Origin of the sequence: Exiguobacterium sp. s95, assembly GCF_018618655.1 — a bacterium.
Classification (GTDB): domain Bacteria; phylum Bacillota; class Bacilli; order Exiguobacteriales; family Exiguobacteriaceae; genus Exiguobacterium_A; species Exiguobacterium_A oxidotolerans.
The window spans coordinates 57,672-139,933 of the sequence record NZ_JACSMM010000007.1 but is presented as its reverse complement, the minus strand read 5'-3'; the positions used below and the strand labels follow the sequence as shown (position 1 = coordinate 139,933).

Below are 82,262 nucleotides of genomic sequence, written 5' to 3'. Positions count from 1 at the left end.
CGTTCCCATGCCGAACACGGAAGTTAAGCACTTGAACGCCGAAAGTAGTTGGGGGCTTCCCCCTGTGAGGATAGGACGTTGCCAGGCAATTTTGTTTTTTTATTCCGCAATAGCTCAGTGGTAGAGCAACCGGCTGTTAACCGGTAGGTCGTAGGTTCAAATCCTACTTGCGGAGCCAATGGCCCGTTGGTCAAGCGGTTAAGACACCGCCCTTTCACGGCGGTATCACGGGTTCGATTCCCGTACGGGTCACCATTTTATTGTGCCGGTGTAGCTCAGCTGGTAGAGCAACTGACTTGTAATCAGTAGGTCGCGGGTTCGACTCCTGTTGCCGGCACTGTTTTTTTAATTAAATTTTCCTAGACAAACTGGGGGGGTAGCGAAGTGGCTAAACGCGGCGGACTGTAAATCCGCTCCCTCGGGTTCGGCGGTTCGAATCCGCCCCCCCCCACCATGTCGAGCCATTAGCTCAGTTGGTAGAGCATCTGACTTTTAATCAGAGGGTCGCAGGTTCGAATCCTGCATGGCTCATCTTCTTGCGGAAGTAGTTCAGTGGTAGAATACGACCTTGCCAAGGTCGGGGTCGCGGGTTCGAATCCCGTCTTCCGCTTTTTGTTTATTTTTTTGGGGCCTTAGCTCAGCTGGGAGAGCGCCTGCCTTGCACGCAGGAGGTCAGCGGTTCGATCCCGCTAGGCTCCACCAAATTTTGCTTAAAGATCTTAAGCGAGTTTCGTTCGTCTTAAGTTTTTTTATACTTGAAATGCCTGTTAACCAGAGTACGTACGCGAAAGCACTGTGATTCCCTTCACAGTGCTTTTTTGTTGTCGTCTACTGTATAAAGATGCGTCATCTTGTCGAGTTGAACCAGCCGTATGTTACCGCTTACAATTAAGGTAACTTAATTAAGCAAAGGGGATGCGGGGATGAACATTGCATATATCAGCGTGCCATATCGTTACGGTCAAGGAAAGCCAGGAACAGAGCATGGTCCGGCAGCAGTCGAACAAGCAGGCCTATTTCAAACGTTAGCAACACATGGACAAGAAGCGGTCCGCTATGGGGAAGCGGCTGTCTTACCAGAAGACGCGGTACGTGAGGAAGATGCGAAGTTAAAGCGTCTCGAAGGAGTCGTCCATACGACGAATGATTTACAGCTACTTGTACATGATGCGCTGTCCGAACGACGTTTTCCGTTACTCGTCGGGGGCGACCACAGCATGGCAATCGGAACGATCGCAGGACTTCGTCGATCGATTCCGCGGCTCGGTGCGATTTGGTTCGATGCGCATGGTGATTTAAATACACCGGAAACGTCACCTACAGGTAATATTCATGGAATGCCACTCGCTGTTGCTCTTGGGGAAGGGCATCAGCGCCTAACGGAAATCGGTGGGACAGACGTCAAGTTACAACCGGAGCATCTTGTCTTTATCGGCTTGCGTGACGTCGATCCGGGAGAACAGGAATTGATTGATCGGCTTGGGATTCGCGTTTATGACATGGAAGCGATTCGGACACGGGGAATGGAAGCCATCATGAAGGAAGCGATTGCTTACCTGAACGAAACGACAGACGCATTTTACTTAAGTTTCGACATGGATGGTCTTGACCCGAGTTTAGTCGAAGGGACCGGGACGCGGGTTGCGGACGGTGTCATGTTAGAGGATGCTCAGACCGTCTTGAACTCTTGTGCGGAACAAGAAAACTTTATTGCAGCGGAGTTCGTCGAAGTGAATCCGTTGTTAGAAGAAGGGAACGGAACCGCGATTCTTGCGAATGCCTTGATCGGAAACCTACTTCAAGCGATGCAAAACCAACATTTAGTAAAATAATGGATAGAACTTGAACTCTTTTCATCGGGGTTCAAGTTTTTTTTGTTACAATTTAAATTGAGATGAAACATTTATCGGTCGACTCCGTATAAGAGATTGACCGCATAGAGCGGGGGGTATTTGAAGTGGAAGAAACAACACTACGCTTGATTGAGCGAGTGAAGCAAGGCGACCGTGATGCATTTGCGGCACTTGTTGATCTATATAAAGAAGGGGCATTTTTAGTTGCCTTCCGTGTATTACGTGATCGGATGGAAGCAGAGGATGCCACGCAAGAAGCCTTTATTCGCGTATTTACAAAGATTGAATCGTATAATGCACAATGGAAATTCCGTACGTGGCTCTACCGGATCGTGACGAATGTTTCAATTGACCGCTTACGGAAGAAACGTCCAGATTATTCCCTTGATGCCGAGATGTCAGGTACTGAAGGCTTGACGCTGTATTCCCAGCTCGAAAGTAAGGAGCAATTGCCAGAAGATCAAGTCGTTGATTCTGAAGAACGAAATGCTGTCGGGGACGCGATTGCCGCTTTACCTGAAAAGTATCGAATTCCACTCGTCTTGAAATATATTGAAGACCTTTCATTAAAGGAAATCAGTGAACTGATCGATTTACCAGTCGCCACAGTCAAAACTAGAATTCACCGTGGCCGAGAAGCGCTGAAGAAGCACTTCGGAACGCGGTGAGAAGGAGGATCTCACCATGACACGAGAACACGTAAACGAACGCATCCAAGATTATTTAGACCAAAACCAACCTCCAGAAGACTTTAAACAACTCGAAGCGGAGTTACGGGAGGCGAATGCGATGGACGACTTCGAAGAGTATCGACTCCTCGATGCACAGTTACGCACGCTTCCGAAGCCGAAGCTCTCGGCAGACTTTACATCCCGCGTGCTGGCACAACTGCCTGAACAGGTGGACACGTCGAATGTGACACCGCTTCGTAAACCTTCTCGTTTTGGAGGGAAGATGAAACAGTATCCACTCCTTGCAGCTGCCTCGATCTTTGCGTTACTTTCGGTCGGTAGCCTCGGGGGGTACATGACGCAAGAAGATAAAGACTTGTCGTATACGAACGCTCCCGGTATCGTCGCTGAAAATGGCGAAGTTGTTGTTCCAAAAGGAGTGACGGTCAATCAAGATTTATACGTCGAAGGCGGCAATGTCCGGATTGAAGGCAAAGTCAATGGAGACGTCATGACCGTTGACGGGACGGCTTACACAGCCAGTGCCGGAAACGTGACTGGAGAAATTAAAGAAATCGATCAGTTGTTCGAACGCGTCTGGTACGGAATCAAACGAATCTTTGATTAATCAGTTGGGGCGAGTCTAACTCGCCCCTTTGTGCTATAATGAAAGCTGTTTAAATTAGATGAGATAGGGGGCACGGTTGGTGAATTACTTCAACTGGCAACCACTTCAATTTCAAATGTTGAAACTGGGCGAAAACGTACACTGGTACGATTATATTAATGATGTGCTTGATATCGCGGTCGTGACATTCGTCATTTACCGCCTGATGATTATCGTCAAAGGCACAAAAGCGGTTCAATTGATTAAAGGGATTTCTGTCATTTTGATCAGCTGGTTCTTAAGCGGCTTCTTCGGACTGAAGACCTTACAATTTCTATTGAATCAAATCATCACCTATGGATTACTCGGAATTATCATCATCTTCCAGCCAGAGCTCCGTCGAGGACTGGAGCACCTGGGACGAACGAGTAAATTCTTTTCACGGAGTGCCATCAGTGATGAAGATGAACAAACGCGAATCGTCGACGCACTCGTTTCGTCAGCACAATACATGTCGAAACGCCGGATTGGTGCGCTCGTCACGTTTGAACGGGAAACCGGTCTCAGTGAATATGTCGAGACGGGGATTCCGCTCGGCTCACAAATTACGAGTCAGCTTTTGATTAACCTCTTTATCCCGAACACGCCGTTGCATGATGGTGCGGTCATCGTTCAGCAAGGCAAACTTGCGGCAGCGGCTTGTTATTTACCGCTCTCAGAAAGTGCCCACATCTCTAAGGATCTCGGGACGCGTCACCGGGCCGCGATTGGTGTCAGTGAAGTTACGGATAGTGTCACGCTTGTCGTATCGGAAGAGACGGGAGGCGTATCTCTCGCAATCAATGGTCGTCTTTACCGGGAACTCGACGAAGATTCGCTTCGGACGAAGTTGCTTGAGACGCTCGTCAAAGTCGAACCGGCGAATACGTCCTTCTTTAACTGGATGGGGGCGAAAAAATAATGTTCGAAAAGTGGTTCAATGAACGATGGTTTTTACGAATCGTTGCGGTACTACTTGCTGTGATGCTCTATTTGATGGTCGCAGGCTCGAGTTCGAGCGGGAAAAGTGACGCGGCGAGTCTATTGCCGATCGCTGGTCAGGGCTCGACGACGTTTGACGTACCGGTCACAGTGAATTATGATGAATCGCAGTGGGTCGCCTATAATATTCCAACTACAATCGAAACGACGGTCAAAGGACCATCGAGTAGCTTGACGATGCTTCGCCTCGTCAAAGACTTTGGTCTATCGTTAGATTTAGAGGGACTCGACCCTGGGTACCACCGTGTTCGTGTGACAGCGAATGGATTTGGAAAAGATGTTGAAGTGACACCGAAACAGGAGACGGTCGAAGTTTTTCTTGATAAAAAAGTCACGAAACAAGTCCCGGTTCAAGTCGCTTTACTCAACAAAAATAAAATCGCCGAAGGGTATGTCGTCGGTGAAGCACAACCGAGTAAACAAACGGTTGCTGTGACGGGAGGAGCAGAAAAGCTCCAAGCCATCACATCGATTCAAGTCCCGATCGACGTGACGGGTCGCGCGTCGACCTTCATGGAGTCGTTCAACGTCAAAGCGACGGATACGAATGGGAACGCGATTAGCGCGACGTACGATCCGGAACAGCTTGAAGTGACAGTTCCTGTCTATAAGGAGAGTAAAACAGTCCCGATCAACGTTAAAACAACAGGTAGCGTCAAAAAAGGCTACAAGGTCGTCAAGATCGTTCCCGTCGTCACGGAAGCACGTCTGTACGGAACGAAGGAAGAATTGACGCGAATCGGTTCAGTCGATACAAAGGCAATCTCACTAAAAGATTTGACGAAGACGACCGATAAGACGATCGAACTCGTCGAACCGGATAATGTGACGGCAATGGATCCGACTTCGATTACGGTCAGTATCGTCGTCGAGAAAGAAAATGCTAAATCGACGACGGAAACGGTCGAGGAGCGAGCAGAGAAGACGATTACAGGTGTTCCTGTGACGCTTAACGGTTTCGACGAGTCGAAGTATACAATTGACTATGCTGAAACGATTGATCTCGTCGTCCGTGGCAGCGAAGCGGACTTAGCTTCGATTGATGCAACCGACATCAAGGCTGTCATCGACGTAACAGGATTAAAAGAAGGCACACACGGCTTACCGATTTCATATCAGACATCTAAAGCATTCGATGTCTTACGACCGGATAACATGGACGTCACGTTAAAGACGATTCCCCGGACATCGGTACAGACCAATTAAAACCAATCAGTGAAATGAGGAAATAGCACATGGGTAAGCATTTTGGAACTGACGGCGTCCGCGGCGTCGCAAACGTAGAATTGACACCGGAACTCGCCTACCGTCTTGGACGGATTGGCGGATACGTGTTGACGAAACACGAGAGCACACGTCCGAAAGTCTTAATCGGACGCGATACACGTGTCTCGGGTCAAATGCTTGAGAACGCGATGATTGCAGGATTGTTATCAATCGGCGCGGAAGTTATGCGTCTTGGTGTCATCTCGACACCAGGGGTCGCATACTTGACGAAGACGATGGATGCGACTGCGGGCGTCATGATTTCAGCGTCACACAACCCGGTTGAAGACAACGGCATCAAGTTCTTCGGAACAGACGGTTTTAAGCTCAATGATGCAACAGAACTTGAAATCGAAGCATTGCTCGACGAAACAGAGGACACACTCCCGCGACCAGCAGGGAAAGAACTTGGTTTCGTTCACGATTATTATGAAGGCGCGCAAAAATACCTCCATATGCTTCGTCAAACATCGGATGAAGATTTCTCAGGGATTCATGTCGCAATCGATGGCGCGCACGGCGCGACATCAAGCCTTGCACCACGTTTGTTCGGGGACCTCGAAGCAGAAGTCTCAACAATCGGTACAACACCAAACGGCTTGAACATCAATGATGGTGTCGGGTCAACACATCCGGAGCACCTCGCGGCATTCGTCAAAGAGAAAAGTGCCGACGTCGGTCTCTCGTTCGATGGTGACGGCGATCGTTTGATTGCAGTCGATGAGAACGGCGATATCGTCGATGGCGATAAAATTATGTTCATCTGCGGAAAATACTTGAACGAAATCGGTCGTTTGAAAGATAACACGATTGTCGCGACAGTCATGAGTAACCTCGGCTTCCATAAAACGGTCGCAGAACACGGCATGACGGCATTACAAACAGCGGTCGGTGACCGTTACGTCGTCGAAGAGATGCGTAAAAACGACTACACGCTCGGTGGCGAACAGTCAGGTCACATCATCTTCATGGATTACTCGACGACAGGCGACGGCATGTTGTCCGGCGTTCAGTTGCTCCAAATCATGAAGGCGACAGGCAAGAAGTTATCGGAACTCGCAGCCGAGATGCCAATCTTCCCGCAACGTCTTGTCAACATTCGTGTATCGGATAAGAATGGGGCAATGAACGGTCCTGCCGTTCAAGCGATCATTGCGGAAGTCGAAGCGGAAATGGCTGGAAACGGTCGGATTCTCGTTCGGGCATCTGGAACAGAACCACTCGTCCGTGTCATGGCGGAAGCAGAGTCGCAAGAAGCATGTGACATGTACGTCGAACGGATTGCGAACGTCGTGCGTGAAAATTACGCATTACAAGAAAATTGAGTCGACGAAAAAGGAGTAGCTTCGTGCTGCTCCTTTTTTGTTCGGCTAATGGACGAACTTTTAAGGAGGGAACTCGTCACGAACCCATTGTCCCTCTGCCCGCTTTTCTCAGACGGAACGCAAGCCGCGGCCAGCTTGGGGCTGTCCGGGTCTCGCCTGTTCCTGTCGGAAGCAGAGCTTCCTTTTCCTGTAGAAGTCGGACAGGGACACGGGTTCGTTCGAAGGTGGAGAAGTAATATAAAGATGAACGATTCTTTTTTTACAAAATCTAGGTATTAGAGGTATTGTTTAGAAAGATATCGGGAATAGTTACAAATACGTTACCTTCCTTGCTTTTTCCAATTAAAGTTCGTATGATTGTAAAGTCGGACAGAAACGGAGTCGGACAGAAACAGAAGCGCCAGGGCTGACTATGTGATAGGCAGCTGACGAGGTGGAGGTTTATCGAATCATTCGGCGGATGCCTCCCGGTACCTTATCAGTACCGTAAACTTACTTGAAATCGTCTAAGTGATTAGACGGACAAACAAGCAAGTGCTGATAACTCTCGACAAGAGCCGTTTCCTCTTCAGGGAAATACTTGATATGGGAGAGAATCAATATGTGCGGAATCGTAGGTATGATCGGAGAAGTTAACACGAAAGAAATTTTACTAAAGGGTCTCGAAAAACTCGAGTACCGCGGTTATGACTCGGCAGGTCTTGCGTTCGTCAATGACGGCGTTCAGGTTCATAAAGAAGTCGGTCGCATCGCTGCGCTACGCGAAGTCGTCCCTGCAGAAGCAGACGGTACAGTAGGAATCGGTCACACACGTTGGGCAACACACGGTGTACCAAGTGTTCCGAACGCCCACCCACACCAAAGTGCATCATCACGCTTTACACTCGTGCATAACGGTGTCATCGAAAACGATGAGCAGTTAAAAGCAGAACTTAACGTCGATTTACTCAGCGACACGGATACAGAAGTCATCGTTCAGATGATTGAAAAGAACTTTGACGCAACAGGTGATGTCACGGAAGCCTTCCGTCAAACACTTCGCGTGCTCCACGGTTCGTATGCGCTCGCTTTAATCGATGCAGAAAACCCGGACGTTCTTTATATCGCAAAAAATAAATCACCACTTCTCGTTGGTCTCGGAGACGGCACGTTCAACGTCGTTGCGTCTGACGCAATGGCCATGCTTCAAGTAACGGATCAGTTCGTTGAGTTACATGACGGTGAAATGATCATCTTAACGCGTGACAGTGTCACAATCCAGGATTTAGACGGAAACGTGCAAGAGCGTGACGCGTATACAGCTGAAATTGATGCTTCTGATATCGAAAAAGGGACATACGCGCACTATATGCTTAAAGAAATGGATGAGCAGCCAGCCGTCATCCGGAACATCGTTCAAAAATACCAAAACGAAGCTGGCGAAATCACACTCGATCAATCGGTTCGTGATTTAGTCCTTGGTCGTGACCGCGTCTATATCATTGGTTGCGGAACAAGCTACCATGCTGGTTTGATCGGGAAACAATTGATTGAACAAATCGCTGGGATTCCGGCAGAGGTCCACATCTCGTCTGAATTCGGCTACAACATGCCACTTTTGACAGAGAAACCACTCTTCCTCTTCCTTTCACAATCAGGTGAAACAGCGGATAGCCGTGCCGTTCTCGTTGAAGCGAAAAAACTTGGTCACCCAGCATTGACGGTCACGAACGTCGCGGGATCAACACTTTCACGTGAAGCAAACGCAACACTCTTGTTGCATGCCGGTCCTGAAATCGCAGTTGCCTCAACAAAAGCATACACAGCGCAAATTGCTGTTCTTGCGGTCCTCGCGTTTGACCTGGCTCAAGCAAAAGGCGTCGACGTCAACTTCGATCTCATGAAAGAACTCGGTAAAATTTCAAGCGCAATGGAATCCGTCATGTCACAAAAAGAACGGTTCCAAGAGATCGCTGCAGAATACTTGTCTGAATCACGCAACGCCTTCTTCATCGGCCGTGGTCAAGATGCGTATGTCGGAATGGAAGGGGCACTCAAGCTCAAAGAAATTTCGTACATCCAGGCAGAAGGGTACGCTGGCGGCGAATTGAAACACGGTCCAATCGCTTTGATTGAAGACAACACACCGGTCATCGCCCTCGTGACACAACCGCACGTTCACCTCAACAACCGAGGCAACGTCAAGGAAGTCGTCGCACGTGGCGCGAACGCATGTGTCATCGCTTCAGAAGGTCTCGAATTGCCGACGGATGCATTCGTCATCCCGTCAGTCGAGCCGCTCTTGTCACCATTACTTTCAGTCTTACCACTTCAGTTGATCTCGTACTACGCGGCACTCGGCCGTGATTGCGACGTCGACAAGCCACGTAACTTGGCGAAGTCAGTAACAGTCGAATAAAAACATTCAAGTCATACTCCTTCCAGTTGGAGTATGACTTTTTTATTACCTAGCACTGAAGGAATGAGTGGTGAAACACATATGCAGATGAAAACAAACTGGCTCCAAGCTTTTCCGCAATCCTGTGCAGTAGACGTGGAGGCTGTGAGACGTCTCTTCCCCCACCGATTGTTTAGACCGGTGACGTGGGGGACGATTGAAATCGCGTATTGGCAAGAAAAGTTGAATTTGCCGTCTCGCGTGTACTTGGATGAAGTACCAAAGGTGAAAATCGAGACGTTGACGAAACAACAACGGTGGCTGCTCTATTGCTTGTATACGCGCCATCACAATGGTTATATCCGCGAGAAATATGTTCAACGATTACAAGAAGAACAGGCGGATACAGACTGGGTGTTGCTTTATCTGATTGAATTGACTGGGGAATATGTAAGAGAAATTCTAGAACGAATCGAACCGATTTTAGAGAGGTGGCCTGAGGAAAATCTGTGTTCCTTTCTACAAGCAAATGATGTTTACATGACACGGATTGAGTGTCGCATCATCAGCTACTGGAATATATATCAGCGGACATCTTATCCACTCTTAGGGGATTCAGCCTATGTCGGATTTCGACTTACAAAATACTACCGTTTACGCAAGGTAACAAAGCAGTAGAAATACTGAAATCGAGTAATCGTCAATAGACCGTACACGCTCAACAGAGAGTGTACGGTCTATTTGTTAGTTCATCATGGACTGAAGATAGAAGAAGCTTAACAAAACAAGTGAAATCAAAAAGCAGACGAAGAGATTCTTCATGAAGACGTTCCGAGAAAGGCGCCGGTTCATGATTATCTTATCGAGAAACAGATTAACAGCTAAGACAATTACGAAAATCACGAAAAAGAGTGGCAATAGGTCCATATGTAACATCCTTTCCATCATCTTATTCAACGCATCAAGTCAATCAAAAGTTTCGCAAAGCTTAAAATCTCTTGTGAAAAACAGGACTTTCCAGTAGGGAAGGGAAAGAAGAAAAGTAAAGAAACCAAAAGGAGGGACATTCAGATGCGACAAGCGGTACTCATTATTGATTTTCAACAGGATCTCGTCGAAGGGACGGCAGAAGAGTCAGGTGTTCATGCGAAAGATGCCCGTCAGTCAGGTCATCAATCAAGTCGTGCAAGAAGCACAGAATCATGCTCATACGATTGTCTTCATCCGGGATCTTGATGTCGCGGACGGAAACGGACCGGGGTTTGAGGTGCACTCCTCGATTCAGATTCCAGATCAGGCGGTGACGTTCGATAAAGCTGCAACGAATGCGTTTCACGGGACACCACTGCTTGAGTATCTGAATGAACGACAAATCGAACATGTCGTCATCCTCGGCTGTAAGACGGAACACTGCATCGATACCGCGGTCCGCAGTGCAACCGTCAATGGATTTGATGTGACGCTCGTTGCTGACGGACATACGACGAACGGCTCCGATGTTTTATCGGCGGAGTAGATGATTGCCCATCACAATCAAGTTTTGCACGGTCACTACAATGTCGAACATTTTGCGCTGGTCCGGCCGTCAACCGAAAAGTTGTTTGAACCGATCCACGATCAGCACAGAACATAAAGGAGTGAAGTTATGATTGAACTGCGAAAGATAAAAGAGACTGTTTATTTAACCTATCAGATGCTCGATACAGCCGCAATTGACGGACTGCCCGAAATCCTTGAAAAACGACTGGGGGATGCATTATGACCCGCGAAGAGTGGATTCAATCGTTTGATCTCGATGTAGCAGAGATTTTTTCCGTCACGGATTCGTACAGTTCCGAAGTCGACCGGCTGGTTCTGCGTGACGGTCGGACTGTTTTTTTAAAGCGACCCTATACGGCTGATAAATGGTACCGGGAGCACGGATGGCTGACGTATTTAGCCAGTCGTGTCGCTGTCCCGAAGATTCTCATGGCGGCGCGACCAACCGAACAGACGACGGGTGCGTTTGTGCTCGAAGCACTTGCCGGTTCGACGATTGAAAAAGTGACACCGGAACTGGTCTCGCAAATCGGGCGGCTTCACGCAACACTCCATACGTGTACCCGTGAGGCGTACGGCGATTTTGAGGAGAACGGCTTCACCGCGTTTACCTCACAGGACTGGCGTGTCTTCCGAAATGCGAAGATGACCTCATTCGAGCCGGCGATTCAACAAGTTTTGCCGCCTGCCCTTTATCAAGCCGCCTTTACAGAATTAAAACGGCGTGAACGTGAGTTACCGGAACCGTCGCGTCCGGTCGCCGTCCATCTCGATTTCCGGCTCGGGAATCTGCTCGCAGACGGCGGAAACCTCACTGGACTGATCGACTTTGAAACTTCACGTTTCGGAGCGACGGAGATCGACTTCACGAAACTCGACCGGGACGTCTTCCAAGGTGGCAGCGCTCTGCTGGGTGCTTATCAAAACGGATACGGCCAAATTCGGACACCGGAACCGATTGAAGTCTATTTGCCGTACTACCGTCTGTTTGAAGCACTGACGGGAATCGGCTGGTGCGTCCAGCGTGGATTAGCGCAGCACCAACAGTTTTTTGACAACAACCATGCCCGCTTGTTAATTGAACTCGAACGGACGAGCATATTCGAAGAACGTTAAAAGACGTCGTTTGACGAGCGAACCGCTATACTTGTGGAAATGAAGCAAGTGGAGGGGGATGTATCAGATGGAACAACCAAAACGAATCGGAATTATCGGCGGTGGACTTGCGGGGACGTTCGCTGCCCGTCAATTACAAGTCGAAGGATACGAGGTCGAGATCATCGAAAAAAGCCAAAGTGTCGGGGGACGCATGGCGACACGACGAATCGATCAGGGAAAGGCGGACCACGGAGCTGTCTTTTTCACCGTCCGGACGGATGAACTGGCGCAGGAAGTCGATGAATGGCTCGAACGCGGATTGATTCGGAAATGGTTCGGTGATGATTTTCCACGGTATATCGCGATTAACGGGATGAATCAACTCGTTCAGTCGATTGCACGCGGGATTCCGGTCCACTTGAATGAACAGGTCGGACGGATTGAAGCGGATGCAACCACGCTCCGGACGATTGCAGATAGCCGGACACGGGTCTATGACGCGATGCTCGTGACAGCACCGGTTCCGCAAGCCTATGACTTACTGCAAGCGTCCCGGCTGACGCTTGATGCAGCCGATCATACAGCGTTAGGCCGCGTCACGTTCGAACCGACATTCGTCGGCCTGTTTGAACTGAAAGAACCACTCGAAATTGGGGAGGTCGGTCTGGCGGACGATGGACTTGTCCCCGGGATGCTGAAGCTCGTCAACAACGCAGAAAAAGAAATCTCGGCGACGCCGTTACTGAGTGTCTACATGACGGGTGAGTGGAGTGAAGCCTGGTATGACAAGGAGGAAGCGGAGACGCTCACTGAAATCGAACGGCTCCTGCAAGCACAACTCGGTCCCGTCGAACTCATCTCCCGTCAGTTGAAACGATGGCGTTACGCTCAGGCACGCGATGTCTTCCACACGCCGTTTCTAAAACTGAATCACCATCCGCTGTGGCTTGCCGGGGATGCCTTCCTTGAAGCAGATGATGCCTCGGGACGGACACGGGTTGAGAGTGCCGTTATATCCGGTCTACGTGTCGCAGCGACAATCGATGCGCATTTTAAGCAACACGTTCTGACGAAATGAAGTAAAAGCAGGAGTATGCGACATGGCATACTCCTTTATTATTGATCAGATTCTGAAATGTGCGACATGCTCCAAGCAGCCATTGCATCTAAAATCGGCAAAAAACTAAGTCCCGTGTCGGTCAATGAGTATTCGACCTTTATCGGCACTTCCCGGTAGACTTTTCGAAGCAACATGCCGTCCTGCTCAAGTTCGCGTAGTTGACGTGCTAAGATGCCCTTAGAAATTCCGGGCAGCAGACGTTGTAAGGCGCCAAAGCGTTGTGTTCCTTGTTTGAGATGCCACAGGATGAGGATTTTCCATTTACCAGAAATGATGGTTTGCACACGAGTGACCGGACAAGCCGTCCGCTGTTCGGTAAGATTCATTTAGTGTCCTCCAATGGTTCTGTTTAGGTGACCAAGTATCTAAAAGGTGCCTACTAGGATTAGTGTACCACCTGTAATAAGATTAGGTACAGGATAGGCATTTGATAGAAAAAGGAGCGAATACCCATGAAGCTATTGATTACAGGAGCAACTGGAAAATTAGGAACTAAGATTGTCAATCATCTGTTAGGGCGGATTAGTGCGGACGACCTTGTCGTCAGTGTCCGAAATGTCGAAAAAGCAGCGAATCTCAAAGAACGTGGTGTCGAAGTCCGTCATGGAGATTTTGATGCGCCAACTACGTTAGCAACGGCCTTTGCAGGGATTGATCGTTTGTTGATCATTTCAACGGACGGGGAAGAAGCTACACGGGTCCGGCAACATACGGCAGCAATCGAGGCAGCGCAGGCTGCAGGCGTCGGCCTGATCGCCTACACGAGTATTGCCAATGCACAAGCAAGTCAAAATTTCTTGGCACGGACGCACCAGGTAACAGAACGATTGATTGAACAGACAGGTATCCCTTATATTTTCTTCCGGAACAACTGGTATCTTGAAAACGAGCAGGCGACGATTGACGCTGTACGTAACGGAGCAGACTGGTTGACAGCAGCGGGTGACGGAAAAGTCGGCTGGGCGTTGCAGGACGACTATGCAGAAGCAATCGCTACTGTTTTGACAACAGATGCTCCAAAACAAGCTATCTATGAACTGTCGGGTCCATTGTTGACACAAACAGAAATCGCCGAGGCACTCGGAGCGGTTCTTGCTCGACCTGTCACTGTTCAACAAGTGGATGTAGCAACGTATGCTGATATCATGAAACAAGCGGGTCTCCCGGACTTCCTCATCCCGATGCTTGTCTCGATTCAAGAAGGGATTGCAAACGATACGCTTGCTGTTGAAAGTCAGGACTTTGCACAAATTCTCGGTCGCCCGCCTGTCGTAATCAACAATGCATTAGAACGATTGATTAAAAGATAAGTTCATTTGAACGGGTTTTCCGAAGTCCTTCTCAGGGTATTCTTTTGAGAGTGAGCGAAAGTTAGAGGAGGATTCAAATGGACATCAAAAAATATCGAGTTGCTCCGGATGCGAACGTCAGTTTAGCTGATTACCAAACATCTGATCCGGACCGGATTTCTGAAGAACAATTACTCAAGACATACATTCCAGAGAGCGTCGAGGAATTGAAAGAGCTACACTGGCGGCTTCATGCAGAAGAAAAACAAGGTATTTTAGTCGTCCTGCAGGCAATCGATGCCGGTGGGAAAGATGAAGCGATCAGCTATATCTTTTCAAATCTGAATGCTCAGGGCTTGAAGACGATTTCCGTCAAGAAACCGTCAGAAGAAGAACAAAAACACGATTTTCTATGGCGGATTCATGACGGGTTGCCGGCCAAAGGAGAAGTCGGCATTTTAAATCGCTCATATTATGAAGATGTCATCGCACCGCGTATTCATAACCTGCTTGAGGAGGAAGAACTCCCGAACGATCAAGACGTTTGGCAGATGCGGTACCGGCAAATCAATGACTTCGAGCAGTACCTGGTCGAGAACGGAATCCGTGTCGTCAAGTTTCTCTTCAATGTTTCGAAGGACAAACAAAAGGAACGGTTGCTCGAACGGATGAAAGACCCGAAAAAGAACTTCGAGTTTTCGTTCAGTGACGTTGAGGAGCGGGAACATTGGGATGAGTATCAAGACATCTTTGCCGATTTGATTTCAAACACATCAACGGAAAATGCGCCATGGTACGTGCTACCGGCCGATGATGACTGGTTCGGACGTTACATCGTGACAGAAGTCATGAACGACGTTTTACGCGATATCGATCCGCAGTTTCCTGAAGTGTCGGACGAGGATCAAGAAAAACTAGATGAAGCAATCAAAAAGCTGGAAAATGAATAATCAAAACCGTTCATCGTCAGACGATGAACGGTTTTTTAGGCTGTAGACAAAGTTCTGTCGGGAGATAAAGCGTCACGTTTCGTTTCTTCCCCCCCGTAGGAGTCAACGAAACGTGCCGCTTTGAAGACGAGGCGAGACAGGGAAGCGCGAACGGATTGCCTCTCGTTCTAGCATATTCACGCTTCATAAGAGGTTGTCTAAGCATTGTTTTAATTTATTATCTTCGTTTTTGTCAGACACGTTATACTAAACAGGGAAGAAACGATGAACGATTTGGAGGAATCACACATGACTGAATATCCAAACTGTCCGAACTGTGGATCGAGCTATACATATGAAGATGGGAATTTGTTCGTCTGCCCGGAATGTGCCCATGAATGGACGCAGGCTGAAGCGGACGTGACGGAAGAGACGACGGTCATCCGTGACGCGAACGGAAACGAATTGCATGACGGCGACACGATTACGGTCATCAAAGACTTGAAGGTCAAAGGCACATCGCTTGTCGTCAAACAAGGAACCCGTGTCAAAGGGATTCGTCTCGTCGAGGGAGATCACGACATCGATTGCAAGATTGATGGACTCGGCGCAATGAAGCTGAAATCCGAGTTCGTTAAAAAAATCTGATGTACAAAACCGCCAGTCAAGTCGACATGGCGGTTTTGTGTTTTCGACGAATGAATTTATGTTCAGGACAAATGTCCTTTATCAATCATCCACCGTCGTTTTAGGATAGGATGAAAGAAGATAACGAAAGGAAGGCGATACAGATGCGAGGCATCCTTTTTGCAATCAGCGGCGGTTTTTTTCTGACGCTCCAAAGTGTCGCCAATGCCCGAATCAGTGATGGAATCGGGACCTGGCAGGCAGCGACCGTGACCCAAATGACAGGCTTCATCGTCGCCTTATTGATCACATTCGCCTTACGCGACCGGACGTTTCAAGAGATGCGTCACGTCAAGCCGCTTTATCTATCAGGAGGCGCACTGGCGGCGGCTGTTTTGTTCAGTAATATCACAGCCGTGCATTTGATGGGTGTGACATTGACGATTTCACTCTTTTTGATCGCCCAGCTCGGTCTGGCCCTTTTGATTGACTGGAACGGTTGGTTCGGAATGATGAAACGTCGGTTGCAGCTGCCGCAAGTCATCGGAATTTTGTTGATGGTCGGCGGTGTCTTAATCTTGAAACTATAAGGAGGGATTCGCGTGGAGGATGAGCGACTTGCGACATACTTGGACCGTTTTCAATTGACGCATGTCTTTGACGAGCGCTTACGCCGTCATCTCGAACGTGTCGAGGTCGAACCGGGCGAATACTTGTGCCAGCAGGGCGATGACGCGAAACAGCTGTATTTGCTCGTCGAAGGAAAGTTGAAGATCACGCATATGTCAGCGGCCGGACGACGGCTCGTTCTTTCCTTCAAGCATCCGTTCGATCTGGTCGGCGATATCGAATATGTCCGCCGTATCCCCTTGATGAATACGGTCGAGGCTGTAACGCCGGTCCAAGTCTTCCGGATCAGTTACGCGGCACTCGAACAGGTCGGAACGGATAATCCGGCGTTCTTACGTTTTTTGCTCGAGACGATTACGATGAAGTTCGAACTGAAATCGCACTCGATGAGCTTTAATCTTTTATATCCGGTCGAAGTCCGGCTCGCGAGTTATCTGTTGTCGATGACACCGGAAAAACAAACTCTGCCGGTCACGGATTTAGTCGATGCAGCGGATTTGATCGGGACGAGCTACCGGCACCTGAACCGGGTATTGCTCCAGTTCAGCCGGGATGGATTGATTGACCGGACGAAACGGACGATTGAGATCATCGACCGCGCGGGTTTAATGGAACGTGTCGGGGAAAGTATTTATGAATAGGAGGCAAGCACGATGACACTGGGGATTTTACTCGCCTTATTTGGCGGGATGCTCGTCTGTATGCAAAACACCTTTAACGCCAAAGTCAAAGAACGGGTCGGGGCGTGGGCAACGACGACGTTAGTCCTTGGACTCGGTTTCCTCGCTTCGCTGACGATTGGACTGCTCGTTGAAGGGACGGCACTTTTTTCTTTGACCGGTATGCAGCCGTGGTTTTGGTTCAGCGGCATCATCGGAGTCGGTGTCGTCCTGTCTGTGACGCAAGGCGTCCAGCAACTCGGACCGAGCTACGCCATCTCGATCGTCATGGTCTCACAAATCCTCTTTGCGCTGCTCTGGGACACGCTCGGGTGGTTCGGTCTCGAACAGGTCGCCTTCACGTGGACGAAGGCAGTCGGCGTTCTCTTGATTGGCGGCGGGGTGCTTTTGTTCCAACTCGGCGGGAATCTGACAGAAAAACGGATCTTACGAAAAGGAGCATGACGGATGAACTATACAACATTACTCTTTGATATCGATCATACTTTACTTGATTTTGACGCAACGGAACGCTGGGCGCTGCGAAAACTATTCGCGGACGAACAGCTCGAATGGACGGAAGAACGTGAAACCCGGTACCGGTCCATTAACAAAGCCTTATGGGCAGCCCTCGAACGGGGGGAAGTGACGCGAGACGCAGTCATCTCGGAACGTTTCGTGACGTTTTTTGCAGAGCAGGGATGGGTGGTCGACGGGAAACAGATGGATGAGCGCTACCGGACGTATCTCGGTCAGGGAACGGATTTGATTGACGGAGCACACGAATTACTCGGGCAGTTAAAAGGACATTACCAACTCTACGTCGTGACGAACGGTGTCTCGCGGACACAACATGCACGGCTCGCTGGTTCAGGACTGTTGCCGTACTTCGATCAGATTTTTGTTTCCGAAGACACGGGCTATCAAAAACCGATGCGTGCTTTCTTTACGTATGTGTTCGACCGGATTCCGGAATTCCGTCCGGAGCAAACACTGCTCATCGGCGACTCCTTGACTGCAGATATCCAAGGCGGCATTTCGGCCGGAATTGATACGTGTTGGTTTAACCCGGGTCAGGAAACGGCTCCGAGTGAGTTGACACCGACCTACACCATCGAACGGCTCGAACAGTTGCTTGATCTGTTGCGGACGACGGAACGAGTTCGATAACGAAAATATGTCAAGATCGTTTGACGCGAAGCGATAAAAGACTAGAAAAGGAGCAGGTTGTCATGAATCTACGAGCGATGACCGCAGCAGATTATCCGGAAGTCGGTCGGATTTACCAGCAAGGAATCGAGACACAAAATGCGACGTTCCGAACGGAAGTACCGTCGTTTGACTACTGGGATGCCCATCACCACATACACAGCCGGATTGTGGTGGAAAAAGACGGGAAAATGCTCGGATGGATCGCCATCAGTCCATTTTCGTCGATTCCGGCCTATGCCGGTGTTGCCGAAGTCAGTTTGTATATCGATGAAGACGCACGGGGAAAAGGAGTCGGGACGGTATTGATGCAGGCGGTCATTACGTCGAGTGAAGCAGCAGGCATCTGGACGTTGCATTCACAAATCTTTCCGGAAAACATCGCCAGCCTCAAACTCCATCAACGGTTCGGTTTCCGGGAAGTCGGTCGTCGGGAACGAATCGGACAGTTGGCTGGTGTCTGGCGGGATACCGTGTTACTCGAGCGGAGAAGTGAAATTTAAAAAATGGGGCTGACGCAAAAGTCAGTTTCTATACAACAAAGAGTGGCAGCGATTGAGTCTGCCACTCTTTGTTGAATTATTCGTTTCAGAACGACATGAAAGGACAAGGAAAAACCCGTCTGAACTAGAAGTGCGGGACGGGTTCTGCTTTACTTCTGATTGGATAATACGATTCCGAAAATCCGCTCTCCTTTTTTGAGTGGTACGTCAGCGGGACGCGTGACCTCATTTAAATTAAACCCGCGCATTTCTTTATTTTTTGACAGATGATAGACCATCAAAAGATTATAAGGGGTCGCCGTAGCCGTTTTTGAGCGGAAGTCGGCACCGCGAACGATGTAATCATCAAGATGCGTAAACGTATCGTCACCGAAGAGTACCGTATCACCGACATCAATCCCGAATTGAATCAGATCATCCGAGAAAGACTGGGAAAACCGGATCGTGGTATCGTACTTTTTCGGTTCAAGTTCCATCGAGAACAGTACCCGTTCTTGTTTGTCCGGGAGATATTCGACACCTTTTAGCCAGTGGGTCGCCTTTAATGTTCCTTTTAGCTGAACGGCGCCAATCTGTTGGTTGGCAAGTGTGGCAAATTTTTCTTCCCCTTCTGTAACGGGTAGGGGGGAGAGTGTGAAGGTAGAAGTGGCCTGGGTGATAGGTACTTTTTTCGTAGCGGATTCGATTTGATCGTGGTTTTGGCTGCACCCTGTCAAGATAAGGGCGGCAAGTGGTATGTACATCCAGTTTTTCATAGAAGAAGCCCCTTCCTTCGTGTGTTGGAAACATTATCCATCATCAAGCTTATCGTTTTCCTTGGATGATTTCAATGAAGAACGGGAAAAGACTGACAGCACATATTTTCAGGAGGGGTAACGATGGACGACTTTTTTGGTGAGGGACTTGAGACGAATGAACAGAAACGGAAATCAAAGCTTGAGGAAGTATTTGACCAATCGTTTGAAGCAGAACGGCGCGACTTTAACCAGTCGCTTAATCAAGAAGTGACCGTCGCCCTGATTGGCGACGTCAATGCCGGTAAATCGTCGACATTAAATGCGATTCTTGGGCGTGACGTCGCGACGGTCGGAGCGCAACCGGGTGAAACGACACGCATCGATCAGATTCGGCAGCACCCGGAAGATAAAGTCATCTTCGTCGATACGCCGGGACTCAATGACGCGAACAGCTTGAATTCAGATACGACGTGGCAGTTTTACGAAAGTGCGGATGTTATTTTGTATTTCTTGAATGCAGCGGGGACCGTCTTATCGGAGACGGAAACAAAAAATTTCAATAAGATTTATGCCCATAATAAAAACATCATCATCGTCGTGACGAAGATTGATGCGACGAACGACTTAGAGACCGTCACCCGGCACATCGAAACGAAGTTACCGGGACCGACCCTTGTCCCTGTATCAGCGAAGGATGGGACGAATATCGACCGGTTGCGGCGTGAGGTCCTCGATATCCTAAAAAAGTTCGACAAGGATAATCTGTTTGTCCGCGAAATCGATCCTTCGTTACGGGGGAAAGTCGCTAACAACTGGATTGTCGGGGCCGGGACGGCGGCTGGTGCAATCGGAGCGGTCCCGTTCCCGGGCGCAGATATCATTCCGTTGACGTCGATTCAAATCGGTTTGATGCTGAAGCTGTCGAACTTATATGAACGGAACTTATCGAAAGAAAGTGCGAAAGAGTTGCTTGTCGTGACGATCGTCGGCAATTCAGGAAAAACGGCTTTTCGCCAACTGGCGAAGATGGTGCCCGGGTACGGGGCTGTATTCGGAGCGGGTATCGCCTCGACGGCGACACTCGCACTTGGTTACGGAACAAAATATGCGTACGAGAACAAACTCGAACTGACACCGGAAAGCTTGATAGGATTTGTGAAACGATTCCGAAAAAAATCGGAGTGAGCATAATCTCAGTCTTTTTTGAAATACCCTGTTATGCTATGAAAAACAACAGGGAGGGATTGTCATGTCTACATTATTAGAAGAAATTCAAGCGTATCAAGAACAGTTCCGTCAAAAAGCACCGGCTGAAAAGCAGAAGCTGATGACGCAAGCAACAGAAGAACTCGCAGCATCAAACGGAGCAAAAGGATTAGCTGTCGGAGATGAGGCACCTCGCTTTACGCTACCGAACGCGGCAGGGACATCCGTCGCTTTAGCGGATTTACTTGAACAAGGTCCCGTCATCGTCACGTTCTATCGTGGCGGATGGTGCCCGTACTGTAACTTAGAGCTCCGTGCGTACCAACGTGAACTGGCGAAGATTCAGGAAAAAGGAGCGACACTCGTCGCAATCAGTCCTGAGACACCGGATCATTCACTCTCGACGCAAGAAAAAAATGACTTAGAGTTCGCTGTCCTCAGTGACGTCGATAATGTCGTCGCAGGGCAATTTGATCTCGTCTTCGAGATGCCGGACTATTTAGTTGAAGTGTACAAAGAATCAGGGCTGGACGTTGCCGGACATAACGGGAATGAAGACTGGCAGCTACCGAAACCAGCAACGTTCATCATTCAGCCGTCAGGTGAAATTTCGTTTGCTGACGTTCCGTCTGACTACACGCAACGTGTTGATCCGTTAACGATCATCTCAAAACTTTAAAATGTTATAAATGATCAACTCCTTTATTTTTCTATTCGTAAACAGCAGTCCTTCGTTCATAAGACGAAGGACTGCTGTTTGATGTATGCGACGGAATTATTTTAAAAAGAACTACAGTATAAAAAACGAATTAATCTTGAGTGGGAAATGAGGTTGGAAATGGATAGTTGTCTTCTTCTGTCCAATCGACGGAGTGTTTGATTTCAATCATAATTAAGTCATTTACCGTTCTTAATGTATGTGAGACGCCTTGGGGGATGTGGACAACCGATGGTGCTTCAAGCGTCTGATGTTTACCATCAATGATTGCTTCCGCTCTTCCTTTAAGAATGCTCCAGGTTGAGGCGGTATGTTCATGATAGTGATGACTGATTTGATGATTTTCTTTAATGTGCAAGCGTCGTGTAATTGCATATCGTCCATCTTCAAGTAATTGTTGATGCAAAATTGTCGCATAGCCCCAGCGTTTCCATTCAAATTGTGGAGGTCGGTCTTGGTGGACGAGATATTCTTTTAAATGGGTCGTTTCTTCTTTAGAAGAAACCAAGACACCGTCAGGACTAACGGAAACTATTAAATCATCCAATCCAATTCCGAGAACTGGAATTTGAAGTTCGTTTACAATATGTGTATTTGTTGATTTCAGAAGATGAGCATTTCCATGAAGAACACTCGGCATTTCCTCCGTTAACGTATTCCAGGTTCCGAGATCTTTCCACGGACCTTCATACCGATGTACGTAAATCAGTTCCGTTTTTTCAACAACCGCATAGTCAAAAGATGTTTTTTCAAGAGAGTCGTAAGAGCGGAGTAGATCACAGTAGGTGGTAGGAACGTTTTGAGCAAACAATTGTTTAATAAGAAAATCGAGTTGGCAAGCAAAGACACCGCAACTCCAAAGTGCATCTTCTTTAATTAATTGTTCAGCTAAGATGATTGTCGGCTTTTCTTGAAACTTCTTTACCCGTGCCATCTGATTGGCTGTTTCTGGAATAATGTAACCATACTTTGAGGTTGGATGAAGTGGTTCGACACCCATTAAATGCAACGCGTCAGGATGGGATTGGACAGCCGTATCGAGTAAACTAAACCTCTCGAAAAAGGACATATCTACATAAGAATCGACGGGCATGATGACAATTGTCTCTGTCGAATCAATGTTTTCAGCTAAGTAACTTGTTGCAAGCATGATGGCAGGAAACGTATCACGACGCGAAGGTTCACAAATAACGGCGACATCTGGACCTAATTGATGCTCGATAGCATCGAGCTGTGATTTTGTTGTTGAAATCAGAGTGCGTTCAGCTAACTTGATTTCTTGAAGTTGGAGAAAAACACGTTCAATCATGGACTGTTTTTTCCCGGACGGGTCTTCTAAAATGCGTAAAAATTGTTTTGAGTTTAAGTCATTTGAAAGGGGCCATAATCTTTTTCCGGACCCGCCAGACAATAATAAAATGTACATGCCAATCCATCCTTTCAATGAAACGGTTAACTGTATTTATGCAAATGAATAATAGTTCCTATTTCTTTGGACAATTGAGACATGTTCTGAGTTGAAAAGTGGAAAACACATAATTCACTTATAGACTAATGGTCTTTTAAGAAACCATTAGTCACCGAGTCAACGTTTTCTGTATCCATTCCCGAAAACGGGATCCGGTATAGTCCCAGTGGCGTGTTTTTGCGAAAAGGTAAGAGGCGTAACGAATCGTATCATACTGTTCTGTATCCCGAATGCATGATCGCATTTCAATGGCTAATGCGCCTGGAGTCTGGAACGTTGTCATATATCCAGCTAATCCATACTGTACAGCATCTTGAAGACCGGGAGCATGATAGACGATGGATGGCGTCCCGACAGCAGCAGCTTCACTGACTGCCAACCCCCAGCCTTCGCGCTTTGATGGAAATAATAAAGCGGTCGCCCGGCTCATTCGCTCAAGTTTCTCTTCATGACTGACGAAGCCGAAATAGGTAATATCTTGACGCATTTCTTCCGGAAGAAGAGGATTTAGTTGCTCTTCAATGTAGGTCTCATCTTTTTCACCAATCACCCAAAAACGGGCTTCCGGAAACTCCTGTTTGAATATGACGAACGCTTTAATCGCATCGTTGATTCCTTTATAGGCGGACATACGACCAATGTAAAGAAAAGTCGGTTTTTCTTCTTTATTTTTCCAGTCTATCTCTGGCCATGGGGTGAAATTGATTCCTGCCGGTAAAATCGTAATTCGTTTTGGAGCGAATCCGACATCGATTAAATCGTCAGTGGTCGATTTGCTGACAGTCACCGCCAAATCGTTCCGGTAGAGGCGGAGGCGGGGCGTTTCCGTCCGTTCTCCTAACCAGGCATACGGTTGGTTGACGTTGATCTTCCAAATTTCACGTGTTAGTCGATAAATGAATAGGGCACGTTTTTCTCGTGGTACATAAAGCGGAGTGAAAAAGTGATGGGTATTGACTTGATCGACAACGAGATCAATTGTCGATGCATGTATCTGGTAATAGTGAAAAGCATACAGAAGGACCGTTGCGTTTGTTCCGCGTCGGATATAGGTGACACCATCAAGAAATTCAACGTCGTGACCACCATCAAAGCCAGGTGAGATGTGGGTAAGGCGATAATCTTCGGCAACCCGTTTCAATACTTCGTGAATGAAAACTTCAGCACTGCCTGCTTTCGGATGTTTAATATCACGCCAAGACAAAAATAAGAGGTGTGGTTTCATTATCATGTCCTCCTATACGTGTAGTAGGTCCATTCAAAAAGAGGGTCTCGAAAGGGCGAGTAAGCTACCGCCTCGCTATTTAAAGGGAGGTGAGAGCTGACAACGTCATCTGAAGTCCATTTTCTCACCGCAAGACTCTGCAGTATAATATCAGGGATTTTTCTTTAATACTGTCAGTCTTAATTAGTTATTCGAGGTAGGGATCGCAGATTCCTAGAAGGGTTTCATTTAATTTTAAAAAGCAGGTCCCCGTTAACGAAGGGACCTGCTTTTTAGGATTTAACATGATTCGTTAATTTATCGACGAGTTGTTCGAGCGAATCGGTCATTTGATTGAGTGAATCGGTCATCGTTTCAAATTCGTGTTGGACACCAGCCTGTTCTTCGAGTCCTGCAGCTGTAGATTCGATCCCGCGCCGTACCTCGAGCGAGGCGACACGTGTCGTATCCATGCGTTCACCGATTTCAAGCATTTGCGTACCGACACCTTGGCGTGCTGTTTGAATCGAGCGAATATGCTGTTCGACATCTTGAATCATTCCTGTAATATCAGCGAAGGTCTGACCGACGCGTTTCGTCATCTGACGGTTTTCCGTCAACGTCTCGGCATACGCTCGGGCCGTCGCCTTGATTTGGTTTGTGTCTTCGACAAGAGCCTCTAACACTTCCGTCACTTCATTGGCATAGCTTCGTGACTGGACGGCGAGATGCCCGACTTCGGTCGCAACGACGGCGAAGCCGCGTCCCGCTTCACCGGCGCGCGCAGCTTCAATCGCTGCATTGAGTGCAAGTAAGTTCGTTTGCCCGGCAATTGCTTCAAGACTCGCGAGAATCGTCTGGATTTGATCGGAGCGTCCTGTCATCGTCTCGACGGAATCGTTTAAGCGGTTCGTCGCTTCGACCATTGCTTCGACCCGGCGTTCCATCGACTGCATCTCTTCATTTCCTTCACGTGCGGTGGCTGTCATGTGGACGGCTGTGTCTGCCGTCGTCGCCATCTGTGTTTGAATCGTCGCGATTGCTTGATTGACTTGCTGTAACTGATTCGTTCCATGTTGCATCGATTGATATTGACCGTCGGCAGAGTCGACGATCGGTTCGATGGCAGTAGCAATCTGATCTGTGACGACAACTGAGTTTGCAGCAGCTTGCTTCAAGTGTGTCGTATTCGTTTTTAAATGACCGACCAGTGCTTCGATTTGTTGACTGACGTTCGTGATTAACGTGTTTGCTTCCGTTTCCCGTGCGTGCGCCGCGTGACGTTCACGATTTTGAACGAATACTTGAATGATCAGGGCACTGCTCGTTAAAACTAAGAACACTGCATGAATCAGCAACAAACTAAACGGATACCCGGTCGTTCCGCACAGTAGCGTCGGTGCAAAAAAGAATCCGGCAAGATGCTGAATCGCAAATAATACCGTGCTGATTAGAATTAAATCGATTCGCCGGAAATAGGCAATCAATGCCAGAACCATGAAAATCGAGAAGTGATATTCGACGAGACCCTCTCCACCGGCGATGATTGACATGCTTGCGAATGTCAGCGTCAGTGTCAAGAGGATGGCGACCTGTTTACTCTGCGGATTAAGGCGGTACAGGATAACAGCTGCGAAGAGAAAAAAGATAGGAATCAGCGCGACGACCGTTAACATAGCGAGCGACGCGGCTGGTCCTTTTCCCTGTAAAAGGGAGTAGCCTTCTCCAAACGTTGTGAAGCGGTGGAGTCCATGGACGATTAAAGATAAAACGACGATAAGAGACGTGATGCTGAGCATGAGTTGATGACGTTTCATAAAATAAAATTCCTCCGATTTCTAGTTGAAACTAAAACAAAGACAAAGTCCTGTTTTGGTAGACGTATCAAGACTATCGGTTGCACGCATGTGTTTGTTGACTGGAAAAAAAGTTAGATGCACATCCATTATTTTTCTAAAAGAACGTGGCATGAATAAATGCCTGAACGGGTATATAAAAACATCGAAATTGGTAGGAGGAAGCCGCATGAAGTGGAAGGGAAGAGAACGAAGTTCAAACGTAGAAGACCGCCGGGGAATGGGTGGGAAAGGAATCGCGGGAATCGGAGGTGGACTTGGCATCATCATCTTGATCGTCGTGACGTTGATGGGTGGGAATCCTGCTGATTTGCTTGGGGATTTATCCGGTTCAGAGAGCGGGACGAACTCAGGCTATCAAGAAACAGCGAAAGAAAAAGAAGCCGCCGATTTTGTCTCGGTCGTGCTCGCCGATACGGAACGTGTCTGGACGAAGGAGTTTAAACAAGACGGGATGACATACAAAGAACCGACACTTGTCCTTTATACCGACCAAGTCAGTTCAGCGTGTGGACAAGCCGGAAAATCGGTCGGTCCTTTTTATTGTCCAGGCGATCAGAAATTATACATTGATTTAAGTTTTTATGATGAATTACAAACTAAGTACGGGGCGCCTGGCGACTTTGCGATGGCTTACGTCATTGCCCATGAAGTCGGTCATCACGTCCAGACGTTACTCGGGACGTCAGATGAGATCATGCCGCTCCGTCAAAAGATGAGCGAAGAGAAATTCAATAAATACCTCGTCCGGTTCGAACTGCAGGCAGATTATTATGCCGGCGTGTGGGCACATCACGCGCAAGGGGAGAACTTGTTGGAAGAAGGCGACCTTGAAGAAGCGCTTGGTGCTGCAAATGCCGTCGGTGACGATACCCTTCAGAAAAAAGGTCAAGGATACGTCGTGCCGGAAAGCTTTACGCACGGGACATCGAAACAACGGAAAAGCTGGTTCCAAAAAGGTTTTGATAACGGAACGATTGAAGGCGGCGACACGTTCGAAGCAGCAAACTTATAAGCGGATGACTTCAAAAAGAGACCGTTCCGAGTGGGGAACGGTCTCTTTGGGTTAGTCGTTGTAATTGTTAAACATCTTCGCATCATCCGGCACATTGGCGAGGTAGACGATTTTTCCGTCTGCATCAAGGCGGGCGATATCCGTCCCGTCCTGCGTGAAGACCGCTCCGTCAGCCCGCTTGCCGCAGACGGCCCAGCGTGTCTCGAATGTATCGCCATCTGCTGACGGGAGCCAGGCTTCATACATGTGCTTGATGTCCTGGTTGGCAGTGAAGACCAGGCGGACGAATTTTTTCCAGGCGTCGATGCCATGTTGTTCCTGTCCACTCAAGACGAACGTGATGTCGTCCGAAAAGAGGGAAGAGAGGTCACTAAAAGCCTGTTCATCGGTCCGGGAAGCGTCAAATAACTCAAAGTAGCGGTCAAGTGTAGTCATGCGTAAGTCTCCTTTTAGTTGCGAATCATTTGTTGTTCAATCAAGGCTTGCAATGTCGTTAAGTGGTCAGGGGGACAGTTCCTGTCGATTTCCTGTCGGAGCGATCCAATCGTTTCACGTTTTAAGGTCGATTGCCAAGCATCTTCCGCTTCCGTCATCAAGTTAGATAAGAGGCGGACGTTCTGTTCTTTGATGCCCATCAAGTCTTCAAAGACACCACTTGAAGCATAAAGGGATTGTTTTCCTTCGATGGCTTCGTAGACGTCAAAGATACGAATCCGATCGGAAGGTTGATTCAGTCGGAAACCGCCTTTGACCCCCGGGACAGACAGAAGGAGGTCGGCACTGACGAGTTTACGCAATAGTTTTTGAAAGTACGTCGGTGAAGCGCCGAGCTGCTGACTGATGAACTCACCGGGTAAAAGTCCTTTCTCCGGCAAAAAGGTCAGTAACAGCATCGCGTAGACGGATTGTTCGACTCCGGTTTTCATTTGCATGGTAATTCGCCCTTTCTGTATAACGTAGATAACTATTGTCTATAATAGTGGACGTTAGCAATTTTGTCGAGTAAAACGCTTCTCACAAAACCGTCACACCTTTGGAGCGGCATTCTCATGGCAACTAAACGAAGGATTCGGTATACTGAATGTACGATATGTGAAAATATTCACTAAAAGTCGTTCACAATTTGTGAAGGGGCGTTTTTATATGAATCCACTTAAAGGAATCATCTCGATTCCACGTACGATCATGTTGCAATTGATGCTGGCGGCTGTCCTGATGGGGATTGCGGTCATCGGTCAATCGTACTTGATCGTCATCATCGTCGACCGCATTTTTCTCCAAGGGGACGCCTTTGCGGCAATTGTTCCGCTACTCGGTATCTTACTGCTCATGCTGATGTTACGGGTCGCTGTCACGTACTGGAACGGGCGGCTCGGGACGGTTCTCGCGGCACGTGTCAAACAAGACATTCGCCAGGCGCTCGTCGCGAAGTATACGATGAGTTCCGTCGAAGTGATGTCGCAAGGACAGTCGGGACAAAAGGTCAGTGTGTTGCTTGACGCGGTCGATGAGATGGACAGCTATTACAGCCAATACTTGCCGAAAGTCATCCAGACGTCGATCGTTCCCTTGATGGTGCTGATCGCAGCATTCAGTTATGACTGGATTACGGGACTCGTCATGATGATCACGGCACCATTCATTCCACTGTTCTACATCGTCATCGGAATCATGACGCAAAAACGTGCCGATACGCAGCTCGAGAAGATGACGGCGTTCTCCGGAACCTTCCTCGATACGCTGCAAGGCATCACGACGTTAAAGTTGTTTGGTCGCGCGAAAGCACAGCAGGACGTCATCGAACGGAGTAGTCTCGACTTCCGCGATGCGACGCTGACCGTGCTGAAGCTCGCCTTCTTGTCGTCGTTGATGCTTGAGTTCATCTCGATGCTCAGCATGGGGATGATTGCGCTTGAGGTCAGTCTCCGGTTGATTTTATTTCAAAGCATCACCTTTGTTCCAGCCTTCTTGATGCTCGTGCTTGCACCGGAGTATTATTTGGCCTTAAAAGAGATGGGGGCAGCGTTCCATACCGGACGGGGCAGTGTTGCGGCGGCGAAACAGATTGCGTCTGAACTGACGCAAGACGACCGGGGCGTAACGTTCGGAACGGAGGCGTTAAAGTCCGCGACACCACCGCGGATTGAACTGAAAGACGTGGACTTTACGTATCAGGACGAGCGGTTTGCACTGACCGACGTCACGCTGCGCATCGAACCGTACCAAAAAGTCGCCTTGATCGGACGAAGTGGTGCCGGGAAGTCGACCGTCCTGCAGTTACTCGCGGGACTGGCCGATCCAAAGAACGGCGAAGTGCTCCTGAATGGTCAGCCACGCGCACAAATCACGGAAACGAGCTGGTTCGGACAGCTCAGCTATATCTCGCAGCATCCTTACCTGTATGCGGGGACACTCGCCGACAACATCGCCATCGGTGAATTACGGGAGGCGACGCGGACAGACATCGAGCGTGCGGCAGCTGCCGCAGGACTCGGGGAACTGATTGCGAGTTTACCGGACGGGCTCGACACCGGAATCGGTGAAGGGGGGCGCGGTCTATCGGGTGGCGAAAAACAACGGGTCGCACTCGCCCGTGCCTTCTTGAAACGGCCGAACGTCATCCTGTTCGATGAACCGACGACGGGACTCGACGTTAAGACGGAACACCTGTTACAGCAGGCAATCCAGGAACTCGGACGGACGGCGACCGTCATCACGGTCGCACACCGTCTGCATACGATCGAACAGTCGGACAACATCGTCATTTTAGAGGCCGGCCGGATCGTCGACCAAGGCACACATGAGGCGTTACTCGCACGGGATTCGGAATACGCACGGATGCGTGCCGTCCAACGAGGGGAGGAAACACGATGAAAGAATTGATGGGTATTTTTCGATTGATGCTGCACCAGAAACGGGATATCGTCCTCTCGATTCTCTTTGGTGTTCTTGCCGGCGTCACGGCGGTGGGTCTGTTTGCAGCAAGCGGCTTCCTGATTTCGAAGGCGGCACTGTTGCCACCGATTCAAACACTCGCTGTACTGATTGCCTTGCAAAAAATATCAAGCCTGACGCGTGCCGTCAGTCGGTATGCGGAGCGTTATTACTCGCACCGGGCAACGTTTACGATTTTGAGTGATTTACGGACGACGTTTTACAAACGGCTCGAACCGCTTGCGCCGGGCATCTTCGCGAAGTACCGGAGCGGTGACTTGCTCGCGCGAATCGTCGGCGATGTCGAGAGTCTGCAGAACACGTTTTTACGTGTCGTCTATCCGCCGATCATTCTCGTCCTCGTCTTTCTGTGTACAATCTTTTTTGTCAGCTTCTTCTCACTCAGTGTCGCGCTCGTCCTCGTGTTCGGACTGCTCTTGACGGGATTTATCATCCCGGGCTGGTTCGCTTACCGGGAACAGCGTTTCGCGCGGACCGTTCGCGCGCGGCGCGGGGAACTGTCGACGGAAGTGACAGAGTTGTTCCAAGGCTACCGTGACTTAAAAATCTATCAGCAACTCGCGAACAAAGAGACGGAACTGAACGAAGTCGCAGCCCGCTATGTTGCAGAAGAACGGCGAAACGGACTGCATGCCGTCTCGAACCTGGCGCTCAATACACTGGTGACGTTAGTCATCTCGTGGCTCGTCCTCGGACTGGGCGCTTACCTCGTCGCGGATGGTCAACTCGATGGTGTCTTCCTTGCGTTGCTCGTCATGACATCACTGACGGTATTCGAAAATGCGGCACCGATGGCGATTTTACCCGGCTTCTTCGAAGATAGCCGCCATGCTGCACGGCGTCTCGATGACGTCGTAACGGACGAAGTCATGCCGACATATCCTCCGTTTGAACTGGACGCTGCCCCGACGCTTACGGCAACGGACGTCACGTTTTCATTTCCGGGTGAAGTCCGGCCCGTCCTCCGTAACGTCAGCGTGACATTCCCTCGTGGCTCGAAGACGGCGATCGTCGGCGCGAGTGGCTCCGGAAAATCGACCTTGCTCCAACTGTTGCTCCGGATGTATCCGGTAGACGGAATCACGATTGCTGGTGTCCATGGAGCGGAAATCGATCCGGAAGCCTTGTGGCGACAAACGAATGTCGTTTTGCAACAGAATCATTTCTTTTACGGAACGATTCGTGAAAACTTGCAGCTCGCACATGAGGAAGCGACGGATGAAGCGATGGAATTGGCGTTGCGGCAGGTTGATTTGACGTTTAGTCTGGCTGACAAGGTGCTCGAGAAAGGGGAAAATCTATCGGGAGGCGAAAAACAACGCCTCGCGATTGCCAGGATTTTCTTACGCGAAGCACCGCTCTACTTGCTGGATGAACCGACATCGTCCGTCGATGCCTTGACGGAACAGATGATTTTACGTCAACTGTTCGCACGTGCGACAGACGCAACCGTGTTACTCGTCAGCCATCGTCTCGCGGGTCTTGAACAGATGGATCAAATCGTCGTCATGGAACAGGGACAAGTCATCGAAGTCGGAACATATGATGAGTTGATGAACCGACAAGGTGCCTTCTACGCATTAAAACAAGTCGAACAATCCGTCTTTACGCCGGATCAAATCGCACGTTAAACAAACAGGATCCACTTGTGCCACGAACGGCGCCAGCGGATCCTGTTTTTTCGTGTGGTTTAACGGGGTACGTTGAGCCACCAGTGATGGAGGAGCAGGAACGAGCTACTAACGAGAAGGATGGCACAAGTAAAAATAAAAAAAGTCGTACTATTGAAAGTCTGATCATTCATATGGATGTCGAAGACGGATGTGATGGAGCGAATGTATTCTAAATCACGTGTCGTTCCTTCGCGATGCATCAAATGATCAATCAAGTCAGCCCGGTACGTCCGGTAGTGATGGATTTGATAGATTGAACCGAACAGCGCGGAACTCCCGCTGAGCAGCAGCAAAATCGTCAGTCCGGGTGGACGGACTTGAAGACGGTGCAGGAAACGGATGACGGAACGGACGCTGGTGACGAATAAGAAGATTAACAGCATTGCCAATAAAATGGCCGGATTGCCGTTACCGGAACTGACTTCAGGTGAAACGGACATCGCATGACCGAAACCAAAAAGACCGGCTTCGACGCACAGGAGACCGACAGCAATCAACCCATCATTTCGTTTTGAATCCATTCTGCACCTCCAGAGGATATGTGATGGATTCAGTGTACAAAAGAATCGTCAGTGCCAGGTAACCGTTTTCCTACAGAATGGAAATGGAATTTTAATGGACCTTATAATGTATCGATGGTAAAGTAAGGAAAATTAAAAAGGGGGAGTTCAATGGATATCCGTCACGAAACAATCGCAGTCGGGAAGCAACTGGTTTCATATACGCATTACTACTCCGAGTCGTCACAGGTCTGTTTTTTGTTGTCAGGCGCAAGTTATGTTTACGATCATCCTTACTTTTACTATAGTCGGATGATGTTGCTGAACCATGATGTCAATATCATTGAGATTCACTATATGTCGGACGACATCTATGAGTTGCCGGACGAGGAAGCGGACGACGAAATCCTTCGCCGGATCGAGGCCGTCATCGCGAAAGTCTTACAAGAAAAAACCTATCTGACGCACCAGTTCATCGCGAAATCCCTTGGAACGGGTCCGCTCGTTACGTTGATGCAACGACCGGTTTTTTCGGAAGCGACAGTCATTTTACTGACGCCGCTTTTGACCGTGCCTTTCATCGCGGAAGGGATTGTCGCAAGTCGGCAACGGGGATTACTCGTCATCGGCGATGCGGACCGCTTTCATGAAACGTCGGCACTCGAACGGTGCCGGGCCAGTCACTTAATGGTTGAGCTGATTCCTGGAGCGAATCATTCGTTAGATATCGGTTTTCAAGTCGATCAGTCGCTTGCGACGGTTGCGCATGTGACGAAACGGATTGAAGAAACACTCTTTCCCGTGACGGTAATTCGTTGAACGGTGTTGTCTATCGTTTCTAGAAGTGAGTGACTGACAAACGTGTCTTCCTTCTCGTGCTTTCCTCGGGCGAGGCGCAAGCCGTTGCTACCTGGTTCTAACGAACCAAGTAGCAGGGTCTTGCCTGCCTCTGACAGCGCAAAAATCGTGCACTTTTCCCCGTAGGAGTCACGAAAAGTGAAACGTTTGTCCGAAAGTTACTTCATTACAGTCAAAAAAGAACGTCCTCGAAAAAACGAGAACGTTCTTTTTTCTGTTCAATACGGACGTAATAACGCACGGACCGGACTGCCGTCACCATCGACGAGCGGGAGCGGGACCGCGTTCAGGTGATAGTCCCCAGGTGCGATTTTATCGAGGACAAGTCCTTCTAAAATATGCACACCATGTGTCGCAAGGGCATGATGGGCAGCCATCTCCTTACTGTCGATCGCATCGACGGACGGAAGATCGAGACCGATCAGTTCGACGCCGAGAGTACCGAGTCGCTCGGCGAGACTGGGTGTCAGGACGGGAATCGACTCAGGAAAAACCGATTTATCGACCCAGCCGTCCGTCTTGATGATGAGACGGCGGACATCCGTCAAATCGAATCTGTCAAGGTCACTTGCGACGAGTTCCGTCCGACCGGGTAAGTAGATGACCCGTGCATGACCGATGTAAAGATCGGGGTCGAGTTCGATGACTTTTTTGCCTGCATCGTCAAAGTGGAACGGCGCATCGATATGTGTGCCCGTGTGTAAGCTCATCGTGACCTTACCGACGTTGACGGACCCGGTGTCAGCCTTACTCCAACTGATCGTATAGTCGAACTTCGTATCTCCCGGCCATGTCGTCACGGACGAAGACAGTGGTTGTGAAACATCAATCCAGCGGTTCATCAGGAATTCCCCCTCATAATTTTGTACGGACGGACCAGAGTTCCGGGAAGAAGCGGTGGTCAAGGACACGCCGGAGATAACTGACGCCGGACGAGCCGCCCGTACCCGGTTTTTGTCCGATGATCCGTTCGACCGTACTCATGTGATTGAAGCGCCACATTTGTTGTTGGCTGCCGATATCGAGTAACTTCTCACCGAGTTCGTACAGGTCCCAGTATTGTGCGACGTCACGGTAAATTTCACCCCAGGCTGCTTCGACACTGGCATCAGCTTCCCAGTCCTGTGTGACATCGCGCTCAAGGATAGCAGAATCAATCGCGAGACCGCGTCGTGCCATCGCGCGGACGGTCTCATCGTAGATGCTGGGCGTTTTTAAATCATTGTTCAGCTGAGCGAATAATTCTGTTTCATGTTCATAAACACGCAACATCTGCGCGTTTTTAAAGCCGAGTGCAAATTCGATTTGCCGGTTTTGATAGGACTGGAAACCGGACGAGTGCCCGAGCGAATCCCGGAACTCGAGGTACTCTGCCGGTGTCAACGTCGAGAGGACGGACCAGGATTGAATCAATTGTTGCTGAATCTTTGAGACACGGGCGAGCATCTTGAATGAACGTTCAAGCTGATCGTCCGCAATTGCCTTTGTCGCAGCCGTCATCTCATGCAAAATCAACTTCATCCAAAGCTCGCTTGTCTGGTGGATGATGATGAACAGCATTTCATCATGATGATCCGATAAGCGGTGTTGGCTGCTGAGTAGTGGATCAAGCTGTAAATAATCCCCGTACGACATGTCTTTCTTGAAATCCGTTTGAATCGTCGACTCGATTCCATTGTGACCGGTCTGTTCCATTCCAATCGATCCCCTTTACGTTAAAGTGATTGTGAACGTTTCTGTTGATCTGCTTGCGGTGGATGATTTCGTTTCCAAAACGCGTAGGCAATCGTCAAGAAAATCAACCATGGGATTCCGAACTTCAGGACAATTTGGAAGTCCGTGAACCATGTCGTGATGACGAGCGCGACTAACAAGATCGCGCCGAGCGCCGTCAAATACGGATACCCCATCATCCGGACAGGTAGTTTCCGCCCTCCGTCCCGTTCCCAGGCTTTGCGGAAGTAGAGGTGGGAAATAAAAATCATGAACCAGGTGAAAATCGCACCGAACATCGAAATCCCCATCATGAACGGGTAGGAGACGCTCGATTGGCTGCTGATGACGGCAGCTAAGAAGATACCGAGTGTCGAGATTCCGAGTGCGAACAGCGGAACACCTTTTGCGTTCAGACGACTGAAGATCCGCGGGGCGTAGGTCGCTTTCGAGAGCGAGTACATCATCCGCGTCGAGGCATACAGTTGACTGTTCATCGCTGACAAGGCAGCTGTCAGGATGATGAAGTTCATGATGCCGCCTGCATACGGAATCGACAGAAGCTCCATCACTTTGACGAACGGACTTTGATCAATCCCACCGGCCTGTTGCCACGGGACGATCATCAACATGACGGCGATCGTCAGAACATAAAACGTCGAGAGACGGAAGACCGTCGCTTTTAATGCTTTCGGCACGGCAACGTCCGGGTCCTTTGCTTCACCCGCCGTGACCGCGATTAATTCTGTTCCGATAAAACTAAAGAGCGAGATAAAGACGGCGACCCACAGACCGGAAATTCCGAACGGCATGAATCCGCCATCATTCGTGAAGTTTTGCGGGCCGATTTCCGGTGCCGGACTACCGATGATCAAGTACGCACCAAGAACGATGAACATGAGAATGGCACTGATTTTGATGACGGAGAACCAGTATTCAAACGTCGCAAACGTATGGACCGTCGTAGCATTGATATAAATGAGTGCACCGGCAAACAATAAAATCCATAAGTAACCGGGAACGTCCGGGAACCAGTATTTCATGTAAATTGCAATCGCACTGACCTCGACCCCGATGGCGAGAACGTTCGCGACCCAGTACGAATAGCGGACGAGAAAGCCGGCGTAGGGACTGATATAGCGTTCGGCAATTGTTCCAAACGCACCGGAAGTCGGATGGGCGACCGTCATTTCGGCGAGGCAGCCCATCAGTAATAAGACGATGAAGGCGCCGATCGCATAACTGATCAGCACGCTTGGTCCGGCGAGACTGATCGCGAGACCGCTTCCGAGAAATAGTCCCGTCCCGATGGCAGACCCCATCGCTATCATCGTCAGTTGACGTGTTTTTAAGTCACGTCGTAGTTCAGTAGGGTGTTCTTTCATGATGACCTCCTTACGCGACGACTTCGCGTTCATTTGCGAATTGCGCGTATTCCTTCTCTTCCATAATGGTCTTCAGTGTCGCAACGACGTCGTAGACATCGCTAAACGTATTGTACAATGCGACCGGTGCGAGGCGAACGATGTTCGGTGCACGGAAGTCGGGAATGATGTGATGGGCTTTTAACGCTTTACAGATCCGCGCCGCTTCCGGATGTTCGAGGCTCAAGTGTGCACCACGCTGCTTATGATCGCGAGGACTTCCGATAAAGAAGCCGTAAGGCGCAAGTTCTTCATCGACCAGGCGCATCATATAATCCGTCAAGGCGAGCGATTTTTCCCGGACGGCACCGATTCCGACTTCTGCGAACAGTTCGAGGGCACCGATTTGCGGCGCAAGACTTAAGACATGTGGTGTTCCAATCTGGAAGGCACCCGCATCTTCTGCCGGCGTCAATGTGTGATCCATGTCGAATTGTTTGTCCTTGCGCGAACCGAACCACCCGGTTAAACCGGGGAGTGTCCCGAAGTGCCGCTCATGGACGAATAGACCACCGACGGTTCCCGGTCCACCATTTAAATGTTTATAGTTGCACCAGTACGCAAAGTCGACGCCCCAGTCGTGAAACGCATGGGGGACGGCACCGACGGAGTGACAGCCGTCAAAACCGATCAGGATTCCCCGGTCATGGGCGGCCTTCGTCAAGCGCTCCATGTCGAGGACTTGCCCGCTCCGGTATAAAACGGTCGGGAGGACGATCAAGGCGATGTCATCTGTCATTGCAGCAATTAAATCCTCTTCGTCAAGGAAACGTCCGTCACGACTCTCGACTTGGACAAGGTGCTCGGCTGGGTCGAGTCCACGTAAGCGAAGCTGGCTTTGCAGGGCATAAATGTCTGACGGGAACGTCAGACTGTCTGCTAAAATTTTTGTCCGTTGTCCGCTCGGCGCAAAGAACGTCGAGACGAGTTGATGCAGGTTGACGGTCGTCGAGCCTGTCACCATGACTTCGTTTGCCCGCCCGCCGACGAGTGGGGCGTTTAAGGCAGCGAGTTTTTCCGACAATTCGAACCAAGGATGGCGTCCTTGCATCCAGCCGTCAATTCCGAGTTCGCGCCAATCGGCCAGCGACTCAAGCAATGTCTGTTCGGCACGTTTGGATAAGAGACCAAGCGAGTTGCCATCCATATAAATCGACCCTTCACGGAGATAAAATTCATTACGGTACGGTGCAAGTTGGTCTTGCTGATCCATGCGGACTGCATCTTCACGGTTTGCGGTAAGTGTCATCTCGGTTCCTCCTCGAACTGAATCCTCAATCAATTTTGACAAAAGCGTAGCAAACAAATTGACACTGTGTCAATATTATCGAATAACGAATCAAAAGGAGTGGTGTGAGGATGAAGGAACCAGGACAGGCGAAAGTCGACAAACGTCATCTACGGACGGTGCGAACACGTGAAAAGCTGCTCGTTGCAGCACGTGACGTCTTTTTATCGCAAGACTTTCAAACGGCAACCATCTCACAAATCATCAAACAAGCAGGTGTCGGTTACGGAACGGCATACGTTCATTTTGAAGGGAAGGATGAATTGTTGATCGTCCTGATGGAAGACGTCATGGACCAGTTTTACAAAATTGCCGAGCAAGTGTTTGAGCCGCGTTCGCGTGCGGACGCAAAACAGCAGATTTTGGAACAGGCGACGGCCTTTCTTCGATTAGCGGATGAGGAGCGGGCGATGCTTCGGATCGTCGAGCAAGCGATTGGCGTATCGTACGTCGTCCGGACGAAGTGGAAACAAATTCGGGAACGGTTCATTGAACAAATCAGCCAAGACATTTTATATGCCCAGCAGCAAGGGCTTGCCCGGATGGATCTTGATCCGAAACTCGTCGCACGCGGGTGGTTTTTCGCAAATGAAATGTATTTGTTTGAAGTCGTCCGGTCAGAAACGACGGCGACGATTGATGAGATTGCGCGGACGCTGACGGAAGTGTATGCACATGGATTGTATCGAGAAGATTAAGTGAAGGCATGGCGGGGAATTGTCCTGTAATTAACTAAAGGGATGTGGGAACCGTGGCATTTGATTATGAGATCGATTTCGAGACGACGGACTTTCGGAAGGAACCGGAAAAATACCGCGTCGGACGGGGGGAGCAAGGTGTCCTGCTTGTCGAACCGTATAAAGGTGAAATCCTGCCGCACTGGCGGTTCAAGACACCGGAGATTGCAAAGGAGTCCTCTGAAAAAATCTATGAAATGTACTTAGCCTATAAAGCGGCGGGTGATTTCGTCGGGATGGATATGGCACGGAAGTTCATTCAGATGGGACACACGCGTGCCCGCCGTTATGCGAATTATCCGGGAGGGCGGAAATATAAGGATAAAGAAAAAGGTGAGTTGAACGAACGGGACATCGACCCGGAAAAAGCAAAATCCGCTGAAATCTTTCAAGAGAAGTGGGATTTGATCCGGGCCGATGAAGGTTACCTGAAGTTAAAAAAAGCCCATCAAAAGGCATATGGATAAAGGAAAAGAGCGACGAAGTATCGAGAAGCATCTCATTAAAAATTCAAGTAGGCTGTCAGTCTTTTTAGATATCGTACGACAAACAAAGAGTAGGACGGTCTCCGCTATATATCCGGAGTCGTCCTACTCTTTTTTAGTGGGTGAAACTTAAGACGTACGTTCGATTTTTTCAATCAACCGGGACTGGCGGCGTTGCCATACGACAGAGCCGACTAACGTCACGGCGAGGAAGACAAGTCCCAGCATGAACGGATATAAGATATTGACGTCATACAGCAGACCGGCGAGTGTTGGTCCGAGGACGTTTCCGATGCTCATATAGGCATTGTTCATCCCCATCGCAAAGCCTTGTTCGTTCCCGGCGAGTTTTGAAATCATCGTGTTCAAGACAGGTCGTAAAATCGACGTCGCGAGGAAGATGACCAGCGTGACGGCGAAGAAGCCGCCGTAACTCGAGGCGAAGAGTGAGACGAGAAACCCGAGTGTCGCAATCAATAAAAAGATATTCAATACTTTGCCTTCACCCAGACTCCGGGTGATTTTGTCGACGATAAAGATTTGAGCAATAACGCTGATGATACCCGTCGATGTCACCATGACGGCGATATCCTTTGGTGAAGCACCGAATTGGTTATCAATGAAGAGACCAAGGACGGATTCATACGCCATCAGACCAAAACTCATGACAAGTGTAATGACGAGTGGGACGAAGTACGGTTTTTGGAACGACGCACCGATTTTACTGAGCATCGATCCTTCGTCCGGTGCCATCGCTGTTGCGTCATGGACATCACTTTCTTTGAGCAACAAGATGCTGAACAAGACGGCGAGTCCCGAGACAAGAGCTGAGACGAGTAGCGGCAACTTTAAGTCATATTCGGCGAGGAACCCACCGATTCCCGGTCCGATGACGATTCCAAGCGACATCGCGGCCGAGACATAACTGTTTCCTTTCGCCCGTTGATCCATCGTCGTGATATCGGCGACGTAAGCAAAGATTGCCGGAATCAGTAAGGCAGCACCGATACCACCGATTGCACGGGACAGATAAAGAATTGCGACCGAGTTCGAGAAGTAAAAGACGAACATCGACAGTGTCAGACCAATCAGTCCATAGATGATCATCTTGCGACGGCCGTATTGATCGGCCCATTTTCCGGCAACGGGAGACATGACGAGCTGGGCGCCGGCAAAGATGGCAATCATCAGCCCGGCAGCCGTTCCACCTTGTCCGATGGAGGCGAGATAAGCAGGCAGAATCGGAATGATGATCCCGAAGCTCCCGACGGCGATGAACATGTTGATCATCAAGACCGTTAATTTTTTACGTTGATCCGCTTGCAAGGGGACCCCTTCTTTCTGCGCGCTTATGTAAGCGATTATTGTGTCATCCTTATCATCTTAGTTTCAAGAGAAAGATTGTGTCAATTTAGAGGGCTGAAAAGACCGGATTGATTTTGAAATGGATACGGAAAAAGGGATTGCCATCTGAAAATCGATGGACAATCCCTTTTTGGATGTTTTAGATGAAGTCACCTGCTTCTACACGTATCAGGTAAAGCATCAGCTTGTTTTCTTGAATAACCAATTCACATTCGGCGATAGCAACGGTCGCAAAATCCGGACGACCGGGCGACTCGACAGGACAAAGACAAGAACTGTCGCGAGCAAGAGCCCTAAGCCGATCAACAGGAACGGTGATTCTGCGATGGCCGGTGGTAAGGAATCCCGGAAGAGACGGACGATGAACGAATGGAGTAAATAAATCGCTAACGTCTGAATCCCGATTTCGTCAAACCGTTCACCGAAAGATCGTCTTGGGACAATCAGGAGGACGGAGAAAATCATGACCGTACTGACTGCATAAAGGAACAGTTGCGTCGCCGCTCCCTTAAGGAGAGAGACCTCAAATTCACCGTATGTATCCCGGTAAAAGAGCCATGCCGTATCAAAACCGTTTTTTGTCCAGATGCCCATAAAAATCGCAATCGTCAGTGAAACGACGAGACCGACGAGTCGTCCGGCAGGCCCCGTCAACCGATCGCGGAAGCCGTCATTCGCTAACCATCCGCGTTCTTTGACGAGATAGCCCATCAAGAAGAACGGATAAAAGCTAATCACCTTTTGGAGCGACAGGAAGTTTGTGATCGCACCCGGGTCTGCATTGATTAAAAGCGCAACAGCGACACTGACCAAGAGCGGGAAGCGTAAGATGAGGAATCCCGGTGTGACGATTTGCCAAATGATAATGCCGAGCAAGTACCACAATGTCCAGCTTGGGACGAGCGGATGAAGTAATCCGTCAATCAGTCCTTCGAGCGTCTTATCGTTCGCATAAGCCAGGTAGACTTCATGAATCGACTGCCAAATAAAATAGAGAACGACAAACGAAATGATTCGTTTTGGTCGGACTTGTTTGAAGAAGTATCCGCTCATGAAGATGAAGGCCGGCATGTGCAACAAGTAGATGACATTGTAAGCGATTTGGACCGAATCATTGCCGTCAAGATTGCGGAACGTCTCGATCAAGTGACCGAAGACGACCGTGAAAATCAACAAGACTTTGTAATTCCCGAGCCAGTGATCGTAAGCCGGCACGGGAATCGGCTTTGGAGCAACCGTCATTTGTTTTCTCCAAGAATGATTTGATCGACGAACCGGGCACTTGATTTCCCGTCCTGATGCTCGAAGAAGTACTCAGCGAACGCTTTGACGTTGTCCATTTCGAAGTCTTCATTTTTAATCCGTTCAATCAATTCATCCGAATTTTTGACGATTGGTCCGGGCACGAATTCTTCAAAGTCGTAATAGAAGTCACGTTTAGAGATGTAGTCGTCTAAGTCATAAGCAAAGAACAACATTGGTCGGTTCAAGAGTGAAAATTCGAAACACGTCGAAGAATAATCCGTAATCAAAATGTCTGAGACGAACAACAACTCATTGATTTCACGGTGATCCGTCAAATCGATGAAGAAATCAGCGTACAGTTCTGGAATTTCCATCCGACGACGAACGAATGGATGCATTTTTAAGACGAAGACATACTCTTCGTGGAACGCTTCGTACAAAGCATCTAAATCAAGTTGGTCGAAGTCGTAATAAGCACTTTTCGCACCATTACCGCGGAAGGTCGGCGCGAACATGATGACTTTTTTCGTTTTGAATGTTGGATAATCTTCATAAATCCGTTCTTTCGCAGCAGCGATGTAGTCCTGGTCGAAGAACATATCCGTCCGCGGAATGCCTGTTGCGATGACTTGATCTTCGCGGAGACCGAATCCTTCAGCGTAGTGGCGCGCGACATTATGTGAACTGACGATTGCTTTCGTATAGTTCCGGTGACTGAGCGAGTTGGCGCTTGGACCACCCGGTTTACCGAGGCGGCTGTAACCGAACGTCTTGAATGCTCCGACAGCATGCCATACCTGGACGAGGTCCGTTCCTTTACGGATTTTGAGTGGATAGATCATCGGATAGAAATCATCGACGAGAATTGTTTTGGCTGTCGCCAGGTGATATGGCAATGTGAATTTATCACGCCAGTCGCGTCGGGATTGAAGATTCGGTTTGAAGAATGTCTTGACGTCGAGGTTCAAATCGCGTCGCTCGATTTCGTCGAGAATGTAGGCGAAGTTTCCGCTGACATCACTCCGTGAGTCGGAAGCGAACAAGACTTTGTCTTCCGCAATCGGCTGCGTCCATTTCGTGACGTTGTAGATGGCTTTAAACGTAAACCGACGGAATTTAAAGGCGCGTTTGCGGAAATCCTTTTTATATTTGTTGTACCGGTCAATCATCCGGATGAAACGTTTTGACTCCCCGCGTTTTAGGGAATGGAAGCTTAAGGTGTTGCTATACTCAGAATGTTGGACGACCAGTTCATATTCGAGTTTCAATAACAGATTGCTATGTTTCGTATCGACACGGTAAATGACCGGAATCAGTGCACGTGTGTCGCCGAATGGGGCTTCGTGTAAAATCGAGTTGCCCTGGACGATTGCGAAGAAGGCATCAAAATAGCCCATTGGTAAAGGACGTCCCGTCGGTGTGATGTGATTGAGGTTCAATGAGCCGGTAAAGGTCTCTTCTGTCCAGTCCCCTTCAAATGGGAAGCGGAGGATGAACGTCCGTTTATTCCGTTTATTGCGGAAGACGATGGCACGTTCAAGCGGAATGGGTGCTTCTGGTGCTTCCGATTGAATGTAGTCATCTTCTCGTTCTGTTTCCTGTCCTTCTTGTGCTGTCGGGTTTTCGAAAAGTAATTGTTCTGCTTGCAAGAATTCAGTTAATCCAAACAAGCGTGCCTCAAAGCGGAATGTCGTACCGGCAAGCTCTAAATAGTCGACTTTCGCTTGTAAAGTCGGCATCAGTGTTTCTTCTGTCAAAACAATCTCTCCTCACGTAAATGATTACAATGTATTTACACAAAAGTAATAGGTTTTTAAAATCACCAGGAACATAGTATAGTTGTATTAGAAATCACCAATCATTATATCGTGACAAAGCAAAAAAAATAGTGCTTTGTATATTTTTTTTGTTTTTTTCGTCAAGTGTGATCCGATTATCCGACTCTATTCGAAGATATACCCACATCGCTGGTAGGTGGAAACCAAAAAAGATTTTTGATAAGGGAGGGAAGCAGGTTGTTTCATGACAGCGCCGTCACGCGACGGATGAGACATCTGCGATACAAGATGATTTATGCAGCAATTTTAGCTGGGGGAAAAGGAACACGCATGGGGAACGTCGATCGTCCAAAACAATTTCTTTCAATTGGGGAACGTCCGATTCTCGTCCATACGGTCGAAAAATTCTTACTGAACGATGATTTTGACCGTGTCATCATCGTCACACCAACAGCGTGGATTAACTATACACGCGATATCTTAGAAAAATACATCGGACAAGATGAGCGCATCGTCATCACGGCTGGTGGAAATGACCGGAACGAATCCATCATGGCGGCGATCAACTGGATCGACGAAAAGAATGGCATCACAGATGAAGATATTATCGTAACGCACGATGCGGTCCGTCCATTCCTGACACACCGGATCATTAAAGAAAATATCTCGACAGCACTTGAGTATGGTGCATGTGATACTGTCATTTCAGCCATCGATACAATCGTTGCATCGACAGACGGAAAAACAATCACAGACATTCCGGTCCGTGACCAGATGTATCAAGGGCAAACACCACAAAGCTTCCAAATCACGAAGCTGAAATCACATTATGAAGCCTTGTCTGCTGAAGAGCGTGCCATTTTAACGGATGCGTGTAAGATTCTATTGCTCAAAGGTGAAGATGTCGCACTCGTCACAGGAGAACTCTTCAACATCAAAGTCACGACACCTTATGATTTACGTATTGCTAACGCAATCCTGAAGGAGCGGATTAACCAATGATTAACCAAGTCTATCAACTCGTTGCACCTCGTCAAATCGAGGTGACGTATGATGAGCGGTCGTTAAAATCTGATCGCGTCGTCGTCCGGCCGACTTACTTGTCAATCTGTCACGCGGATCAACGTTACTTCACAGGAAGCCGTAGTGCAGAAGTACTCGCGAAAAAATTACCGATGGCGATGATTCACGAAGGAATCGGAAAAGTCGTTCATGACCCGTCAGGAACATTCGCAAAAGGGACGCTCGTTGCGATGGTACCGAATACGCCGTCTGAGACGGATGACATCATCGGCGAAAACTACTTGCGGACAAGTCGTTTCCGTTCAAGCGGTTATGATGGCTACATGCAAGATTATGTTTTCATTCAAGCCGATCGTCTCGTCGAAGTACCGGCAGATCTTAACCCGGAAGTCGCAGCCTTTACAGAACTCGTCAGTGTCGCTGTACACGCCGTGACACGTTTCGACCAAATCGCACATGCGCGTCGGGAAACGTTCGGAATTTGGGGTGACGGAAACCTTGGTTTCATCACAGCACTGTTGTTACGTAAACTGTATCCGGAAGCGAAATTACTCGTCTTCGGAAAAACACAATCGAAGCTCGATTACTTCTCGTTCGCGGATGAGACGTATCATATCGACCAAATTCCAGAAGGTGTTGCCTTCAATCACGGGTTTGAGTGTGTAGGCGGCATCGGCAGTCAATATGCAATCAATCAAATGATTGACTATATCATTCCAGAAGGGACGATGGCATTGCTCGGTGTATCTGAGGAGCCTGTTTCTGTCAATACACGGATGATTCTCGAAAAAGGATTACGTGTCTATGGGTCGAGTCGCAGTACACCAACGGACTTCGCTCGGACGATGGAACTGTATCAAACGTACCCGGATATTCCAGAATACTTGTCGAACTTAGTCGCAGGTGTATTCCAAATTCGTCAAATCGAGGACATCCATCAAGCGTTCGAAAGCGATTTAACGAACCGTTTCGGAAAAACCGTCATGGAATGGTGCATGTAAAAATTAGTAGGTGCAACAGAAGGGATCACTCATGAAACAAAAAATACGTTTAATTCAGCGGCGGACGGTTCATTATTTACTGGTCATGACGTATTGGCTTGCGAGACGCTTGCCGATTGACAAGCAAAAAGTCGTGTTTGCGACATATCGTTCAGACAAGCTCGTTGATAACTTCCGTGCCGTTTATGACGAACTTGAGAGCCGCGATCTTGGATTCAGCTATGTGTTCCTGTTAAAGCGGTTCCCACAAGGTCTTTTCGGTCAGATTAAATACGTCTTCCACATGATGCGGGCGACGTATGAACTCGCGACTGCCCGCTATTTCATCATCGATGACTACTATTATCCGGTCTATGTCTCGTCACTGCGTCAAGGGACTGAGGTCATTCAACTGTGGCATGCATGTGGCGCCTTTAAAAAGTTCGGTTACAGTGTGCTCGATAAATCCTATTCACCGGACGATGATTACTTGAAGATGGTTCAAATTCACCGAAACTACTCGAAAGTCTATGTCTCGGGAACAGCCTGTATCGAACCGTATGCTGAAGCATTCGGGATGGACGCGGCCCGTGTTCATCCACTCGGTGTCCCACGAACGGATCAACTCTTGAATCCGGCGCGCCAAGCACATGTCGAACAAAAACTGTATGCTGACTATCCGGAGTGGCGTTCGAAGAAAATCATTCTTCTTGCTCCGACTTTCCGGGGCAACGGTCAGACGACGGCACATTATGATGAGGAACTAAATTTCGAACAGTTCCGCCAAGAGCTCGGGAGCGAGTATATTTTATTGTTACGGATGCATCCGTTCGTGCTTAATCGTCCTGTCGTCCCGGCTGAATTTTCGGACCAAATCATCGATATGACGGATTATCCGGATATCAATGATTTGATGCAGATTTCAGACATTTTGGTCACGGATTATTCGTCCGTCATCTTTGAGTTCGCTTTACTCAAAAAACCAATCATCTTCCTCGTGAATGATTTGACATCCTATAAGGAAGAACGTGATTTTTACTTCCCGTATGAATCGTTTGTCCCGGGGCCGATTGTTTCCTCGTTCAACGAAGTCATCGCTTGGGTGAAACAAGGGCAGTTCGAATCAGAGAAGATTGAGGAATTCGCCCGTCAATTCTTCACGTATCAAGATGGGCAAGCGACAAAACGCATCGTGGATCATCTGTTAGATCATGTGCAGTCGCCTGCAGTGTCACCTGAAAAAACGACAATCGTGTAAATACGATCATCTTGAAGGACATCACACAGTATATAGAGAAACCCGGACGATTCTGCTTTTAAAAAAAAGTGAGAATCATCCGGGTTTTTTTGATTGGTTTCCTGACAGGAATGAGGGAAACGTGCAGAAGAAAAAGCGATTATTTGATCAACTTCGTTTGGGGAGGAAGTTGCAAAATAATCGCTTATGACTGTATAAATGGGGCTTGATTGGCGCGAGCAGGGGTAGCTCGCAGGATGCGCACTCCTTAAAAGTGCGTTAACTTTTCGCGGGCAGGTGTCCGTTTTTTTAGTGGTGGAATCATCGCAGGCCAACCGAGTTGGATGACACCGGCGACACGTTCTTCATCATGGGCACCGACGAGTGTCGCATATTCGTCTGTAAACCAATGTTTCCCGCTTTTCCAGCAGCTTCCTAAACCAAGTTCTGATGCAAGCAGTTGGATGTTTTGAATCATCGCAGCAGTCGCAAGTAAATCTTCTGTCTGTTGATCGTCTGTTCCTTGAACGTGATAAAGGACCGTCAAAAACACCGGGACTTCACTTATTTTTTCTTTAAATGATAGGCGTTGCTCATCCGTTTTTTGATCGAATTGACCACGTGCTTCAAGGAGCTCCATCAATTGTTCGACATACCGGACTTGTCCTTCACCAATCGCGAGAACAAAACGCCATGGTTCGCGTAACTTATGATTCGGTGCATAAATTGCTGCTTCTAAGATTTCTTCAATCATTTCGGATGGAACAGGTTGATCGGTGTAGGAACGAACCGAACGTCGTTCTAAAATGAGTTGTCGTGCATTCATCACTATCATCTCCTGACCTAAGTACTCTTAAAATATAAATGATAACGATTATCATTGTCAATGGTAATCCGAAAAATAAAACGAACGGTGACTAGAATTCAATGGAAGTCATCGTTCGTTTCATGTGGTTATTGTTTTTTGCTTGCTGTCGTAGCGAGTTTCTTTTTGACTTGGCGTAATCGCAGTAATGCCATTAAATAATGTGCAAAATAAATTGTGAAACCAAAGAAAATCGGGATCGCAAGTCCGAGTTCGACACCCGGAACAGCCGTCAAGTTAATGTAAAGCAAGACCGTCATGGACAACGTATAAAAAGTTGCTTCAAGCAACTGCGGCATGATGCGTTTACGCTTCAAGAAAAACGAGCGGATAAGCGGTAAGATGACGAGGCTGACGAGCCGATCAATTAGACCAATCACGAGCACGCTGATGACGATTGCGAGACCACCTTCGAACTGTAAGAGGTTCGGAAAGACATAGTACGAGACAAGCACTAACGGACCGACGAGTAAGAAAATCGAGACCGAAGCACGGAAAAAGACGAAGAGACTGTTGATACTCGTTAAAAACGCACGCGAGATTTTTTGCGACCAGGAAAGAGATGGTCGTCCGACCTGCCACGCGAAGCAACAGGCGAAAATGAACGCGTAAAATTGAAGGAAGGCAACCATAAAGCATCTCCTTTTGATATGAACTCAATGAACCTAGTGTAGCGATATTAGAGAAGAAGTGCAAAGGTGAACGATTAAAAAGCCAGCTGACGATGTGCCGTCAACTGGCTGGATAAGACACGTTAATCTAAATTCGGTTCTTTTTTTCCATGAAGGAAGAATGACAATACGAGTGCAAGAGCAGACAAGACAGTCGCCACCCAAAAGGCATCTGTAATTCCACTGATCGTCGCTTGTTTCGTCAATTGCGTCAACCAGCTAACGGATGCGGCTTGTGGACTACCAAGCTGTTGTCCGAGCTCACCAAGGTGTTGCGAGAGTGTTGGGTCAAGTGTCGTAAACTGGTTGGCATCGTCCGCGAGATGAGCTGTCGTCTGACGGGTCATGACCGTGACGAGGATGGCCGTCCCGATTGATCCAGCGACTTGGCGTAATGTATTTTGTGTCGCGTTTCCGTGAGGAATCATCTTCATCGGCAGAGCGTTCATGCCAGCTGTCATAATCGGCATCATGATGAACGCCATCCCGAAGGACCGGAGCATATAGATGCCCATGATGGAATAGTAAGACGTGTTTAAATCAAGTTGCGTCAATTCCCATGTTCCGTACGTCATCAACGTCAGACCGAAGATGGCAAGCGGTCGAATGCCGAACCGGTCGAACAGTCGACCGGCGAAGGGACCGGTGATTCCCATGATCAATGAACCAGGCAATAATAAGAGACCTGAGTCGATGGGTGAAAAACCACGGATGCTCTGCAAGTAAATCGGCAGCAGCAACATCCCGCCGAACAAGGCCATCGTGACGATGACGTTAATGAAGAGGGTGAATGAAAATTCCGGTACTTTTAGGACACGGATGTTCAACATCGGGTCGTCCATCGCAAGCTCACGCAAAGCGAAGGCGGCAATACCAAGTAACCCGATGACGATCGTACTGATGACGACAGGGCTGTCCCAACCGTCGTTTCCGGCTTCACTGAATCCGTATAAGAGACTACCAAACCCGATCGTACTAAAGACAACACCGAGGGCATCGAACTTTGGTTTTGATAACGGTTGGACGAGTTTGAACCAGGCAAATCCAAGTAAAAGTGTTAAGAGACCAAAGAAGGCCATTGCATAGAACATGACGTGCCAATCGTAGTTTTGAATGACATATCCTGTGATCGTTGGTCCGATCGCCGGTGCAAGAATCATCGCAATCCCGAGCATGCCCATCGCAGCTCCCCGTTTATGGGGTGGGAACAATGTCATGAAGACGTTCGTACCGAGCGGCATCAAGACACCGGCTCCGGCTGCTTGGACCACACGTCCGATCATCATAACCGGGAAGTTCATCGCCATCGAACAAATGATCGATCCGAAGAAGAACAACGTCATCGAGACAAGAAACAAGCGGCGAAACGTATAGCTTCGCATGAGGAACGCACTGATTGGAATCAAGATCCCGTTGACGAGCATGAATCCGGTCGTCAACCACTGTGCTGTCGACGTCGTGACGTTGAAGTCGTTGATCAAGACAGGAAGAGCGACGTTGATTAATGTCTGATTCAAAATCGCGATGAACATTCCAATTAACAGGACAGTGATGACTTTCGGGATACTGATGTTTTCCGTTGAAATCGTCGCTTGCGCTTGCGGAGCAGGGGCGGCTGGAATCGCGCCAACCGCTTCTGCTTCAATCAATGTTTCATCAAGCGCCGGACCTCCTGCGCCAGCTACCCGCGGTTGCCGTGCCCGGCGTGCAATCAAATTGACTGCAAGGAACGTGACAAGCATGAACACAATGTATCCAAAGAGGAAGGTCGTAGACATAAGCGTCCCTCCTTAATCCTTATGAATGCGGACGGTCACATTCATACCAGGGCGAATGTCGAGTGATTTTTCTTGTGAGAGCGACACCTTCACGGGAATCACTTGCGCGACTTTTGTATAGTTTGCGTTTCCATTCGATGACGGCATCATCGAGAACGTGCCTGCTGTTGTCATCCCGATTTGTTCGACTTCACCCGAAAGTGTTGTATCGGGATAACTATCGACATAGACATCGACGGCTTGTCCGACTTTGACTTCATCGATTTCTGTTTCTTCGACGTTTGCTGTGACCCATAATTCATTTAAGTTAAATCCGTAAGCGAGCGGCGTACCGGCACCAACAAAACCGTTCTCTGTCGCCATCGACTGAACGACGGTTGCTTTTGCTGGCATTTCGATTGACGCATCAACCGGTTTTTGACCAGTTTGTGCCATCATGACGTGACCAAGTGTCGCCCCGTTATCGAGTGTCTGTCCTGTTTTTGCCGTCCAGTCAGTGAGTTTTCCAGCGCCAGGACTAGCAATCGTAATCATCTTACCGTCGATTTTGGCATTTTCTGTTTTGACGTAACTTGTTGCTTGATCGTAGTAATAATAACCGATTGCGCCACCACCAATTAAAACGACGAGCGTTAAAATATTGATGATTAATAATTTCTTCATGTTCATGAGTAAGTTGCATCCTTTCTGTTACTAGCTGATCGCCCCAGTGCGGTCTCATAAAAAAGACTCCTCTGGGGAGGAGTAGTTAATACAGTTAATTATATGGGTGCATAACAAACAAACAACCAACAATTTCCGACAAAATGTTGGAAAAGTCTTTGTTAACGGATACAATACGTAAAAAGGAGCTGAATTTTAAATGAATCAGTCGTGCGATCCGCGTCCTAAACGTTCACGTGAACGTATTACGACAGAGCTATTTCATTTACTTGAACACCATTCCTTTTCGACGATCACCGTCAAAATGTTGACGGATGGTGCTGAGGTCAATCGTTCGACCTTCTATGCGCACTATAAAGATAAATACGATTTGCTGGATCAAATCGTTGAGGAACACATGACGTTGCTCGCAGAAGCGATTCGGATTACAGGAAAACAATCGGCCGAGCCTCCGACAGTCGAACGCGTCAGTCGTTACTTTGCACGTTTGTTCATCCACATTGAGCAAAACGAGCGCTTTTACCGGACGATGCTGCTCCAAGGAACAGTCAAGACGTTCATCTCCCGTTTCTTGGATACGTTAAAAGAAAACTACCGTCTTGCTTTCCGGGAGACGACAAGTGTCTCTGTTCCGGTGGATCGGGATTTATTACTGAACTACGTCATTGGTGGTCAACTCGGGCTCTTGATGTCGTGGTTACGAAATGATCGTCCGTATTCCTCCGAGTATATGGCAAATCAGCTCAGTCAGATGATCGTCTTCGGAACAGTTGAAAGTATTGGTTTTCCTCAGACACGCCCAGGGACTGTCTAAAAAATGAACTAAAAAGCGCCATTCCGATGTGAGGGAATGGCGCTTTTTGTGCTAGTCGGATATAACGTTAGATTACGCTTGACGGAATTCCAGCTGTTTCGTATAAATCGTACTTTGGTTACGTCCGTGCTCTTTTGAAGCATAGAGTGCTTTATCCGCTTGTTGCAATGCTTCGAGTGATGTATGGGATCCACCCGAATGGGCAATTCCTAACGAAATCGTAATCTTCAAATCAGGTACATTTGCAGTCGGGAACAGGTTACGGGCGACTGTCGTCCGCGCTAATTCAGAGATTTTTTTCGCATCCTTCAATGATGTGTTCGGTAAAATGATCAAGAATTCTTCTCCACCGTACCGACCGACTAAATCATCCGGACGTACAATAGAGGCAAGTGTCGTTCCGAGTTGCCGCAACACATCGTCGCCGGCATCGTGACCATATGTATCGTTAACGTGTTTGAAGAAATCGATATCGATCAGGATAAGTGAATATCCGTCGTCATCCGATCCGACGAGTGATAGGGAGTCGTCCAGACGTCGGCGATTGGCGAGACCCGTCAAGGCGTCGGTCATCGCAAGTTTTTGCTGGTACTGGATATTTTCAAAATGTCGTCGCAGTTCGGCTAATAAGCGATAGGTGACGAGTCCGGCTAATAAATTAAAGAAAATGTACGTAACCGATACTTTGAAAAACGTTTCCCAACTGTTTGTCAGTGCATAGATGGCTGGTAACGAATAGAGAATACCGATTCCGATCATTAATTCAAAGGTCAGCAATGTATTACGTAAAAATCTGCGTGCTATGCCAATTGTCAAAATGAATAAAATCATGATGACGGAAGCGAGAATCGCTCCTTCGATTTGATCAGCAGGTGTAATTAAAAAACGCGTTCCGATAATCATGACTCCCGTGATGAAGGCACTAGGCAATCCGCCAAATAATGTGGCAATCGCGACAGGAATGATACGTAAGTCAATCCGGGCAATATCAATTTGAATGCTGTTGAACATGAGGAGTACAGCAATTGCACCAGCTACACAACCTAAAATAAGGCGTGATTCAAGCTTTGATTTTGGTGTAATTCTTGGTTGATTTCGAAAAGGTAAAAATAAAAGCGTGATCGTCGTGAATAAGAGACAAAAATTTATGATGAAGTTATTCATAATAGACAACAAATCCTCCCAACTCCCCCTGCAGTATACTTCCAATTATATACTTTGAGTATACTCGTTCTACTAACGGTATAGGAGGTCTGAATGTTTAGAATAAAAAAAGAAAAACAGAATAAAACCTCTGTCCTTCTCTTGATTTTTAATTTATTAATTGGATGAGACGACTTCTTCATCCATTGTCGCGAGGATTTTATCAAATACATGGATCATCACGTTCAGTTCCTCTTCAGACAAAGTGCCGAATCGCTCCTGAAGATATTTGCGACGGACGACTTCGAGATTCCGAAAAGCGGCCTCTCCCTCGTCAGTCAAGGCAAGGACGATTGAACGACGATCTTCCGTCGAACGTGTCCGTGTCACAAAACCGGTCTTATAAAGTTTATCTGTCAAAGCGGTGACCTGACTTGTCGCAAGTTCGAACTGTTCCGCGAGTAATGTCGGACGCTGGGGGCCGTTTTCAGATAAGCTACGTAAGATGAAGAATTCACTTCGCGTGGCAGTACCTTCAAACAGTTGATTCAACTCACGGCGCAACGTCCGGAGAATCACGCGCATTTGTTCTTCTAATCGATATGTCAATTGGTCATGTTGTTCTTGTCCCATCTGAGCAACATCCTTTCTGTACTACCTTCTACCATTTAGTGTACTAAAAATATCGGAATTTTACTATGAGCACGGTAGGATTCAAAAATATAAATTGACAAACAAGAAACATATTATGTACTATGTCGAAGTAATGAATTAGTAAATCAACTTAATTAGTTCTCACTCAACCAGTGGGATGGAGGTTGCGATTCTTATGAGTCGGGTTACGGATGTCGTCAAGCGGCAGATGAAATAGCTCAAAAGGAAGAATTGCCGAAATCGTAGACTACTTTGAAAGTCAGCGATTGGGATTAGATCAAACAGGTCTAATACTGTCATGAACCGTTTGCGGTTTATGGGGAGCTATCTTTCACGACGGTAGAATGAGACGCATCATCGATATGTTGCGTTCTCATCTTCCTCTTGGAAGGTGAGGGCGCTTTTTTACGCCCTCTCAAAAATTATAAAAAGAGAGAAGCGACAGACATGAACAATTTACAACAGCAACAACAACCCCTCGATTCCACAGCAGAAGGGCTACAACGAGGGCTTCAAGCCCGGCATATGTCGATGATTGCAATTGGCGGAGCGATTGGGACCGGTTTATTCATCGCGTCAGGTGCCTCTGTTGCAGCGGCAGGACCGGGTGGTGCGTTACTTTCTTATACAATCGTCGGATTGATGGTCTACTTCTTGATGACGAGCCTTGGGGAGATGGCCGCCTATATGCCGGTCGCAGGATCATTCTCGACGTACGGGACGAAGTTCGTCGACCCTTCATTCGGATTCGCCTTAGGATGGAACTATTGGTACAACTGGGCCGTCACGATTGCCGTCGAGCTCGTCGCAGCACAAATCGTCATGCATTACTGGTTCCCGAACATTCCGGGCGTCTATTTTAGCGCGCTGTTTTTACTTTTAATGATTGGATTAAATTATTTTTCGGTCAAAGGATTCGGTGAAGCCGAGTACTGGTTTGCGATGATTAAAGTCGTCACGGTCATCGTGTTTCTTGGTGTAGGAGTCGCGATGATTTTTGGTATCTTTACTTCGGAGCCACCAGCAGGGTTCAAAAACTTTGGCTTAGGTGATGCACCGTTTGTCGGAGGGATTCCAGCTGTCATCGGTATCATTCTTGTCGCAGGTTTTAGCTTTCAAGGGACGGAGCTCGTCGGAATCGCAGCAGGCGAGTCGGAAGATCCGGAAAAAAATGTCCCGAAAGCAGTTAAACAGGTGTTTTGGCGGATTTTATTATTTTATGTATTTGCGATCTTCGTCATCGGAATGTTGATTCCATACACAAGTCCGAGCCTTGTCTCAAATGATATTACGGATGTTGCCGTCAGTCCGTTCACACTCGTCTTCGAAAAAGCAGGACTCGTGTTTGCAGCAGCATTGATGAATGCGGTCATCTTGACGTCCGTCTTGTCTGCCGGGAACTCCGGGATGTATGCTTCAACCCGGATGCTCTACACACTGGCACGACAAGGTGATGCACCGAAACTATTTGCAAAAGTCTCAAAAAACGGTGTGCCGCGGAATGCGTTACTCGCGACAGGGGCGATTGGTGCGCTTTGTTTCTTGACGTCGATGTTCGGTGGACAAGTTTATCTTTGGTTACTGAATGCTTCCGGAATGACAGGATTTATCGCGTGGCTCGGGATCGCGATCAGTCATTACCGTTTCCGAAAAGGTTTCGTCGCCCAAGGGCATGCGTTACGTGACTTACCGTACGTTGCACCGGCGTTCCCGTTTGGTCCGCTATTCGCATTTGGCCTGTGTTTCCTCGTTATCGTTGGGCAAAACTATGCCGCGTTCCTCGCTGATCAAATCGACTGGGTTGGGATTGCAGCAACGTATATCGGAATTCCGTTATTCTTGGTCTTCTGGCTCGGACATAAAGTCAAACACCGGACATCGGTTGTCCGGTATGATGAGATGGAGTTTCCGAAACATCCGAAAAAATAATAGTATAAGCTAAAGGACCCTCTCGCTTACGAGAGGTCAGACTATAAGCAAAGTGTTATCGGGAATCGGGAGATCAAGCGTCTTTTTTCGTTGCTTTCCTCGGGCGAGGCGCAAGCCGTTGCTCCTTGATCCTAACGGACAATGAGCAGGGTCTTGCCTGCCTCTGGCAAGTCGCGTTGAAAACGCACTTTTCCCTTAGGAGTCAACGAAACATGACGCTTTTTAGGTAGTATCGTGACGGATTGTCTCTCGTTATCGCATGTTTACGCTTATTAATAGTTTGTCTACACACCAAAACCCTCTCACTTGCGAGAGGGTTTTTCTGTATAGAAGAAGCGAATAATTCCCGAAAGATTTTTTCAGTTTCTTTCCATGATATGTCCCTTCAAGTATGTCAATCCGTAATTGGATTATTTCTTTTTAATAATTTTATTTTTATCTAAAAATATTGTTTCAATAAAGTAAAAATAAGGAATAAATTCTTTACGGTAAACCTACTAAAACGATTGAGATGGAGGAAGTGTGAAATGAGTACATATGAATTGATTTTGACACTGGGTTCGGCCGCGTTCTTCATGGCGCTCGTTGCTTATGTATCCTATCGCATGACACGAGGCAAGGAACAGGGAGTTGACGAATATTTTTTGGCAGGACGTGGACTAAGCGGAATCTTTATTGCCGGTTCCTTGCTTCTGACCAACCTTTCGGCAGAACAACTGATTGGTTTGAACGGTCAGTCGTTCATGGGGAATATGTCGAGCATGGCGTGGGAAGTCACGGCAGGGTTTGCTGCCATCATCATGGCGATCTACCTGTTGCCTAAGTTTTTGGGGATGGGGATTTCGACGTTACCTGAATTTTTAAGTCAGCGCTATGATGAAACGGTCCGGCGGATGACGGTGCTCTTATTCTTACTTGGCTACATGTGCGTGACGATTCCATCGATGCTTTACTCCGGCGGGATTGCCGTCTTACAGCTGTTTAACGTACCGGAGTTATTTGGATTGAGTTATACGCAGTCGCTGTGGCTCGTCATTTGGGTTGTCGGGATCATCGGGGCCATCTATGCAATTTTCGGAGGACTACGGGCTGTCGCCGTCTCCGATACATTAAATGGAGTCGGACTTGTCATCATCGGTTTCCTCGTTCCGATTCTTGGTTTTTTTGCACTCGGGGACGGAAACATGGTCGACGGAATGAAGCGTCTCGCAACGACACACCCTGAAAAATTGAATGCGATTGGGTCGTCAACCGACGCCGTTCCGTTCTTTTCGATTTTTACAGGGATTCTGTTTGCGAATCTCTTCTATTGGTCACTCAATCAATATGTGATTCAGCGCGTGCTTGGAGCAAAGGACTTAAAAGAGGGACAAAAGGGTGTCTTGATGACAGGCTTCCTGAAACTACTCGTCCCGGTATTCATGTTGATTCCGGGTGTGATTGCGTACCATTTGTATGGAGATAATCTAGCAAGTGGAGATTTGGCCTATCCGAAATTAATCACGGAGTTGCTCCCTGTCTCATTGATGGGATTTTTCTTGGCCGTCTTGCTGGGAGCAGTCTTTAGTTCATTCAACTCACTCTTAAATAGTATCGCGACGTTGTTCGTACTCGACATTTATCGCCCGGTCTTTGCGAAAGAAGCGACCGATCGGCAGTTGATTCGTGTCAGTAAAATCTTCGGAACGATCGTTGCCTTGATTTCATTTGTCGTCGCTCCATTCTTAATGTATGCACCAGACGGTCTTTGGACGTTGATTCGTCAGTTCACAGGATTTTTCAACATTCCGATTCTCGTCATCGTCATGATGGGAATGCTCGTGCGGACGATTCCACCGATTGCTGCCAAAATCGTCATTGTTTTTCATGTCATTGCCTATTACTTCTTTGTTTTCGGACTCAGACAGTTGTTCGGAATCGATCACGGAATCAGCTTTATCCATGGCTATGGTATTTTATTGGTGATCGAAGTGCTGTTCATGTGGTTCATGGGAAAATATCGTCCTGTTATGCAGGTGAATCGTCGTCGACCGGTACGTACGACGGGGATGACGCCGTGGAAATATGCGATGCCTGTCTCGGTCTTACTCGTGTCGAGTATCATCTTGATGTATGTCCTCTTCTCGAAAATAGGACTCGCCTATCCGGATGGTATCGTTTCAGGCTGGTTCTGGCCAATCACGCTTGTCTTGCTTGTCGGGACGGTCTTCCTCTGGCGCTTTGCCTTGAAGTCGTGGCATGCGCGGTATACGACTTATCTCGAGGAAGAGTACAAACGAGCGGAATAAGTTCACAGTTGACGGCTCAAATCGATTAAGATTAAAGAAAAACGGAGGCGAGCATCGTGAACTACTGGTACCACTTTAAACGGGCATTCATCCCGATTGCGATTTTATTGATTACATTAGCGATTTATCAAATGATTTATCGTATGAACAACATTTGGTATTCGCTCGGCGGGTTGATTTTAGTTTTTGCAGCGATTTATTTTGTCATGCGACGCCTGAAGGCAAATCCAGAAGATTGAGTGAGCAAGATAGTAGGGGCATGCTTTAAAAAGCAGTAGACTAGAGAGATAGAAAGAGGAGGGGAAGATAGATGGCAAAAGCAATATTTGCAGGTGGTTGTTTCTGGTGTATGGTCAAACCGTTTCATAAGTATGATGGTGTCGACCAGGTGATTTCCGGCTACACCGGTGGTCATACAGAAAACCCGACCTATAAAGAAGTTTGTTCTGAGACGACGGGACATCTCGAAGCAGTCGAGGTGACGTATGATCCGTCTGTCATCACATATGAAGAATTACTTGAAGTATTTTGGCGTCAAATTGATCCAACGGACGGTGGCGGTCAGTTTAATGACCGAGGTCAATCGTACGAACCCGCTATTTTTTATGTTGATGAAGCGCAAAAGCAAGCGGCGGAACAATCAAAGGCAGCTCTTGATGCTTCTGGTCGTTTTTCAAAACCGGTTGCCGTCGACATCCGTCCGGCAGCACCATTTTGGCCAGCGGAAGAATACCATCAGGACTACTACAAAAAGAATCCGTTCCGCTATCAAATGTATAGTGTCGGATCGGGTCGTGCCAAGTTCGTCAAAGAAGCTTGGAAAGATCACGGTAAGGAACAGGAATTGAAACAACGCTTAACACCCATCCAGTATAAAGTGACACAGGAGAGCGGGACAGAACCGGCTTTCCGAAATGAATACTGGGATGAAGAACGTCCGGGACTGTATGTCGATATCGTCGATGGAACGCCACTCTTCACGTCAAAAGACAAGTTCAACTCAAGTTGTGGATGGCCGAGTTTCGCGAAGCCGATCGCAGAAGACAAGATGGAAGTAAATCTTGATACGACGCACGGCATGACGCGGACAGAAGTTCGTTCAGCTGATGCCGATAGTCACCTCGGTCATATCTTTGATGATGGTCCAAAAGAGCTCGGTGGTCTGCGTTACTGCATCAATTCCGCTGCTCTTCGATTTATTCCGATAGAAGAGCTTGACTCTGCCGGATATGGGGAATATAAAAAACACTTCGAGTAAGTCAAATCGTAAGGCGGCAAAACGAATTCGTTTTGGCTGCCTTTTTTAGAATCGAAAGGAGGTCATGTTTTGTTTACAGCAGTTTATGATGACATTCGACAGATGACGATTGCCAAAGTATTGGATTTTTATGATGATAAAGTGCGAGGACTCGATGAAACGGCTCGACGGAAAAAGTATGACAAGATGAGCCAAAGTCCGTTTCTGTTTTTCCGCGGCAGTTCCCATCTGTTTTACTATGATTTGACCCGTATTCCATTAGGGTTCGACACACCGGTTGAGACACCGACATGGATTCAAGGCGATCTCCACTTTGAGAACTTCGGTGTTCATGGAAATGCGAAGGGTGAAATCATTTATGACGTTAATGACTTTGATGAAGGGTATCTCGGATCCTATCTTTACGATGTCATCCGGATGGCCGTTTCGGTCCGTCTATTTGCAGACGAGGTCGCTTATGATGCGGAACCGGCAATTAAAGCCTACATTGAAAACTACTTACACGACCTTCATGAATACGCGAATGGTAAAAATCCGAGTGACATCTGTTTTACGGTCAAGAATACGAAAGGACCGATTCGAAAATTAATTAAAAAAGCTGAAAAGAAGAAAGCAGACTTGCTTGGTGAACGAACTACTGTGATTGATGGACACCGGAAGTTTCTTGATCTACCGGATATGAAGCGTGTCGAAAAAGAGACGTACGCAGCAATCGAAGCGATCTGGCCGGATTACATTGCATCAGTCGATGAGAACGATCGAAGAGACGACGCGTTTTATACGATCAAGGACATCGTCCACAAACTGGATAGCGGAACCGCCTCGATTGGTCTGGAACGCTATTACATTTTGATCAATGGGGAAGGGAAGGAAGAGCCGGACGTCATCCTTGAGATGAAACAAGCACAAACGGCTGTGCCGTCCTTATTCGTTCCTGTTTACCGCGAAGATGTCGAGACCGTCCATCAAGGATTACGGGTCATCGCGTCTCAAAAAGCGATGCAAGCGCATGAAGATCCTCACCTTGGATACGTGACGATGCATCAAAAGGAGTATTACATTCGAGAGCGCTCTCCGTACAAAAAGAAATTAAAAGCAAAGCATATTAAAAGCCAGGATGATCTTGAAAATGTATTAGCTCTTCAAGGTCGGATTACGGCGAAAATCCATGCGCGAGCCGATATGGATGCAGGAATTAAGGCGACGGTTCTCACTCATCATGCGGATGTCGCGATTATCGAAGCAATCGGACAGTCAGAGCAAGTTTTCCTTCAGCAAATTCAACGCTGGTCAAACGCCTATGCGGAAAGAACGAAGCTAGACTTCCACGTGTTTTTGAACTGGATGACGAACCGATAAGAAAATGGTCTTTTGGGAATCGGAAAAAGGCAGGAAACACCGAATTGAACTTCGGCGTCTCCTGCCTTTTTTAGGCTAATTTCTTAATTTAAGAGGGAACTGAACTTTTTACACGAACAGCGTCAAACTCACGTTTGATGCTTTCATTGGCTTTTGCTTCTTCTTCAGCCGACCAACCGAGTTCGCTACGCATGAGAGCGAGTACGCCGTCCGCATATTTCTCGGCATTTGGATAATCGAAGAAGACGGCGGACGCACGGCGATTCAAGAAATCACCGGGTTGCATGACGAGCTCGGCTTCGAGTCCGTAAAGCAGTGCACCGAACCAGTGAAGTGGTAACTGGTAACGTTCCGCTTCACTGCCACGTGAACGAATGAGTTCATACACCCGTTCGACGTTCGTTCCGTAGCGTTGGATGAGCCATGTCGTCTCGTCTGGCGAGAGACCGAGGGCTTCTCCTTTCGGTTGTTGCTCTTTCAAGTAGCGGGCAAATCCTTTACTACCATCTTTATGTCCGCCGCCAAGTAAGATATGACGCGTCCGTGATTCAAGATAAATCCGGTCTTCTTCTTTTTTGAATTGTTCGGCGACCATATTGATGATGCGTTCCGCCATTTTCCGGTAACCGGTTAGTTTACCACCAGCAATCGACATCAAGCCGGATTTCGAAATGAAGATTTCATCCTTACGAGACAGTTCACTCGGATCTTTGCCATCTTCATGAATCAATGGACGGAGACCAGACCACGTCGACTCGACGTGCTCCGGACGAAGCTCGATATTGAACATATCATTTGTCGCTTTTAAGATATAGTCGCGGTCTTCTTCCGTGACACCAGGCTCGAGAATGTCACCTTTATAGTTCGTGTCGGTTGTTCCGACGTAGGTTTTCCCTTCGCGTGGAATCGCGAAGATCATCCGTCCGTCTGAGACATCAAAATAAACGGCTTGACGGAGCGGGAAATCAGCTTGATCGATGACAAGGTGAATCCCTTTTGTCAGATGGAGCGACTTACCAGATTTTGAACCATCTTGTTCCCGTAATTCATCGACCCATGGACCCGTCGCATTGATGATTTTTTTCGCCCGAATCGTATACGTCCGGTCTGTTAAGAGGTCACGGACTTCGACGCCGACAGCTTTCCCGTTATGATAGACGAGTGATTCTGCTTTCGTATAGTTGACGGGACGTCCCCCATAACTGATAGCGGATTTTAGGACCTCCATCGTCAAGCGGGCATCATCCGTTTTGTATTCCACGTAACGCCCGCCACCGACGAGGTGTTCTGAGCGGAGGAGTGGTTCATAACCGAGTGTTTCTTCTTTTGATAACATCGTTCTGCGTTCATTGCGTCGTACACCAGCGAGTTGGTCGTAGACACGTAAACCGATAGAAGTTGAAAAACTTCCGAATGTTCCCCCTTCGACGAGCGGTAACATCATCCATTCCGGTGTCGTGACGTGGGGCGCATTCTCATACACGATTTCCCGCTCTTTTCCGACTTCTGCGACGAGCTTGATTTCGAATTGTTTGAGGTAACGCAGTCCCCCGTGAACGAGTTTCGTTGAGCGACTTGATGTGCCTTCAGCAAAGTCTTGCATTTCGATTAGACCGGTACGCATACCGCGGCTTTGTGCGTCGAGCAAAATCCCGGCGCCCGTGATTCCGCCCCCGATGACTAATACATCGAGCAGTTCTTGTCCCATCTCTTCTAACCATGCCGTGCGTTCTGTACTTGAAAACATGAATAGTTCCCCCTGTTCATTATGAATTGGATTGAATTACTCTACTGATATCCATGTACCCTCTTTTGCACTCTTTTGAGCATAATCAATGATTTTCATGACAAATAACGCTTGCTCTGTCGTCACGACGAGCGGAATTTCATTTCGGATTGCCCGTGCAAGATCCGTGTAATACGTAGAAGCCGGCTTTAAGAAAGGGCGTTCTTCAGGTGGTTGTTCCGGAAGGCCGAATGTATAGGTCGCATTCTCCGTATCGACCATGTCAACGAAGTAACTTGCTTTCGTTCCGTGCACGCTCAAAGAACGTCCAGACATCGGAACGAGCGAACCGATGTGAAGAATCGCACGCCGTGTTCCGAAGGCGAGAATGAGGTGCGTATAATCGTCAACCGGACCGTCGATCCGCTGAATCGTTTGGTCACAAAAGACACGATCCGGTCGTTCTCCGAATAAAGTCAGAGCCTGATCGATTAAATGCGATCCTAAATCGTACAAGAGTCCGGCACCGGGTACGTCCTGTTCCCGCCAGCGTTCACGGACGGTCGGACGGTAGCGGTCATAATGGGCTTCGAACGTCTGAACGTCGCCGAGCTGATCGGTCCGGACGAGTTCCAGTAGCGTTTCGAAGTCTTTTTTGTAGCGACGATTATGATAGACTGTCAGTAAGCGATTTTGTTGACGAGACAGTTCAGTTAATCGTTCTGCTTCAGCGAGCGTCACGGTAAACGGTTTTTCGACGAGAACATGGCAGTCTGCCTCTAACGCAAGGCGTGCGAGAGGATAATGCTCAGAATTCGGTGTCGCGATAACGACGAGATCGATCGTTTCCTCGGCGAGTAATGTTTCGAGCGATGGATATACAGGCACGTTTGGGTAGCTTTTTGCAACTGCATCCGGACGACTCGACTGAACAGCAATGAGCTGATAATCGGGCGATGTAATATAGGGGGCATGCAGGTGTTCTCCAGCAAGACCAAATCCAACTAAAGCAGTACGAATCATAAGGACACTTCCTTTTCGGTTAGTCCCTTCAATTTAGCACAAGTGAGGTGAAGAAGATGATTTCAGAACAACATGTCATTGAAAAAATGCGGCAGACGATGGCAAAAATCGAGCAGACGAGCGGTACGGCGCAAGTCGAACAACTGGCGACAATGAAAGCATACTGTGAGCTGTTGCTTGAGCAACCGGGCACACCGGCAGCAAACGTCGTGCGTTCACAGACAGCTCCGGCAGCAAAACCGGACGTCGATCCGATGCTCGCACGCTTCATGGGCGTTGCACAAGAAGATGAACAAAAAGGTCCGTCATTGCTTGATTTTTGACTAGATACGTAACTTTTTGGGAATAGAAAAGACAGACAAGCCAGAGGGGGAAACAGTATGAAAACAGCAATCATCATTGGAGCAGGTCCAGGAAATGGTGTCGAAATCAGTAAACGATTCGGGAAAGAAGGCTTCCAAATCGTTTGTGCAGCGCGAACGCAAGACACACTTGCTGCTGTCGTCACGGAATTGAAAGAGCATGGGGTCGAAGCAGTCGGTGTCGAGTGTGACGCATCACGCCGAACGGATATCGCATCCCTTGTCGAATGGACGAAGGAACAATACGGACAAGTCGACGTCCTTGTCTACAATGCATCGATTCTGCATCAGTCATCGGTTCTCGACGTCTCAGCAGAACAAATCACGAAAGAATTTGAAATCGACGTCCTCGGGGCACTCGATGCTGCGCAGCTCGTCGCACCGGATATGGTGGAACGAAAAGACGGCGCCATCTTAATCACAGGTGGCGGGGCTGGAATTCATGCGATTAAATCATTACCCGGACTATCGATTGGAAAAGCGGGTGTCCGTCAATTGACACACATGCTGCATGACACGCTAAAAGAAAATAACGTTTACGTCGGGACGGTCACGATTGCAGGAGAAGTGAAGCGGGGGACGGCGCTCGATCCGGCGAATGTCGCTGAAGCCTTCTACACACTGTATTCGAACCGGACGGATGTCGAAAAAGTCTTGTCTGCAGAATGAAACAGTTAATCGTCTACTACGATGGTCTCTGTCCACTCTGTCAAAAATCGAAACGGCTGCTTGAACGGATTGATTGTTTTCAGCAGTTGACGTTTTCCGATGCGCGACGGATGCCGGTGGAACAACAACCGCGATTGCTCGAACGGATGCATGTCGAAACCGAGCGAGGGGTCCGGTACCCGGGAATCGAAGGAATTCGTCTGTTGACGAAAACCTTGCCAGTCCTTTTACCTGCCTCTCCAGTGGTCTCGTTAGCGATTGTTTTACGAATCGGAGCACCACTCTATGACCGAGTCGCGAAAAATCGCGTCATTCCGATGAGCTGTACGACGGAGTGTTCCATCAATTAATACATGTAGCGAAGCGCCGACGCAAGCAAGGTCGGCGTTTTTTGAATGGACGGGCTCACTAACAAAAAGGAGGAGCATGATGAAGTTTTGGATGAAGGCATTGATGCTAGTCGGACTAGTATTCAGTACAGGCTGTGCCTTAGAGGCAGATCCGGAAACAGAAACGAAGTTCGGTATCGCACAACCGGATGATACAAAGGCCACACAAGTGACCGTCGAGCGGGTCGTCGACGGGGATACAATTAAAGTCCGGTTACCGGATGGGAAGATTGAAGACGTCCGTTTTTTGTTAATCGATACGCCAGAAACGGTAAACCCGGAAAAACCGGTTCAACCGTTCGGACCGGAAGCTTCAAGCTTTACGAAAGACCTCTTACCGAAAGGGAGCAAAATCGTCATCGAGCGAGATCACTCAAAGGCGGATCGTTACGGTCGTCTCCTAGCGTACGTCTGGATTGATGGCAAGATGGTTAATCAAGAGCTGTTACGTCAAGGGCTTGCGCGTGTCGCCTATGTGTACGAACCGGATACGCGGTATGTCAAAACGTTCGAAGACATTGAACAAGAAGCAAAAGCAGCGAAAAAAGGCATTTGGGAAACGGAAGGCTATGCGACGAATCGTGGATTTGACGAAACGGTCTTGACGAAGGAATCGACTTCTTCGGCAAAAGGTCAGTGTGAAGACATCAAAGGAAATATCAACCGGCAAGGGAACAAGATTTATCATGTCAGAGGCGGTCGTTCATACGAGGACGTCAAGCCAGAGGAAATGTTCTGTAGCGAACAGGAAGCGAAACAAGCGGGTTTTCGACGCGCTGCGAATTAATGATGCACGCCCCATGAGAGTTTGTCCTTTATTGTCTGAAGGGGCCGATGTTAAAGGCGCTTCAAACTCAAACTCATGACGGACGGTTCCGTCCTGTACGCACGAAACGCCGATGATCCCGTTTTTCATGGAATCATCGGCGTTTTCTAAACGGTCTGCATGTCCGCCTCGCCCGAGGGAAGCACGCGTATCTCCCGATAGCACGTTGTCTACAGTCTGAGACACCCTAACAGGTGCCCACTGTTTGTGGTTACTCCCTCTTATTCTGAAGGCGGGAAGGGTTTATAATGCGGAATTTGATCATCCTCATCAAAGGCAATCGTGACGTCGGTCACGCCTTTTAAAATCCGGATTTGCAGTTCGAGACGGTCTTTGATGTCATCGGCTTGCGCGATTGTCATGCCACGGTCGACTTCGATTTCAAGATCAACGTGGAAATGATCGCCCTCTTTGATGACTTCAAGTTTTTCGATATCACGGACATCTTTATCACGGAGTAAAATCTCTGCGATTTTTGCCGTCAAGACTTCATCAGTTTCACCGAGCGCACCGGCTGCATTTTGAATGAAGACGTTATAGACGACGTAAAACATCATCAATCCGATTAAAACAGAAGCAATCCCTTCTGCTTGATAAAACGATGTATAGTGCGAAATGAGGACGGCGATAATGGCGATGAGACCACCTAGTGTCGCAACTAAGTCTTCCATAAAGACGAGTCGCGTCGCTGGTTTTGCTTGTCCAAGCTTCGAGAAACTTTCGCGAACGAGCGTGAATCCACGCGATTTCAGACCGGTTTCATGAGCGATTTCAATCATCGCTTTATAAAAGACACCCATTTCAAGGACAACGCCGATTCCAAGCGCTGTTAAGATGATCCACAGTCCGCTTGTTTCTTCTCCTGGAGCATGTAGAATATGCAACACGCCTTCACGGATCGTCTCATACGCTAAAATGGCGACGACGATAATTGCTGCGAGCAGGACGAGATTGACGAGTCGACCGAATCCATTCGGGAATCGTTTTGTTGGTGCTTTTTTACTTAACGCAGATCCGACATAAACGAACATTTGATTGGCAGCGTCACCGATCGTATGCATCATTTCTGCGAACATGGCGATGTTACCGGTTAAGATATAAGCGATGAATTTAATAATGGCAATAATCGTATTGACGATAGCGGCAGCTAAAGCAGATTTGTTACCACGCCTCATTAGTGAGAAAAAGTTGGCCATAGTGTGATCCTCTCCTTTTAAAAAAGCAGGAAAGCGGAATTAACCGCGTCCTGCTTGGAATGATGGATAAAGTGACATGCCACCGTCTGCAAATAGTGTGATGCCGGTCACGTAACTGGATTCGTCAGAAGCAAGCCATGCAGCGACAGCGGAAATTTCTTCAGGCTTCCCGATGTTCCCCATTGGAATCATGCTTTCGACTTCTTTACGTTGTTCCGGGTCTTCAAATTTCTCTGCATTGATTGGTGTGTTGATCGCTCCCGGCCCAATCGCATTGATTCGAATGCCTTTTGGTGCGTACTCCATCGCGAGCGTCTGCGTCATCAGTTTGACGCCACCTTTACTTGCCGCATAGTGAACAAATGTTGGCCATGGAATGATTTCGTGAACGCTCGACATATTGATAATGTTCCCTTTAATGTCGTTCTCGACAAAGTATTTCAAGGCTTCACGTGCGCCGAGGAATGAACCGGTTAAGTTGACATCAATGACTTTTTGCCAGTCTTCGAGGGACATTTCGTGCGACGGTGATGGCATTTCGACACCGGCATTGTTGACGAAGATATCGAGTCGACCAAAGTGGTCAACTGTTTCTTTAACAAGACGAATCATGTCGTCCTCTTTCGATACGTCAGCTTGAATCGTAATGGCTTCTCCACCGGCTTGCTTGATGTCTTCAGCAATCTGATTCGCTTCTTCCGGGTGGCTCCGATAGTTGATGACGACCTTTGTACCTTCTTCCGCGTAACGGCGGACGACGGCTTCGCCAATTCCCATTGAACCGCCTGTGACGATAGCTACTTTTCCGTTTAGACTATTATACATGAAAATCGACTCCCTTTTAGATTATTGTTTTGTAAACCCGATCATGATACCGCCCGCTACGACGAGAGTACAGCCGATGATAACGAACGTCATTTCTTTTTTCGTTTTAGCTTCTTTCAAGAACAGAACGCCGCCGATTGTCGAGATGACGACACCGGTTTGTGATAACGAAAAGCTTGTTGCGACGCCGACACGTGCCGTTGCGAGCAATAGGGCAATATTCCCAACAGCCCACATGATACCGGCAAGGCCATTTGTGAACGTCTGTTTCGCAAACAAATTCCCTTTGCGTAATGAAAGTAAAATGGCGCTGACGACCATCCCGATTGCTTGTGGTAAAACGGCTTCCCAACCATTGATGTTGAACCAACGGGCGATGACGACATAGCCGACATAACCAATCGTCGAGATGACGAGTAGAAGCAATCCTTTTCCGATGTTTTCATCCTTCTTGCTCTTATCTTCTTTATACGATGTAAAAGCAGCACCGGCGACAATCAGTACTAAAGCGCTAATTCCAAGAATAAGTGCGGATGTATTTGACCATTCACCAAAAGCGAGGACGCCAAACAAGGATGTTCCGACGAGTTGCATCCCGGTCGAAATCGGCATCGTTTTCGAAACACCCATTTGTTTAAAAGCAGCAAATTGGTTCATTTGACCAAGTGCCCAAAAAGCACCGGAGAAAAGACCGGCAACCCAGGCCGTCATCGACAGTTCTGGACTGATAAATAAGAACGTCACGAGGGCGAATGCTAACGCACCGAGTGTTGTCCCGATAATTTGTTGTTCTGTTGAACCGCCGATTTTTGAAACGACGAGAGGCAACGTCCCCCACATCAATGCAGGAACGATGGCAATTAAAATATCAATCAAGTGATTCACCTCTTCCATTTGTTCTATCTACTTGAAGATGTACCCCGGGAATCCCGCCGAAAAACCTCTAATGGCTAACGAATATTATCTTAAAATAAAAAACGCCCCACGAATGGGACGTGAAAATTATTATTTAAAGGGTTCGTCAGCGATGCGGACGATGTGTCGTCCGATTCGTCGAGCGTTCCAGAGGGCGACGACAGCAATCGTTAAAGAAATCCCCATCAAGTCATACTGACTTAAGAAATAGCCACCGTAACTGACAGGTAAGCTGACGATTCCGACGAGTGAACTGGTCCACTGACGAATTTTAAGAGATTCCATATTCGCGACGCGTGAAAATTTTTGCTGTTCGAACAACCGCCAGCGTGTTGGTTCACTGAGGGCATCATTGACTAGGCGAGGAAAGGCGAGAAGACGTGCGCCGTAAGACCCTGCAATCTGTAAGTAACGATTCTGGTTTTTCCCTTCTTCGTCCAGCCAACGGCGGACCATCGGTTTAGCAAGTTCAAGCAAGTTAATTTTTGGTGAGAGGATTTGCAGGATACCTAGGATCGTCGAAGCGGCACGACCGAAAAAGGCAAACTCGGCCGGTAATTGAATCGGTTCATTCCGAACGAGTAATTCAATATCAGACAGTACTTTTTCAATTAATTTCGTATCGACGTTCTCCATGTCGCTTTCAAGGTAAAAGTTGACGGCTTTTTCAATCGCTTGACGGATATTTTGTTTGTTGGCGTTCGGTAATAAGAAACGTAAGTCTTCCAGACCGTCGACGATTGCATCGTAATCGAGTGTGACGAACGACTGTAAGATTCCTTGAATCGCCCGCATGTCGTCCGGGGTCGTCGCACCGATCATCCCGAAGTCGAGCAGAACGATTTTTCCGTCTGCCTGGACGAGGACGTTGCCCGGGTGGGGATCGGCATGAAATTTCCCGCCGAACAGCAACTGTTCACCCGCATTCAGGAAGAGGTTACGCGCGAGTTCGTCACGATCGATTTGATGTTCTGCTAAAAACTCGAGGTCCGTGATCCGTGTACCGTCAATCCACTCCATCATCAAGACGCGATTCGTACAGTGTTCTTCATAATAGTCTGGAATGTAGATGACAGGGTTCGTTTCATACATCTTTTTAAAGTAGAGACCATTTTTTAATTCGGTCCGATAATTCAGTTCATCTCCGATGACGAAGACCATTTGGCGATAAAGACTTTGGAGATCAGTCGATTTATTGAGTGACGTCCGTCGAAGCATCGCGATGACGAGACGCATCGCGCGGAAATCCGTTTTAATGATTCGTTCGATGTTAGGACGCTGGACTTTGATTGCGACTTTTCGCCCGTTCGATTTGAGTGTCGCACTATATACTTCTCCGATTGAAGCAGATGCGATGGGGCGAGGACTGATATTATCGACGACGTCTTCGATCGGCATGCCCCAGTCTTCCTCGATGATTTTTCGAGATTCCCCGAGTTTGCTCGATGGGACCTTATCGACGAGTTCAGTTAACTCCATTAAAACGGTTGGTGGGAATAAGTCGGCACGAATCGATAAAAACTGCCCGAGTTTAATCAGGAGTCCTTCGAGACGCAGTGCTTTCTTCTTATAATCACGCGCAATCGTGATCATGATGCGCTCGAATTCTTCAGTATTCGTACCTGGTCGGTTTTTCCGGGTGAATCGATAGATAGTCCAAATATAACGAGCGAACATCGTCACGATGACGAAAATCCGGTAGAGCGCCCAACGTTTCATACGGTCACCTAGCTTCCTGTACAGTTTGTTTCAGTATAGGTTACTTTACCTAAAAACGTCACTTACAAACGGCTGAAAAAAGAATCGTAAAAATAAGGTGGACGCGACGCAAAAAGAGAGTATAGTAAGTAATGGAATTTCAATGTGGAAAGGTGAAATGTGTGCATGTCCTGGGACTTATTAAATATCATCGGAACGGTCGCATTTGCGATGAGTGGCGCGATCGTCGCGATGGAAGAAAAATATGATTTGTTTGGGGTTTGGTTATTGGCATTGATTACGGCGTTCGGAGGCGGTGCAATCCGGAACTTGTTGATTGGTGTACCCGTCTCGGCACTTTGGTCGCAAGGCGGATTGTTCTTGATCGCGATTTTAGTCGCATTATTAATCTTTGTTTTACCACAATTATTTTTACCACATTGGTCACGGTGGGGCGTGCTCGCCGATGCACTCGGTTTATCCGCATTTGCGATCCAGGGTGCACTCATGGCATCTGCAAAAGGCTTACCTCTTTCAGCGACGATTTCAGCAGCTGTTTTAACGGGTGTCGGCGGTGGTGTCATCCGGGATTTACTCGCCGGACGCAAACCGCTTGTCCTGCATAAGGAAATCTATGCGATGTGGGCCGTCATGGCCGCGCTCGTCATCGATCGGTTCCAACTGACGAATCCTCTGCATTTGTTCACATTACTGGGACTCATTACGATTTTACGTATGCTATCTTATTATTATGAATGGAATTTACCGGCACGACGTTTAGGGGGAGAATGACATGAAAGTATTAATCATGATTGGTTCTTTGTCGATGATGGTAGCGGTCGCACTCGGTGCGTTCGGAGCGCATGCGCTAAAAGATATGTTATCTGAGCGGATGCTTGCGAACTGGCAGACGGGTGTCCTCTATCAGATGGTGCACTCACTTGGGATTTTGGCACTCGGTGGCATGTTACTGAAAGTTTCGATTTCACAATTTTCGCTTGCAGGTTGGTTGATGCTCGCCGGAATCGTCTTCTTCTCCGGCAGCTTATATGTCATGGCGCTGACAGGGATTACAAAACTCGGTGCAATCACACCGATTGGCGGCGTTCTGTTCATCGCAGCATGGATTTTTGTTGCGATTGGTGCGTATAAGGGATTATGATCCATCGACTGACTTGAAAAGTTGGTCGTTAAACGAAAGCAAGGGAGTGGATTTTATAGCTACTCTCTTAGGATGTAGACAACGCGCTAGCGGGAGTTGAAAGCGTCTTTTTTCGTTGCTTTCCTCGGGCGAGGCGCAAGCCGTTGCTCCTTGATCCTCACGGAAAACGAGCAGGGTTTTGCCTCCCGATATCGCATGTTCAAAGTTTGTCTACACACTGGGAGTGGATGTATATCCACTCTCTTTTTTTGTCTTTTTACGACGATTACGCCATCGAAATAAAAAAAACGGTCAAGAGACATCACTGCCTCTTGACCGATTACGATTGAAGCAACTGCCTCAATGCTTTATTGGTTGTGTTTTATTTAGCTTCGATAATGCTTGCTCATAGCGATCCAGTACACGTTGTGCGACTGGCTTTAGCTCTTTTGAAAGCACAGCGAATTGCAACTCACGCGATCGCGTTGACCGGTTCATAGCATTCCCCATGATCATTCCTCCTTAACGTATAAAACGTACATCTTTTATGACCGCAAAGAGTATATTCCCATAGGGTTTTTCTATGAAACGTCTTTTAGCATATTAAAGCGCGAAATGTGTTTCGAGCTCGCTTGACTCAAGACGGTTGCCGATGAAGAACTCACCGAATTCACCGTATTTTGCACTCACTTCGTCAAAACGCATTTCATAGACGATTTTTTTGAACTGGAGGATATCATTCGCGAACAAGGTGACGCCCCATTCCCAATCGTCAAAGCCAGTTGATCCACCGATAATCTGTTGAATCTTCCCAGCGTAGCTCCGCCCGATCATACCATGACGGTACATGAGCTCTTTCCGTTTCTCCATCGAAAGCGTGTACCAGTTATCGCCATCGCGACGAGATTTACTCATCGGATAGAAACAGATGTGCTTCGATTTTGGCAAGATTGGATAGAGACGGTCGCGTACATACGGGTTCTCATACGGGTTCCCTTCGCCAGATCCACGGTATGTGCCGAGTTCGACGACGGAGACATATGAATACGTCGGGATGAGATAGTCATATAAGTCGAGTTTTTGCATCTTCACTTCGACGGCTTGGATGTCTTCCATTGTCGGACGAAGGACCATCAAAACGAGATCTGCTTTTTGACCGATGATCGTATAGAGGGCATGACTGCCTTCTTTTTGTTCTTCGACTTGTCCGAGCTCAGCTAAGAACGTTTGGAATTCGTTGATCATTTTCGTCCGGACAGTTGTTTCGACTTGTTTTAAGCGCGACCAGTCAATCCGGCGGAAATCATGTAATGTATACCAACCGTCGAGAGTTTCGGCGGCTTGCTGTGTAGCAGTTGGTTCTGATGTTCGATGTTCCATGAAAAAACCTCCTGAAATCTATAATGAAAAGTACATTCTCCATTGCTAATCTTATCATAGATCGGACGGTTCATCGCAACAAAACAACCGTCTCTCATTAGGGATAGAGACATGAAGTAACACGAATCGGGGTATGAAGTAAAAGGGTGTGCTAAAACGCGTTAAGCGCCTTCTGTACTATTCCTAGAAATAACTGTAATAGTGATAAAAAATCGCTCCGTGTAATGGGTAAAAGAAGTTTTTTGCAAATTGTTTTAATAACGAAACAGAACTGTGTATAATGAACGATGGAATGTATAAGGAATAGAAACCGACACTTGATTGACATAAAAGGAGAGAAAATCATGCAATTATTCGAAATGCTTGAGACAAAAGTAAAAGCACACCAACCATCAATCGTTTTCCCAGAAGGAATCGACGCACGTGTTCTTGGTGCTGCTGTCCGCCTGAAAAAAGATGGTCTCGTCACACCAGTCGTTATCGGACCACGCGTGAAGATTGAAGAGACGGCGTCGGCGAACGGAATCGACGTAACGGATCTTGAAACAATCGACCCGGCTTCGTACGATGCGATGGAAGAACTTGTTGCTTCATTCGTCGAGCGCCGTAAAGGAAAAGCGACAGAAGAACAAGCACGTGAAGTCATCTTAAAGGACGTCAACACATTCGGAACGATGCTCGTGCATACAGGTAAAGCAGCAGGTCTCGTCTCGGGTGCGATGCACGCGACTGGCGATACAGTCCGCCCGGCACTTCAAATCATCAAAATGCAAGAAGGCTATAAGAAAACATCGGGTGTCTTCATCATGGTTCGTGATGATGAGCAGTATGTCTTCGCTGACTGCGCAATCAATATCGCACCTGACGCAAACGACTTAGCAGAAAATGCAATCGCATCAGCAAAAACAGCAAAAACATTCGGCATCGAGCCGAAAGTGGCATTGCTCAGCTTCTCGACAAAAGGTTCAGCAAAATCACCTGAAACAGAACGCGTCGTCGAAGCAACACGTCTCGCAAAAGAACGTGCGCCTGAACTTGCAATCGATGGAGAATTACAATTTGATGCAGCGTTCGTCCCGAGCGTCGCAAAATCAAAAGCACCAGAATCAGATGTTGCAGGTCAAGCCAACGTCTTCATCTTCCCAAGCCTTGAGTCAGGAAACATCGGCTACAAAATCGCACAACGTCTTGGTGGATTCGAAGCGATCGGACCGATTCTCCAAGGTCTCAACAAACCGGTCAACGATCTTTCACGTGGATGTAACGAAGAAGATGTCTACAAACTTGCGATCATCACGGCAGCTCAGGCAGTTGAAGCAAACGCATAAAACGGAAAAGTCTTTACTTTTTCAGAGAACATCGTAAAATGAAACACATCATGCACGAATCATAAACGTATAGCAACGCTCGTATAATAGTGGGAATTGGCCCACGAGTCTCTACCGGATCGCCGTAACGATCCGACTACGGGTGGTGAGTTACTGCTCTCTTTTTTGGCGTACAGTGGCTGCCCCCGGGGGTAGCGCTGTACGTTTTTTTTCGTCAATAAAGGAGAACACAGCTATGAAACGTTTAGAAGAAATGATTAACAAAGAAGGAATCGTCCTGTCCGATCAAGTCCTGAAAGTCGATGCATTCCTTAACCATCAAGTCGATCCGACATTGATGTGGGAAATTGCTTATGAATTCATGCATCGGTTTCAAGACGCAGGCATTACGCGGATTTTAACGATTGAAGCAGGTGGAATCGCACCCGCGATGATGACGGCGCTTCGTCTCGGTGTACCAATGGTCTATGCACGAAAAACGAAGTCGCTGACGTTAAACGAAGGAACGATTTCAGCAGAAGTCTACTCGTTTACGAAACAGCAGACGAGTACGATCACGGTCGCTGAAAAATACTTACAGCAAGGTGAACGTGTGCTGATCATCGATGACTTTTTAGCGAACGGGGAAGCGGCGTTCGGTCTTGCTAAATTAGTCGAGCAGGCAGGAGCAGAAGTCGTCGGTATCGGAATCGTGATCGAAAAATCATTCCAACCGGGGCGAGAGAAGTTACTTGATGCAGGATTCCGTGTTGAATCGCTCGCGCGAATTGAAAAATTAGAGAACGGGAAAGCGACGTTCGTCCGCTCGGTGAACGTATGAAATCCTTATCGAATTTTAAAGCGGCAGGACTCGGACTCCAACATGTCCTCGCCATGTATACAGGAGCAGCCATCGTTCCGTTGATCGTCGGCAGTGCAATCGGACTATCCGGAGAAGGCCTCGCGTATCTTGTCGCGATTGACCTATTCATGTGTGGAATCGCGACGTTACTCCAAGTCTTCGTCACGAAGTATACCGGTGTCGGACTGCCGGTCGTGCTCGGATGTACGTTCACGGCAGTCGGACCGATGATTGCGATCGGTAGCCTGCAGGGCATCACGGCGATTTACGGCGCATTAATCGCAAGCGGCATCATCATTTTATTGATTTCCGGACTCTTTAGCCGGATTGCGATTTTATTTCCACCGGTCGTGCTCGGATCCGTCGTGACGATTATCGGAATATCACTCATTCCGGCGGCCATCAATGATATCGGTGGCGGACAAGGCGTTAAAGATTTTGGTGACTTCCGATACCTCGGTCTCGCCGGATTAACGATTGCTTTAATCTTGATTTTAAATCGTTACGGCACCGTTTTTTCGAAGGCAGCGGCTGTCTTGATTGCGGTACTCATCGGAACACTTGTCGCGTTCGGCATGGGGATGATTGATTTTAGTCCAGTCGCTGACGCCTCGTGGTTCCAAATGATTACACCGTTTTACTTTGGTGCACCGACGTTTAATATCACGGCGATTTTGACGATGACGCTCGTTGGTCTCGTCTCAATGGTTGAATCGACAGGCGTCTTCTTGACGCTTGGTGAAATCACGGATAAAAAACTCTCGAAGCAAGACTTAGCACGCGGTTACCGGGCAGAGGGTGCTGCGACAATCATCGGCGGGATTTTCAACAGTTTTCCATACACGACCTACAGTCAAAATGTCGGGCTTGTTCAACTGACGGGCGTTAAAACACGAAAAGTCATCATCTTTGCCGGGTTGTTTTTAGTCATCCTCGGTTTCTTGCCGAAAGTCGCCACCTTTACGACACTGATTCCGAAACCAGTGCTTGGTGGGGCAATGCTCATCATGTTTGGGACGGTTGCAGCAAGCGGAATTCGAATTCTGTCTCGCGTCGACTTCGCAAAAAACGACCACGTCTTGACAGTCGCCTTATCGCTTGGCGTCGGACTCGGCATCAGTATGAACCCGGCGATCGTGTCCGGTTTACCGGAACAAATCCGCGTCTTGACGGATAGTCCGATTGTCGCCGGTTCGTTGACGGCATTGCTTCTCAATGGTTTGTTCCGTTTGGCTGATCGCAAGCAGCGTACAGAAGACGAACAATTCGCAAAAGCTGAGTAAATAGTAGAACGATTGTGTTACGAGCAGACCTGCATCTTCGGATGGAGGTCTCTTTTTTGTGATGAGAGAACGTTACACAAATCAGAATATTTCGAGTATGGGAAGAAAGTGGTAAATCTCACTTGAAAACGTTTACAAATCAGACACCTCTTCTTTATACTGACAACGTAGCGGTTTGGGGAACTGCTAAGAACGATAGAGAGACAGGAAGGACGTCGTACAAATGAAGCAACAGACAGAGCTAAATCGGGGACTGGAAGAGCGTCATATTACGTTGATGTCGCTGGGGGCGGCAATCGGCGTTGGACTTTTCCTAGGCTCGGCAAAAGCCATTCAGTTGGCAGGACCAGGGATTCTGATTGGTTATTTAATCGGCGGTATCATCATCTTCATCATCATGCGGGCACTTGGGGAGCTCGCGGTACGTGAACCGGTGGCGGGAAGCTTTGCTGAATACGCCCGGAAATATGTCAGTCCACTCGCTGGATTTTTGACCGGGTGGAATTATTGGCTTCTGTGGATTTTTACATGTATGGCAGAAATCACAGCAGTCGGAATTTATATGCAGGAATGGTTCCCGCAGTCGGAACGCTGGATTTGGGCGCTTGCAGCATTACTACTTATGACGAGCATTAATTTCATTGCCGTCAAATTTTATGGCGAATTCGAATTTTGGTTCGCCTTGATTAAGATTGTCGCGATTGTTGCGATGATTATTCTTGGGACATTGACGATTGTCGTCGGACTTGGCAACGGGGGTACACCGGTCGGGATTTCTAATCTTTGGTCGCATGGTGGATTTTTGCCAAACGGATTCGGGGGAGTCCTGCTGGCGATGCAAATGGTCATGTTTGCGTTCTTAGGCATTGAAGTGATTGGGGTCACAGCTGGGGAAGCTAAAAATCCGAAGAAAACGATTCGTAAGGCAGTCAACAACGTCTTTTTACGGATCTTGATTTTCTACATCGGTGCGCTATTCGTCATCTTGTCGATTTATCCATGGGATCAAGTCGGACAAAATAACAGTAGCCCATTTGTCTTACTATTTGATCAACTGGGCATTCCGGCAGCTGCCGGCATTATCAACTTCGTTGTCCTGACAGCGGCATTGTCGTCATGTAACTCGGGTATTTTCTCGACGGCACGGATGATGATGAACCTGGCACAAAATGAAGAAGCACCAAAACGGTTCGCGAAGATTTCGAAGAACGGAGTCCCAGCAATCGCAACGATTCTTTCAGGAATCGCGCTGCTCGTCGGCGTCGCCTTAAACTACTTCTTACCGGAAAACGTTTTTGCGATCGTGACGAGTATCGCGACGTTCGGAGCCGTCTGGACATGGGCGATGATTTTGATTTCGCAAATGCGGGCTCGGAAAGTCTATGGTACGGCAGAATTCGGCGTTCCATTTTTCCCGGTCGCGAACTACATCGCCTTGCTCGCACTGGCTGGCGTCATCGTCTTGATGGCGTTTGATGCCAGTACGCGCATTGCGCTCATCGTCGGACCACTTTGGTATGTGATTTTGATTGCGGTCTACTATGCGCGGGGGATGCATAAGCAGACACGACGCTCGTTCGACCGGGCATCAGGGGAATGAATCAGGGAGACCGGCTTCGGCCGGTCTCTTTTGTTCTGTTTCGGCGTCAGTTTTGCTACACTGAACAAAGATGAAATAAGAGGAGGAACTACGATGAAAACAATCCATGTCGATGAGTTACAAGAAAAGCTTGAAGCCGGTGAAGTACTCCACGTCGTGGACGTGCGCGAGCAGGATGAATACGACGCGGGTCATATCCCGAACGTCCGTTTTTTACCAATGTCTGAAATCGGTGAACGCTATACAGAGCTGCAAGAAGGTGAAACATACTACCTGATTTGCAAAGCAGGTGGACGCAGCGAGAACGTCGGACGTTTCCTCGAACAGTATGGCTACGACATCGTCAACGTCGAAGGCGGGATGATGAACTGGAAGGGCGATCAAGAAGCGTAAAGCGATAGTGTTCTTTTCTCAAACGTTCTGTTCGCGAAGTTATTCCGCATCACTTTATAGGTAGTCCAAGAAGGTAATTCATGAAAATGGATTACCTTCTTTTTCATTTAGTTGTGAAAAATGACACGTTCTGACCGATATATAGATTAGAACAACGAGTTTACATATCGGGAAGAGGAGGCGTGTATGGAACAGACAAAAAAACGAACGATTAGCATCAAGCAGAAACTAATTATCACATTTTTGCTCTTATTATTGATTCCATCGTTATTGATTGGTTTTGTTGCATACAATCAAGCGAAACAGAAAATCACAGATCAAATCCTGCAATCTGCGCATGCCGGTGTTGACCGGATGAACGATGAAATCACCAATATCATTGATCCAGTACGACGAGATGTCGCGTTCTTTGCGGACCGGATTGATGGAATGCTCTATCAAAAAGGGAAACAAAATTTAGCATTGAAAGAAAAGATGACAGAATATCTCGATACACATCCGCAAGCAGCAAATATTTATTACGCGACGACGGAAGGTGATATGACCATCTATCCGGAACAAACGATGCCAGACGATTATGATCCACGAGAACGTTCGTGGTATCAGGCGGCGGAGGACGCCGGTGGGAAAGTCGTCATTACTGATCCATACGTCGACGCAGCTTCAGGGAAGATGATGGTCACCCTTTCACAAACGGGTGGGAATGGACGTGGTGTCATTGCTGTCGACGTGGATGTCGATCGAATTTCTGAAATCGCTAAAAAAGTTAAAATCGGTCAAGAAGGTTATGTCACGATTCTCGATTCCAATAAGAATTTCGTCACACATCCGACGAAGAAGGCTGGAGAAAAGGCATCTGGAGACTGGGTCACATCCCTTTATGCCGGAAAAAATGGTCAGTTTTCTTATGAGTTTGAGAATCAAGGAAAGAAAATGGACTATATGACGAACAGTCTGACGGGATGGAAAGTCGCCGGAACACTGTACGATAAAGAAATTGCAAATGAAACATCGGGCATTCTTTGGACAACAGTTGCCGTTATCGCTGGAACGTTCTTGTTAGCAGCTGTCTTACTCTACTTTATTCTCCGTTCGATCCTCCGTCCGTTAAGTCGTTTGACGGAAAGTGCCGATCGGATTAAAGAAGGTGATTTGACGGAGCAAGTCATCGTCGAATCCAATGACGAAATCGGTCAGGTGGCCCAAAGTTTTAATGTCATGGTCACATCACTCCGGTCGATCGTGACGAACCTCGATCAATCGATTGGGCAAGTTGCGGCGTCTTCAGAAGAATTGATGGCGAACGCAGCGCAAACGACAGCAGCTTCCGAGCAAATCGCAGGTTCCGTCCAACAGATGGCAGCAGGTGCTGACCACTCGAAACGTCAACTCGAAGGAAATGCTGTATCACTCCAAGCGATTACGTCAGGTGTCATGCGAATCGCAGAGAGTTCGACGAACGTCTCCGAGCTATCACGGGCAACAGCACTCGAAGCAGAAGACGGAACGATTGCGGTCGGGAAAAATGTGACACAGATGAAAGCGATTGATGCATCGGTCGAAAACTTCGGTGAAGTCATTCAATCCTTGGCTCATCGCTCAAACGAAATCGGAAAGATTGTCGATGTCATCAACGGGATTGCAGCCCAAACGAACTTGCTTGCCTTGAATGCAGCGATCGAAGCAGCACGGGCCGGCGAAAATGGCAAAGGATTTGCGGTCGTCGCGAGTGAAGTTCGGAAGCTAGCCGAACAGTCACAAGAGTCGACAAAACAAATTTCGGGCCTGATTACAAACATCAAGCAGGAAACAGAACGGTCGGTTTCCTTGATGAAAGAAGTATCGCATCATACGAAAGCCGGACTTGAGACGACAGAAGATTCAGCGGAACGTTTCAAGAAAATTATGTTACGGACACAAGAGATGACGCCACGAATCGAAGATGTCACAGCGACGGTCGAAGAAATCGCGGCGAACGTCCAAGAAGTGTCGGCTTCGGCAACGGAAATCGCTCATATTGCGGATGAGAATTCGACAGCATCCGAACGTGTTGCGACGACGACGGAAGAACAGCTCGGTTCGATGGAAGAAATTTCGCAATCCGCGAAAGCATTGTCGGATATGGCAGAAGAACTACAAGAAATGGTGACACAATTCCGCGTTTAAACCAGATGAAGGCGACTACATCAGCGAAACTGAGCTGGGCGTAGTCGCTTTTTTTATTGTGAATTTGCTTGAAGCGATAGGAAAACGGGAAAAATATAAGTGTAGTGTTGAGTCCTAGGAGGTGGAAAGGTGGCGCGATTGACAAAGTTGAAAGAATGGCAGGAAGCAGGATTGCTTGATGCAGAAACCGTCGATCGGATTGAAGCGTACGAACACAAACACCAAGTCAAAAAGCGGACGCCCTTACTGTTGATTGTCGGCTTAACGTTTGTCGGCTTGGCCTTACTCAGTTTTTTAGCGGCCAATTGGCAAGTCATTCCGGCATTGGTCAAAATCGGACTCGTTCTTGTCATCATGATCAGTTGTTATGTGCTAGCTGATATTTCCGAACGCCGGACGATTTGGAATCCCGTGGCGTTCCGGATACTCGGGATTCTCGCGTTCCTTGGTGCATTGATTGTCACGGTCCAAAGTTTTCATATGTCGCTTGAAAGCTCATTCATTGCCTGGGTAATCTTTCTTATGGCACTCGGTCATTTTTTCGTTTGGCGTCACGCTGCCTACGCTGTCGTCGCTTTTTTGGCGGGATTGAATATTTTTACGGGAATCGGCAGCTTCGGGAGCGAGTACGCTACGTTTCTCGACTGGACATCATTTGTTTGTTTGATTCTGATATCCGTAGCCTGGTTCTATTTCAGTCAAACGTTTCCATCACTGATTTTTAGCTGGTTGCTCCTCTACTTCGCAGGGTTGGAATTGTTTTTCCTCGTTTCCTATGAAGGCATTCTTTGGCCGATTTGGACTTTATTTTTCCTCGTTCCATTACTGTTACTTGTTCGGGAAGAGCAAAAGCGCCTGCTCCTCTACGCGCTCTATTTAGTCACGGCAGCCATTAACTCACTGGTCTATCTATCTGTCCGCGCAGAAACGACAACTGCTCCGATTTCGCTCGTCGAAGCGATTTTACTTGTACTTGCCGCAGCGGCGGTCGGAAGTTTGATTTATGTACGTTACCGTCCGCTCCTTTTCATCGTCCCGCTCGGTTTGGTCGGACTCTTATGGTTCGAGGAACAAGCGATCTTGATGGCGATTTTAGTTGAAGTGATGGCATTCGTTTATTTGATTGAGCGAGAACGAACCGGTCATCGCTTACTGATTCCGTTCGTTTATTTCATTACCGTTCAACTGACGGTTTACTTCATTTATGCTTGGAATCGTCTGAATATGTCACTCTTTTTCCTAGGCGGGGCCTTACTCGTGTTCTTGATTGCCGGTGTGCTCTGGTGGATGCAACGACGTCGTGAAGGAGGTCAGTCGGCATGAAAAAGTACGGGTTTGCGTTTATTCAGACACTGATTGTTTTGCTTGTCGTACTCAGTTTTTATGCGATTTCGTGGTTCGGAGAGAGTTATCGCTTCCGGGCAGAGCCGTTTGATCCATTTGATCCGATTTACGGGGAGTACGTCATGTTGCAGTATCCAGATTTAAAACCGGATGCTTCTGTCAAAAAAGGGCTTGTCTACGTTACGTTTATAACGGGGGAAGATGGATATGCAAGAATTGATAAAATCTCGAATGACCGCTTTTTCGGTTCGGTTGCTGGTGAGTATTACGATGAATACGTGACGATTTCTCAGCTGACTCAATATTACGTCGAACAAGGTACAGGAAAAGGGTATGAGGATGCGGAAAAATTAGAAGTCAAAGCCGATGTTTCGCCATGGGGAACCATCCGGGCGACGGACTTATTGCTCCGAAACGAGTAAAAAAAACAAAATGAGAGGATGGACCGTTACTAGGTCCTTCCTCTCATTTTTAATATTGTTTCAAGTCATGCCGATTTCTTCATTGCTTCCAGGCGTTTCAAAAAAGTGCATCTGGTTAATGAAAAAACGCCCTAGACAACGAAGAGGTCATCTAGGGCGAGGGTGGTATAGGACTTATTGTGCGTCTTTATCGAACGTGATTCGAGCGATAGCATCATGTTGGTGAATGGTTTCTTCGTTTCGGCATTCGACGAAGAACGTTGCGATCGCATCCATTTCGTAGAGATCAGCCGCGATTAAACGGACCATATCTTCGACGAAGCGTGGGTTTTCGTAAGCCATCTCCGTAACACGTTTTTCATCCGGACGTTTGAGGACCGGGTGAAGTGGTGCTGATGCATTTGATTCAGCCGCATCCAGTAATTCTTGTTTCCAGTCAAAGTCATCTGCCTCGTCACGAAGCGATGCTTCCATCGTGACGTAACCACGTTGGTTATGGGCACTGTACTCACTGATTTCTTTTGAACATGGGCAGAGTGTCGTGACATTGATCGTTAACCCGACCGTCAAAGTTGCTTCATTCGTTTCCGTATCGACACTGACCGTTTGCCAGACTTCGGCATTCATCAGACCGCTGAGTCCAGTTGCCGGTGCTTTACGCGTGAAGAACCATGGGTAGCGAATCGTTAATTGACCTTCAGACTGCTCCATCCGCTCGGCTAAATCGCGCGCGAACTGAATCAGTGATTCGTTCGTGACGACCCATCCTTCTTGATGGTACTGATCGAGTTGCTCCGTTAAGCGACTCATGTTGATGCCTTTACGGTCTTGAACGAGTGATGTCGAAAGCTCGAACGTCGCGACAGTGGCCTGCGTTTTGTCACCATCTTGGATGACGACAGGATGTTTGACGTTTGAAATACCGACTGCATCAAGTGCAAACAAGAAATTCTTTGGTGTATTTTGAAGATCAACCATTTTATCTTTTTCAGTAGGTTTTGTTCCTTTAACAGGGGGAACAGAACCGAAAAGCTTATGACGCTCTTCTTTTGTTGGTAGTGTAATCGGGTAGGTAGACATTTCAATTGGCCCCTTTGTCCTTTTG

Annotated in this window: 78 protein-coding genes, 7 tRNA genes, 1 rRNA gene, 1 pseudogene and 2 riboswitches; of the genes and pseudogenes, 58 read left to right on the top strand and 29 right to left on the bottom strand. The window is 47.9% G+C overall.

Annotation, left to right across the window (positions count from 1 at the left end):
* The 19 genes and pseudogenes from rrf to KNP99_RS11910 all read left to right on the top strand — a co-directional run.
* Positions 1-87, top strand: a 5S ribosomal RNA gene (gene rrf / locus KNP99_RS12000); the annotation flags it as partial.
* Positions 88-103: 16 nt separating this feature from the next.
* Positions 104-178: transfer RNA gene (locus KNP99_RS11995), tRNA-Asn, on the top strand.
* 2 nt (positions 179-180) lie between these two features.
* Positions 181-255, top strand: a tRNA-Glu gene (locus KNP99_RS11990).
* Between the two features lie 9 nt (positions 256-264).
* Positions 265-337, top strand: a tRNA-Thr gene (locus KNP99_RS11985).
* A 33-nt stretch (positions 338-370) separates the two neighbouring features.
* Positions 371-454, top strand: a tRNA-Tyr gene (locus KNP99_RS11980).
* Between the two features lie 4 nt (positions 455-458).
* A tRNA-Lys gene (locus KNP99_RS11975) sits at positions 459-531 on the top strand.
* A 7-nt stretch (positions 532-538) separates the two neighbouring features.
* Positions 539-610: transfer RNA gene (locus tag KNP99_RS11970), tRNA-Gly, on the top strand.
* 16 nt (positions 611-626) lie between these two features.
* Positions 627-702: transfer RNA gene (locus KNP99_RS11965), tRNA-Ala, on the top strand.
* Positions 703-923: 221 nt separating this feature from the next.
* Positions 924-1,832, top strand: a complete 909-nt coding sequence (gene rocF, locus KNP99_RS11960; RefSeq protein WP_088836015.1) for an arginase — start codon at positions 924-926, stop codon at positions 1,830-1,832.
* A 125-nt stretch (positions 1,833-1,957) separates the two neighbouring features.
* Positions 1,958-2,521 carry an RNA polymerase sigma factor SigW gene (gene sigW / locus KNP99_RS11955; protein ID WP_214767576.1) on the top strand — a complete coding sequence of 188 codons (564 nt, stop codon included), beginning with the start codon at positions 1,958-1,960 and terminating at the stop codon, positions 2,519-2,521.
* Between the two features lie 16 nt (positions 2,522-2,537).
* Positions 2,538-3,152: a polymer-forming cytoskeletal protein gene (locus tag KNP99_RS11950; RefSeq protein ID WP_088836017.1), complete on the top strand. Its 615-nt coding sequence runs from the start codon at positions 2,538-2,540 to the stop codon at positions 3,150-3,152.
* Positions 3,153-3,267: 115 nt separating this feature from the next.
* Positions 3,268-4,092: a diadenylate cyclase CdaA gene (gene cdaA, locus KNP99_RS11945; protein WP_204251426.1), complete on the top strand. Its 825-nt coding sequence runs from the start codon at positions 3,268-3,270 to the stop codon at positions 4,090-4,092.
* A complete protein-coding gene (locus KNP99_RS11940; protein WP_088836019.1) occupies positions 4,092-5,378 on the top strand; it encodes a CdaR family protein in 1,287 nt (428 codons plus the stop codon). The genes cdaA and KNP99_RS11940 overlap by 1 nt, the downstream gene beginning before the upstream one ends.
* A gap of 29 nt (positions 5,379-5,407) precedes the next feature.
* Complete coding sequence (gene glmM, locus KNP99_RS11935) at positions 5,408-6,763, top strand: phosphoglucosamine mutase (protein ID WP_215193249.1); 1,356 nt, start codon at positions 5,408-5,410, stop codon at positions 6,761-6,763.
* 601 nt (positions 6,764-7,364) lie between these two features.
* Complete coding sequence (glmS, locus tag KNP99_RS11930) at positions 7,365-9,161, top strand: glutamine--fructose-6-phosphate transaminase (isomerizing) (protein WP_088836021.1); 1,797 nt, start codon at positions 7,365-7,367, stop codon at positions 9,159-9,161.
* Between the two features lie 81 nt (positions 9,162-9,242).
* Positions 9,243-9,818 carry a hypothetical protein gene (locus tag KNP99_RS11925; RefSeq protein ID WP_088836022.1) on the top strand — a complete coding sequence of 192 codons (576 nt, stop codon included), beginning with the start codon at positions 9,243-9,245 and terminating at the stop codon, positions 9,816-9,818.
* Positions 9,819-10,211: 393 nt separating this feature from the next.
* A pseudogene (locus KNP99_RS11920) lies at positions 10,212-10,773 on the top strand (isochorismatase family protein).
* 125 nt (positions 10,774-10,898) lie between these two features.
* Positions 10,899-11,795, top strand: a complete 897-nt coding sequence (locus KNP99_RS11915) for a phosphotransferase enzyme family protein (RefSeq protein ID WP_088836024.1) — start codon at positions 10,899-10,901, stop codon at positions 11,793-11,795.
* 67 nt (positions 11,796-11,862) lie between these two features.
* A complete protein-coding gene (locus tag KNP99_RS11910) occupies positions 11,863-12,855 on the top strand; it encodes an NAD(P)/FAD-dependent oxidoreductase (RefSeq protein ID WP_214767594.1) in 993 nt (330 codons plus the stop codon).
* A gap of 38 nt (positions 12,856-12,893) precedes the next feature.
* Here KNP99_RS11910 and KNP99_RS11905 read toward each other — a convergent pair whose 3' ends face one another.
* Positions 12,894-13,223 (bottom strand): winged helix-turn-helix transcriptional regulator, encoded by a 330-nt coding sequence (locus KNP99_RS11905; RefSeq protein ID WP_215193248.1) that lies wholly within the window; start codon positions 13,221-13,223, stop codon positions 12,894-12,896.
* 126 nt (positions 13,224-13,349) lie between these two features.
* On the opposite strand from KNP99_RS11905, the gene KNP99_RS11900 reads away from it, so the two are divergent.
* From KNP99_RS11900 to KNP99_RS11865, 8 genes are all read left to right on the top strand, one after another.
* Positions 13,350-14,207, top strand: a complete 858-nt coding sequence (locus tag KNP99_RS11900) for an SDR family oxidoreductase (RefSeq protein WP_214802723.1) — start codon at positions 13,350-13,352, stop codon at positions 14,205-14,207.
* A gap of 77 nt (positions 14,208-14,284) precedes the next feature.
* Entirely contained in the window at positions 14,285-15,136 is an 852-nt protein-coding gene (locus KNP99_RS11895; protein WP_215193247.1) for a PPK2 family polyphosphate kinase, read from the top strand.
* Between the two features lie 288 nt (positions 15,137-15,424).
* Positions 15,425-15,763, top strand: a complete 339-nt coding sequence (locus tag KNP99_RS11890) for a zinc ribbon domain-containing protein YjdM (RefSeq protein ID WP_214802730.1) — start codon at positions 15,425-15,427, stop codon at positions 15,761-15,763.
* A 143-nt stretch (positions 15,764-15,906) separates the two neighbouring features.
* Positions 15,907-16,332, top strand: coding sequence for a DMT family transporter (locus KNP99_RS11885; protein ID WP_214802732.1), 426 nt, complete (start codon positions 15,907-15,909; stop codon positions 16,330-16,332).
* A gap of 12 nt (positions 16,333-16,344) precedes the next feature.
* Entirely contained in the window at positions 16,345-17,013 is a 669-nt protein-coding gene (locus KNP99_RS11880; protein ID WP_214811475.1) for a Crp/Fnr family transcriptional regulator, read from the top strand.
* A gap of 12 nt (positions 17,014-17,025) precedes the next feature.
* Positions 17,026-17,496 carry a DMT family transporter gene (locus KNP99_RS11875; RefSeq protein ID WP_214767609.1) on the top strand — a complete coding sequence of 157 codons (471 nt, stop codon included), beginning with the start codon at positions 17,026-17,028 and terminating at the stop codon, positions 17,494-17,496.
* A gap of 3 nt (positions 17,497-17,499) precedes the next feature.
* Complete coding sequence (locus tag KNP99_RS11870; protein ID WP_215193246.1) at positions 17,500-18,201, top strand: YjjG family noncanonical pyrimidine nucleotidase; 702 nt, start codon at positions 17,500-17,502, stop codon at positions 18,199-18,201.
* Positions 18,202-18,263: 62 nt separating this feature from the next.
* Positions 18,264-18,743, top strand: a complete 480-nt coding sequence (locus tag KNP99_RS11865; protein WP_088836034.1) for a GNAT family N-acetyltransferase — start codon at positions 18,264-18,266, stop codon at positions 18,741-18,743.
* A gap of 149 nt (positions 18,744-18,892) precedes the next feature.
* Here the strand turns inward: KNP99_RS11865 and KNP99_RS11860 are convergent, their stop codons facing one another.
* A complete protein-coding gene (locus tag KNP99_RS11860; RefSeq protein WP_088836035.1) occupies positions 18,893-19,498 on the bottom strand; it encodes a hypothetical protein in 606 nt (201 codons plus the stop codon).
* Positions 19,499-19,621: 123 nt separating this feature from the next.
* On the opposite strand from KNP99_RS11860, the gene KNP99_RS11855 reads away from it, so the two are divergent.
* Positions 19,622-20,665, top strand: coding sequence for a YcjF family protein (locus KNP99_RS11855; protein WP_088836036.1), 1,044 nt, complete (start codon positions 19,622-19,624; stop codon positions 20,663-20,665).
* 64 nt (positions 20,666-20,729) lie between these two features.
* Positions 20,730-21,365, top strand: a complete 636-nt coding sequence (locus KNP99_RS11850) for a peroxiredoxin-like family protein (RefSeq protein WP_088836037.1) — start codon at positions 20,730-20,732, stop codon at positions 21,363-21,365.
* A gap of 130 nt (positions 21,366-21,495) precedes the next feature.
* On the opposite strand, the gene KNP99_RS11845 is transcribed toward KNP99_RS11850, so the two are convergent.
* The 3 genes from KNP99_RS11845 to KNP99_RS11835 form a co-directional block, all read right to left on the bottom strand.
* Positions 21,496-22,830: a sugar phosphate nucleotidyltransferase gene (locus tag KNP99_RS11845; RefSeq protein ID WP_088836038.1), complete on the bottom strand. Its 1,335-nt coding sequence runs from the start codon at positions 22,828-22,830 to the stop codon at positions 21,496-21,498.
* Between the two features lie 151 nt (positions 22,831-22,981).
* The gene (locus KNP99_RS11840) at positions 22,982-24,097 is read right to left on the bottom strand and encodes a glycosyltransferase family 4 protein (protein WP_088836039.1); all 1,116 of its coding nucleotides are present in this window, start codon (positions 24,095-24,097) and stop codon (positions 22,982-22,984) included.
* A 272-nt stretch (positions 24,098-24,369) separates the two neighbouring features.
* The gene (locus tag KNP99_RS11835) at positions 24,370-25,893 is read right to left on the bottom strand and encodes a methyl-accepting chemotaxis protein (protein ID WP_214770548.1); all 1,524 of its coding nucleotides are present in this window, start codon (positions 25,891-25,893) and stop codon (positions 24,370-24,372) included.
* A gap of 208 nt (positions 25,894-26,101) precedes the next feature.
* Between KNP99_RS11835 and ypfJ the strand changes: the two genes are divergently transcribed.
* Positions 26,102-26,947 carry a KPN_02809 family neutral zinc metallopeptidase gene (ypfJ, locus tag KNP99_RS11830; RefSeq protein WP_214767639.1) on the top strand — a complete coding sequence of 282 codons (846 nt, stop codon included), beginning with the start codon at positions 26,102-26,104 and terminating at the stop codon, positions 26,945-26,947.
* Positions 26,948-26,998: 51 nt separating this feature from the next.
* Here ypfJ and KNP99_RS11825 read toward each other — a convergent pair whose 3' ends face one another.
* Both KNP99_RS11825 and KNP99_RS11820 read right to left on the bottom strand, forming a co-directional pair.
* A complete protein-coding gene (locus KNP99_RS11825; protein WP_088836042.1) occupies positions 26,999-27,382 on the bottom strand; it encodes a nuclear transport factor 2 family protein in 384 nt (127 codons plus the stop codon).
* A gap of 14 nt (positions 27,383-27,396) precedes the next feature.
* Entirely contained in the window at positions 27,397-27,879 is a 483-nt protein-coding gene (locus KNP99_RS11820) for an Rrf2 family transcriptional regulator (RefSeq protein WP_088836043.1), read from the bottom strand.
* A gap of 211 nt (positions 27,880-28,090) precedes the next feature.
* Here KNP99_RS11820 and cydD point away from each other — a divergent pair, with 211 nt between their 5' ends.
* Positions 28,091-29,821: a thiol reductant ABC exporter subunit CydD gene (gene cydD / locus KNP99_RS11815; RefSeq protein ID WP_214808851.1), complete on the top strand. Its 1,731-nt coding sequence runs from the start codon at positions 28,091-28,093 to the stop codon at positions 29,819-29,821.
* The gene (gene cydC / locus KNP99_RS11810; protein ID WP_214808848.1) at positions 29,818-31,533 is read left to right on the top strand and encodes a thiol reductant ABC exporter subunit CydC; all 1,716 of its coding nucleotides are present in this window, start codon (positions 29,818-29,820) and stop codon (positions 31,531-31,533) included. Before cydD ends, cydC begins: the two co-directional genes overlap by 4 nt.
* 59 nt (positions 31,534-31,592) lie before the next feature.
* Here cydC and KNP99_RS11805 read toward each other — a convergent pair whose 3' ends face one another.
* Entirely contained in the window at positions 31,593-32,096 is a 504-nt protein-coding gene (locus KNP99_RS11805) for a hypothetical protein (RefSeq protein WP_214802765.1), read from the bottom strand.
* A 150-nt stretch (positions 32,097-32,246) separates the two neighbouring features.
* On the opposite strand from KNP99_RS11805, the gene KNP99_RS11800 reads away from it, so the two are divergent.
* Positions 32,247-32,894 carry a cyclase gene (locus KNP99_RS11800; protein WP_214770561.1) on the top strand — a complete coding sequence of 216 codons (648 nt, stop codon included), beginning with the start codon at positions 32,247-32,249 and terminating at the stop codon, positions 32,892-32,894.
* A gap of 257 nt (positions 32,895-33,151) precedes the next feature.
* On the opposite strand, the gene kynB is transcribed toward KNP99_RS11800, so the two are convergent.
* From kynB to kynU, 4 genes are read right to left on the bottom strand one after another with little or no spacing between them, the layout of a single operon-like run.
* The gene (kynB, locus tag KNP99_RS11795; RefSeq protein ID WP_214802768.1) at positions 33,152-33,775 is read right to left on the bottom strand and encodes an arylformamidase; all 624 of its coding nucleotides are present in this window, start codon (positions 33,773-33,775) and stop codon (positions 33,152-33,154) included.
* A 13-nt stretch (positions 33,776-33,788) separates the two neighbouring features.
* Positions 33,789-34,628 (bottom strand): tryptophan 2,3-dioxygenase, encoded by an 840-nt coding sequence (kynA, locus tag KNP99_RS11790; RefSeq protein ID WP_088836049.1) that lies wholly within the window; start codon positions 34,626-34,628, stop codon positions 33,789-33,791.
* A gap of 20 nt (positions 34,629-34,648) precedes the next feature.
* Positions 34,649-36,031: an amino acid permease gene (locus KNP99_RS11785; RefSeq protein ID WP_214770570.1), complete on the bottom strand. Its 1,383-nt coding sequence runs from the start codon at positions 36,029-36,031 to the stop codon at positions 34,649-34,651.
* 10 nt (positions 36,032-36,041) lie between these two features.
* Positions 36,042-37,319 carry a kynureninase gene (gene kynU / locus KNP99_RS11780; RefSeq protein ID WP_214767651.1) on the bottom strand — a complete coding sequence of 426 codons (1,278 nt, stop codon included), beginning with the start codon at positions 37,317-37,319 and terminating at the stop codon, positions 36,042-36,044.
* Between the two features lie 110 nt (positions 37,320-37,429).
* On the opposite strand from kynU, the gene KNP99_RS11775 reads away from it, so the two are divergent.
* Complete coding sequence (locus KNP99_RS11775) at positions 37,430-38,056, top strand: TetR/AcrR family transcriptional regulator (RefSeq protein ID WP_214808845.1); 627 nt, start codon at positions 37,430-37,432, stop codon at positions 38,054-38,056.
* A gap of 53 nt (positions 38,057-38,109) precedes the next feature.
* Positions 38,110-38,562, top strand: coding sequence for a DUF4385 domain-containing protein (locus tag KNP99_RS11770; RefSeq protein WP_214808842.1), 453 nt, complete (start codon positions 38,110-38,112; stop codon positions 38,560-38,562).
* Between the two features lie 147 nt (positions 38,563-38,709).
* Here KNP99_RS11770 and KNP99_RS11765 read toward each other — a convergent pair whose 3' ends face one another.
* From KNP99_RS11765 to KNP99_RS11755, 3 genes are all read right to left on the bottom strand, one after another.
* The gene (locus KNP99_RS11765) at positions 38,710-39,906 is read right to left on the bottom strand and encodes an MFS transporter (protein WP_029332333.1); all 1,197 of its coding nucleotides are present in this window, start codon (positions 39,904-39,906) and stop codon (positions 38,710-38,712) included.
* Positions 39,907-40,125: 219 nt separating this feature from the next.
* The gene (locus tag KNP99_RS11760) at positions 40,126-41,187 is read right to left on the bottom strand and encodes an acyltransferase family protein (RefSeq protein ID WP_088836055.1); all 1,062 of its coding nucleotides are present in this window, start codon (positions 41,185-41,187) and stop codon (positions 40,126-40,128) included.
* Complete coding sequence (locus tag KNP99_RS11755) at positions 41,184-42,947, bottom strand: CDP-glycerol glycerophosphotransferase family protein (RefSeq protein ID WP_239456790.1); 1,764 nt, start codon at positions 42,945-42,947, stop codon at positions 41,184-41,186. Before KNP99_RS11755 ends, KNP99_RS11760 begins: the two co-directional genes overlap by 4 nt.
* 309 nt (positions 42,948-43,256) lie before the next feature.
* Here KNP99_RS11755 and KNP99_RS11750 point away from each other — a divergent pair, with 309 nt between their 5' ends.
* From KNP99_RS11750 to KNP99_RS11740, 3 genes are read left to right on the top strand one after another with little or no spacing between them, the layout of a single operon-like run.
* Entirely contained in the window at positions 43,257-43,970 is a 714-nt protein-coding gene (locus tag KNP99_RS11750) for an IspD/TarI family cytidylyltransferase (RefSeq protein ID WP_029332336.1), read from the top strand.
* Complete coding sequence (locus KNP99_RS11745) at positions 43,967-44,992, top strand: ribitol-5-phosphate dehydrogenase (RefSeq protein ID WP_029332337.1); 1,026 nt, start codon at positions 43,967-43,969, stop codon at positions 44,990-44,992. The genes KNP99_RS11750 and KNP99_RS11745 overlap by 4 nt, the downstream gene beginning before the upstream one ends.
* 31 nt (positions 44,993-45,023) lie before the next feature.
* Positions 45,024-46,229 (top strand): CDP-glycerol glycerophosphotransferase family protein, encoded by a 1,206-nt coding sequence (locus KNP99_RS11740; protein ID WP_214770579.1) that lies wholly within the window; start codon positions 45,024-45,026, stop codon positions 46,227-46,229.
* Positions 46,230-46,476: 247 nt separating this feature from the next.
* On the opposite strand, the gene KNP99_RS11735 is transcribed toward KNP99_RS11740, so the two are convergent.
* From KNP99_RS11735 to KNP99_RS11720, 4 genes are all read right to left on the bottom strand, one after another.
* Positions 46,477-47,034 carry a nitroreductase family protein gene (locus KNP99_RS11735; RefSeq protein WP_088836057.1) on the bottom strand — a complete coding sequence of 186 codons (558 nt, stop codon included), beginning with the start codon at positions 47,032-47,034 and terminating at the stop codon, positions 46,477-46,479.
* 128 nt (positions 47,035-47,162) lie between these two features.
* Positions 47,163-47,705: a hypothetical protein gene (locus KNP99_RS11730; RefSeq protein ID WP_159174009.1), complete on the bottom strand. Its 543-nt coding sequence runs from the start codon at positions 47,703-47,705 to the stop codon at positions 47,163-47,165.
* 122 nt (positions 47,706-47,827) lie between these two features.
* Positions 47,828-49,522, bottom strand: a complete 1,695-nt coding sequence (locus tag KNP99_RS11725) for a DHA2 family efflux MFS transporter permease subunit (protein WP_214770582.1) — start codon at positions 49,520-49,522, stop codon at positions 47,828-47,830.
* A 12-nt stretch (positions 49,523-49,534) separates the two neighbouring features.
* Entirely contained in the window at positions 49,535-50,191 is a 657-nt protein-coding gene (locus KNP99_RS11720; RefSeq protein WP_159174007.1) for an HlyD family secretion protein, read from the bottom strand.
* A gap of 193 nt (positions 50,192-50,384) precedes the next feature.
* Here KNP99_RS11720 and KNP99_RS11715 point away from each other — a divergent pair, with 193 nt between their 5' ends.
* The gene (locus KNP99_RS11715) at positions 50,385-50,999 is read left to right on the top strand and encodes a TetR/AcrR family transcriptional regulator (protein ID WP_029332343.1); all 615 of its coding nucleotides are present in this window, start codon (positions 50,385-50,387) and stop codon (positions 50,997-50,999) included.
* A gap of 72 nt (positions 51,000-51,071) precedes the next feature.
* Here KNP99_RS11715 and KNP99_RS11710 read toward each other — a convergent pair whose 3' ends face one another.
* Both KNP99_RS11710 and KNP99_RS11705 read right to left on the bottom strand, forming a co-directional pair.
* Positions 51,072-52,163, bottom strand: coding sequence for a GGDEF domain-containing protein (locus KNP99_RS11710; protein ID WP_251132222.1), 1,092 nt, complete (start codon positions 52,161-52,163; stop codon positions 51,072-51,074).
* Positions 52,164-52,319: 156 nt separating this feature from the next.
* The gene (locus KNP99_RS11705; protein ID WP_088836062.1) at positions 52,320-52,775 is read right to left on the bottom strand and encodes a MarR family winged helix-turn-helix transcriptional regulator; all 456 of its coding nucleotides are present in this window, start codon (positions 52,773-52,775) and stop codon (positions 52,320-52,322) included.
* 171 nt (positions 52,776-52,946) lie between these two features.
* Positions 52,947-53,131: riboswitch (Lysine riboswitch) on the top strand.
* Between the two features lie 112 nt (positions 53,132-53,243).
* On the opposite strand from KNP99_RS11705, the gene KNP99_RS11700 reads away from it, so the two are divergent.
* The 5 genes from KNP99_RS11700 to KNP99_RS11680 all read left to right on the top strand — a co-directional run bounded on the left by KNP99_RS11700 (position 53,244) and on the right by KNP99_RS11680 (position 59,630).
* A complete protein-coding gene (locus KNP99_RS11700; RefSeq protein WP_214767664.1) occupies positions 53,244-54,725 on the top strand; it encodes an amino acid permease in 1,482 nt (493 codons plus the stop codon).
* 527 nt (positions 54,726-55,252) lie between these two features.
* Positions 55,253-57,013, top strand: a complete 1,761-nt coding sequence (locus KNP99_RS11695; protein ID WP_214767666.1) for a solute:sodium symporter family transporter — start codon at positions 55,253-55,255, stop codon at positions 57,011-57,013.
* Positions 57,014-57,069: 56 nt separating this feature from the next.
* Complete coding sequence (locus KNP99_RS11690) at positions 57,070-57,252, top strand: hypothetical protein (protein ID WP_029332347.1); 183 nt, start codon at positions 57,070-57,072, stop codon at positions 57,250-57,252.
* A gap of 71 nt (positions 57,253-57,323) precedes the next feature.
* Positions 57,324-58,271, top strand: coding sequence for a peptide-methionine (S)-S-oxide reductase MsrA (gene msrA, locus KNP99_RS11685; protein ID WP_214846065.1), 948 nt, complete (start codon positions 57,324-57,326; stop codon positions 58,269-58,271).
* Between the two features lie 69 nt (positions 58,272-58,340).
* A complete protein-coding gene (locus KNP99_RS11680; RefSeq protein WP_088836065.1) occupies positions 58,341-59,630 on the top strand; it encodes a DUF2252 domain-containing protein in 1,290 nt (429 codons plus the stop codon).
* 88 nt (positions 59,631-59,718) lie between these two features.
* Here KNP99_RS11680 and KNP99_RS11675 read toward each other — a convergent pair whose 3' ends face one another.
* Complete coding sequence (locus KNP99_RS11675; RefSeq protein ID WP_088836066.1) at positions 59,719-61,377, bottom strand: glycerol-3-phosphate dehydrogenase/oxidase; 1,659 nt, start codon at positions 61,375-61,377, stop codon at positions 59,719-59,721.
* A gap of 36 nt (positions 61,378-61,413) precedes the next feature.
* Positions 61,414-62,379: a Gfo/Idh/MocA family oxidoreductase gene (locus tag KNP99_RS11670; protein WP_088836067.1), complete on the bottom strand. Its 966-nt coding sequence runs from the start codon at positions 62,377-62,379 to the stop codon at positions 61,414-61,416.
* A gap of 56 nt (positions 62,380-62,435) precedes the next feature.
* On the opposite strand from KNP99_RS11670, the gene KNP99_RS11665 reads away from it, so the two are divergent.
* The 4 genes from KNP99_RS11665 (at position 62,436) to KNP99_RS11650 (ending at position 64,586) form a co-directional block, all read left to right on the top strand.
* A complete protein-coding gene (locus tag KNP99_RS11665) occupies positions 62,436-62,702 on the top strand; it encodes a DUF5327 family protein (RefSeq protein WP_088836068.1) in 267 nt (88 codons plus the stop codon).
* Positions 62,703-62,759: 57 nt separating this feature from the next.
* Positions 62,760-63,410, top strand: a complete 651-nt coding sequence (locus KNP99_RS11660) for an SDR family NAD(P)-dependent oxidoreductase (RefSeq protein WP_214767672.1) — start codon at positions 62,760-62,762, stop codon at positions 63,408-63,410.
* Positions 63,407-63,760, top strand: coding sequence for a thiol-disulfide oxidoreductase DCC family protein (locus KNP99_RS11655; RefSeq protein ID WP_214770594.1), 354 nt, complete (start codon positions 63,407-63,409; stop codon positions 63,758-63,760). The genes KNP99_RS11660 and KNP99_RS11655 overlap by 4 nt, the downstream gene beginning before the upstream one ends.
* A 79-nt stretch (positions 63,761-63,839) precedes the next feature.
* A complete protein-coding gene (locus tag KNP99_RS11650; RefSeq protein ID WP_239456793.1) occupies positions 63,840-64,586 on the top strand; it encodes a thermonuclease family protein in 747 nt (248 codons plus the stop codon).
* A 260-nt stretch (positions 64,587-64,846) separates the two neighbouring features.
* On the opposite strand, the gene KNP99_RS11645 is transcribed toward KNP99_RS11650, so the two are convergent.
* The 4 genes from KNP99_RS11645 to KNP99_RS11630 form a co-directional block, all read right to left on the bottom strand.
* Positions 64,847-65,821: a cation diffusion facilitator family transporter gene (locus KNP99_RS11645; protein WP_088836072.1), complete on the bottom strand. Its 975-nt coding sequence runs from the start codon at positions 65,819-65,821 to the stop codon at positions 64,847-64,849.
* A gap of 39 nt (positions 65,822-65,860) precedes the next feature.
* The gene (locus KNP99_RS11640; protein ID WP_214808826.1) at positions 65,861-66,646 is read right to left on the bottom strand and encodes a glucose 1-dehydrogenase; all 786 of its coding nucleotides are present in this window, start codon (positions 66,644-66,646) and stop codon (positions 65,861-65,863) included.
* A 21-nt stretch (positions 66,647-66,667) separates the two neighbouring features.
* On the bottom strand, positions 66,668-67,519 hold the full coding sequence (locus KNP99_RS11635; protein WP_214808871.1) for a GRP family sugar transporter: 852 nt from the start codon (positions 67,517-67,519) through the stop codon (positions 66,668-66,670).
* 132 nt (positions 67,520-67,651) lie between these two features.
* Positions 67,652-69,280 carry an ABC1 kinase family protein gene (locus tag KNP99_RS11630; protein ID WP_214767680.1) on the bottom strand — a complete coding sequence of 543 codons (1,629 nt, stop codon included), beginning with the start codon at positions 69,278-69,280 and terminating at the stop codon, positions 67,652-67,654.
* Between the two features lie 165 nt (positions 69,281-69,445).
* Here KNP99_RS11630 and KNP99_RS11625 point away from each other — a divergent pair, with 165 nt between their 5' ends.
* Both KNP99_RS11625 and KNP99_RS11620 read left to right on the top strand, forming a co-directional pair.
* Positions 69,446-70,051: a trimeric intracellular cation channel family protein gene (locus KNP99_RS11625; RefSeq protein WP_029332360.1), complete on the top strand. Its 606-nt coding sequence runs from the start codon at positions 69,446-69,448 to the stop codon at positions 70,049-70,051.
* A 1-nt stretch (position 70,052) separates the two neighbouring features.
* A complete protein-coding gene (locus KNP99_RS11620) occupies positions 70,053-70,421 on the top strand; it encodes a DUF423 domain-containing protein (protein WP_029332361.1) in 369 nt (122 codons plus the stop codon).
* A gap of 582 nt (positions 70,422-71,003) precedes the next feature.
* Here KNP99_RS11620 and hemQ read toward each other — a convergent pair.
* A complete protein-coding gene (hemQ, locus tag KNP99_RS11615) occupies positions 71,004-71,780 on the bottom strand; it encodes a hydrogen peroxide-dependent heme synthase (protein WP_088836076.1) in 777 nt (258 codons plus the stop codon).
* A gap of 344 nt (positions 71,781-72,124) precedes the next feature.
* Here hemQ and pta point away from each other — a divergent pair, with 344 nt between their 5' ends.
* The 8 genes from pta (at position 72,125) to KNP99_RS11575 (ending at position 81,157) form a co-directional block, all read left to right on the top strand.
* Positions 72,125-73,108, top strand: a complete 984-nt coding sequence (pta, locus tag KNP99_RS11610; RefSeq protein WP_088836077.1) for a phosphate acetyltransferase — start codon at positions 72,125-72,127, stop codon at positions 73,106-73,108.
* Positions 73,109-73,167: 59 nt separating this feature from the next.
* Positions 73,168-73,267, top strand: a riboswitch (purine riboswitch).
* Positions 73,268-73,343: 76 nt separating this feature from the next.
* Positions 73,344-73,928 carry a xanthine phosphoribosyltransferase gene (locus KNP99_RS11605; protein WP_088836078.1) on the top strand — a complete coding sequence of 195 codons (585 nt, stop codon included), beginning with the start codon at positions 73,344-73,346 and terminating at the stop codon, positions 73,926-73,928.
* On the top strand, positions 73,925-75,232 hold the full coding sequence (locus KNP99_RS11600) for a nucleobase:cation symporter-2 family protein (protein ID WP_088836079.1): 1,308 nt from the start codon (positions 73,925-73,927) through the stop codon (positions 75,230-75,232). Before KNP99_RS11605 ends, KNP99_RS11600 begins: the two co-directional genes overlap by 4 nt.
* A gap of 223 nt (positions 75,233-75,455) precedes the next feature.
* Positions 75,456-76,832, top strand: coding sequence for an amino acid permease (locus tag KNP99_RS11595; RefSeq protein ID WP_214808816.1), 1,377 nt, complete (start codon positions 75,456-75,458; stop codon positions 76,830-76,832).
* A gap of 93 nt (positions 76,833-76,925) precedes the next feature.
* Positions 76,926-77,225: a rhodanese-like domain-containing protein gene (locus tag KNP99_RS11590; RefSeq protein ID WP_088836081.1), complete on the top strand. Its 300-nt coding sequence runs from the start codon at positions 76,926-76,928 to the stop codon at positions 77,223-77,225.
* Positions 77,226-77,411: 186 nt separating this feature from the next.
* The gene (locus KNP99_RS11585; protein ID WP_214846063.1) at positions 77,412-79,391 is read left to right on the top strand and encodes a methyl-accepting chemotaxis protein; all 1,980 of its coding nucleotides are present in this window, start codon (positions 77,412-77,414) and stop codon (positions 79,389-79,391) included.
* 129 nt (positions 79,392-79,520) lie between these two features.
* Positions 79,521-80,714 (top strand): DUF2157 domain-containing protein, encoded by a 1,194-nt coding sequence (locus tag KNP99_RS11580; protein WP_215193245.1) that lies wholly within the window; start codon positions 79,521-79,523, stop codon positions 80,712-80,714.
* Positions 80,711-81,157: a GDYXXLXY domain-containing protein gene (locus tag KNP99_RS11575; protein ID WP_215193244.1), complete on the top strand. Its 447-nt coding sequence runs from the start codon at positions 80,711-80,713 to the stop codon at positions 81,155-81,157. The genes KNP99_RS11580 and KNP99_RS11575 overlap by 4 nt, the downstream gene beginning before the upstream one ends.
* Before the next feature lie 174 nt (positions 81,158-81,331).
* On the opposite strand, the gene folE2 is transcribed toward KNP99_RS11575, so the two are convergent.
* Entirely contained in the window at positions 81,332-82,237 is a 906-nt protein-coding gene (gene folE2, locus KNP99_RS11570) for a GTP cyclohydrolase FolE2 (protein WP_029332371.1), read from the bottom strand.
* Between the last annotated feature and the right edge of the window lie 25 nt (positions 82,238-82,262).

Coding starts and splice junctions, on each gene's coding strand:
- rocF (WP_088836015.1), top strand. CDS start 924: ATGAACATTGCATATATCAGCGTGCCATATCGTTACGGTCAAGGAAAG.
- KNP99_RS11950 (WP_088836017.1), top strand. CDS start 2,538: ATGACACGAGAACACGTAAACGAACGCATCCAAGATTATTTAGACCAA.
- cdaA (WP_204251426.1), top strand. CDS start 3,268: ATGTTGAAACTGGGCGAAAACGTACACTGGTACGATTATATTAATGAT.
- KNP99_RS11940 (WP_088836019.1), top strand. CDS start 4,092: ATGTTCGAAAAGTGGTTCAATGAACGATGGTTTTTACGAATCGTTGCG.
- glmM (WP_215193249.1), top strand. CDS start 5,408: ATGGGTAAGCATTTTGGAACTGACGGCGTCCGCGGCGTCGCAAACGTA.
- glmS (WP_088836021.1), top strand. CDS start 7,365: ATGTGCGGAATCGTAGGTATGATCGGAGAAGTTAACACGAAAGAAATT.
- KNP99_RS11925 (WP_088836022.1), top strand. CDS start 9,243: ATGCAGATGAAAACAAACTGGCTCCAAGCTTTTCCGCAATCCTGTGCA.
- KNP99_RS11915 (WP_088836024.1), top strand. CDS start 10,899: ATGACCCGCGAAGAGTGGATTCAATCGTTTGATCTCGATGTAGCAGAG.
- KNP99_RS11910 (WP_214767594.1), top strand. CDS start 11,863: ATGGAACAACCAAAACGAATCGGAATTATCGGCGGTGGACTTGCGGGG.
- KNP99_RS11905 (WP_215193248.1), bottom strand. CDS start 13,223: ATGAATCTTACCGAACAGCGGACGGCTTGTCCGGTCACTCGTGTGCAA.
- KNP99_RS11900 (WP_214802723.1), top strand. CDS start 13,350: ATGAAGCTATTGATTACAGGAGCAACTGGAAAATTAGGAACTAAGATT.
- KNP99_RS11895 (WP_215193247.1), top strand. CDS start 14,285: ATGGACATCAAAAAATATCGAGTTGCTCCGGATGCGAACGTCAGTTTA.
- KNP99_RS11890 (WP_214802730.1), top strand. CDS start 15,425: ATGACTGAATATCCAAACTGTCCGAACTGTGGATCGAGCTATACATAT.
- KNP99_RS11885 (WP_214802732.1), top strand. CDS start 15,907: ATGCGAGGCATCCTTTTTGCAATCAGCGGCGGTTTTTTTCTGACGCTC.
- KNP99_RS11875 (WP_214767609.1), top strand. CDS start 17,026: ATGACACTGGGGATTTTACTCGCCTTATTTGGCGGGATGCTCGTCTGT.
- KNP99_RS11870 (WP_215193246.1), top strand. CDS start 17,500: ATGAACTATACAACATTACTCTTTGATATCGATCATACTTTACTTGAT.
- KNP99_RS11865 (WP_088836034.1), top strand. CDS start 18,264: ATGAATCTACGAGCGATGACCGCAGCAGATTATCCGGAAGTCGGTCGG.
- KNP99_RS11860 (WP_088836035.1), bottom strand. CDS start 19,498: ATGAAAAACTGGATGTACATACCACTTGCCGCCCTTATCTTGACAGGG.
- KNP99_RS11855 (WP_088836036.1), top strand. CDS start 19,622: ATGGACGACTTTTTTGGTGAGGGACTTGAGACGAATGAACAGAAACGG.
- KNP99_RS11850 (WP_088836037.1), top strand. CDS start 20,730: ATGTCTACATTATTAGAAGAAATTCAAGCGTATCAAGAACAGTTCCGT.
- KNP99_RS11845 (WP_088836038.1), bottom strand. CDS start 22,830: ATGTACATTTTATTATTGTCTGGCGGGTCCGGAAAAAGATTATGGCCC.
- KNP99_RS11840 (WP_088836039.1), bottom strand. CDS start 24,097: ATGAAACCACACCTCTTATTTTTGTCTTGGCGTGATATTAAACATCCG.
- KNP99_RS11835 (WP_214770548.1), bottom strand. CDS start 25,893: ATGAAACGTCATCAACTCATGCTCAGCATCACGTCTCTTATCGTCGTT.
- ypfJ (WP_214767639.1), top strand. CDS start 26,102: ATGAAGTGGAAGGGAAGAGAACGAAGTTCAAACGTAGAAGACCGCCGG.
- KNP99_RS11825 (WP_088836042.1), bottom strand. CDS start 27,382: ATGACTACACTTGACCGCTACTTTGAGTTATTTGACGCTTCCCGGACC.
- KNP99_RS11820 (WP_088836043.1), bottom strand. CDS start 27,879: ATGCAAATGAAAACCGGAGTCGAACAATCCGTCTACGCGATGCTGTTA.
- cydD (WP_214808851.1), top strand. CDS start 28,091: ATGAATCCACTTAAAGGAATCATCTCGATTCCACGTACGATCATGTTG.
- cydC (WP_214808848.1), top strand. CDS start 29,818: ATGAAAGAATTGATGGGTATTTTTCGATTGATGCTGCACCAGAAACGG.
- KNP99_RS11805 (WP_214802765.1), bottom strand. CDS start 32,096: ATGGATTCAAAACGAAATGATGGGTTGATTGCTGTCGGTCTCCTGTGC.
- KNP99_RS11800 (WP_214770561.1), top strand. CDS start 32,247: ATGGATATCCGTCACGAAACAATCGCAGTCGGGAAGCAACTGGTTTCA.
- kynB (WP_214802768.1), bottom strand. CDS start 33,775: ATGAACCGCTGGATTGATGTTTCACAACCACTGTCTTCGTCCGTGACG.
- kynA (WP_088836049.1), bottom strand. CDS start 34,628: ATGGAACAGACCGGTCACAATGGAATCGAGTCGACGATTCAAACGGAT.
- KNP99_RS11785 (WP_214770570.1), bottom strand. CDS start 36,031: ATGAAAGAACACCCTACTGAACTACGACGTGACTTAAAAACACGTCAA.
- kynU (WP_214767651.1), bottom strand. CDS start 37,319: ATGACACTTACCGCAAACCGTGAAGATGCAGTCCGCATGGATCAGCAA.
- KNP99_RS11775 (WP_214808845.1), top strand. CDS start 37,430: ATGAAGGAACCAGGACAGGCGAAAGTCGACAAACGTCATCTACGGACG.
- KNP99_RS11760 (WP_088836055.1), bottom strand. CDS start 41,187: ATGACGGTTGCTCCAAAGCCGATTCCCGTGCCGGCTTACGATCACTGG.
- KNP99_RS11750 (WP_029332336.1), top strand. CDS start 43,257: ATGATTTATGCAGCAATTTTAGCTGGGGGAAAAGGAACACGCATGGGG.
- KNP99_RS11745 (WP_029332337.1), top strand. CDS start 43,967: ATGATTAACCAAGTCTATCAACTCGTTGCACCTCGTCAAATCGAGGTG.
- KNP99_RS11740 (WP_214770579.1), top strand. CDS start 45,024: ATGAAACAAAAAATACGTTTAATTCAGCGGCGGACGGTTCATTATTTA.
- KNP99_RS11735 (WP_088836057.1), bottom strand. CDS start 47,034: ATGAATGCACGACAACTCATTTTAGAACGACGTTCGGTTCGTTCCTAC.
- KNP99_RS11730 (WP_159174009.1), bottom strand. CDS start 47,705: ATGGTTGCCTTCCTTCAATTTTACGCGTTCATTTTCGCCTGTTGCTTC.
- KNP99_RS11725 (WP_214770582.1), bottom strand. CDS start 49,522: ATGTCTACGACCTTCCTCTTTGGATACATTGTGTTCATGCTTGTCACG.
- KNP99_RS11720 (WP_159174007.1), bottom strand. CDS start 50,191: ATGAACATGAAGAAATTATTAATCATCAATATTTTAACGCTCGTCGTT.
- KNP99_RS11715 (WP_029332343.1), top strand. CDS start 50,385: ATGAATCAGTCGTGCGATCCGCGTCCTAAACGTTCACGTGAACGTATT.
- KNP99_RS11710 (WP_251132222.1), bottom strand. CDS start 52,163: ATGAATAACTTCATCATAAATTTTTGTCTCTTATTCACGACGATCACG.
- KNP99_RS11705 (WP_088836062.1), bottom strand. CDS start 52,775: ATGGGACAAGAACAACATGACCAATTGACATATCGATTAGAAGAACAA.
- KNP99_RS11700 (WP_214767664.1), top strand. CDS start 53,244: ATGAACAATTTACAACAGCAACAACAACCCCTCGATTCCACAGCAGAA.
- KNP99_RS11695 (WP_214767666.1), top strand. CDS start 55,253: ATGAGTACATATGAATTGATTTTGACACTGGGTTCGGCCGCGTTCTTC.
- msrA (WP_214846065.1), top strand. CDS start 57,324: ATGGCAAAAGCAATATTTGCAGGTGGTTGTTTCTGGTGTATGGTCAAA.
- KNP99_RS11675 (WP_088836066.1), bottom strand. CDS start 61,377: ATGTTTTCAAGTACAGAACGCACGGCATGGTTAGAAGAGATGGGACAA.
- KNP99_RS11670 (WP_088836067.1), bottom strand. CDS start 62,379: ATGATTCGTACTGCTTTAGTTGGATTTGGTCTTGCTGGAGAACACCTG.
- KNP99_RS11665 (WP_088836068.1), top strand. CDS start 62,436: ATGATTTCAGAACAACATGTCATTGAAAAAATGCGGCAGACGATGGCA.
- KNP99_RS11660 (WP_214767672.1), top strand. CDS start 62,760: ATGAAAACAGCAATCATCATTGGAGCAGGTCCAGGAAATGGTGTCGAA.
- KNP99_RS11655 (WP_214770594.1), top strand. CDS start 63,407: ATGAAACAGTTAATCGTCTACTACGATGGTCTCTGTCCACTCTGTCAA.
- KNP99_RS11650 (WP_239456793.1), top strand. CDS start 63,840: ATGAAGTTTTGGATGAAGGCATTGATGCTAGTCGGACTAGTATTCAGT.
- KNP99_RS11645 (WP_088836072.1), bottom strand. CDS start 65,821: ATGGCCAACTTTTTCTCACTAATGAGGCGTGGTAACAAATCTGCTTTA.
- KNP99_RS11640 (WP_214808826.1), bottom strand. CDS start 66,646: ATGTATAATAGTCTAAACGGAAAAGTAGCTATCGTCACAGGCGGTTCA.
- KNP99_RS11630 (WP_214767680.1), bottom strand. CDS start 69,280: ATGAAACGTTGGGCGCTCTACCGGATTTTCGTCATCGTGACGATGTTC.
- KNP99_RS11625 (WP_029332360.1), top strand. CDS start 69,446: ATGTCCTGGGACTTATTAAATATCATCGGAACGGTCGCATTTGCGATG.
- KNP99_RS11620 (WP_029332361.1), top strand. CDS start 70,053: ATGAAAGTATTAATCATGATTGGTTCTTTGTCGATGATGGTAGCGGTC.
- hemQ (WP_088836076.1), bottom strand. CDS start 71,780: ATGGAACATCGAACATCAGAACCAACTGCTACACAGCAAGCCGCCGAA.
- pta (WP_088836077.1), top strand. CDS start 72,125: ATGCAATTATTCGAAATGCTTGAGACAAAAGTAAAAGCACACCAACCA.
- KNP99_RS11605 (WP_088836078.1), top strand. CDS start 73,344: ATGAAACGTTTAGAAGAAATGATTAACAAAGAAGGAATCGTCCTGTCC.
- KNP99_RS11600 (WP_088836079.1), top strand. CDS start 73,925: ATGAAATCCTTATCGAATTTTAAAGCGGCAGGACTCGGACTCCAACAT.
- KNP99_RS11595 (WP_214808816.1), top strand. CDS start 75,456: ATGAAGCAACAGACAGAGCTAAATCGGGGACTGGAAGAGCGTCATATT.
- KNP99_RS11590 (WP_088836081.1), top strand. CDS start 76,926: ATGAAAACAATCCATGTCGATGAGTTACAAGAAAAGCTTGAAGCCGGT.
- KNP99_RS11585 (WP_214846063.1), top strand. CDS start 77,412: ATGGAACAGACAAAAAAACGAACGATTAGCATCAAGCAGAAACTAATT.
- KNP99_RS11575 (WP_215193244.1), top strand. CDS start 80,711: ATGAAAAAGTACGGGTTTGCGTTTATTCAGACACTGATTGTTTTGCTT.
- folE2 (WP_029332371.1), bottom strand. CDS start 82,237: ATGTCTACCTACCCGATTACACTACCAACAAAAGAAGAGCGTCATAAG.